This window comes from Virgibacillus ihumii, from assembly GCF_902726655.1.
Lineage (GTDB): Bacteria > Bacillota > Bacilli > Bacillales > Amphibacillaceae > Lentibacillus > Lentibacillus ihumii.
Genome location: NZ_CACVAN010000001.1, coordinates 519,042 through 634,384, shown reverse-complemented (window position 1 = coordinate 634,384; position 115,343 = coordinate 519,042). Strand labels below are relative to the sequence as shown.

General features: G+C 41.4%; 107 protein-coding genes (1 of these 107 only partly in view). 6 read left to right on the top strand and 101 right to left on the bottom strand.

Annotation, left to right across the window (positions count from 1 at the left end):
• Positions 1-53 precede the first annotated feature (53 nt).
• The 61 genes from HUX68_RS03085 to smc all read right to left on the bottom strand — a co-directional run bounded on the left by HUX68_RS03085 (position 54) and on the right by smc (position 65,235).
• Positions 54-314: a DUF3243 domain-containing protein gene (locus HUX68_RS03085; protein WP_174613370.1), complete on the bottom strand. Its 261-nt coding sequence runs from the start codon at positions 312-314 to the stop codon at positions 54-56.
• A 77-nt stretch (positions 315-391) separates the two neighbouring features.
• Positions 392-1,111 carry an elongation factor P 5-aminopentanone reductase gene (gene ymfI, locus HUX68_RS03080; RefSeq protein WP_174613368.1) on the bottom strand — a complete coding sequence of 240 codons (720 nt, stop codon included), beginning with the start codon at positions 1,109-1,111 and terminating at the stop codon, positions 392-394.
• Between the two features lie 9 nt (positions 1,112-1,120).
• Positions 1,121-2,404, bottom strand: a complete 1,284-nt coding sequence (gene yfmH, locus HUX68_RS03075; RefSeq protein WP_174613367.1) for an EF-P 5-aminopentanol modification-associated protein YfmH — start codon at positions 2,402-2,404, stop codon at positions 1,121-1,123.
• Complete coding sequence (gene yfmF / locus HUX68_RS03070; RefSeq protein ID WP_174613365.1) at positions 2,397-3,680, bottom strand: EF-P 5-aminopentanol modification-associated protein YfmF; 1,284 nt, start codon at positions 3,678-3,680, stop codon at positions 2,397-2,399. Before yfmF ends, yfmH begins: the two co-directional genes overlap by 8 nt.
• A gap of 112 nt (positions 3,681-3,792) precedes the next feature.
• On the bottom strand, positions 3,793-4,752 hold the full coding sequence (locus tag HUX68_RS03065; protein WP_174613362.1) for an ABC transporter permease: 960 nt from the start codon (positions 4,750-4,752) through the stop codon (positions 3,793-3,795).
• Positions 4,753-5,799, bottom strand: coding sequence for an ABC transporter permease (locus tag HUX68_RS03060; protein ID WP_281355788.1), 1,047 nt, complete (start codon positions 5,797-5,799; stop codon positions 4,753-4,755).
• Positions 5,786-7,324, bottom strand: coding sequence for an ABC transporter ATP-binding protein (locus HUX68_RS03055; RefSeq protein WP_174613360.1), 1,539 nt, complete (start codon positions 7,322-7,324; stop codon positions 5,786-5,788). The genes HUX68_RS03060 and HUX68_RS03055 overlap by 14 nt, the downstream gene beginning before the upstream one ends.
• 180 nt (positions 7,325-7,504) lie before the next feature.
• Positions 7,505-8,605, bottom strand: a complete 1,101-nt coding sequence (locus HUX68_RS03050; RefSeq protein WP_174613358.1) for a BMP family lipoprotein — start codon at positions 8,603-8,605, stop codon at positions 7,505-7,507.
• 105 nt (positions 8,606-8,710) lie between these two features.
• On the bottom strand, positions 8,711-9,436 hold the full coding sequence (locus tag HUX68_RS03045; protein ID WP_174613356.1) for a GntR family transcriptional regulator: 726 nt from the start codon (positions 9,434-9,436) through the stop codon (positions 8,711-8,713).
• 384 nt (positions 9,437-9,820) lie between these two features.
• Positions 9,821-12,118 (bottom strand): FtsK/SpoIIIE family DNA translocase, encoded by a 2,298-nt coding sequence (locus HUX68_RS03040; protein WP_174613354.1) that lies wholly within the window; start codon positions 12,116-12,118, stop codon positions 9,821-9,823.
• Positions 12,119-12,243: 125 nt separating this feature from the next.
• Positions 12,244-12,456 (bottom strand): YlzJ-like family protein, encoded by a 213-nt coding sequence (locus HUX68_RS03035; RefSeq protein WP_174613352.1) that lies wholly within the window; start codon positions 12,454-12,456, stop codon positions 12,244-12,246.
• On the bottom strand, positions 12,453-13,187 hold the full coding sequence (locus HUX68_RS03030) for a ClpP family protease (protein ID WP_174613350.1): 735 nt from the start codon (positions 13,185-13,187) through the stop codon (positions 12,453-12,455). Before HUX68_RS03030 ends, HUX68_RS03035 begins: the two co-directional genes overlap by 4 nt.
• Before the next feature lie 150 nt (positions 13,188-13,337).
• Complete coding sequence (gene dapA / locus HUX68_RS03025; protein ID WP_174613348.1) at positions 13,338-14,219, bottom strand: 4-hydroxy-tetrahydrodipicolinate synthase; 882 nt, start codon at positions 14,217-14,219, stop codon at positions 13,338-13,340.
• 17 nt (positions 14,220-14,236) lie between these two features.
• Positions 14,237-15,475 (bottom strand): aspartate kinase, encoded by a 1,239-nt coding sequence (gene dapG, locus HUX68_RS03020; protein ID WP_174613346.1) that lies wholly within the window; start codon positions 15,473-15,475, stop codon positions 14,237-14,239.
• A 16-nt stretch (positions 15,476-15,491) separates the two neighbouring features.
• On the bottom strand, positions 15,492-16,538 hold the full coding sequence (gene asd, locus HUX68_RS03015) for an aspartate-semialdehyde dehydrogenase (protein ID WP_174613344.1): 1,047 nt from the start codon (positions 16,536-16,538) through the stop codon (positions 15,492-15,494).
• A gap of 36 nt (positions 16,539-16,574) precedes the next feature.
• Positions 16,575-17,180 carry a dipicolinate synthase subunit B gene (dpaB, locus tag HUX68_RS03010; protein WP_174613342.1) on the bottom strand — a complete coding sequence of 202 codons (606 nt, stop codon included), beginning with the start codon at positions 17,178-17,180 and terminating at the stop codon, positions 16,575-16,577.
• Between the two features lies 1 nt (position 17,181).
• A complete protein-coding gene (dpaA, locus tag HUX68_RS03005; protein ID WP_174613340.1) occupies positions 17,182-18,063 on the bottom strand; it encodes a dipicolinic acid synthetase subunit A in 882 nt (293 codons plus the stop codon).
• Positions 18,064-18,291: 228 nt separating this feature from the next.
• Entirely contained in the window at positions 18,292-18,525 is a 234-nt protein-coding gene (locus HUX68_RS03000; protein ID WP_174613338.1) for a YlmC/YmxH family sporulation protein, read from the bottom strand.
• A gap of 54 nt (positions 18,526-18,579) precedes the next feature.
• Positions 18,580-19,803 carry a M16 family metallopeptidase gene (locus tag HUX68_RS02995; RefSeq protein ID WP_174613336.1) on the bottom strand — a complete coding sequence of 408 codons (1,224 nt, stop codon included), beginning with the start codon at positions 19,801-19,803 and terminating at the stop codon, positions 18,580-18,582.
• Between the two features lie 46 nt (positions 19,804-19,849).
• On the bottom strand, positions 19,850-20,797 hold the full coding sequence (locus tag HUX68_RS02990; RefSeq protein ID WP_174613334.1) for a polysaccharide deacetylase family protein: 948 nt from the start codon (positions 20,795-20,797) through the stop codon (positions 19,850-19,852).
• A 672-nt stretch (positions 20,798-21,469) separates the two neighbouring features.
• The gene (pnp, locus tag HUX68_RS02985) at positions 21,470-23,584 is read right to left on the bottom strand and encodes a polyribonucleotide nucleotidyltransferase (protein WP_174613332.1); all 2,115 of its coding nucleotides are present in this window, start codon (positions 23,582-23,584) and stop codon (positions 21,470-21,472) included.
• A gap of 215 nt (positions 23,585-23,799) precedes the next feature.
• Positions 23,800-24,069, bottom strand: a complete 270-nt coding sequence (gene rpsO / locus HUX68_RS02980; RefSeq protein WP_174613330.1) for a 30S ribosomal protein S15 — start codon at positions 24,067-24,069, stop codon at positions 23,800-23,802.
• Positions 24,070-24,218: 149 nt separating this feature from the next.
• Positions 24,219-25,157 (bottom strand): riboflavin biosynthesis protein RibF, encoded by a 939-nt coding sequence (gene ribF / locus HUX68_RS02975; RefSeq protein ID WP_174613328.1) that lies wholly within the window; start codon positions 25,155-25,157, stop codon positions 24,219-24,221.
• A 21-nt stretch (positions 25,158-25,178) separates the two neighbouring features.
• On the bottom strand, positions 25,179-26,063 hold the full coding sequence (gene truB / locus HUX68_RS02970) for a tRNA pseudouridine(55) synthase TruB (protein WP_174613326.1): 885 nt from the start codon (positions 26,061-26,063) through the stop codon (positions 25,179-25,181).
• A gap of 171 nt (positions 26,064-26,234) precedes the next feature.
• Entirely contained in the window at positions 26,235-26,576 is a 342-nt protein-coding gene (gene rbfA, locus HUX68_RS02965; protein WP_174613324.1) for a 30S ribosome-binding factor RbfA, read from the bottom strand.
• A 35-nt stretch (positions 26,577-26,611) separates the two neighbouring features.
• A complete protein-coding gene (locus HUX68_RS02960) occupies positions 26,612-26,890 on the bottom strand; it encodes a DUF503 domain-containing protein (RefSeq protein WP_174613322.1) in 279 nt (92 codons plus the stop codon).
• A complete protein-coding gene (gene infB, locus HUX68_RS02955) occupies positions 26,887-29,043 on the bottom strand; it encodes a translation initiation factor IF-2 (protein ID WP_174613320.1) in 2,157 nt (718 codons plus the stop codon). The genes HUX68_RS02960 and infB overlap by 4 nt, the downstream gene beginning before the upstream one ends.
• Positions 29,044-29,063: 20 nt before the next feature.
• On the bottom strand, positions 29,064-29,363 hold the full coding sequence (locus HUX68_RS02950; protein ID WP_174613319.1) for a L7Ae/L30e/S12e/Gadd45 family ribosomal protein: 300 nt from the start codon (positions 29,361-29,363) through the stop codon (positions 29,064-29,066).
• Entirely contained in the window at positions 29,353-29,631 is a 279-nt protein-coding gene (gene rnpM / locus HUX68_RS02945) for an RNase P modulator RnpM (RefSeq protein WP_174616325.1), read from the bottom strand. Before rnpM ends, HUX68_RS02950 begins: the two co-directional genes overlap by 11 nt.
• A gap of 7 nt (positions 29,632-29,638) precedes the next feature.
• Complete coding sequence (nusA, locus tag HUX68_RS02940; protein ID WP_174613317.1) at positions 29,639-30,733, bottom strand: transcription termination factor NusA; 1,095 nt, start codon at positions 30,731-30,733, stop codon at positions 29,639-29,641.
• A gap of 13 nt (positions 30,734-30,746) precedes the next feature.
• Positions 30,747-31,217, bottom strand: a complete 471-nt coding sequence (gene rimP / locus HUX68_RS02935; RefSeq protein ID WP_174613315.1) for a ribosome maturation factor RimP — start codon at positions 31,215-31,217, stop codon at positions 30,747-30,749.
• A 252-nt stretch (positions 31,218-31,469) separates the two neighbouring features.
• On the bottom strand, positions 31,470-35,765 hold the full coding sequence (locus HUX68_RS02930; RefSeq protein WP_174613313.1) for a PolC-type DNA polymerase III: 4,296 nt from the start codon (positions 35,763-35,765) through the stop codon (positions 31,470-31,472).
• Between the two features lie 138 nt (positions 35,766-35,903).
• Positions 35,904-37,166 (bottom strand): RIP metalloprotease RseP, encoded by a 1,263-nt coding sequence (gene rseP, locus HUX68_RS02925; protein ID WP_174613311.1) that lies wholly within the window; start codon positions 37,164-37,166, stop codon positions 35,904-35,906.
• 61 nt (positions 37,167-37,227) lie between these two features.
• Entirely contained in the window at positions 37,228-38,031 is an 804-nt protein-coding gene (locus tag HUX68_RS02920) for a phosphatidate cytidylyltransferase (RefSeq protein WP_174613309.1), read from the bottom strand.
• Between the two features lie 15 nt (positions 38,032-38,046).
• Complete coding sequence (gene uppS / locus HUX68_RS02915; protein WP_174613307.1) at positions 38,047-38,811, bottom strand: undecaprenyl pyrophosphate synthase; 765 nt, start codon at positions 38,809-38,811, stop codon at positions 38,047-38,049.
• Between the two features lie 428 nt (positions 38,812-39,239).
• Positions 39,240-39,797, bottom strand: a complete 558-nt coding sequence (gene frr, locus HUX68_RS02910) for a ribosome recycling factor (RefSeq protein ID WP_174613305.1) — start codon at positions 39,795-39,797, stop codon at positions 39,240-39,242.
• Entirely contained in the window at positions 39,797-40,522 is a 726-nt protein-coding gene (gene pyrH / locus HUX68_RS02905; protein ID WP_174613303.1) for a UMP kinase, read from the bottom strand. Before pyrH ends, frr begins: the two co-directional genes overlap by 1 nt.
• Positions 40,523-40,616: 94 nt before the next feature.
• Positions 40,617-41,501: a translation elongation factor Ts gene (tsf, locus tag HUX68_RS02900; RefSeq protein WP_174613301.1), complete on the bottom strand. Its 885-nt coding sequence runs from the start codon at positions 41,499-41,501 to the stop codon at positions 40,617-40,619.
• An 87-nt stretch (positions 41,502-41,588) separates the two neighbouring features.
• On the bottom strand, positions 41,589-42,368 hold the full coding sequence (gene rpsB, locus HUX68_RS02895) for a 30S ribosomal protein S2 (protein WP_174613299.1): 780 nt from the start codon (positions 42,366-42,368) through the stop codon (positions 41,589-41,591).
• A gap of 1,000 nt (positions 42,369-43,368) precedes the next feature.
• The gene (gene codY, locus HUX68_RS02890) at positions 43,369-44,148 is read right to left on the bottom strand and encodes a GTP-sensing pleiotropic transcriptional regulator CodY (RefSeq protein ID WP_174613297.1); all 780 of its coding nucleotides are present in this window, start codon (positions 44,146-44,148) and stop codon (positions 43,369-43,371) included.
• Between the two features lie 27 nt (positions 44,149-44,175).
• On the bottom strand, positions 44,176-45,567 hold the full coding sequence (gene hslU / locus HUX68_RS02885; protein ID WP_174613295.1) for an ATP-dependent protease ATPase subunit HslU: 1,392 nt from the start codon (positions 45,565-45,567) through the stop codon (positions 44,176-44,178).
• 21 nt (positions 45,568-45,588) lie between these two features.
• Positions 45,589-46,134, bottom strand: a complete 546-nt coding sequence (hslV, locus tag HUX68_RS02880; RefSeq protein WP_281355678.1) for an ATP-dependent protease subunit HslV — start codon at positions 46,132-46,134, stop codon at positions 45,589-45,591.
• Entirely contained in the window at positions 46,124-47,068 is a 945-nt protein-coding gene (gene xerC, locus HUX68_RS02875; RefSeq protein ID WP_174613292.1) for a tyrosine recombinase XerC, read from the bottom strand. Before xerC ends, hslV begins: the two co-directional genes overlap by 11 nt.
• Positions 47,069-47,296: 228 nt before the next feature.
• Positions 47,297-47,611 carry a hypothetical protein gene (locus HUX68_RS02870; RefSeq protein ID WP_174613290.1) on the bottom strand — a complete coding sequence of 105 codons (315 nt, stop codon included), beginning with the start codon at positions 47,609-47,611 and terminating at the stop codon, positions 47,297-47,299.
• Positions 47,612-47,707: 96 nt separating this feature from the next.
• Positions 47,708-49,786 (bottom strand): type I DNA topoisomerase, encoded by a 2,079-nt coding sequence (topA, locus tag HUX68_RS02865; protein ID WP_174613288.1) that lies wholly within the window; start codon positions 49,784-49,786, stop codon positions 47,708-47,710.
• A 106-nt stretch (positions 49,787-49,892) separates the two neighbouring features.
• Complete coding sequence (gene dprA / locus HUX68_RS02860; RefSeq protein WP_174613286.1) at positions 49,893-50,792, bottom strand: DNA-processing protein DprA; 900 nt, start codon at positions 50,790-50,792, stop codon at positions 49,893-49,895.
• A 73-nt stretch (positions 50,793-50,865) separates the two neighbouring features.
• Positions 50,866-51,768 carry a succinate--CoA ligase subunit alpha gene (gene sucD, locus HUX68_RS02855; RefSeq protein ID WP_174613284.1) on the bottom strand — a complete coding sequence of 301 codons (903 nt, stop codon included), beginning with the start codon at positions 51,766-51,768 and terminating at the stop codon, positions 50,866-50,868.
• Between the two features lie 107 nt (positions 51,769-51,875).
• Positions 51,876-53,036: an ADP-forming succinate--CoA ligase subunit beta gene (gene sucC, locus HUX68_RS02850; protein ID WP_174613282.1), complete on the bottom strand. Its 1,161-nt coding sequence runs from the start codon at positions 53,034-53,036 to the stop codon at positions 51,876-51,878.
• Positions 53,037-53,154: 118 nt separating this feature from the next.
• Positions 53,155-53,928, bottom strand: a complete 774-nt coding sequence (locus tag HUX68_RS02845; protein WP_174613280.1) for a ribonuclease HII — start codon at positions 53,926-53,928, stop codon at positions 53,155-53,157.
• Positions 53,929-54,388: 460 nt separating this feature from the next.
• Positions 54,389-55,231: a ribosome biogenesis GTPase YlqF gene (gene ylqF, locus HUX68_RS02840; RefSeq protein WP_174613278.1), complete on the bottom strand. Its 843-nt coding sequence runs from the start codon at positions 55,229-55,231 to the stop codon at positions 54,389-54,391.
• Between the two features lie 12 nt (positions 55,232-55,243).
• Positions 55,244-55,795, bottom strand: a complete 552-nt coding sequence (gene lepB / locus HUX68_RS02835; RefSeq protein ID WP_174613276.1) for a signal peptidase I — start codon at positions 55,793-55,795, stop codon at positions 55,244-55,246.
• 292 nt (positions 55,796-56,087) lie between these two features.
• Positions 56,088-56,432, bottom strand: coding sequence for a 50S ribosomal protein L19 (rplS, locus tag HUX68_RS02830; RefSeq protein ID WP_174613274.1), 345 nt, complete (start codon positions 56,430-56,432; stop codon positions 56,088-56,090).
• Positions 56,433-56,565: 133 nt separating this feature from the next.
• A complete protein-coding gene (gene trmD, locus HUX68_RS02825; protein WP_174613272.1) occupies positions 56,566-57,300 on the bottom strand; it encodes a tRNA (guanosine(37)-N1)-methyltransferase TrmD in 735 nt (244 codons plus the stop codon).
• Positions 57,300-57,815 carry a ribosome maturation factor RimM gene (gene rimM / locus HUX68_RS02820; protein WP_174613270.1) on the bottom strand — a complete coding sequence of 172 codons (516 nt, stop codon included), beginning with the start codon at positions 57,813-57,815 and terminating at the stop codon, positions 57,300-57,302. The genes trmD and rimM overlap by 1 nt, the downstream gene beginning before the upstream one ends.
• A gap of 12 nt (positions 57,816-57,827) precedes the next feature.
• On the bottom strand, positions 57,828-58,217 hold the full coding sequence (locus HUX68_RS02815; RefSeq protein WP_174613268.1) for a YlqD family protein: 390 nt from the start codon (positions 58,215-58,217) through the stop codon (positions 57,828-57,830).
• Between the two features lie 75 nt (positions 58,218-58,292).
• A complete protein-coding gene (locus HUX68_RS02810) occupies positions 58,293-58,520 on the bottom strand; it encodes a KH domain-containing protein (protein ID WP_174613267.1) in 228 nt (75 codons plus the stop codon).
• A gap of 17 nt (positions 58,521-58,537) precedes the next feature.
• Positions 58,538-58,807, bottom strand: coding sequence for a 30S ribosomal protein S16 (gene rpsP, locus HUX68_RS02805; RefSeq protein ID WP_077326145.1), 270 nt, complete (start codon positions 58,805-58,807; stop codon positions 58,538-58,540).
• 120 nt (positions 58,808-58,927) lie between these two features.
• Positions 58,928-60,274, bottom strand: coding sequence for a signal recognition particle protein (gene ffh, locus HUX68_RS02800; RefSeq protein ID WP_174613265.1), 1,347 nt, complete (start codon positions 60,272-60,274; stop codon positions 58,928-58,930).
• A gap of 13 nt (positions 60,275-60,287) precedes the next feature.
• On the bottom strand, positions 60,288-60,608 hold the full coding sequence (locus tag HUX68_RS02795) for a putative DNA-binding protein (protein ID WP_174613263.1): 321 nt from the start codon (positions 60,606-60,608) through the stop codon (positions 60,288-60,290).
• 52 nt (positions 60,609-60,660) lie between these two features.
• On the bottom strand, positions 60,661-61,659 hold the full coding sequence (gene ftsY, locus HUX68_RS02790) for a signal recognition particle-docking protein FtsY (RefSeq protein ID WP_174613261.1): 999 nt from the start codon (positions 61,657-61,659) through the stop codon (positions 60,661-60,663).
• Between the two features lie 15 nt (positions 61,660-61,674).
• Entirely contained in the window at positions 61,675-65,235 is a 3,561-nt protein-coding gene (smc, locus tag HUX68_RS02785) for a chromosome segregation protein SMC (RefSeq protein ID WP_174613260.1), read from the bottom strand.
• Between the two features lie 168 nt (positions 65,236-65,403).
• Here smc and HUX68_RS02780 point away from each other — a divergent pair, with 168 nt between their 5' ends.
• The gene (locus HUX68_RS02780) at positions 65,404-65,631 is read left to right on the top strand and encodes a DUF1128 domain-containing protein (protein WP_174613258.1); all 228 of its coding nucleotides are present in this window, start codon (positions 65,404-65,406) and stop codon (positions 65,629-65,631) included.
• 178 nt (positions 65,632-65,809) lie between these two features.
• Here the strand turns inward: HUX68_RS02780 and rnc are convergent, their stop codons facing one another.
• From rnc to sdaAB, 9 genes are all read right to left on the bottom strand, one after another.
• Positions 65,810-66,490, bottom strand: a complete 681-nt coding sequence (gene rnc / locus HUX68_RS02775; RefSeq protein WP_174613256.1) for a ribonuclease III — start codon at positions 66,488-66,490, stop codon at positions 65,810-65,812.
• Between the two features lie 148 nt (positions 66,491-66,638).
• Positions 66,639-66,875 (bottom strand): acyl carrier protein, encoded by a 237-nt coding sequence (gene acpP, locus HUX68_RS02770; RefSeq protein ID WP_174613255.1) that lies wholly within the window; start codon positions 66,873-66,875, stop codon positions 66,639-66,641.
• A 54-nt stretch (positions 66,876-66,929) separates the two neighbouring features.
• Positions 66,930-67,670, bottom strand: a complete 741-nt coding sequence (gene fabG / locus HUX68_RS02765; protein WP_174613253.1) for a 3-oxoacyl-[acyl-carrier-protein] reductase — start codon at positions 67,668-67,670, stop codon at positions 66,930-66,932.
• Positions 67,670-68,611, bottom strand: coding sequence for an ACP S-malonyltransferase (gene fabD / locus HUX68_RS02760; protein ID WP_174613251.1), 942 nt, complete (start codon positions 68,609-68,611; stop codon positions 67,670-67,672). The genes fabG and fabD overlap by 1 nt, the downstream gene beginning before the upstream one ends.
• Positions 68,608-69,615 carry a phosphate acyltransferase PlsX gene (gene plsX, locus HUX68_RS02755; RefSeq protein ID WP_174613249.1) on the bottom strand — a complete coding sequence of 336 codons (1,008 nt, stop codon included), beginning with the start codon at positions 69,613-69,615 and terminating at the stop codon, positions 68,608-68,610. Before plsX ends, fabD begins: the two co-directional genes overlap by 4 nt.
• Positions 69,599-70,192: a transcription factor FapR gene (gene fapR / locus HUX68_RS02750; RefSeq protein ID WP_174613247.1), complete on the bottom strand. Its 594-nt coding sequence runs from the start codon at positions 70,190-70,192 to the stop codon at positions 69,599-69,601. Before fapR ends, plsX begins: the two co-directional genes overlap by 17 nt.
• A 100-nt stretch (positions 70,193-70,292) precedes the next feature.
• On the bottom strand, positions 70,293-72,326 hold the full coding sequence (gene recG, locus HUX68_RS02745; protein WP_174613245.1) for an ATP-dependent DNA helicase RecG: 2,034 nt from the start codon (positions 72,324-72,326) through the stop codon (positions 70,293-70,295).
• 15 nt (positions 72,327-72,341) lie between these two features.
• Positions 72,342-73,217, bottom strand: a complete 876-nt coding sequence (gene sdaAA, locus HUX68_RS02740) for an L-serine ammonia-lyase, iron-sulfur-dependent, subunit alpha (protein ID WP_174613243.1) — start codon at positions 73,215-73,217, stop codon at positions 72,342-72,344.
• 67 nt (positions 73,218-73,284) lie between these two features.
• Entirely contained in the window at positions 73,285-73,947 is a 663-nt protein-coding gene (sdaAB, locus tag HUX68_RS02735) for an L-serine ammonia-lyase, iron-sulfur-dependent subunit beta (RefSeq protein ID WP_174613241.1), read from the bottom strand.
• Positions 73,948-74,116: 169 nt separating this feature from the next.
• Between sdaAB and HUX68_RS02730 the strand changes: the two genes are divergently transcribed.
• Both HUX68_RS02730 and HUX68_RS02725 read left to right on the top strand, forming a co-directional pair.
• Positions 74,117-75,439: a DUF2252 domain-containing protein gene (locus HUX68_RS02730; protein ID WP_174613239.1), complete on the top strand. Its 1,323-nt coding sequence runs from the start codon at positions 74,117-74,119 to the stop codon at positions 75,437-75,439.
• A 369-nt stretch (positions 75,440-75,808) separates the two neighbouring features.
• A complete protein-coding gene (locus HUX68_RS02725; protein WP_174613238.1) occupies positions 75,809-77,092 on the top strand; it encodes an NCS2 family permease in 1,284 nt (427 codons plus the stop codon).
• A 148-nt stretch (positions 77,093-77,240) separates the two neighbouring features.
• Here HUX68_RS02725 and HUX68_RS02720 read toward each other — a convergent pair whose 3' ends face one another.
• Positions 77,241-78,902 carry a DAK2 domain-containing protein gene (locus HUX68_RS02720; protein WP_174613236.1) on the bottom strand — a complete coding sequence of 554 codons (1,662 nt, stop codon included), beginning with the start codon at positions 78,900-78,902 and terminating at the stop codon, positions 77,241-77,243.
• A gap of 35 nt (positions 78,903-78,937) precedes the next feature.
• A complete protein-coding gene (locus HUX68_RS02715; RefSeq protein WP_174613234.1) occupies positions 78,938-79,300 on the bottom strand; it encodes an Asp23/Gls24 family envelope stress response protein in 363 nt (120 codons plus the stop codon).
• A 234-nt stretch (positions 79,301-79,534) separates the two neighbouring features.
• On the opposite strand from HUX68_RS02715, the gene rpmB reads away from it, so the two are divergent.
• Positions 79,535-79,723: a 50S ribosomal protein L28 gene (gene rpmB, locus HUX68_RS02710; RefSeq protein ID WP_174613232.1), complete on the top strand. Its 189-nt coding sequence runs from the start codon at positions 79,535-79,537 to the stop codon at positions 79,721-79,723.
• A 185-nt stretch (positions 79,724-79,908) separates the two neighbouring features.
• On the opposite strand, the gene spoVM is transcribed toward rpmB, so the two are convergent.
• The 15 genes from spoVM to HUX68_RS02635 form a co-directional block, all read right to left on the bottom strand.
• The gene (gene spoVM, locus HUX68_RS02705; RefSeq protein WP_164670369.1) at positions 79,909-79,992 is read right to left on the bottom strand and encodes a stage V sporulation protein SpoVM; all 84 of its coding nucleotides are present in this window, start codon (positions 79,990-79,992) and stop codon (positions 79,909-79,911) included.
• A gap of 31 nt (positions 79,993-80,023) precedes the next feature.
• Positions 80,024-80,692 carry a thiamine diphosphokinase gene (locus HUX68_RS02700; RefSeq protein WP_174613230.1) on the bottom strand — a complete coding sequence of 223 codons (669 nt, stop codon included), beginning with the start codon at positions 80,690-80,692 and terminating at the stop codon, positions 80,024-80,026.
• A complete protein-coding gene (rpe, locus tag HUX68_RS02695; protein ID WP_174613228.1) occupies positions 80,692-81,354 on the bottom strand; it encodes a ribulose-phosphate 3-epimerase in 663 nt (220 codons plus the stop codon). Before rpe ends, HUX68_RS02700 begins: the two co-directional genes overlap by 1 nt.
• Position 81,355: 1 nt before the next feature.
• Entirely contained in the window at positions 81,356-82,228 is an 873-nt protein-coding gene (gene rsgA, locus HUX68_RS02690) for a ribosome small subunit-dependent GTPase A (protein ID WP_174613226.1), read from the bottom strand.
• The gene (pknB, locus tag HUX68_RS02685) at positions 82,229-84,241 is read right to left on the bottom strand and encodes a Stk1 family PASTA domain-containing Ser/Thr kinase (protein ID WP_174613224.1); all 2,013 of its coding nucleotides are present in this window, start codon (positions 84,239-84,241) and stop codon (positions 82,229-82,231) included.
• A complete protein-coding gene (locus HUX68_RS02680; protein ID WP_174613222.1) occupies positions 84,241-84,993 on the bottom strand; it encodes a Stp1/IreP family PP2C-type Ser/Thr phosphatase in 753 nt (250 codons plus the stop codon). The genes pknB and HUX68_RS02680 overlap by 1 nt, the downstream gene beginning before the upstream one ends.
• Before the next feature lie 123 nt (positions 84,994-85,116).
• A complete protein-coding gene (gene rsmB / locus HUX68_RS02675; protein WP_174613220.1) occupies positions 85,117-86,466 on the bottom strand; it encodes a 16S rRNA (cytosine(967)-C(5))-methyltransferase RsmB in 1,350 nt (449 codons plus the stop codon).
• A gap of 4 nt (positions 86,467-86,470) precedes the next feature.
• The gene (gene fmt / locus HUX68_RS02670) at positions 86,471-87,409 is read right to left on the bottom strand and encodes a methionyl-tRNA formyltransferase (protein WP_174613218.1); all 939 of its coding nucleotides are present in this window, start codon (positions 87,407-87,409) and stop codon (positions 86,471-86,473) included.
• Positions 87,410-87,424: 15 nt separating this feature from the next.
• On the bottom strand, positions 87,425-89,833 hold the full coding sequence (gene priA / locus HUX68_RS02665) for a primosomal protein N' (RefSeq protein WP_174613216.1): 2,409 nt from the start codon (positions 89,831-89,833) through the stop codon (positions 87,425-87,427).
• Entirely contained in the window at positions 89,830-91,038 is a 1,209-nt protein-coding gene (coaBC, locus tag HUX68_RS02660) for a bifunctional phosphopantothenoylcysteine decarboxylase/phosphopantothenate--cysteine ligase CoaBC (protein ID WP_174613214.1), read from the bottom strand. Before coaBC ends, priA begins: the two co-directional genes overlap by 4 nt.
• 133 nt (positions 91,039-91,171) lie before the next feature.
• Positions 91,172-91,375, bottom strand: coding sequence for a DNA-directed RNA polymerase subunit omega (gene rpoZ, locus HUX68_RS02655; RefSeq protein WP_174613213.1), 204 nt, complete (start codon positions 91,373-91,375; stop codon positions 91,172-91,174).
• Positions 91,372-91,992 carry a guanylate kinase gene (gene gmk / locus HUX68_RS02650; protein ID WP_174613211.1) on the bottom strand — a complete coding sequence of 207 codons (621 nt, stop codon included), beginning with the start codon at positions 91,990-91,992 and terminating at the stop codon, positions 91,372-91,374. Before gmk ends, rpoZ begins: the two co-directional genes overlap by 4 nt.
• Positions 91,993-92,007: 15 nt before the next feature.
• On the bottom strand, positions 92,008-92,268 hold the full coding sequence (gene remA, locus HUX68_RS02645) for an extracellular matrix/biofilm regulator RemA (protein ID WP_077326084.1): 261 nt from the start codon (positions 92,266-92,268) through the stop codon (positions 92,008-92,010).
• A 104-nt stretch (positions 92,269-92,372) separates the two neighbouring features.
• Entirely contained in the window at positions 92,373-93,281 is a 909-nt protein-coding gene (locus HUX68_RS02640; RefSeq protein WP_174613209.1) for a YicC/YloC family endoribonuclease, read from the bottom strand.
• Between the two features lie 73 nt (positions 93,282-93,354).
• Positions 93,355-96,009 carry a cation-translocating P-type ATPase gene (locus HUX68_RS02635; RefSeq protein WP_174613207.1) on the bottom strand — a complete coding sequence of 885 codons (2,655 nt, stop codon included), beginning with the start codon at positions 96,007-96,009 and terminating at the stop codon, positions 93,355-93,357.
• Between the two features lie 309 nt (positions 96,010-96,318).
• Here HUX68_RS02635 and HUX68_RS02630 point away from each other — a divergent pair, with 309 nt between their 5' ends.
• Positions 96,319-98,031 carry an Rqc2 family fibronectin-binding protein gene (locus HUX68_RS02630; protein ID WP_174613204.1) on the top strand — a complete coding sequence of 571 codons (1,713 nt, stop codon included), beginning with the start codon at positions 96,319-96,321 and terminating at the stop codon, positions 98,029-98,031.
• A 142-nt stretch (positions 98,032-98,173) separates the two neighbouring features.
• Here the strand turns inward: HUX68_RS02630 and HUX68_RS02625 are convergent, their stop codons facing one another.
• Entirely contained in the window at positions 98,174-98,593 is a 420-nt protein-coding gene (locus HUX68_RS02625) for an organic hydroperoxide resistance protein (protein ID WP_174613202.1), read from the bottom strand.
• A 63-nt stretch (positions 98,594-98,656) separates the two neighbouring features.
• On the bottom strand, positions 98,657-99,517 hold the full coding sequence (locus HUX68_RS02620; protein ID WP_174613199.1) for a LysR family transcriptional regulator: 861 nt from the start codon (positions 99,515-99,517) through the stop codon (positions 98,657-98,659).
• 114 nt (positions 99,518-99,631) lie between these two features.
• On the opposite strand from HUX68_RS02620, the gene HUX68_RS02615 reads away from it, so the two are divergent.
• Positions 99,632-100,393 carry a class I SAM-dependent methyltransferase gene (locus HUX68_RS02615; RefSeq protein ID WP_174613197.1) on the top strand — a complete coding sequence of 254 codons (762 nt, stop codon included), beginning with the start codon at positions 99,632-99,634 and terminating at the stop codon, positions 100,391-100,393.
• Between the two features lie 193 nt (positions 100,394-100,586).
• Here HUX68_RS02615 and HUX68_RS02610 read toward each other — a convergent pair whose 3' ends face one another.
• The 12 genes from HUX68_RS02610 to carB form a co-directional block, all read right to left on the bottom strand.
• Entirely contained in the window at positions 100,587-101,825 is a 1,239-nt protein-coding gene (locus HUX68_RS02610; protein ID WP_425509501.1) for an IS256 family transposase, read from the bottom strand.
• Positions 101,826-101,958: 133 nt separating this feature from the next.
• Complete coding sequence (locus tag HUX68_RS02605; RefSeq protein WP_174613194.1) at positions 101,959-104,484, bottom strand: PBP1A family penicillin-binding protein; 2,526 nt, start codon at positions 104,482-104,484, stop codon at positions 101,959-101,961.
• A 188-nt stretch (positions 104,485-104,672) separates the two neighbouring features.
• Positions 104,673-106,097, bottom strand: coding sequence for an aldehyde dehydrogenase family protein (locus tag HUX68_RS02600; RefSeq protein ID WP_174613193.1), 1,425 nt, complete (start codon positions 106,095-106,097; stop codon positions 104,673-104,675).
• Positions 106,098-106,203: 106 nt separating this feature from the next.
• Positions 106,204-107,112, bottom strand: a complete 909-nt coding sequence (locus HUX68_RS02595; protein ID WP_174613192.1) for a CPBP family intramembrane glutamic endopeptidase — start codon at positions 107,110-107,112, stop codon at positions 106,204-106,206.
• 446 nt (positions 107,113-107,558) lie between these two features.
• Positions 107,559-107,711: a hypothetical protein gene (locus tag HUX68_RS02590; RefSeq protein WP_174613191.1), complete on the bottom strand. Its 153-nt coding sequence runs from the start codon at positions 107,709-107,711 to the stop codon at positions 107,559-107,561.
• A 447-nt stretch (positions 107,712-108,158) separates the two neighbouring features.
• Positions 108,159-108,560 (bottom strand): nuclear transport factor 2 family protein, encoded by a 402-nt coding sequence (locus HUX68_RS02585; RefSeq protein ID WP_174613190.1) that lies wholly within the window; start codon positions 108,558-108,560, stop codon positions 108,159-108,161.
• 166 nt (positions 108,561-108,726) lie between these two features.
• The gene (locus tag HUX68_RS02580) at positions 108,727-110,184 is read right to left on the bottom strand and encodes an aldehyde dehydrogenase family protein (protein WP_174613189.1); all 1,458 of its coding nucleotides are present in this window, start codon (positions 110,182-110,184) and stop codon (positions 108,727-108,729) included.
• 301 nt (positions 110,185-110,485) lie between these two features.
• The gene (gene pyrE, locus HUX68_RS02575; RefSeq protein ID WP_174613188.1) at positions 110,486-111,100 is read right to left on the bottom strand and encodes an orotate phosphoribosyltransferase; all 615 of its coding nucleotides are present in this window, start codon (positions 111,098-111,100) and stop codon (positions 110,486-110,488) included.
• Positions 111,084-111,806, bottom strand: a complete 723-nt coding sequence (gene pyrF, locus HUX68_RS02570) for an orotidine-5'-phosphate decarboxylase (RefSeq protein WP_174613187.1) — start codon at positions 111,804-111,806, stop codon at positions 111,084-111,086. The genes pyrE and pyrF overlap by 17 nt, the downstream gene beginning before the upstream one ends.
• Positions 111,790-112,710, bottom strand: coding sequence for a dihydroorotate dehydrogenase (locus tag HUX68_RS02565; protein WP_174613186.1), 921 nt, complete (start codon positions 112,708-112,710; stop codon positions 111,790-111,792). Before HUX68_RS02565 ends, pyrF begins: the two co-directional genes overlap by 17 nt.
• Entirely contained in the window at positions 112,707-113,462 is a 756-nt protein-coding gene (locus tag HUX68_RS02560) for a dihydroorotate dehydrogenase electron transfer subunit (RefSeq protein WP_174613185.1), read from the bottom strand. The genes HUX68_RS02565 and HUX68_RS02560 overlap by 4 nt, the downstream gene beginning before the upstream one ends.
• Positions 113,459-115,343, bottom strand: the 3' portion of a protein-coding gene (carB, locus tag HUX68_RS02555) for a carbamoyl-phosphate synthase large subunit (protein WP_174613184.1). 1,316 nt of this gene lie beyond the right edge of the window; 1,885 of the gene's 3,201 nt are visible here — the last part of the coding sequence; its start codon lies beyond the right edge, outside the window; the stop codon is at positions 113,459-113,461. Before carB ends, HUX68_RS02560 begins: the two co-directional genes overlap by 4 nt.

Here is a 115,343-nt window from a genome sequence, read left to right as displayed (position 1 = left end):
ACAAAAATAGAGAAGCTGCTTGATTTGAACAGCTTCTCTTTCAAGTGACATCATTAATTTGTATTTCCCTGATTTTGAACGAGCTTAACCATCGCACTTGCCATGGATTGCCGCTCTTCTTTAGATGCTGCATTCCAAAGTTCTCTTAATACAGCCTCTTCACTGTTTTTCGCTTCGGTACTTTTAGCCAAATAATCTCCGACCTCATAAGCCATATTCGATACTGTCTGCTGACTCATGCCTTCAGATTGCGCGTGTTCAATTCGATTGGCCAAAAATTCCTTCCATGTATCAAAATTGTCAAGAACGGACATACAAATCTGCCTCCTTCATTTTTTTACATGCATAGTATTTGAATACAGCGACAGTTTTATGCATTGTCCGTATATTTTTACGCCCATCCGCCATTGATATTTAAAATTTCCCCATGTATATAACCTGATTTATCACTTATCAGAAAACTGACTGCATTTGCAACTTCTTCCGGTGTCCCGGCACGATTCGCCGGAATTTCCTTGGTGATCAGCTCTTTCTCTTCGGGAAGGAGCTGCTGATTCATCTTCGTATTAATAAAACCGGGGCTCACTGCATTCACGGCAATTCCAGATAGCGCCACCTCTTTAGCTAAAGCTTTCACAAAACTGTTCTGTGCCCCTTTTACGGACGAATAAATTACTTCATTACTTGCACCTGCATCTCCCCAAATGGATGTGATGAGAATGATTTTCCCGTTTTTTTTCTGAATCATTTCCGGGAGTATTCTATTGCAAATCTTCCATGGTGCCTTGACATGCAATGCAATCATTTCATCCATTATGCTTTCCGTTGCATCCTGGAATAACCCGATTGATGCTTTTCCACTTGCAAAAATGACCGCATCGACCGTATAAACAAGCTGACCGAGCAATTTTTCAACACCCTGCTCATCCCGTAAATCAGCCTGTATTTCTGAAAGAACCGCTTCATCAGGAATTTCCTGTTTGACTTTTTCAAGTACTTTCTTATTCTGATTATAGTGCAGCAAAAGCTGGTATCCCTCAGACGCAAGATTTCTGGCAATCGCTGAACCAATATCACCGCTGCTGCCAATTAACAGTATATTCTTCCCCATATACAATCCCTACTCACCTATAATTTTGCAGACCGCCAGGCGATCATCCCTGATCCATTGTTTCACAAATTTGTTAAAGTGATCCACATTTAATTCCTGAATAAACGGAATCAGTTCAAAAAAATCAATGCCGACATTCTGATAGTGAATATATTTGTTGGCGGTAAATTCCATGGAGTTCATCGACCGTAACAACTGCCCGATTTTCTTTTTCTTCATGCGATCAATTTCATCGCTCGTAAACACTGCGCTGTTCGTGGATTTGAGCAGATCCTTAACCCGCTTGGAAAACACATCCGGCTGATTCGTGTTTCCGCCTATAAGGGTATAACCAAAATCCTTTTCCAGGTTCGTTTCAAAATAAAAACTGTCATCAATCAATTCCTCGTCAAACAGCTGCTGGTAGATCGGACCGCCTTTGGAAAAATAAAAGTCAAGTATCATACTTTGCAGGAGATCTTTTTCCAAAAATTCCTGACCGCTCAACGCTGCCGCTGATTCCTTTATTCCAATCGTACACCTAGGTACAGAGATCGGCATCGTTAGGGTATTTTCATTCATGGCTACCGTTGCCGGCTCGTTAGGATATTCCCGGTCAATCGGTTCTATGTTTGCAAATTCCTTTGCCTGCTGATTTTGCTCAATCAGCTCCATCATATCCTGCTCATTAAAATTACCTGCGACGCATAACGTCATATTCTGCGGATGATAAAATGTGTGGTAGCACGTGTATAGATCATCCTTTGTAATCGATTGAATTGAATCAACGGTACCAGCGATGTCGATTTTAACCGGGTGATTATGGAATAGACTCTTTATCGTCCCCATAAATGATTGCCAATCCGGCTGATCATTGTACATTTCAATCTCCTGTGCAATGATTCCTTTTTCCTTCTCAACCGATTGTTCCGAGAAATATGGTGCTTGAACAAAATCCAGCAAGGTGTGCATGTTTTTCTCAATATGGTTAGTGGCAGCAAATAAATAAGCTGTTTTGGTGAATGATGTATACGCATTTGCCGAAGCTCCTTGTTTTCCAAAGTCGGCAAATACATCCCGATCCTCTTTTTCAAATAACTTATGTTCCAAAAAATGTGCAATTCCTTTTGGTACGGTAATTCTTTCAGATTTCCCAATCGGTGTAAATGTTTGATCAATGGAGCCGTAATCGGTTGAAAATATCGCATAAGTTTTGGCCATTTCAGGTTTTGGCAATAAAATGACTGTTAATCCATTTGTGAGTTGCTTTGAATAGACAACTTCATCAATACGGTCATACACTGCTTTATTCATTTGCTTTACCTCCTTTGCTTGTTAACAGATATACAGTATCCAGTTCGATTTTATTTGCAGCATCGACAATCTCCTGTTTGGTAACTGAATGAATATTTTCAATCAGTTCCTCTGGCGTACTTGATGTCCCTGCCACAGCATTCTGATACATCAGTTCAATCAGCCCCTGTGGATGATCCATCGTCTCACGCAGCTGGTTTACAATCAATTCCTTGGTATCAGCAATGTTTTCCTCATCGAAATCACCTTTTTTCATGGCTTTCATCTGTTCCTCGATGATTTCTCTCGCTTGTTCATAATCATCCGGTGCAATCCCGCTGAACACGAGCATTAAACCTTTATGACTTTCAATTCGGGAAGCTGCGTAATAAGCAAGACTATTCTTCTCCCTGACATTCAGAAATAATTTTGAGCTTGGGAAACCGCCAAACAGACCATTAAACACCTGCAGTGCGGCATACCCTTTATCCTGAAAAGCACAATGCGTTCGATATCCCAAATGCAGCTTTGCCTGTTGGAGATTCTGTTCTTCCATTACTGTTCTCGGTTTCTCGATTGTTTTAGCTGATTCCGTTTTAGTGTTAACGTTATTAGTCGGTTTGCTCCGATTAAAATAATGCTTCAATTTGGACGCCATGTCACTCGAATTAAAATCACCGCCTACATATATATCCATCTGATCTTCTTCAAGCAATTTCCGGTAATAATCATATAAATTAAATGGGGTAATTTCCCCGAGGTCCTCCTCATATCCCTGGACATGAAGGTGATACACTTCCGATTCACACATTTCATCAATAAGACGCATATTGGCATAACTCATTTTATCATCCATCAGCGCATGGATCTTTTGTTTGAGGATCTCCTTTTGCCTGGTTGTAATCGACGAATCAAATGAATCACCCGAAGTTTTCGGATTGAAAATCACTTCATTCAGTAGCGCGAGTGCTTCATCAAGAATAGAACCCTCATTGGATATGAACTTCTGATTGGCTATTTCCAGTCTGATGCTGATAATATGATAATTTCCTTTTTTCGCGCCATCAAGGGATAAAACAGCTCCATACAAATCATCCAGTTTACGTTGAAGGGAACTTCTATCCGGATATCCTGCTGTGCCCTGCTGCACTACATGCGGAATCAGCGCACGTTTCGTAATATTTTCCCGTGATAATGGCGCCATTAATTTCACCACAACAGATATTGTTTTATGTTTTTTACTCGGCACCAAATGATAGCGAATTCCATTTTCTGTAACTTCATGTTCATTTTTCATCCGTTTTCCTCCTGTTCTATGTATTATAATTAGTTTATACAAAAGAAAGATATTTAATAGCAAAAAACCTGACTCACCGTTAATCATAACAGCAAGACAGGTTTTATCAAGATTATCTGCTTCCCTTAATATATGGAACGCCATTTGCCTTTGGTGCTTCAGCACGACCGATAAATCCGGCCAAGGCGAGAATCGTCAATACATATGGTGCAATAAGCAGGAATATTTGCGGCACATCTTCCAATAACGGAATACCGGCACTGATGACACTTAAACTTTGCGCAAACCCAAAGAATAATGCCGCTCCCATCGCACCAAGCGGATGCCATTTACCGAAAATAACTGCTGCCAATGACATAAAGCCTTGTCCTACGATGGTAGCATGTGAAAAGTTCAACGCAATGGTTAATGCAAATACAGAGCCACCAAGTCCGCCAAGTGCACCAGACAAAATAACAGCTATATACCGCATTTTGTATACACCGATTCCATTGGTATCAGCTGCCATCGGGTGTTCCCCAACTGCACGCAGTCGTAGTCCGAACGGTGTTTTGTAAAGTACATACCAGGCAATGAACGCTAATATGATAGCGATATATGACGTCAGATAAATGTTCTGGAAAAACACCGGTCCGATTACCGGGATTTCTTTCAGGATTGGAATATCATTCGTATAAAAAGGCTGTTCAACCATATCCGTCTGCCCTTTTCCATACCATTGTTTTGTCAGGAAAACACCAAGGCCAAGCGCAAGAAAGTTAATGGCTACACCACTGACAACCTGATCAGCACGAAACGATACTGATGCTACTGCATGAATGATGGAGAAAATTGCTGAAACCACCATCGCAACCAGTATGGAAACCCACGGGGTCCATGCGCCCAGTACATCAGCAAATGTCAGATTAAACACGATTCCGACAAACGCACCCATGACCATTAAACCTTCCAGACCGATATTGACAACACCTGAACGCTCACTGAATACGCCGCCTAAAGCTGTGAATATAAGGGGGGCAGAAAAGAACAGTGCCGTAGGAATAATCGACTGCAACAGATCTACAAATCCCATTTATTTCCCCTCCTTTTTAAAACGAAGAATAACCCATCTGATAATATAGCTCGATGCTACAAAGAAGATAATCAAAGCGATAATAATATCAACCAGTTCTGTTGGAACACCGGAACCTGTCGGCATGTTTACCGCACCAACCTTCAGAATTCCAAATAAAATCGCTGCAAACACAACACCGATCGCAGTATTGGCACCTAATAATGCTACGGCGATACCATCAAACCCAAGATTGGTGAATCCGGACATGACCGATATGGAGCCGTACGTACCAAGCCCCTCCATCGCACCGGCAAGACCCGCAAATGCACCGGAGATTACCATGGAAAGTACGATATTTTTGCTTACATTCATGCCGGCATATTTGGAGGCATGTTCATTAAATCCGACTGATTTCAATTCATAACCTGTGGAAGTGCGCTGAATAATAAACCACATAATAGCTGCTGCGAACAAGGCAATTAAAATACCATAGTGCATCCGTGAAAAATAAGTTACCTGCTGCAGCCATTCAGAAGCGAGCGATGCAGTAGGAGCTATTTCTTCTGTCGAATCAAGGCTGTCGGTTAATACACTGCGGATTATTTCATTTGATACATACAGTGCAATGTAGTTCAGCATAATCGTTACAATAACTTCATGAACCCCTAGCTTTGCTTTAAGGATTCCGGGAATAAATCCCCACAATGCACCTGCGGCTGCAGCGGCCAATAAAGCCAGTGGCAGATGAATGTACATCGGTGCGTCAATTGCTAAACCAATCCAAACAGATGCAAGCCAGCCGACAATAACCTGACCCTCTGCCCCGATGTTAAACAAACCGGAACGGAAAGCAAATGCCACAGCAAGTCCTGTTAAAATATAAGGCGTGATCTGTCTGACTGTCTCTCCCATAAAATATAAATCGCCGAATGCACCATACCAAAGTGCACTGTAACCCTGGATTGGATTATAACCAAACATAAGCATAATAATCGCACCGGCCATCAATCCAAGCAGCACCGAAATCACGGGAATCAATATATTAAATAGTCTATTCGATATCATCAGTTTCACCTGCCTCATCTTTCGTACTTCCCGCCATCAGCAGGCCGAGTTCCTGTTCTGTTGTTTCTTCCGGCTTAACATCAGCAACAATATGGCCATCAAACATAACTGCAATCCTGTCACTGACATCCAATATTTCATCCAGTTCAAATGAAACGAGCAAAACGGCTTTTCCTTTATCGCGTTCTTCAATCAATTTTTTATGGATAAATTCTATTGCACCAACATCAAGTCCCCGTGTAGGCTGAGCAGCAATAAGTAAGTTAGGTGAACGGTCTACCTCACGTGCGATAATTGCTTTTTGCTGATTCCCGCCTGACAATGCTCTTGCCTTGGTATATTCACTAGGGGTCCTGACATCATATTCGTCAATTAATTCCTTTGCTTTCTTATAAATCTCTTTATAATTCAAAATTTTATTTTTGGAATATGGTTTTTTATAGTACGTCTGCAATACCATATTTTCCCCAATAGGAAAATCCAGTACCAATCCATATTTTTGCCTGTCCTGCGGTATATGCCCTATACCGCTTTCCGTGACTTTTCTTGGTTTAAAATTGGTAATATTTTTATTATTAATCTTGATAGTTCCTTTTTGCGCCTTCCGCAAGCCGGTTATCGCTTCAACAAGCTCTGTTTGACCATTACCGTCAACACCGGCAATTCCGACAATTTCCCCGGCCCGAACATTAAGGGTAAGATCTTTTACAATTCTTACTTTCCGGGAATCTTCAACATTTAAATTGTCAATGGACAACACATTTTCTTTCGGTTTTGCCTCAGTCTTTTCGGTTTTAAAACTGATTTCCCTGCCAACCATCAACGATGCAAGTTCCGTGACATTTGTTTTTTCCACATCAACAGTTTTAATACCTTTCCCTTTACGGATTACGGTACAACGGTCACAAACCTCCATAATTTCTTTTAATTTATGAGTGATTAGAATGATCGATTTACCTTCTCTGATCAGTGAATGCATAATTTCAATCAGTTCTTTGATTTCATTAGGCGTGAGTACAGCAGTAGGCTCATCAAAGATAAGAACTTCCGCCCCACGATAGAGTGTTTTTAAAATCTCTACCCGCTGCTGCATACCAACCGAAATGTCCCGTATCTTCGCCCTGGCATCAACATTGAGTCCATAGCGGTCTGAAAGTTCCTGAACCTCCCTTTCAGCTTTCTTGAAATCTATCTTTCCGGCATTGGTAGGTTCACTTCCCAGAATAATATTTTGGGTTACGGTATACGTATCCACAAGCATAAAATGCTGGTGCACCATTCCAATTCCAAGATCATTGGCAACATTAGGATCCGTAATGTTAACCTTTTTGCCACTTACCCTGATTTCCCCTTTTTCCGGCTGGTAGAGACCGAACAGTACGTTCATCAATGTTGATTTCCCTGCCCCGTTTTCCCCAAGCAAGGCATGAATTTCCTGTTTTTTCAACTGAATCGTAATATCATCATTGGCAACAATTCCAGGAAACTCTTTTCGAATATTAAGCATTTCTATCACATAATCCACGTTGTTCACTCCTTTTATAAGCCTTTATGTTTCCACATAAAAATCATCAAATGAAAAGGGCCGGAATCTTTTCATTTGAAGATTTTGAATTGACTGTTTTTTATTTCGCTCACCGGGCAAACATTGTCATGCATATGAAGGTTAAAAAGGCTGGATATTACCAGCCTTTCTAATCATGTATTAAAGGTTTTTAACAAATTTATCAGTTTCTTCACGTGTAGAAGGAACTTTCACTTCGCCGCTGACAATTTTCTCTTTCCACTTCTCAATAGCCTTCACAATATCTTCTGTCAATGCTTCCTTATTGGTCCGTGCCGCACTAACACCGCCATCTTCCAGACCGTAAACAACATTTTCACCGCCAGGAAATTCACCGTTCATCGTCTGATTTGCAAGGTCTTGTACAGCAACGTCAACACGTTTAACCATTGAAGTAAGTGTTACATTGTGTTCACCAATTTGTCCTTCTTCATACTGGTCGCGATCAACACCGATTACCCAAATATCTTTCTCAGGGTTATTTTTCTTAATGTCTTTAGCCTGTGCGAACACACCATTACCAGTTGCACCGGATGCATGGTAAATAACATCAATGCCACTGTTGTACATTTGAGTAGCAATCAACTTCCCTTTATCGGCAGCTGCAAATGATTCTGCATACTGTACTTCAACTTCAATGTCAGGATTAACCGATTTAACACCTGCAATGAAACCTGATTCAAACTTATTAATTAATGCTCCATCAACTCCGCCAACGAATCCTACTTTGTTGGACTTCGTTTTCTTCGCGGCAGCAACACCTACCAAAAATGATCCTTCATGTTCTTTAAATGTGATGCTCGCAACATTCGGTGCATCCACAACATCATCAACGATAGCAAAATGTTTGTCCGGATACTGCTCAGCAACTTGCTTGATTGCATCATGCAATTTGTAGCCAATACCGAAAACAAGGTCATAGTCTTTTTTAATTAAACGCGTAAGGTTCGGCAAGTAGTCTGACTTACTGTTGGATTGTGCATAATCATAGCCCTTTCCTTTTGAGAAACCATGCTCTTCGCCCCATGCCTGCAAACCTTCCCACGCTGACTGGTTAAATGATTTATCATCGACACCACCAACATCCGTTACCATTGCAGCACTGAAGTCAGATGAGTCATTACCGCTGCCGGAACTATCTCCGTCGCTTCCACTACTTGCGTTTCCGCCGCCTCCACAAGCAGCTAAAACCATACCGAGGCCAAGCAATACTGCTAACAACAAAAATTTACGATTTTTCAATCAAAGAACCCCCTATTTAATAGTATTGAAGTATGAGTGAACAGGAAACTAGTATTTATTCTACCTGAAACCACCTCCCAAAAATGCATATTTTTTTGAAATCCCTTACAAACGTTTTCTTAAAACGTGAAAACTGAACACATCCGATCGGAAAAAGTTTGCGGAGTATAATACTGGCTCGTCTTCATCTGTATAATGCATTTGCTTTAACAATAGCAATGATTGTTCCGGGCTGCAGTGTAATGCTTCATAGATGCGGTCGTGATACCCGATTGGTTCTATGTATGCGACAGCATAGGAAACCCGTTTTCCTGAATATGATTCCAACAGTTTAAAGAGTGAATCTTCGCGGTGCACCATATCCAGCGGAACCAGTCCCTCAGGCACCTTATCAATGCAAAAAACAACTGGCACATCATCAGCCGTGCGAACCCTTTCTATTTTAGCCAGCTTATCCACCCGTTTGGGGTTGAATTTTAACCGCTCATCTTCTGTTGGCTCCTGAAACTCCGTGGACAGAAACTGGGAGCCTGGTGTTTTTCCCGATTGTTCTATCATGTATGTGACACTGTTCAGCTGTTCAATTCCGGAAGAAAAAACAGGTTTCGGATTTACAAAAGTACCAACACCATGACGACGTGTGACAACGTTTTCTTCTTCCAGAATACGCAATGCCTCCCGTAACGTAGCACGCGATACACCTATGAGTTTGGACATTTGAAATTCAGAGGGAAGTTTTTGTTTTGGCTTGTATATACCTTTCTCAATATCTTCTTTGATTTTATCGATAACCTGAAGATATAAATGCCGTGAATCCAGTTTGATCGACATACAAATACCTCTCCATATATTTTATTTTTACAAGAGATCTGACCTCTGACGTTCGACTCTTATAGTCGACATAAATATAACACTTTTGGGGGAATAAATAAACAGCTATAGGCAAAATTAATTAAAAAAATAGAGAAAAAGTCGATTTTTTCTACAAAATATGAGTAAAAGCTCCTGGTTGACTATTGGTTTTGAATCTTCTGATTAAAGGGATGAGGTCGGTTTTCCGGTCAGTGGTCAAAAGATATTTCCGTTTATAAATTGCTGCAAACCAAAACCGGTTGCTGTGCGCTGATAGCTATGCCAGTAACGTATATTTTTCTATCCCTGAACAAACGGACAGCCATGTCCAATCATACAGACATGGCTGTCCTCCATTTAAAACTATGACAGTTTTTCTTCCGATGACTGGGAAACCAGGACTGTTCGCGGTTTACTGCCTTCATACGGACCAACAATGCCTCTGTCCTCCATTGCATCAATTAATCGGGCTGCCCGTGTATAGCCAATCCTGAATCTGCGCTGCAGCATGGACACGCTCGCACTCTGCATTTCTATAATCATCTGGACTGCATCATCATATAATTCATCGTCAACTTCAGACGTAACTTCACTCGTTTCTTCCGGAATCATTTCTTCCTGATAGGATGCTTTCTGCTGCTCCACACAATGATCCACTACCCGTTCCACTTCTTCATCAGATAAAAAGGCACCTTGAACACGGGTCGGTTTGGATGATCCTACCGGCATAAACAGCATATCACCATGACCAAGGAGTTTTTCCGCTCCCCCAGAATCCAAAATGGTACGTGAATCAGTCTGTGATGACACACTGAAAGCAATTCTGGACGGAATGTTGGCTTTAATTACACCAGTAATAACATCAACAGATGGCCGTTGAGTAGCAATAATCAAGTGGATACCTGCTGCACGCGCCATTTGAGCAAGCCTGGTAATCGCATCTTCCACCTCATTGGAGGCAACCATCATCAAGTCAGCAAGTTCGTCCACTAAAACAACGATATAAGGCAGATGAGGCTGTTGCTCTTCCTCTTCCATACCCTGATTATGCTTTTTGATGTACTCATTATACGCTTCAATATTACGTGTTCCTGAATCAGAAAATAATTCATATCTCCGTTCCATCTCCGCAACGACTTTTTTCAATGCACGCGAAGCCTTCTTCGGATCTGTGACAACCGGGGCCAATAAATGCGGGATGCCATTGTAGACATTCAGTTCCACTTTTTTCGGATCAATCATCATCATTTTGACTTCATGTGGTTTGGCACGCATTAAAATGGTCGTAATGATTCCATTAACACAGACACTCTTCCCGCTCCCGGTAGCACCAGCGATCAGTAGATGCGGCATTTTACTTAATTCCGAAACAACAGCATCGCCTGAGATATCCCTTCCAAGAGCAAATAACAGTTTGGAAGCTTGTTTATTTCTAACTCCATCCAGCACTTCACGTAACGAGACAAGTGCTGTTTCCTGGTTTGGCACTTCAATACCTACAGCTGATTTACCTGGTATCGGGGCTTCGATCCGCAAGTCTTTGGCGGCTAACGCAAGCGCCAGATCATCATGCAAATTAACAATCTTGCTTACTTTTACACCTGCTTCCGGATAAACCTCATATTTGGTAACCGATGGACCCACATGTACTTTGGTTACTCTGGCCTTTACCCCGAAACTGTTGAACGTCTGTTCCAGCTTTCGGACTGTAGCCTGTATATGGGACTTTTCATTTTGCTGTGAGTTCTGTGCAGGTTCCGCCAATAAATTGGACGATGGCAGGATATATTCATAGTTTTCGGTTTCTGTCATTGGCAGCGGATTTTCCTGACCTTCTTCCTGCACGTGTTCTTCTGGATTATTTTCCGTTGGCTCTGTCTTATTTTCAGCTTGTGTCTCGACTTGTCCATTAGGATCTACCGCATAGGCAACATCACTAAAATCCTGAATGACGGGCTCATTCTGGGGTTCATCACGTTCAAAATCAGGTCCATCTGCTACTTGAGAATCCTTCTCCGCTTTGGACTGTTGTTTAATCGCACGTGATTCACTTCTTTTTGCTTTCCAGCTTTTTATCATGGAACTAAATCTTTTGGTCCATTTTGAAAAAAAGTCACCAAATGAAAACTCAGTCATAAAGATAAACCCAATCAGAATCGAAAACACAGAAACTATTTTTGCACCGACTGATGAAAATAAAAAATAACAGAAGGCAAATAAAAACGCACCAATCATACCGCCGCCGGTTTGTAAAGTATCAGCCTGCCCGTCAACATATGCGAAAAAATTATCCCATGTCGTCTTAATAATCGACGTATTTTCAGAGAATAACAGAATTCGCTCATACGTTTGAATATGCGTCAACAGCAGAACGCCGGTAAAAATAATATAAAATCCGATCATTTTTTTATGTGTGAAATCGGGATACCGCCGTTTTACCATTAACATTACTCCAGTTACCAACAAAAAAAGTGAGGCAACAAAATACCAGATTCCAAAAAAGAACCGGAATAAATGAACAAGACTGCCGGGAATGGCTCCATCACTGATGGCGCTTGCCCCACTTCCAAAAATGGCGAGAAAAATAAATAATATGCCCAGCAGTTCATATTTAACCTGTTTTTTCAATTGTTTTTTCTTTTTCCTTCGTTTTTTAGCCATAACTTCACCTCTAATCACAGACAATGCATTACTTGAATAGTGAACAGGAAACCCCTGCCTTAACGAGGGCAAGGGTTGACAATTTTTTCATTCAGTTCCATTATAGCACAAATCAAGCCATTTGATTAATGTTCCTTTAAAATTGTACCGGGATTAAATTCCTGTCTTAAGAAGTCTTGCGGGTCAGTAGACAACAGTTGCAACACTTGATAGTCACCTTTATTGGTTTCTTCCACATAAAACTGCTTATCCTGATATGATACACAATGCCGTTTTGCAAGCACGTCATTTTCTGCAGGAAATATGTCCGAGTTGGCTAAAGGCGTATACAAAATCATTGAACCACCTGTTCCTCGTTACCTTTATTCTTGTCAATAAGCTCATTGACTTTCTGCATTGCTTTTTGAACGCCGCCAACCCCGTCAATTAGTCCGTATTCCACCGCATTTTCACCAACGACATTCGAACCAATATCACGTGTCAGATTGCCCCTTGCAAACATGAGCTCCTTAAATTTTTCCTCTTTAATATTTGAATGCTGTACAACAAAATCAATGACCCTGTCCTGCATTTTTTCCAGGTATTCAAATGTTTGCGGAACTCCGATAACCATTCCGGTCAGCCGTATTGGATGGATAATCATCGTTGCGGTCGGAGCGATAAAAGAATAATCTGTCGCAACAGCAATCGGCACTCCGATTGAATGCCCGCCCCCAAGAACAATAGACACGGTTGGCTTGGAAATCGAGGCAATCATTTCAGATAAAGCCAGACCAGCTTCCACATCGCCACCGACTGTATTTAATAATACAACAACACCTTCTATCTTGGGGTTTTGTTCAATTGCAATAAGCTGCGGAAGCAAATGTTCATATTTCGTTGTTTTGTTTTGCGGCGGCAGCTGGACATGACCTTCCACTTGACCTATTATCGATAATACATGAATGTTAGAATCCGGTGCTTGTGGGACATTGGATTGACCCAGCTGCTGAATTTTTTGAACGAGTGAGGATTGGTTATTCTGGTCACCCTGATTCTGGTCGTCCTTTTTTGATGGTTCTTTATCCATGCAGAACACTCCTTTTCTAATAAAGTCATACCTTTAGTATTATCTAACCCGGAGTGTTTCATGCGAATAAATGCATAAAAATACCGGCATCTTAGCCGGTATTTTTAATGATAATACTTTTTCTTTGATACTGTTAATATAAAAGCAACACTATTGTGTAACAGAGACAAGGTTTAACGTTTCCTTCAACACCTGTTTTTCTGTATCGGTCAACTCGAGTAATGGCATCCGAACACTGCCTGTATCGATACCTTTCATCCGCAAGGCAGCTTTTACCGGGGATGGTGACGGTGCAGCAAATAAGCCGTTCATAACAGGGAGAAGCTTCCGGTGCAGATTGCCGGCATCGGATACTTTGCCGCTTTTAAATGCGGTAACCATTTTCTGTATCTCGTTACCAATAACATGGGAAGCTACGGAGACAACACCGTCACCACCGAGAGCGAGTAACGGTAATGTCACACTGTCCTCCCCTGAGTACACACTGAAATCATCACCCGTGCGTTCAATTACTTCTGAAATTAAATCAAGATCCCCGCTTGCTTCTTTAACAGATACAATATTTTTCACTTTACTCAGCTGAACAATTGTATTTGCCTCCATTTTTACAACTGACCTGCCGGGAATATTATACAGCATCACCGGTAACTTAGTTGCATTCGCAATTGCGGAGAAATGTTCATAAAGCCCCCGTTGACTGGGTTTATTATAATATGGAACAACTAGCATGATTGCATCTGCTCCACTTGTTTCAGCTTCTCTTGTAAAAGAAATGGATGCAGCGGTATTATTGCTTCCGGTACCAGCAATTACTGGAACACGTTTATTAACAGTTTTAACAGTTTGCTTTAATAGGGAGATTTTTTCCTCTTTGGTCAATGTTGGGGACTCCCCTGTTGTACCGGCAATGACCAGGCCATCACTGCCGTTTTCCAGAAGATGCTCAATAAGTCCGGTAGTCTTCTGAAGATCCACCTTTCCACTTTCATCAAATGGGGTAACCATTGCTGTCAGGACATTTCCAAAATTCATGTCTTTACACCCTTCTCTTAAGTAATAGGATACTCGTCATTGACGCCGCTTAATTGGAAAACATCATGAAGTGCATTGACAGCTGCACTCAAGTCCTTTTCATTGATAAGCACCCATATCGTCGTATGACTGTCAGCCGATTGCAATATTTGCACTCCGGCATTAGTCAGTGACTGAACAATTCTTGATGCAACCCCGGGTACGCCTGTCATTCCGGCTCCTACAGCTGATACCTTTGCACATTTCTCGGTGATTTCCGGCTGAAAACCAAGTGTCTCCAGTATGTGCAGTGCCTTTTGAGTATGAGCTTCCGGAACAGTGTAAATAACCCCTGTCGGTGAAATATTAATAAAATCGACGGATATTCCTGCTTCTGCCATCGCCTTAAATACTTCAGACTGCAGGCGATGTGCCTCTTCTTTTGTGTGTATCTTAATTTGTGTAATCGCGGACATATGCGCAATCCCGGTTATCATCCGGTCGGTAATATCCTTACCTGCCTCCTCAACACGTGAAGCAGTTACCAGTGTGCCCTCATCCTGCATATAAGTGGAACGGACACGGATAGGGATTTTAGCCTGCATCGCAATCTCCACTGCCCGCGGATGAATGACCTTTGCACCTTGATACGCCAAATTACATATTTCAGTATACGTCACTACATCCAATGCGCGCGCTGAAGATACTACTCGCGGATCTGCTGTCATAATCCCATTTACATCGGTAAAGATTTCAATGCGCTCAGCAGTAAGCGCAGCACCCAACGCAGCTGCCGTTGTATCACTGCCTCCCCGGCCGATCGTAGTAATTTCACCGGAAGCAGTCTGTCCCTGAAATCCGGCAACTACCACAACATCATTTTGCTCAAGTTCCCTCATTATCCGATCCGTTTTCACTTCTTTTATTTTTGCCTGATTAAAATCTTCATTTGTAATAAATCCTGCCTGCGCTCCGGTTAAAGCTGTTGCCTGGATGTGCTTTTTTTGCAGCTCATTGGACATTACTACAGATGCAATTGTTTCTCCACACGACATCAGCAGATCAACTTCCCGCTTCGCATTCTGATTGGAAGGAAAATCAATAAGTTCAAGCAATGTGTCTGTTGCATATGGATCAGGCTTACGTCCCAATGCAGATACAACAACTACTACTTTATAATCCTGCACAAGTGCATTTTTTATATGATTGATAACATGGTTACGGTTTTCTTCCGTTTGAACGGAAGTTCCCCCAAATTTTTGGACCAGTATCTGCATACTAACACCTCAATTTCTAAAGCCATTTATTGTCAATTAAGCGTTCTGCAATCTGGATGGTATTCCAGGCAGCACCCTTAATCAGATTATCAGATACAATCCATAAATGGAAACCATTATCATGGTCCAGATCTTTACGGATACGGCCGACAAACACTTCTTCTTTATTCATTGCACTTAGTGGTGTCGGATAAACTTGATTAGCAGGGTCATCCTCTAAGATAATGCCTTCTGCTTTTCGCAAAACATCCTGCAGATCACTTGCTGATAATCCATTTTTATCAACGTCAACATACACACTTTCGGCGTGTGATTGGAAAAATGGCAGACGCACACATGTTGCAGATACCGGTAATTCCGGCAAGTGCAATATTTTTTTGGATTCATTAATCATTTTCATCTCTTCGAAAGTATACCCGTTTTCCTGAAACACATCTATTTGCGGAAGAGCATTAAAGGCAATTGGATAATGTTTCTTATCACCTTTGACAGGAAGCAATTCCGCCTTCATCTCTTCATTGTTCAAAAATTGTTTCGTCTGATTTTCCAGCTCTTCATTTGCACTATTGCCAGCTCCGGAAACAGCTTGATAGGTTGAAACAATAATCCGTGACAAACCATACGCTTCATGCAGCGGCTTCAGTGCTGCAACCATCTGAATTGTTGAGCAGTTCGGATTGGCAATAATGCCGTTGTGCTTTTTAATATCATCCACATTTACTTCCGGAACTACCAGTGGAACATCTTCATCCATACGATAAGCACTTGTGTTATCGACAACTACTGTACCGCGTTTCACCGCCTCCGGTGCCAGTTTTTTGGAGATAGAACCGCCAGCAGAAAATAACGCAATATCGACATCTTTAAAGCTGTCCGGTTCGGCTGCTTCCACCGTTATTTCACGATTCTTAAAAACTATTTTTTTACCGGCGGATCTTTCTGATGATAAAAGTTTCAAATCATTTATCGGCAAATCCTTTTTTTCCAATAGTTGAATGATTTTTTGCCCTACGGCGCCGGTTGCACCGACTACCGCTAAATTATATCCATTGTTGTTACCCATTAAGTTAACCCCTCATTTCCTAATAATAGATTATACTCATGTTACCATACTATCATATTCATGAGGAATAATAACAGGCTGAAGCTGTTCATGATGAAGAGCAGTTTCTACCGTTTTTACAAGCGAATCCATATCGGCAACGAGCGAATTCGGTTTTTTAATTGGATCATCCTGACCGAATGGAATAAAATAAATATATTTGCTTGCCATTAGACGCATCAGATTTACACCATTTAATCCAAGTGCATCATTGGTTGAAATTCCCAAAACCACAGGGCCCTGGTTCCGCATCGTTGCCTTCGCTGCCATTAATACCGGGGAATCGGTTAGCGCATTAGCCATCTTGCTAAGTGAATTTCCGGTTAATGGAGCTATTACCATACAGTCCAGTGGATATTTAGGTCCTAACGGCTCTGCTTCAGGCATTGTTGTAATGACTTTTTTTCCAGTAATGGACTCAATTTTTGCAACATGATCCTTCGCATTTCCGAACTTTGTGTCGGTGGTCCGAACCGTATACGTAACAATCGGTACCACTTCGGCCCCTTCATCCATCAGCCGCTCCAGCTGCGGAAAAACCTGATCATAAGTACAGTGCGATCCTGTCAGACCAAATCCAATTCGCTTACCTTTTAATTTCATGTTACTTTCTCCCTTCTTTTATAAGGAATTGTTTGATAACATCTGCCAAAATCTTTCCGGATGTTTTTGGTGCCACAATACCGGGAAGACTGCGGGCCAGAATTGCCTTAATACCTCTTTGTTTTGCATAATCAAAATCTGTACCACCGGGCTTAGATGCTAAATCGATAATGAATGCATGTGGTGGCAGATTCTGGATGGAATCCTTCCGAACCACATTTGCCGGAATGGTATTGATGAGAAGATCACTCTCACTTGTATGTTTTTCCAATTCATCCAGTGGTATAGCAGTGAGTCCCATTTCCGTAATTCTTGCCAGATCTTTGATGCTTTGTGCACAAACAGATACTTTTGCCCCGAGCGCTGCAAATTTATTGGCCACTGTATTTCCAACCCTTCCAAAGCCGACAACAATTACCCTTGATGAATGAATGGTGTAATCCGTATGTTCAATCACCATCATTATTGTACCTTCCGCGGTCGGAATGGAATTGTAGATTGCCACGTCATCCCTGTCAAACAGCGGGATGAGTGTAAGATTTAAATCAGTTGTTACAGTTGTAAGGTACTTCTTTGAAATTCCTGTAAAAATCAACGCCGATTTATCTAATGCGCCAAACCATTCTTTTGTTAACTGTATTTTTTGATCAGAAAAGGCTGCTTCTACATACCCTTCATCATCCGTTCCGGTTATTGGTAATACAACAGCATCCAGCTTTTCCGGTTCCAGATCGAAAAAGTCAGTTTGTTTCAGCCCTGTAAATCCTTGTTCCAAGTTATCAAACCCTACTAAATAAATAGTGGTATCAGTCATGGTCTGCAATTGACGCAGCAACTCCAGATATCGTGCATCTCCGCCGATTACAGCAATCGATTGACTCATCGTTATTACATACCTCCAGACAATTGCCCGTATTTGATTTCTGTATAGTTTATGTAGCTTTCCCGTGTTAGTGATTAGGAGTTTTTGTGACGGCCTGATTGTCTGCTTAACATAACTTTTTCAGATTTACCTCTTTGCTCAGACGAAACAGTCATGTATATGCGATTTCTTAACACGCAAAAAAACCGGCACCATTGTAAAATGATACCGGCCATCGTGTATATGAAGTTAGTCAAATTCAATCATAATCATGTCGTCCCCTATTTTTTTAATGGAACGCCACTTTATTTTCGTCTCTTCCCCTTCTTTTTTCAATCCGAACCATTTGTAATTAGGGATAATAAATGATTCGATCTGTCCGGTTTTTTCATTAATCTCCAGGTCGGTTTGCCCTAAAATACCAAGCCTTGATCCCTGGTTTACATTCACAATTTCTTTTCCGCTTATGTCCTTATACCGCATACATTCCCCTCCAAGTTCCATGGCTACTACTGAATATATGCAGTGAAAAGAATTCTATGCCTGTTGTTTCGGTGCTATCAATGCGCTTGATGTGTTTTGATTAAAAATGGATTCAATCACACGATGGATTTTTTCATGATTGACCCGGTCAATCTCGTCAACCATTTCATCCAGTGTACGATGGCGTTTAAGAAGCAATTCATTTCTGCCATTTCTGCTCATTCGGCTGCTTGTACTTTCCAGGCTGAGCATCAAATTTCCTTTGAGCTGTTCTTTGCTGTTCTTTAGTTCTTTGTCAGTTAATCCATCTTTAATTAACGAATCCATCGTTGCTTGAATCGTATCCCGTAATACTGGCAATTGTTCATTTCCGGTCCCGGCATAGATCGTCAGCATTCCATTATCCAGGAATGAAGAATGATATGAGAACACAGCATATGCTAAGCCCTGTTTCTCTCTAACTTCCTGAAAAAGTCTGGAACTCATACTTCCTCCAAGAACATTGTTCATGATAATGAGACTGTAAATATCCTCATCGTCCACGGCGAACCCGTTGAAACCAAGGCACAAATGAGCCTGTTCCGTATCCTTATTGCGTTCAATATCATTAGCAAGAAACGAGGGTTTTTCCAGAACCGCCTGATCTTCTTCCCCGTAATAATTGCCGAAGTAGCCTTCTACGGTGCTGATGAATAAATCATCCACATTACCTGCAACAGATACAACAACATTTTTTGGTGTATAGCGATTTTTAATATATGTACGCAATGTTTCAGGCTTAAATGATTGCAGCTGTTTCTCTGTTCCTAGTATCGGATAACCCAGTGGATGATCACCATAGGCTGCTGCAGCCAGCAAATCGTGAACAATGTCATCGGGAGTATCCTCGTACATTTTTATTTCTTCCAGCACAACCTTTTTCTCGCGTTCCATTTCTTCTTCATCAAAAGAAGAATTAAAGAACATATCCGCCAAAATTTCCAGCGCATATTCCTTATGCGTATCAATCACTTTTGCATAAAAACACGTATATTCTTTTGAAGTGAAAGCATTTACTTGTCCGCCAATGGCATCAAATGCTTCCGCAATATCCTGCGCAGACCTTGTTTTTGTTCCTTTAAAAAACATATGCTCTAAAAAATGGGAAATGCCGTTATTTTCTTTCGTCTCGTTTCTGGAACCGGTTAAAACCCAGACTCCAATGGTCACCGACCGTACTGCAGGAATCTTCTCCTGGACAATACGAAGTCCGTTATTACATGTATGCTTTTCTACCAAAACAAAATCCTCCTATATCATTTCGATAACGGGAATTTTCTACCCTTTATCTTTTTGCACTTAATAAAGTCGAAATCGTGCCTATCCGGTAACCCCGATCCTTAATATTTTTTATCAAATTACCCAATCCATTAACAATAGACGGTGTCGGATGCATTAAAACTGTTGCACCAGGGTGAAGGTCATTCATTACTCGATTCATCATAACAGATACTGTAGGATTCTTCCAATCAATCGTGTCTACCGTCCAAAGAATTGTTTTCATATTTAACATATCTGCTGTTTTGACAACCTGATCATTAAAACTGCCACTAGGTGGTGCAAACCAATCCGGTGTTTTTCCAGTGATTGCTGTCAGTATCTCATTGGTGCGTTTCATTTGTTCAGCAATTGCATTTTTTGAAAGGTTTTCCATATCCGGGTGGTTATAAGCGTGATTTCCGATCACATGACCTTGTTCATCAATCATTTTGACATAATCAGAATTTGCCTGTGCCCATTTTCCTTCAATAAAAAAAGTTGCGTCGACGTTATGTTTTTTTAAAATCGTCAGAATCTCGGGAATGTGTTCGGCCCCCCACGACACATTTATTAAGAAGGAAACCATTTTCTTTTTTGGATTACCCCGGTATATGGGGGCAGGTGGAAGCTCATCCAATGTAACTTTTGGAGGGATCTGCTCATACACCAGCAACGTTTTGTCAAACTCTCCAGATTCTTTCATTTGTTCGTATGATTTATCGACATTGACATGAATCCCATTTAGTCCCGGAGTCTTTTTCCAGACTTTGTCGATATAGGCATTGATCGGGGATTTACTGAACTTGGAACGTTTCGATTTTATTTCTTCATAAAGCGGATCCTCTGTCTTAGTTACAGCGTCTGAAAAGGTTTCCGCCTCATTCATAACAAATGGATTATATTGATCATTGAACGCAATTAAAACGATAAATACAAACACACAGATATGTATCACAGATCGATAACGATACATCCGAATCCCCCCTCATTTATCCATATGAGGAATATGGACAGGTTATGTTAAAAAATGACGCTTCCCATTCAAAATGAACGTCAGTACCGTTATCAAGAGAATACATGTATCGTATCAATAATAATCAGTCCTACACAAAGGCTGTTTTGAATTTTTAATTTTACACTGACACAAAATCCATAAACTGCGACATAGTATGATGTTCTACCACCGCTGCGGAAATACACGTCGCTTTCACTTTCGAGCATAAGCGCGACCTGCTCAAGCAAGCTTTCGCAGTGTCTTCTTTTCCGTGGGCGGCTGATGAGCCTCCTTGCGCTGTCGCGCTACGGAGTCTAGGCACTCTTTGCTGGAATCGAAATCGTTATAGAAAAACGAATGATACCACTACACTAGTCCGGGTGAGCGGAGGGCGGTGACTCCTGCGGGAACAGCACGTGTCCGAAGACCCCGCAGAGTGGTTTTCTCGAGGAGGCTGAGGCCGTGCCCGCGGAAAGCATCCGCCCGGAGCGATCCCGGACGGCAGGGCGAGAGATGGATGTAATTATAGAACTCATTCCAGCAGTTTATGTCGCAGTTTTGTTCCACTACGGGGTTAAGAAATATAATTTACGAAAAAACCTAAACATAAAAAAGAAACTGGGGTACCAGCTTCTTGTCGTGTTGCTTATGTTACATGCTTGATTTTTCCTTCTTTTCCTTTTCCTCTTTCAATACAGCTTTGCGTGAGAGATTAACACGGCCCTGCCTGTCAATTTCCTTCACTTTAACCATGATCTCATCACCAATTGAAACGACATCCTCAACTTTGTTGGTTCGCTCCTCAGCCAGTTCAGAGATATGCACTAGACCATCTTTTCCTTTAAATATCTCGACAAATGCACCAAATTTCTCAATGCGTTTGACAGTTCCCAGATAAGTCTGTCCAACTTCCACTTCCCGTACAAGATCTTCAATAATTTGTTTTGCCTTATTATTCATTGTTGCATCTGTTGACGAAATAAATACACTGCCATCCTGTTCAATATCAATTTTTACGCCGGTCTCATCAATAATCTGATTGATTTGTTTACCGCTTGGTCCAATGACATCGCGGATTTTATCCGGATTAATTTCCATTGTCAGGATTTTCGGTGCATATTCAGATAATTCCTCTTTTGGCTTGTTAATGGTCGCAAGCATGGAATCTAAAATGTGCATACGGCCTTTTTTAGCCTGTGACAATGCTTCTTCCAAAATTTCTTTGGATAGACCGTCGATTTTAATGTCCATTTGCAGTGCTGTAACACCCTCAGCTGTACCGGCTACTTTAAAGTCCATATCGCCAAGCGCATCTTCCATTCCCTGAATATCAGATAAAATGGTATAATCATCACCTGATTTCACAAGTCCCATTGCAATACCTGCTACGGGTGCTTTAATTGGAATACCTGCATCCATCATCGCCAATGTACTTGCACAAATACTTGCCTGTGATGTGGAACCGTTTGACTCTAATACTTCCGAAACAAGACGAATCGTATATGGAAATTCCTTATCTGAAGGAACAACTTTTTCCAGCGCTCGTTCTCCCAATGCACCATGTCCAATTTCACGGCGCCCTGGCCCTCTGATTGGTCCTGTTTCCCCAACACTGTATTGCGGGAAATTATAATGGTGCATAAACCGTTTTGACTCTTCAAGATCCAGCCCATCCAAAATTTGAACATCCCCTAATGCACCGAGGGTACATACACTTAATGCCTGGGTTTGTCCACGTGTGAATAACCCTGAACCGTGCGTTCTTGGCAGAACTCCAATTTTAGAAGACAGTGGACGAATTTCATCAATTTTACGACCATCCGGACGTACTTTCTCTTTTGTGATTAAGCGACGCACTTCTTCCTTCACCATTTTATCCAGCGTTGATTTCACATCTTTCACTACATCTTCTTCTTCGTCTTCATAACCGGCAACCACTGCTTCTTTCACAGCATCGATTGCTTCTTCTCTTGCATGCTTTTCCTGTACTTGAATCGCTTCGTGTAACTTCTCTTTTGCTTCTGCTTCAACTTTTGCGACGAGCGCCCCATCTGTTTCAGCGATTTCCGGTTCAATTTTTTCGATGCCTGCAGCATCAATAATTTTTTCCTGAAACTCAACAAGTCGGACAATTTCCTGATGTCCAAACATAATTGCTTCAAGCATAACTTCTTCAGGTACTTCATTTGCCCCTGCTTCAACCATGTTAATGGCTGCTTTGGTGCCCGCAACAGTCAAATCAATATCACTTTTTTCCCGCTGGTCAATCGTTGGATTGATTACAAACTTTCCATCAACCCGACCGACATCAACTCCGGCAATCGGTTCAGAAAATGGGATATCGGAAATGCTCAATGCAATCGATGAACCGATCATTGCAGCAATTTCCGAAGAACAATCCTGTTCCACACTCATAACAGTACTGATAACCTGTACTTCATTTCGGTAACCATCGGGAAAAAGCGGTCTGATTGGACGGTCGATTAATCGAGACGTCAATGTTGCTTTCTCACTTGGACGTCCTTCCCTTTTAATGAAACCACCAGGAATTTTTCCAACTGCATAAAGACGTTCCTGGTAATTAACAGTTAATGGAAAAAATGGTAAATCCTTTGGTTCTTTGGATGCGGTGGCAACAGATAATACGGAGGTATCCCCATACCGTATCATACATGCACCATTCGCTTGTTTTGCAAGTTCTCCAGTTTCAACGGTGAATTTTCTGCCGGCAATTTCCGTGGAGAACACCTGATTTTCATCTGTCATTAGTAATAGTACTCCTTTCAAGAAAACATTCTATCTTTCATTTTATAGTTAATGCGGATAAATGTAAATTTTTATAAGTGGTATAAGTATTAGAAAAAACTCGGCATTCGCCCGTCTTATAGCGAGTGCCGAAGTTTTTCTTATAAGGTCTACCATCATTTATAATTTCAGACGTTATAAAAAAAGCAGGATTGCTCCTGCTTTTTTTAAAATACTTATCGGCGTAGGCCAAGTTTTTTAATTAGTTCGCGATAGCGTGTAACATCTTTCTTACGAAGGTAATTAAGCAAGTTACGACGTTTACCAACCATTTTCAAAAGACCACGGCGTGAATGATGATCTTTTTTGTGAACACGCAAATGTCCATTTAATGTAGTGATTTCTTCCGTCAGTACAGCAATTTGCACTTCTGGGGAACCAGTATCATTTTCATGAACCTTGTATTCGCTGATAATTTCATTTTTACGATCTTTTGTGATAGCCAATTGGCTCACCTCCATTATTTTAATTTCATCCCCATTCCCCCAGCAAACGTCGGAGTCACGATATGCCAAGCGATGGTTCTACTTTTTAAGGTTACATCTTTTTTAGCCAAAATGCAAGCCATAATTTAATTAGAACTGGAATTGCTACCTCAGTTTGAAAAATATTGGCGAATGACCCGCTCATCATCTTCTATCTGCTCAATCAGTTCATCCACACTATCAAATTTTTCCTCATCCCGGATAAATTTATGCCATTCCATGATTAATTCTTCACCGTACAAGTCGTTATTGTAATCAAAAATGTTCACCTCAGCACTTGGTTCATCAAGTTTCCCGTCAAATGTCGGGTTATAGCCGAGACTCGCCATTCCCTCATACAGCTCCTTTTTATACTGCACCTTCACTGCATATACACCCGTTTTAGGAAGCAGTGCATCCGGGTCAATCTGAATATTGGCTGTTGGGTAACCAATAGACCGGCCTCTCTTTTCGCCATCGATGACAATTCCCTGAATATTCAATGGACGACCAAGCAGTTTATTGGCTGTTTCAACTTTACCGTCCCGCAGCAATTCTCTAATTCTGGTTGAACTTACTTTTTGATCATGCATATCAACCTTGCTGATCGTCGTGTATTCAAACTCGCCCCGGGTATGATTCCCAACCTCTTTCATGTTCCCTTTTCCTTTATGGCCATAGGAAAAATCAAAACCTGCGACAAGATGCTTTATTTTTAATCCGATGATAAAATGATCAATAAACTGCTGGGGTTCAAGGGAAGCCAATTCTTTATTGAACGTTATAATATAAAGCCGATCCACATCCATTTGTTGGAGAATTTCCTTCTTTTCTTTTATGGGTGTAATATACCTGACATGTGCTGCATCTTTTTTCAAAACAACCGATGGATGTGGATGAAATGTTATAACAGCACTTTCCATGTCATTTTTTCTTGCTTTATCAACTGCGGTTTGAATTACTTCCTGATGACCTTTATGTATCCCGTCAAAAAAACCAACCGCGGCGACAGTTTCAGGAAGATTCTCCAGTTCCAATGTATGCGGATAACTTAATTCTATCGTTCGCAATGCTTTTCACCTACACTTTATTCATTCATTAAAAACCCGTACTGGCTTTATACAATTCGGTTTATCCGGGTGAATTTGATAAATTGCTAATACATCATCTTGAAACATTACAGTAAACGGATCTGTTTGAAGTTGTTTTTCCGGTAAAGCGAGCTTCTGTCCGTTTTTCACTTTCATTTTCATATTTTCATCAACTTCAAGAACATCCAAATGTTTCAGTCCTGTTGAAACCGGCAACAGCATCTGTTGTCTTTCTCCTGCCTGTTCAAGCTCATTAAAACTTACAGTGTCTTTCTGCATAATAGAACCGGTTTCGGTGCGGACCAAATAGGACATATGCGCCGGATAACCTAAGCTTCTTCCTATATCCACACAAAGGGTCCGGATATATGTTCCTTTCGAACAAACAACCTGTATCGTAAATCTATGTTGATCATTATCAAAATCCAGCAGATCAAGTTTATGAATGGTTACATTCCGCACCGGACGTTCAACATCTTCATTAGCCCGAGCATATTCGTATAATTTTTTACCATTAACCTTTACTGCTGAATACATAGGGGGAATTTGCTCAATTTCACCCAAAAATAATTGTAACACGTTTTCAAGAATCTGTTTAGAAAGAGATATCCCAACAGCCTTTTTCTCGATAATGCTGCCTTGTGCATCTTCGGTGTCTGTTGCTGTACCAAGCGAAACTACAGCTTTATATGTCTTCGTCGTGTCGGTTAAAAACGGAACGATTTTAGTAGCCTGTCCAATGCAGATAGGCAGGACCCCTTCAACTTCCGGATCAAGCGTTCCCGTATGCCCGACTTTTTTTGTATAAAACAATTTCCGTACTTTGGCTACACAATCATGCGAAGTCATTCCTTTTGGTTTCCATAAAGGCAATATTCCCTTCAATTGAACCACTCCCAAACTATGTACGATGAAATATTAGAAAACTTGGTCGCCACCAATCTTTTAGGTGACAGCCTTAGCTCCACTTATGCAGCATGAAAGTTTTAACTTTCTTTATCTGCCATGGAAAAATCTGACCCGCGGGCCAGATTTCTTCATACACACATGCTAATTCTAATTGTTCAAATCCCTTAAAATCTTTTCGATACGATTTCCGTGTTCGAGCGCTTCATCAAATTCAAACGTAATTTCAGGTGTTTTACGCAACCGGATCCGTTTGCCGATTTCTGAACGGATAAAACCTTTTGCTTTAGCGAGCCCGACGAGTGTATCGTGTTTCTCCTGCTCATCACCAAGCACTGAAATAAATACTTTTGCCTGTTGCAGGTCACCTGTTACCTCAACATCAGTGACAGTGACAAATCCGACACGGGGATCCTTGATTTTCTTGCTGATGAGATCACCCATTTCTTTTTTCATTTGTTCTGCAACTCGATTTGCACGTAAGTCACCCATATATCATCACCTCAATAAAAATGGTGCTTTCCTTATTATAACCGTTCCACATTCGTTATAGTACGCTCAAGTTCGGTGAAGGTATCCATAATTCGGAATACCTCCTGCATAATCTGCTCAACATGTGTAAGATCATTGGAAACCGTAACAACACCAAGTTTTGTTCGCTGCCACAGATCGTGGTAATCCAATTCGGTAACAGCAACATTCAGCTCGTTATGCAATTTTGCCATCAACCGTTTTATAACAGAGCGTTTTTGTTTGAGCGAATGCCCCTCATACAGCATGAACTCGACCTCAGCGTACAAAATCATTTCCGTTCAATTTCCTGCATAATAAACGCTTCGATTGTATCGCCTTCTTTAATGTCATTGAAGTTCTTGATTGTGATGCCACACTCATAATTCTTTGCAACTTCTTTAACATCATCTTTAAATCGTTTCAAATCAGCAATTTCACCTTCAAATTGTACGACGCCATCGCGAATCAAACGAACGCCGGAATCACGTGTTACCTTACCATCTGTTACATAGCTTCCGGCAATTGTGCCGATTCTGGAAACCTTAAATGTTTCCCTGACCTCAGCCTGACCAATTACTTTTTCCTCGTATTCCGGATCCAGCAGTCCTTTCATAGCTGATTCAATTTCTTCAATTACTTTGTAAATAACGCGGTGAAGACGGACATCGACTTTTTCAGATTCCGCAGCTTTTTTCGCATTGGCATCAGGGCGTACATTAAACCCTACTACAATTGCATTGGAAGCGGATGCGAGAATAATATCTGATTCGGTGATCGCACCAACACCAGTATGAATGATCTTAATCTTAACGCCTTCCACGTCAATTTTTCTAAGAGAAGAAGCCATTGCCTCGGCCGAGCCTTGTACATCCGCCTTGATAATAATATTAATTTCTTTCATTTCACCTTGCTTAATTTGTTCAAACAGGTCATCCAGGCTCACTTTAGTCTGCTCCGTCCGGTTTTCCTGAATATATTTCTGATGACGGGCTTCCCCAATGGAGCGGGATTTTTTCTCATCACTGAAAACAAGGAACTGGTCGCCTGCCTGTGGCACATCATTAAGGCCAGTAATTTCAACAGGTGTGGATGGGCCCGCCTCTTTTACGCGATGACCAATATCACTTACCATTGCACGAACCCGTCCATAAGTGTTACCAACAACAAGCGAATCGCCAACATGCAGCGTACCGCTTTGGACAAGAAGTGAAGCAACTGAACCTTTACCTTTATCAAGCTGGGCATCAATTACCGTACCGAACGCATTTTTATTCGGATTTGCTTTCAGTTCTTCCACTTCAGAAACAAGTAAGAGCATTTCCAGCAAATCATCAATTCCCTCGTATTTAACAGCAGACAGGTTCACAAAAATCGTTTTGCCTCCCCATGCTTCCGGAATCAGTTCATATTCCGTCAATTCCTGCATCACACGGTCTGGATTAGCGCCTTCCTTATCCATTTTGTTAACAGCTACAATGATTGGAACCTCAGCAGCCTTGGCATGGTTGATTGCTTCCACAGTCTGCGGCATCACACCATCATCAGCAGCAACAACCAAAACAGCAATATCAGTTATTTGCGCTCCACGAGAACGCATACTGGTAAACGCGGCATGCCCAGGTGTGTCAAGGAAAGTAATTTTTCTACCGTCATTTTCCACCTGATACGCACCAATATGCTGGGTGATTCCGCCCGCTTCACCTTCCTGTACCTTTGTGTGGCGGATTGCATCCAATAGCGTTGTTTTACCATGGTCAACATGTCCCATAATTGTTACTACTGCAGGACGCTCCACAAGATCTGCTTCCTTGTCTTCTTCCAGATACTTATCAAAATCAGTATCCTCCAAGATGATTTCCTTTTCCACTTCAACATTGTACTCTGTACAAATCAGTTCTACAGCATCATCATCAAGATCCTGGTTTTTGGTGGCCATAACACCTAAAAACATAAGCTTCTTAATGATTTCTGACGTATCTTTATTTAGTTTCTGAGCGAGGTCACTAACAGTTAATGTGTCACTGTACTTAATCTGTTTTGGTGTTTCCTTCACAACCGGTTTTTGCTGCTGTTGTTGTGCAGGCTTACCTCGGCCCTTTTTGCCATGATGCTGTTTATTATTTTGTTTCTGATGCTTGTTCTGTTTCCCTTTTTGCTGCTTGTTTTGCTGCTTATGGGGAGGCTTTCGTTTATTATCCTGTTTTTGATTTGGCCTATTATGGGAACCTGTTTTTTTCTTTCCCGGATTCCCGTTTTTTTCGCCAGCGGATTCTTCCTTTGTCTCCTGCTTTGGTGCAAATTTCTTATCCAATTTTACTATTGTATCATCTGAAATCGTCGACATATGATTGGACACTTCAATATTTAACTCTTTTAAATAGTTAATTACTTCTTTACTTGCTGCTTTATTCTTCTTGGCATATTCATATACGCGCATTTTCGTCATACGTTCACCCCCGAAATTAATTACCCGAGCAGCGATTTGATCTTAGCGGCAAATCCTGCATCTAAAATGGCAATAGCTACTCTATGGGATTTTCCTACAGCGTTTGATAATGTTTCTCTATCATCAGCTATTATAAATGGTATATCATTCGTTTTACATTTGTCCGTCATTTTTTTGCGGGTCTGCGGTCCAATATCATTCGCAAGCAAAACCAGTTTTGCCCGTTTCTGCCTGATATCCTTCACGATGGTTTCTTCACCTAGCGAGCATTTACCTGCCCTGTATGCCAACCCTAATAAGCTCAAATAACTATTTTTCATTTTCTTCAACTATTTTCATAAGTTCATCAAAAATAGCGATGTCGATTTCCACATTAAGCTGTCTGCTTAATATACCGGTTTTTCTAGCCTTTTCAATGACGCTTTTATCGTTGGATAGATATGCTCCGCGACCGTTTTTCTTTCCGGTTGGGTCCACAAAGACCTCTCCGTCTTTGTTTCGGACAATACGAATCAAGTCCTTTTTAGGCTTCATCTCATTCGTAACAATACACTTTCTTTCAGGTACTTTCTTTTTTTTCACGGCCAGACCTCCCTTATTCGAACAAATCTTCCCCGGTTTCTGAATAGGTGTCAGTTTCAGTTAAAAGTCCTTCTTCACGGGCTTCTGATTCACTTTTTATATCAATTTTCCACCCGGTAAGCTTCGCTGCAAGCCTTGCATTTTGTCCACGTTTACCAATAGCAAGTGATAACTGGTAATCCGGCACAATGACAGTGGTTGCTTTTTCTTCTTCATTAACCAGTACTTCGACCACTTTTGACGGACTGAGTGCATTGGATACGTACTCCACCGGATCCTCTGACCATTCAACCACATCAATTTTCTCACCTTTTAATTCATTCACGATAACCTGAACACGCTGTCCCCGCTGTCCTACACAAGAACCAACCGCATCCAACTCAGGATCATCCGCATGTACGGAGATCTTCGAGCGGTCACCTGCTTCGCGTGCAACGGATTTAATTTCAACAGTTCCATTGTAAATTTCCGGAACTTCCATCTCAAATAGGCGCTTCAGCAAACCGGGGTGTGATCTGGAAATATAGATTTGCGGTCCCTTACCTGTATTTTCAACTTTAGTAACAAAAACCTTCAAACGGTCATGTACATAATATTCTTCCGTAGGCATTTGTTCGGATTCCGCTAACTTAGCTTCAATTTTACCTAAGTTTACATAAACAAACTTCGGATCTTTACGCTGGATGATACCCGTCATAACATCTTCTTCACGATCGGCATATTCACTGAAAATAACGCCGCGTTCTGCTTCCCTGACCCGTTGTGTAACAACCTGTTTAGCCGCCTGGGCAGCAATTCGTCCAAAATCTTTTGGTGTAACTTCGACTTCGATAACATCGTCCACCTCATAATTCGGATCGATTTTCTCTGCTTCAGCAAGCGAAATTTCCTCCTGAACATCTTCTACTTCTTCAACAATGGTTTTACGAGACAGCACCCGCATCGAACCTGATTCCTCATTAATATCGATCCGTACATTCGTAGCAGATTTAAAGTTTTTCTTATAGGCGGATATCAAAGCTGCTTCCAATGTTTCCAAAAGAATGTCTTTATCAATCCCTTTTTCTTTTTCCAAATAATCAATCGCTTCAAACAACTGACTGTTCACTTTTATTCCCCCTTTATAACTTAACTGCCAATCGTGCTTTAGCAATTTTATCGAACGGAATTTCCACCAATTTTTTACGGGTTTTCACCATATAGGATACTACAGCAAAGTCATTCGTGAATTCTTCCAGTGTTCCTTCATACTCTTTTTCACCATCTATCGGTGCATATAGTTTCAAAAAGACATTATTGCCTGTATTTTTTTCAAAGTCTGCTTTTGTTTTCAATGGGCGTTCAACACCTGGTGATGATACCTCAAGAAAATAGGCTTCTTTGATTGGATCTGATTCATCAAGTTTTTCGCTCAATTGCTCGGATACTGAACCACATTCTGCAATGTCCACTCCGCCTTCCTTATCTATGTAAACTCGGAGAAACCAATTCTTTCCCTCTTTTACATATTCGATATCAACCAATTCCAGGTTTTGTTCCTGCAAAATAGGTTGCACAAAATTTTCAGTTATGCTGATAACGCTTGAACTCAAGAAATAACCCTCCTTCTATTCAATTGTGTACTTTTCTTATTATGAACCATCATACTCTTTTTCATTTGCAAACCAGCTTTTTTAATACAAAACCCCTGCCGAAAAGGTGGCAAGGGAGGATTAGTTCAAAGATAGCAGTATGAAGAAGGAGTGGGCTTCACCCACTCCTTTAACCGTTCGTATCATTACTTACCAATAAAAACTATATCACATTAATGCTGCTCATGCAACTGCGATAGCCTATGTTTCTGGCTAAAACAGTGATAATTGATTTTTCTCCGCCATACCTTCCAAACATCCGTGATTGTCCAGATATTCCAGTACCGTTTTAGAAATTCTGCTCCGTTGGCGCAAATCCTCCTTGGAGAGAAACTCACCATCTTCCCTTACCTTAACGATATTAATGGCAGCATTTGTACCAAGACCATCTACTGCATCAAATGGCGGTATCAACGTATCTCCCTCAACAATGAATTCAGAAGCCTTCGATTTATACAGGTCCACCTTTTGAAATGAATAGCCACGCTCACACATCTCCAATGCCACTTCCAATACTGTGGAAAGACTTTTTTCTTTCGGTGATGCATCATTCCCTTTAGCAGTTATCCCTTCAATCCGGTTCCGTATCGCATCTGCTCCTTTACACATTGTATCCAGCTCAAAATCACCAGCCCGAACCGAAAAATATGCAGCATAAAAGTAGATAGGATAATGCACTTTAAAGTATGCGATGCGGACTGCCATAAGTACATATGCAGCTGCGTGTGCTTTTGGAAACATGTATTTAATCTTTTTACATGACTCAATATACCAGTCCGGTACACCATGCTTTTTCATTTCATTAATCCATTCGTCCTGCAGCCCTCTTCCTTTTCGGACAAACTCCATAATTTTAAAGGCAAGTGGGGATTCCAATCCTTTGTGCATTAAATAGACCATGATATCATCACGGCAGCCAATAACATCCGGCAGCTCACAAATACCATCGTTAATTAATTCCTGTGCATTGCCAAGCCATACATCGGTACCATGGGACAATCCGGAAATAATCACTAATTCTGCAAATGTGGATGGTTTCGTATCCTCAAGCATCTGCCGGACAAATTTAGTCCCGAATTCAGGTACGCCCAATGTTCCTGTTGTACAATTGATCTGTTCAGGAGAAACCCCGATTGATTCGGTTCCTGAAAAGATTTTCATAACTTCCGCATCATCTGTCGGAATAGTTTTCGGATCAATCCCACTCAGATCCTGCAGCATTCGGATAACAGTTGGATCATCATGTCCGAGGATATCCAACTTCAGAAGGTTATCATGAATGGAGTGGAAATCAAAATGCGTTGTCCGCCATTCACTCTTCCGATCATCTGCCGGGAACTGAATTGGGGTAAAATCAAATATTTCCTTATCTTCAGGTACAACAATAATACCTCCCGGATGCTGACCGGTTGTCCGTTTTACACCAGTACAACCTTGCACAAGTCTGTCCACTTCTGCATTTTTATAAACAAGCTGTTTATCGGAAGCATAGCCTTTCACATACCCGTATGCTGTCTTTTCGGCAATTGTACCAATTGTACCCGCACGATAAACATTATCTTCACCAAATAATTCCTTCGTATAATTATGCGCCCTTGGCTGATATTCACCGGAAAAATTAAGATCAATATCGGGAACCTTATCACCTTTAAACCCTAGGAATGTTTCAAACGGAATGTCCTGTCCATCTTTGGTCAGTGGTATATGACAATTCGAGCATTCCTTCTCAGGCAGGTCAAAACCGCTGCCGACAGAACCATCCGTAATAAACTCATGATGACGGCATTCAGAGCACACATAATGTGGCGGCAGCGGATTAACTTCAGTTATTTCCGACATCGTTGCGACCAATGAAGACCCTACCGACCCCCGAGAACCTACCAGGTATCCGTCATCAAGTGATTTTTTTACGAGTTTGTGAGAAATCAAATAGATTACCGAAAAACCATGCCCAATGATACTTGACAGCTCTTTCTCAAGACGGTCTGTTACGATATCTGGAACAGGTTCGCCATAAATATGCTTGGCACGCGAATAGCAAAGACTACGCATTTCTTCATCGGCACCCTCAATTGTTGGTGTGTACAGTCCGTCTTTCACAGGCGAGATTTCTTCAATGTTATCTGCAATCGTATTAGGATTCGTTACCACAATTTCATTCGCTTTGTCCTCGCCCAGGAAGCTGAAACACTCGAGCATTTCATTGGTAGTCCGAAATGGCGTATTTGGCAGTGTCTGCCGATTTAATGGATTACCTGCCTGGGAAGAAATCAATATTTGCCGATACAATTTATCATGTTCCTCGATGTAATGAACATTACCGGTTGCAACAACTGTCTTATTCATCCGTTCGCCAAGATCTGTGAGCTTTGTTAATATATCAAGAATCTGCGCTTCATTCTGCACGAGATCTTTTTCAACGAGATGCACATAATTAGATGGTGGCTGCACTTCAATAAAATCATAAAATTCCGCTGCCTTTTCTGCCTCATCAGCTGACTTTTGCATCATCGTTTCAAAGACTTCACCTTTGTCACATCCCGACCCAACCAGAATACCTTCTCTGTATTTCTGAAGAAGAGACCGTGGGACACGAGGTACACGATAAAAATAATCAATATGTGCATGGGAGACCAGTTTATACAGGTTTTTTAGACCATCCTGCGATTTGGCAAGAAGTGTGCAGTGAAAAGGACGTGATCGCTGGTATGCATTACCCACTCCCATGTGATCGTTTAAGTGAATATGATTCGTAATTTCCTTTTGCAACAGACCCTTCACCATTTTCCAAAGCAAATAACCAGTAGCTTCCGCATCGTAAATTGCCCGGTGATGTTGGGTCAATTCAACATCCAGATGCTTACACATCGTATTCAAACGATGATTTTTTAATTCCGGAAACAGAAATCTGGCAAGTTCAAGTGTATCAATAACCGGGTTTTTTACTTTTTCATAGTCAATTCTGCTGAACCCCTGGTTTAAAAAACCTATGTCAAAGCTGGCGTTGTGCGCTACCAGAATGCTGTCGTCCATCCATTCGTAAAAGTCTTTCAAAACTTCGTCGATTTCCGGAGCATCTTTCACCATGTCATCCGTTATTCCAGTCAAATCAATCGTGGTTTGTGACAACGGGTGATGCGGGTTGGCAAACGCTTCAAACCGGTCAACAATTTCACCCTGACGAATTTTTACTCCGGCCAGTTCAATAATCGTATCATATACTGCTGACAAGCCTGTCGTTTCCACGTCAAATACAACGTAAGTACTATCCTCAAGCTCCATTTCTGCTTCATTATAGGCAATCGGTACACCATCATCAACCAGATTTGCCTCAACCCCGTATAGTACTTTAACACCATGCTTTTCTCCTGCAGCATGCGCTTCGGGGTAACCCTGTAAACCTGCATGATCCGTAATGGCAACAGCTTTATGACCCCAGGATGCCGCCTTTTCAATTAAAGCTGCTGGTGAAACAACTGCATCCATTTGACTCATGGTCGTATGAGCATGTAACTCCACCCGTTTCTGGTCCTCAGGAGCGGTATCCTGCCTCACTTCCATCTTGACTTCATGAATGTCATTAGCCATCATCGCCAGCTCATTTGTGTACATATCTGTTTGAATACTTCCCCGCGCCTTAATCCACATCCCCGTTTTCAACTTTTCAAATTTCTCAGCATCATCATCGCCTTTGGAAAACATCTTAATCTGCAGTGAGTCCGTATAGTCGGTTGCTTTGGCTATCAACAAACTCCTGCCTGATCGAAGTTGTCGTATTTCTGAGGAGAATACATAGCCTTGTACAGTTACCCGACGCTCCTCATCCTGTATTTCTTCCATATGGATCGGTTCATCCTGAATTTTATAACCAAGCATCAGCGGCTTATTTTGTTCTTTATTCAGCTTTTCCTTATCACGTTTTTCTTTTTCCATAACCGTTTTTTGGACAAGCTGCTGATCCTCAAGTGCCTTTTGCTCCCGGAACTTTTCGATATCTGCCAGCTCGGGCTTAACATCCACCTTTATAGAAAATTCAGGTGCACCGATTTTATTACAGAATAGTTGAAATTCCTTTTCCAAACGCCTTTTTAACGCTCTGCCTTCAGCCTCATTCCTCGCAGTTAACATAAGATTATTATTGTTTATTTGCGGAACCTGATTATGCACGACATCTTTATATGCCGGTGATAAATTAGAGATATTTTGCAAAAATAAATTCCAGTAATCACAAATTATGCCATTATCACTTTTCTTATCGTTTGTATACAATGTCAGTTCAACAGCGTTGGCAAATTGTGCAAAGGTTTCTTTCAGTTTTGTGGAAAGCAATGTATATGTTTCTATAGGCAAAAGCCTGTTTACCATCACATGAAAATGCCATGTCTTTGATTGTTTATGTACTTCCAGTTTAATCAGTTCACTGTCGAAAAAGTGATCAAGTACCTCATTATCAACTATATTCAATTGCTTCAGCAGCAGTTGCATTTTCTCTTTTTTAGAAATATCCATTACCATTTCCTCCTGGCAATTTCAGGTAAATACCTGTTTAAAAGTATGTAGAACCCTTGCCATTTATATAAGAGACAAGGGTTCTGTATTTTTACACCGTATATGAAACAACTTTTTTTACCACTATTTATCTTGATGTTATAAAAATAACCGTTGGATATCGTTCCAGGTGACAACTATCATCAGAAGCATTAAGAGTGCAAAGCCTACAAAATGCACCATGCCTTCTTTTTGCGGATCGATCGGCTTTCCACGTACAGCCTCAATTCCAACGAACAACAGCCTGCCCCCATCAAGTGCCGGAAGTGGTACAAGGTTTACAATCCCAAGGTTAACACTCAAAACGGCTGTCCACATCAGGAAGGTAAAGAATCCTGCTTCCACAAACCTGTCAGTTGCATCATAAATACCGACTGGACCTGATAACGTTTCAATTGATAACTGACCTGTTACCAGCATTCCCAAGTTAGTCAGAATGAGCTTGGTGGTATCATACGTTTTTACAAATCCATATTGAAGTGACCCGGTAAAAGTCTGTTCAAACATATGCGTTACCCCGAGTTGTCCATATGTTCTGCCTTGTACTTCACGTTTTTCAGGAACCACCGAAATTTGAGCTGTTTCACCGCCTGACCGCTCAACAGTCATATTCAGTTCTTCTCCCGCACTTTTCTGTATAATTGCAGTGAATTCATCCCATGTCGAAATCGGATTTCCATCCACCTTGACAACTTCATCACCGTGCTGGAACCCTGCGTCTGCAGCAGGAGTATCAGGAACTGCCTCATCAATAATAGCCTCTTCGGTAGGGACTCCCTGAATCAGTCCGATAATGATGAACAGAATAATCGCCAGCACAAAATTCATCATCGGACCCGCAAATAATTGCATTGCCCGCTTTCCGACACTTTTCGAGGCGAACTGCCGGTCATATGGGGCAATTTGCGTCTCTTTTTCATCCATAACATAAAACGCCTTTGGATCAACGTCGAAACGTAACCGCTGATCTTCTTCTTCAACTTCATAGCCTTCAATGATTAAAGAATGATCTAAATCGGCTTTCGAAACTTCCATCACACGCGCATTTGGATGTTTTGATTTATGATTAACAATAATTTTATTCACTTTTCCGCTATCATTAAATTCCAGTGCTATGTGCTGTCCCGGTTTCAGTTCAACTATTTCCGGATCTTCACCGGCAACCCGAACATACCCCCCTATCGGAAGCAGTCGAATGGTATATACAGTTTCATTTTTGGTAAAGGCAAATACTTTGGGGCCGAATCCGATGGCAAATTCCCGCGCCAACATTCCGGCACGCTTCGCAAAGATTAAATGGCCTAGTTCGTGAATGAAAACGAGCAAACCAAACATAAATATAAACGCTATTACAGTTGTCATCAGACGCACCTTCCTTTAGTCAATCCGGAATCCTGTGTTCTATCATACAGAAAAATACAAATCAGGAAAAGAAATTAATAAAATGCAATAATGGCAGCACAAACAGTAAACTATCCAGCCGGTCCAAAATTCCGCCATGCCCCGGCAGTAAATCGCCCGAATCCTTTACACCGTAGTGGCGCTTAAACGCCGATTCCACGAGATCTCCAATTTGTCCGAAAACAGAGACGAGGATTGTAACAAGAATAACAATTATCATTGAGTAAGACACTGGCTCAATCACCTGAAATATCACACCTGCAAAACATGCTGCTACTATTCCACCGGCAGCACCTTCAATGGTCTTATTGGGACTGATCATTGGCCAGAGTTTTTTCTTTCCAAATGCACGTCCAGCAATATAAGCACCTGTATCCGTAACCCATATGATAACAAGGACATAAAAAATATTGATCAGGCCTTCAAAGTCCCCGCTGCTGCCCCGGGTTGCAAGCAAGTAATAAAAACCCATGCCTACATAGATGGTTGATAGCAGAATGAAACCTGCATCGTCAAAAGTAAACTTATTCTTAACAAGTACAGTATATGACAGCAAAATCATTACAAACAGCATAATGATTTCTGACTTGGTAAACCATACTACCGGAACAATATCTGTCGGTTCCTGCAAAAGCAGCAGCCATAGCAGGATTACAGCAAGAAATGACGGTACAGAGTATTTGCCGATATCCCGCATACGCATTAATTCAATAAGTCCGAGAGTTGCAAGAAAATATACAAACAGCTCAAAATACAAGCCGCCAAAAATGACAAATGGTATAAATATGATGAATGCTAAAATTGCTGTTATAACGCGCTGTTTCATATTATTTCCAACACCTTAAATACCTCCGTAGCGTCGCTTTCTCCGCTGATAATCATGGAGGGCTGTTCTAAAAATTTCTTCTGAAAAATCAGGCCACAGCACATCCGTAAACCAGAACTCGGAATACGCCACCTGCCAGAGCAAAAAGTTGCTAAGCCGCTGTTCGCCACTCGTTCTGATTAATAAATCAGGATCAGATAACCCTTTTGTATAAAGGTACTCTGAAAATTTATCTTCATCCACTGCGTCAGCGGAAAGTTCAGATGAATCAATGTCAGCCATAATCTGTTTAATGGCACGCATAATTTCAAACCTACTACCATAGTTTAAAGCAAAATTTAATAATAATCCATCATTATCTTTTGTCTGTTCCTTGGCATACTGAATCGCCTCCCTCGTATAATCAGGAAGTCCATCAAAATTACCGATTGTATCAATTTTGACGTTATTATCCATTAATTCAGGTAAATATATATGTAAAAATTCTTTAGGAAGCCTCATCAGATACTCCACTTCTGATCTTGGCCGCTTCCAGTTTTCAGTGGAAAATGCATAGAGTGTAAGAATTTGAACATTGCACCTGCGTGCAACCTTGACAATTTTCTTGACTGTATCCATACCTTCTTTATGTCCGGCAACACGGGGCAAACCACGTTTCTTCGCCCAGCGGCCGTTCCCATCCATTATGATAGCTACATGATTCGGAATATTTTCCATATCAAATTGATAGTCGTCTTTTTCTTTTTGTTTATTTTTAAAAAAAGGAAGTTTTAATGACATAGTTTGTCCTCCGACTTCGGTTGATTATCCTTATAAAATCCATCACTAATCATGAGAAAATCCAACTTGTGCAAACTTAATCGCGAATCACCCCATGCAATAAAAACACATTTGGTTCACTACCTGCAAATGCAGAAAAATAACCGATTATTTAATATCCTATTATGATGAAATACTATTATATCACTATATTGGATAAATTTTTATAACGATTTCCTTAAAATCCAAGAAAAACTCATTTTCCATCAACTCTGGAAAAGACAATACTAAACCCCAAAAATTTTCTTATAAGGTCTACCATAATTTATACTTTCTGAAGTTATAAAAAATGATGCTTTTCTTGAATTCCAAGGGATCAAAATGAAACAAAAGTCCCCTTATATAAACAAGAGGACTGTGTACTTCTTATTATCAACATGTTTGCCTGTTTAAACTTCCATAATTTCGTTTTCTTTTTGTTTTGCAAGTTCGTCAATCTTATTAATGTGCTTATCTGTCTCGTTTTGAACGTTATCTTGTTCATCTTTTAAATCATCCCGAGACATATTGCCGTCTTTTTCATCTTTTTTCAACTGGTCGTTCGCATCCCGGCGAATATTTCGGACTTGTACTTTAGCCTCTTCCGTATATTTCCCAACCACTTTATTCAGATCTTTCCGCCGTTCTTCTGTAAGTGCAGGTATATTAATCCGAATAACATTGCCATCACTTGATGGAGAAATACCTAAATCCGCTTTCTGAATTGCTTTTTCAATATCACTTATTGATGATTTATCAAATGGAGTGATTACCAGCAATCTTGCTTCGGGAGCAGAGACCGTCGATAATTGATTAAGGGGTGTTGAAGCACCATAATAATCAACATAAACACTATCCAGCAATGATGGATTTGCACGCCCGGCCCGAACGGTTGCCAAATTTCTTGTAAAGGCCTGAACTGCCTTTTCCATTTTTTCACGAGTTTCCTTCAAAATTCCGCCTGCCATTATTTGTTCCCCCTTATCGTTGTTCCAATGGTTTCACCTTGGACAACACGCTTAATATTACCTTCCTCCATAATCGAAAATACGATTAATGGAATATGATTATCCATGCATAATGAAGAAGCAGTAGAGTCCATCACACCGAGTCCTTCATTCAGCATTTCCAAATAGGAGATTTCCGAATATTTTTGTGCCTCTTTATTTTGTTTTGGATCATCGGAATAGACACCATCAACACTGTTTTTAGCCATTAATATTACTTCTGCCTCTATTTCTGCAGCCCGTAATGCAGCTGTTGTATCAGTAGAGAAATAAGGATTTCCAGTACCCGCAGCAAAAATGACAACGCGTTTCTTTTCCAAGTGCCGAATTGCTTTCCTTCTTATATAGGGTTCAGCAACTTGTCGCATTTCGATTGATGTTTGCACTCGGGTTTCAATGCCGATATTTTCCAGGCTGTCCTGCAGTGCAAGGGAATTCATGATTGTGGCCAGCATTCCCATATAGTCGGCAGTGGCACGATCCATCCCCATTTCACTGCCTACCTTGCCGCGCCAGATATTTCCGCCACCAACAACGATAGCCACTTCCACTCCCAATTCAGCTACTTCCTTAATTTGGGATGCGATGGATTGAATTACTTTCGGTTCAATGCCATAGCCTTGTTCGCCGCTCAAAGCTTCTCCACTTAACTTTAACACAAATCTACGGTACTGAGCTGTCGTCATAATTACCTCCATAGGGATATTATATTATTTTCAATCCAACAATAAATTAGCGAAATAGGGAACAATTGAATCTGTTCCCCATTCGTCAACCTGACTATTTTTTCATCTGGCTCTTAACTTCTTCGGCAAAGTTTTCTTCACGTTTTTCCATACCTTCACCGACTTCAAAACGTTGGAATGATTTAACGGAAGCACCCTTGTCAGCTACATATTTTTTCACTTTCTGGTCAGGGTCTTTTACGAAATCCTGTTCCAGCAGGCAAATTTCTTCAAAGAATTTACCAAGGCGGCCTTCCACCATTTTTTCCACGATATGCTCAGGCTTACCTTCATTCAATGCTTGCGTTTTCAGCACTTCGCGTTCACTAGTAACTTCTTCCTCTGAAACCGCATCACGTGAAACATACCGCGGATTAACAGCAGCAATATGCATGGCGATATCTTTGGCTACCTGTTCATCAGTTGTGCCTTCCAGAAGCGTTAGTACCCCAATACGTCCTCCCATATGAAGATATGCTCCAAACGCATCATTATCTGTTTTATCAACTAAAGCAAAACGGCGCAGTGAAATTTTTTCACCAATTTTAGCTACAACAGAATTAATGTAATGTTCTACCGTATCACCGGTACCATGAAGCTTTTGCTGCAGTGCTTCTTCGGTTGTTTCAGGTTTCTGGGTTACTACATGCTTACCCAGCTCTGAAAGCAACTCTTTGAACTGATCATTTTTTGTAACAAAGTCTGTTTCACAGTTTACTTCGATTAATGCAGCAGTGTTACCAGCAACTTCTATATATGCCGAGCCCTCTGCTGCAATACGGTCTGCTTTTTTAGCTGCTTTTGCCATACCTTTTTCACGCAAGAAATCAATTGCTTTATCAATGTCACCATCAGTTTCCTGTAATGCCTTTTTACAATCCATCATACCGGCACCAGTTTTTTCACGTAGCTCTTTGACTAATTTAGCTGTAATTGCCATTTGTGAATCCTCCTTCATATCACGTAAAATTTTTCCGAAAAAAGGTGATAAAAGGCTTTTCCCCCTTATCACCTTTCCAGTTCCTTACTATTCGTTATCTTCGGCAGTGGTTTCAGCAGCTGCTTTCTTTTCTGCTGGTTCCGGCTGTTCTTCACCTGGAACTTCCTGCACGTCTTCTAATTCTTCACCTTGCTTCACTTCCAGAACAGCGTCGGCCATTTTGGAAGTTAGAAGTTTAACCGCGCGGATTGCATCATCGTTAGCCGGGATTACATAATCAATTTCATCCGGGTCACAGTTTGTATCAACAATTCCGATAATCGGAATATTTAATTTATGTGCCTCAGCGATAGCAATACGCTCTTTACGTGGATCGATAACGAACATTGCATCAGGAAGCTTGTTCATTTCTTTAATTCCACCCAGGAATTTAACGAGACGATCTTTTTCTTTCAATAAGTCAACTACTTCTTTTTTCGGAAGTACTTCAAACGTTCCATCTTCTTCCATACGCTCTATGTCTTTAAGACGGTTAATACGCTTACGGATTGTTTGGAAGTTTGTAAGTGTTCCACCTAACCAGCGCTGGTTAACATAGAACATACCGGAACGCGTTGCTTCATCACGCACAGATTCCTGCGCCTGCTTTTTTGTACCTACGAAAAGAATGGAACCGCCGTTTGCAGCCAGATCTTTTACGTACTTGTAAGCTTCATCAACCTTTTTAACAGTTTTTTGCAGGTCAATGATATAAATGCCGTTCCGCTCTGTGAAGATGTATTTTTTCATCTTTGGGTTCCAACGGCGAGTCTGGTGACCAAAATGTACACCAGCTTCCAACAATTGTTTCATCGAAATTACTGACATAATTTATTCCTCCTAATGGTTTTTCCTCCGACCAGGTCATCTTCGCATAAAAACCAGATTGTCTGGCACCTTCTATGCAAATCACCGGACGTGTGTTTTATAACCAGTTCACTTTCGACAGATGAACATAGTCTTACACCAAAAATTAATATATCATAACACAAAACAGCAATCAAGCATTATTGTGTAAATAACAGCAAGTTCTTTTGCATATATTATGAACTGGATTCCTATTTGAACAAAACTGCGACATAACTGCTAGAATGAGTTCTATAATTACATCCATCTCTCGCCCTGCCGTCCGGGATCACTCCGGGCGGATGCTTTCACTGCCAGCATAAGTGCGACATCAGTTCAAGAAGACCACTTTCACTGTGTCTTCTTTACCGCGGGCACGACCTCAGCCTCCTTGCCCCGACGAGGGGTATGTCGACGTTGTCCGCAAAGGACGGTTTTAGTCGACCTTCCTTTTCAACCACTCTGCGGGGTCTTCGGACACGTGCTGTTCCCGCAGGAGTCACCGCCCTCCGCTCACCCGGACTAGTGTAGTCGTATCATCCGTTTTTATATAACGATTTCAATTCCAGCAAAGAGTCATAAACGTAAAAATAGCGGAGGAAATACGTGCCCCTACAAAGGGGTATGCCGACGTTGGCCGCAAAGGCCGGTCTTAGTCGGCCTTCCTTCACTCGGGAGCAGAGGCCTAGATGAGACTCCGTAGCGCGACAGCGCAAGGAGGCTCATCAGCCGCCCACGGTAAAGAAGACACTGCGAAAGATTGCTTGAGCAGATGTCGCACTTATGCTCGAAAGTGAAAGCGACGTGTATTTCCGCAGCGGTGGTAGAGCCATACTATGTCGCAGTTTATGGATTTTGTATAACACAATCTTTTAAACAGCCTTATAAATATAATATAAAAGCAGCCCTACTTTAAGAAGAGGACTGCTAAACTTGGGTTGCTTATTCTGCGTTTGCAGAACGTTTATCTTACGTTGACAATTTATCTTGATCTTAACTTTTCCAGCTCAACTAGGAATTTATCATTTAGAACTTTAATATATGTTCCTTTCATTCCAAGTGAACGGGATTCGATAACGCCGGCGCTTTCCAGCTTGCGAAGCGCGTTGACGATTACGGATCTGGTTATGCCGACCCTATCTGCTATTTTACTAGCTACAAGCAGTCCTTCATGCCCATTTAATTCTTCAAAAATGTGGTCAATCGCTTCAAGTTCACTGTAGGACAATGAGCTGATTGCCATTTGAACAACTGCCTTGCTTCTTGCTTCCACTTCGATTTCTTCTGTTTTTTCATGAAGAATTTCCATACCGACAACAGTGGCACCATATTCTGCAAGCAGAAGATCATCGTCACTGAAACTTTCAGTCAAACGACTTAGCACCAAGGTTCCAAGACGCTCACCACCACCAATAATTGGTACAATAGTTGTCAGACCATTTTTAAACAACTCCCGGTTCTCAACAGGGAATGCAGTGTACGGACTGTCAATATCAAGGTTCGCTGTCGTTTCATAAATCCCATAGAGTCCTTGAGTGTATTCTTCCGGAAACTGTCTATCCTCCAGCATTGCTTTCATACGATCATTTTCAATTTCCTGATTGATCGCAAAACCTAATAATTTACCGCGTCTGCTCAGGATGAAAATGTTTCCTTTGATAACCTCCCTCAGTGATGCAGACATCTCGTTAAAGTTCACCGATTTGCCTGTTGCTTTCTGCAGCATTGCGTTGATTTTTCTGGCTCGATCTAAAAGTTCCATAATTATCCTCCATTTCAATATTTCGATTTATAGTATAAATTGACTTAAATCTTTATTTTCTACGATATTGCTCAATTTCTTATCCACATATTCCCCGGTGATTTCCACCTGTTCCATATTAATTTCCGGGGCTTCAAACGATAAGTCTTCCAATAGTTTCTCCAGAATAGTATGAAGCCGTCTGGCACCGATGTTATCCGTATCCTGGTTTACGTCATATGCAATTTCTGCCAGTTTATCTATAGCTTCGTCTGTAAAAATAACATTTATACCTTCTGTTTTCAGCAATGCTGTATATTGTTTCAGCAAAGCATTGGATGGCTCTTTCAAAATACGCTTAAAATCATCTACTGTCAGTTTATCCAATTCAACCCGAATCGGAAATCTGCCCTGCAGTTCAGGAATTAAATCGGATGGTTTAGCCATATGAAAAGCACCTGCAGCAATGAAAAGCATATGATCCGTCTTAACAGGACCCTGTTTGGTTACAACAGTTGAACCTTCCACTATCGGTAAAATATCACGTTGAACACCTTCTCTTGATACGTTTGCCGAGTTATCCTGCTTTGCAGCAACTTTGTCAATTTCATCGATAAAGATGATCCCGGATTGCTCGGCACGCTGGATGGCTTCTTGGGCAGCTTCTTCCATATCAACAAGTTTTTGTGCTTCCTGTTGTGTTAATACTTTCCTGGCTTCTGCAACAGGAAGATTTCGCTTTTTCTTTTTCTTCGGCATGAATTGCCCAAATGCATCCTGCATGTTCATACCCATCTGTTCCATACCCGATCCTTGCAGCATGTCAAACATGGATGGCGGCGTTTCTTCTATTTCCACCGTTACAGTATAATTCTCGAGTTCACCTAAAGCAAGCTGATGCTCAATTCTGCTTCGCTTATTTTTTATTTCTTCATCCTTTAAATCATCGTCATCATCATCTTCATCCTGCTGACCCGGAAACAGCATTTCAAATGGGTTTTTCATGTTATTTTGTTTTTTTGCCTGAGGGACAAGCAGTTTTACCAGCTGTTTATTTGCTTCCTTCTCGGCCTGACCTTCCACCTCATGCATTTTCTCTTCTTTCACCATTCTGAGTGCCATTTCGACGAGATCTCTAACCATTGATTCGACATCACGGCCTACATAACCAACTTCCGTAAATTTAGTTGCTTCCACTTTCACGAAAGGTGCACCGACCAATTTGGCCAAACGACGGGCAACTTCAGTTTTACCTACTCCTGTCGGCCCGATCATGAGTATGTTTTTTGGGACAATTTCATCTTTGATAGTATCATCGAGTTTCATACGCCGATAACGGTTTCGAAGTGCAACAGCAACCGATTTCTTGGCATTGTTCTGACCAATAATATATTTATCCAATTGACCCACAATTTGTTTAGGAGTGTAATCAATTCCCATTAATATCAAAGGCCTCCTTCATTATTCAAGTACCTCTAAAGTTATGTGATCATTCGTATAGACACATATTTCGCCGGCAACCTCAAGAGCTGCCTTTGCAATTTCTTTAGCGGTCAAATCCCCGGAATATCTGACTAAAGCTCTCCCAGCGCTCAGTGCATAATTGCCGCCTGAACCGATTGAAAGAATACCGTCATCAGGTTCGATTACTTCTCCTGTCCCTGAAACCAGAAACATCTTTTCTTTATTCATGACAATCAGCATTGCTTCCAGTTTACGAAGCACTTTATCACTGCGCCATTCTTTTGCCAGTTCAACCGACGCTCTGGCCAAATTGCCATCGAAAGCCTCCAGTTTTCCTTCAAATTTTTCAAAAAGGGTGAAAGCGTCTGCCACAGATCCGGCGAACCCGGCGAGAACCTTTCCGTTAAATAACGTACGAACTTTTCTGGCTTTATGTTTCATTACGACGGCATTTCCCATTGTTACCTGGCCGTCACCACTCATGGCACATTGACCATTATGCTGAACCGCAAAAATAGTTGTGGCATGGAATTCATTTGCCACGTTGATCACCTCTTTGATCAGAATTATGACCATCCGCTCTGGGATGCGCTTGCATATACACATTTCGCAACCGATCTTTGGTCACATGCGTGTATATTTGCGTTGATGACAAATTTTCATGTCCCAGAAGCTCCTGAACACCTCGAAGATCCGCTCCCTCATTCAACAGATGTGTTGCAAACGTATGACGGAGTTTGTGCGGATGAACATGTACTGTTAGTGCAGCTTTTTCTACCATCTTATTAAGAATAAGTCGTATTCCCCTGGCTGTAAGCGGCGTTCCTTTTGCATTCAAAAAAACACTCTTTGTTGGAACCTGGGATTTTTGCAAAAGCTGATTTCTTCCATCATGTATGTAGGTTTCCAGGGCAATTTCGGCAAAACGTCCAAATGGTATATAACGTTCTTTATTCCCTTTACCTCTTATAAGCATCGTTCCAACAGAAAAATCAATATCGTTTAACAGCATCCCCTGACACTCGCTGACACGTATCCCAGTGGCATAAAAAGTTTCCAGGAGCGCCTGGTCTCTCTGCCCCAAAGGATCCGATAAATCATTCACTTCAAATAACTTATTTAATTCTTCCCGATATAAAAAACCAGGGATTGATTTATCCGCTTTTGGAAGTTTCACATGGATAAAAGGATTAGTGGAAACATACCCTTCCCTATCCAAAAACTTGTAAAAGCTTCTGAGGCTTGATATTTTTCTGGAAACAGTTCGTCTGTTTAACTTCCGGTCAAATAACACCGTCAAATATAAACGTACCTCTTGATAACTAACCTGTTCCAGTCCGACGACCCCTTCAGCATTTAAAAAGTCAAAGAAATCTTCCAAATCTTTTACATAGAATTTAACAGTATAGGGGGATGCATTTCTCTCAATTTGCAAATATTCAATAAACGCATCGCATTGTTCTTTATATTTATTCAATTTTTCACCCCGCCAAACAGCGAATAAATCATAACATATAATATTGTGGAAAGCAATAAACTTAACAAAATTATATTAAAATTCTGAATTGAGCTCATTCTATTTTTTCAAATACTTTATTTGGTGTCAAGCATATTTACTTACCAATGGACAATTATAGCTTTTACTTTTTGATTCGTCAATGAACAACAATTGAACTTTTCAAAAAGTTATAATGGTTTTTTACAATTATTTGAACGTTTCCAGTTGCTCGGTTTTGTCTTTCGTTTCAGAGGTACCCAATTCATGAATAAATCTGTAAATTTTAACTAAATGTCGGTCATAGTTTGAACGCTTATCATCAGCACCCCATTCGTCAAACGGTTTGCCCAAGTGTTCAATAGCGCCTTTACTATCTTTCTGTGTGTCTCTGAATAATTCTTTCAATTCTTTTACTTCATTATGCGTAGCCAATATTTCAAATTCAATTTCATTATCAGGTATTGACATCTCACGTACTTCTTTGAAATCCACCGAAACAAAATATGATTTTCGTTCAGTCATTTTAATTCCTCCTTTCCTATAGCCATCATTCCCTTATGGAGACAGATAAAACCATTTGACCTAAAACGCATAAAAAAGCTATCCAAAAACGGATAGCTAATTTTGTGCATTTTCTTTGTAATCACAATTAGTACATTGAATACGGGTTTCCTTTTTACTCTTTTTCTCAACAAGCAGTGAATCACATTTGGGACATGGTCGTGATATTGGTTTGTCCCAGGAAACAAAATCACATTCAGGGTAGCGATCACAACCGTAAAATGTTCTTTTCTTTTTTGATTTTCGTTCCACGACATTGCCCTCTTTACATTTCGGGCATTTAACTCCGATTTCTTTCAGAATTGGTTTCGTATTACGGCATTCCGGGAAGTTTGAACATGCCAGAAATTTACCATACCGGCCCATTTTATACACCATTTCATGACCACAGTTTTCACACGTAATACCTGCCGGCTCATCCCGAATTTCGATTTTTTCCATTTCCTCTTCTGCTACTTCCAGACGTTTGCTGAAATTACCATAAAACTGATCCAGCAGTTTAACCCACTCTGTTTTGCCTTCCTCAATGGAATCCAGATCATCTTCCATTTTCACGGTAAAATCTACATTGATAATTTCCGGGAAGAATTCCTCCAATATATCAATAACAATTCCACCGAGTTCTGTTGGTACAAAACGCTTATTGTCGATACTGACATAATTCCTGCGCTGAATCGTATCCAGTGTAGGGGCATATGTTGATGGACGCCCGATTCCCAACTCTTCCATTGTTCGGACAAGTCTTGCTTCCGTAAATCTCGGCGGCGGCTGTGTGAAATGCTGATTCGGAGTAATGTCTTTAGCCTCAACAGTCATCCCTTCGGAAAGGTCAGGAAGAAATTTATTGTCATCTTTTTTCTTATCATCGGAGCTTTCCACGTACACTTTCATAAACCCTTTAAACTTCACTTTTGAACCTGTTGCACGGAATTCAACTCCGTTATTTAAAAGATGTACCGTCATGGTATCCATAACTGCCGGAGCCATTTGACTAGCCAGAAACCGTTCCCAAACAAGTTTGTACAATCTGTATTGATCTCTGGACAATATGGGTTTTAGTGATTTCGGATCCCGTACAACTGATGTAGGACGAACAGCTTCGTGAGCATCCTGTGCGCCTTCCTGCTTCTTGCTTTTTTTATGATTGCCTAAATAGTTTTTACCGTACTGTTGTTCGATATATCCTTTTGCTTCTTCTTTTGCGGTATTGGATATACGCGTTGAATCAGTACGCATATAGGTGATTAAACCGGTAATGCCGCCGGATTTTTTGCCAAGGTCGATCCCTTCATACAATTGTTGCGCCACCATCATCGTTTTCTTTGCCCGAAAATTTAATTTGCGGGCAGCCTCTTGTTGCAGTGACGATGTTGTAAATGGCTGTGCAGGATTTCGCTTTCGTTCACGGCGGTTTACTTTACTCACGGTGAATGATTTACCCTGCATTTTTTTCATCACATTATTAACGTTCGACTCTGTTTTTAATTCCTGTTTCTTTCCGTCAATTCCATAAAAAGAGCCTTCGAATGATTCCTTGTCCTTTAGAAAATTGGCTTCAATTGACCAGTATTCTTCCGGCTTAAAGTTTTCAATTTCCTTTTCCCGGTCAATGATCAGTTTTACAGCAACCGACTGAACACGACCCGCGCTTAGTCCTTTTTTTACTTTTTTCCAAAGTAAAGGGCTGATATTATAACCGACAAGTCTGTCAAGAATTCTTCTCGCCTGCTGCGCATCAACCAGATCATTATCAATTGATCGCGGGTGTTTAAATGACTCTTTAATTGCATCTTTCGTAATTTCATTAAATACCACACGGCATTTGGAATTTTCGTCAATTCCCAGAGCATAGGCCAAATGCCAGGCAATTGCCTCCCCCTCTCTATCGGGGTCAGCAGCCAGATAAATTTTCTTTGCTTTTTTAGCTGATTTTTTTAAATCCTTCAGTACGTCACCTTTACCGCGTATTGTTATATATTTCGGTTTAAAATTATCTTCAGTATCAACACCCGTTTGACTTTTGGGCAGGTCTCTTACATGACCCATGGATGCTTTTACTTTATATTTCTTGCCTAAATAGCGTTCGATCGTTTTTGCCTTTGCCGGCGATTCAACGATCACCAGGTAATCTGACATGAACTTTCCTCCCAAAATGAGGTTACCATATAAAATTTGGAAATCTTCACTAATATTAAATTCTTACCATGTGTTTGTCAAACTTACTATGAAAATAGTACTGAGATTAACTTAGCAATTTGTAGTTTGATTCCATCCGTTCCCAATCCTCCATTATATCCATCGGGTGCTGAACCAGTTTAGCGCCCTCCTGAATCATTTTGTGACAGCCCCTGGTTTGAGCTAGGAAAGGATTTCCGGGCACAGCATATACCTCACGCCCCTGATCCAATGCCTGATCCACCGTTATAAGTGTACCGCTTCGTTCTGTTGCTTCAATCACCAATGTTCCAAAGCTCAAACCACTGATGATTCGGTTTCTTTCCGGAAAATGATAACGCTTTGGCGGTGTATCCGGCGGGTACTCCGAGAGAACGAGACCATGTTCGGCTATTTGATTGAATAAATGATAATTGTGTTTCGGATATATATGATGAAATCCTCCGCCTAATACCGCGATAGTCATTCCATCATATTTCAAAGTTTGCTGATGTGCCATACTGTCGATCCCGGATGCCATTCCACTGACAATAACCCAATTACTGTGAATTAAAGGAACTACAAATGCCTCCGTCTTCGACAGCGCTTCCCTTGATGGCTTACGCGTTCCTATCACACTGATTAATGGGTGTTTGTCCAGTAAGGAAGTGTTGCCCATGGCATATAGGACGAGCGGCGCATCTTTTATAGTTTTTAACACAACGGGATAGTCTTCGTCAACTAAAGTAATAACCCGGCATGAAGAAATGTCTTGTATAATCTGTTTAATTAATGAAGGATTACGCAGATCGGAATAGAGTAATGAAGCCTGTTTGTGCGGGATAGCCAAGAACTGATTTATCTCTGTTGAGGAAAACTTGTAGATACTTTGAAGTGTGGGATCATAACGGACAAACCTTCTGATGGATCTTCGTGTAATACCACGGCATCTTGTAATATGAATCAAACGTTTACGGACCGCTTCCAATAGCCCACTCCCTTTCATGCCAATTATAGAATGGGAACCCAAAACATGACTGCTTTGAGTTCCCTATTATTACTTAATGTGTTTTACATTTGTCATTCAGGTTATTTTCTTTTAACACACTGATCATCGTATCACCGATTTCTGCTGGTGTTTCAGCAACTTTTATTCCGCATTCGTTCATTACGCGAATTTTTTCGTCTGCTGTACCTTTCCCACCGGAAATAATAGCACCGGCATGCCCCATACGTTTGCCGGGAGGTGCAGTTGCGCCGCCAATAAAGCCGACAACAGGTTTCTTCATGTTCGCTTTAACCCATTCTGCCGCTTCTTCCTCAGCAGTACCACCGATTTCACCAATCATAACAACTGCCTCTGTTTCAGGATCATCATTGAATGCCGTTAGTACATCAATGAAATTTGTTCCATTTACAGGGTCTCCACCAATACCTACAGCAGTTGTTTGACCATATCCTGCTTCAGATAATTGATGTACAGCTTCATATGTTAACGTTCCAGAGCGTGAAACGACTCCAATATGACCTTTTTTATGAATATAACCAGGCATGATTCCAATTTTACTTTCGTCAGCTGTAATGACACCAGGGCAGTTTGGACCTACAAGACGCGTTTTCTTACCTTCCATATAACGTTTAACTTTCACCATATCCATGACAGGGATATGCTCCGTTATACAAATAGCAAGATCAAGCTCTGCATCAACTGCTTCAAGAATGGCATCTGCGGCAAATGGAGCCGGAACATAAATTACGGAAGCAGTTGCCCCTGTTGCATCAACCGCATCTTTTACTGTATTGAATACTGGAACACCTTCTACTTCGGTACCGCCTTTTTTAGGTGTTACACCACCAACGATTTTTGTACCGTACTCAAGCATTTGTTTTGTATGGAATTTGGCTGTACCGCCAGTGATTCCCTGGACAATAACTTTTGTATCTTTATTTACATATACACTCATTTTCGTCCGTCCTTTCTACATAAATTCCGTACGTTTTATTAAAAAAATAGGTGCTTAACAAGCGGAAACATTTGGTCATCCGCTCAACAGGTAATGATTCCGCTGAATTATTTAACCATGGAAACAATTTTTTCTGCACCATCAGCCATGGAACCAGCTGAAGTAATGTTTAAGCCAGAGTCGTCAAGAATTTTCTTGCCTAATTCAACATTTGTACCTTCCAGACGTACAACAAGCGGAAGTTCCAATCCAACTTGCTTTGTTGCTTCCACAACACCTTCAGCAATTACATCACACTTCATGATACCGCCGAAGATATTGACAAAAATTCCTTTTACATTGGAATCGGACAAAATGATCTTAAATGCTTCGGTAACTTTTTCGGCAGTTGCACCGCCGCCAACATCAAGGAAGTTTGCTGGTTCTCCACCCTGATGCTTGATAATATCCATCGTTGACATAGCAAGCCCCGCTCCATTTACCATGCAGCCGATATTACCGTCCAATGCAACATAGCTTAAGTCATATTTGGATGCTTCAATCTCTTTTTCATCTTCCTCATCAAGGTCACGCAATTCCATAACATCTTTTTGACGGAACATTGCATTGTCATCAAAATTCAGTTTGGAGTCCAGCGCCAACACTTGACCATCACCTGTCGTTACAAGCGGATTAATTTCAGCAATCGAACAATCCTTTTCGACAAAAGCAGTATAAAGACTTGTCATAAATTTCGCAGCCTTACCAATTAACTCATCAGGAATATTAATATTGAATGCCAATCTGCGAGCCTGATATCCGGATAGGCCTACTACCGGGTCAATTACTTCTTTAAAAATTTTCTCAGGCGTATTTGCTGCTACTTCTTCAATTTCCGTACCGCCTTCTTCGGATGCCATCATAACAACGCGGGATGTGGCACGATCAAGTACCAGACCAACATAATATTCTTTCTTGATGTCACAGCCTTCTTCAATAAGCAAACGTTTTACTTCTTTTCCTTCAGGGCCTGTTTGGTGCGTTACCAATGTTTTTCCTAAAATTTCATCTGCGTATGTACGCACTTCATCAAGATTTTTAGCTAGTTTTACACCGCCCGCTTTACCACGGCCTCCAGCATGGATTTGTGCTTTCACTACTTTTACGGTACCATCAAGTTTTTTGGCAGCTTCAACTGCTTCATCTACCGTATATGCAACATGTCCGTTTGGAACATTTACACCATAGTTTCGCAAAATATCTTTGCCTTGATACTCATGAATGTTCATCGTTCATCCTCCCATCAAAATTCACTGCATAACCATTGTATAAAAAAACATAGAATTTCACAAGAAATAGCGAACCATGCCGATTTATTGGTTTTCTTCTGATTATATGTATACGTGCCTAACGCAGAAAAGCTTCCCGGACTGGTGCAAATGAATTCCGGTGATAAGGTGTTGCGCCATGTTTCCGAAGCGCTTCGAGATGCTGTTGTGTACCATAGCCCATGTTGGAGGCAAAGCCATAGACTGAATATTTTTCATGCAATTGCCTCATTGCCGTATCACGTGTAACCTTTGCCAAAATACTTGCCGCCGCTATTGAAACACTTTTCTGGTCACCTTTTGTAATAGCTTCTGATGAGCAGGGCAGTTTTTCGAGATTAACCGCATCAATTAGCACATGGTCCGGTTTTGGATCAAGCTGATCAACCGCTCTGTACATTGCCAACTTGGTAGCTTCGTAGATATTAACCTGATCGATTTCCTGACTGGATACCATTGATATACCGTAGCTGACTGCATTTTCTTTAATAATTTCAAAAAAAGCATCACGGGTTGTTTCATTCAGCTGTTTGGAATCATTCAAACCAAGTAATTTAAAATCCTCAGGAAGTATAACAGCTGCCGCAACTACTGGACCTGCAAGCGGACCACGTCCCGCTTCGTCTATCCCAGCGATAAAGTGGCAGGATTTGGCATAATTTTTTTGTTCATACCAGCACATTCGCCGATATTTCTGCTCTAATTCCAGTTCTTGCAACTTCCTTTTCTCATATCGGTCAATTAATTTTTGAATACCTTTACGTTCATCAGTTCGCAGTTCGTTAACAAAAGTATCTGTTACATCATCACTTTCAAGCAACTGTTTTATGACTGCAATCGACTTCTGTTTCACCCTATCACCTTCTCTCTCTGGTAATATCCGTTATTACACAATATCCATAAACTGCGACACAACTACTGGAATGTTTTTATATAATTACGTCCACTTTCTCGCCCTACCGTCCGGGATCGCTTCGGGCGGATGCTTTCCGCGGGCACGGCCTCAGCCTCCTCGAGAAAACCACTCTGCGGGGTCTTCGGACACGTGCTGTTCCCGCAGGAGTCACCGCCCTCCACTCACCCGGACTAGTGTAGTGGTATCATCCGTTTTTCTATAACGATTTCGATTCCAGCAAAGAGTCATAAACGTAAAATAGCGGAGGAAATACGCGGAGACTCCTGTGGGAGCAGAGGCCTAGATGAGACTCCGTAGCGCGGTAGCGCAAGGAGGCTCATCAGCCGCCCACGGAAAGCGACGTGTATTTCCGCAGCGGGGGTAAAACATCATACTATGTCGCAGTTTAGTTTAACTGTTACGGTGTTTCCAACGTAATTCTGCCGAGTCTTCCGGTTCTTAGATCCTGGATAACCAGGTCTGATACTTTGTCAAAGTTCACGTTGCCACCACTTTCAAGGGCACCACGTTGTCTTCCGATTGAAACAAAAACATCCCACATGTCGTCCATTTCCGAATCGATCGAATAGCGCTCCATCAGTTGTTCCGGATAATGCTGCTGCATATATTTAATTACGAATGCCACAATATCCTGCATGGACAACAGATTATCCTTAATAGTGCCAATTGCTGCCAACCGGTAACCAACCAGTTCATCTTCAAATTTTGGCCATAGAATACCCGGAGTGTCCAAAAGTTCAAATTCATTTTGTACCTTTATCCACAGCTGTTGTTTGGTAACACCAGGTTTATCACCAATTTTTGCAATTTTTTTGTTGGCTAGCCGATTGATCAAAGAAGACTTGCCGACATTAGGAATTCCCAGAATCATACCTCTTCCTGGTCTTGGATTAATTCCTTTTTTCTTGAGTTTTTCCATTTTCGACTGACTCAGTTCCTTTCCCAGCCGGATCACTTCTTTTATATCTGACTTATCATTGACATTGATGGCAACTGCAGGAATACCATTCGTCCTGAAATAAGAAATCCATTTTTCAGTTTGACGATTATCGGCCAAATCCTTTTTCATTAATACCATCATTTTGGATTTATCCCGCAATATTTGCTGAAGCATGGGATTTTGTGAAGAAAATGGTGCACGCGCATCTACCAGTTCCATCACAAAATCAACTAATTTCAGTTTTTCCTCAGCTTCACGCTTCGCTTTTGCCATGTGTCCCGGAAACCATTGTATCGTCATTATTTATTCACCCTAATAATCCATAATTTGCATTCGGTCAAATGGCCAGTAAATTAAATTAGCAGTACCAACGATCTGATCCATCGATATTAAACCTAATATACGGCTATCCGTGGAATTACCCCGATTATCCCCCAATACGAGCACATAACCTTCAGGGATTTCCTCGTAACCTCCTGGAAGCTCCTCCAACTTGAAATCATCTGTATATGTATTTTCCCCTTTTTTCATCTGTCCTATAAAAGGTTCCTTTACCTTTCTTCCATCAATGAAAAGTTGATCATTTTTAACGGCAACATGCTCACCAGGCAACCCAACAACCCGTTTAATGAAGTCTTTTTTATCGGAGGCATGGAATACGACAATATCGAATCGCTCCGGTTCAGCAACATCATAAATTATTTTGTTGACTATCATTTGATCCCCGTCATGAAGTGTAGGCATCATGGATGGTCCATCAACAACGATCGGAGCAAAAAAGAAAGTTCGAACAATAAAAATTAACGCAAAAGCGATTAATAATGCCTTAATCCACTCAAACCATTCACTTTTCCGTTTCTCCATATATTCCCCTCCAGCACAAACCTGCTCTTAAAATATCTTATTTGTTTTATTATATCATTCAAATCAAAATGGAAGAACAAGCGATTCACCTCGTCTTCCGGAAAAGTGGAAAACTCTTTCCTGTAAGTTGTACTTTCTGCCATTATTTAGAAAATCTGATTATGATCAAGCGTTAAGCTGAATGCTTAGTTGTACGTATACAGTTAATAAAGTTTTTATACTTCTTAAACTGCTTAACAAAAAAAGGAGCTTGCACCAAATAAGCCAAGCTCCTTTCCTTACAATGATTTCTCTATCGACGTTCTTTGATACGTGCTGCTTTTCCACGCAGATTGCGAAGATAATACAGTTTAGCGCGTCGAACAATACCGCGACGGGAAACTTCAATCTTTGCAACTCGAGGTGAATGCAACGGAAATGTACGTTCAACACCAACACCGTAAGAAATTTTTCTTACTGTAAATGTTTCACTGATTCCACCGTTTTGGCGTTTGATAACAACACCTTCAAAAACCTGAATACGCTCACGTGAACCTTCGACAACCTTCACATGAACCTTTACAGTATCTCCGGGACGGAAATCAGGGTGATCCGTGCGAAGCTGATCTTTTGTGACTTCTTCAATCAGTTTTTGCATTCTCTGTCACTCCTTCCAAACCAATGCTCATATCCGTCTACGGGAAAGCGGAACATCGTTTATACGCTTAAAGTGAATACTTTAAGAACAACAATTAATATACCACACTGGTGATATGAGTTCAACAATATTTTTAAAAATCATCTTTAAGCTCTTCCAAAATTTTCAAGTCGTCTTTGGACAATGAATCCATTTCAATTAAATCTTTACGTCTTTCATATGTTCGTTTCAAAGACTCCTTGCGACGCCATGCTTCAATTTTTGCATGGTTGCCGGACAGCAGAACATCCGGTATCTTCATTCCTCTGAAATCAGCAGGCCTTGTATAATGCGGATGCTCCAGTAACCCGGTTGAGAATGAATCCTCCGGTGCGGATTCCACATTTCCGAGAACATCCGGCAATAATCTGACAACACTGTCGATTACGACCATCGCGCCAAGCTCTCCACCGGTTAAAACATAATCACCAATAGAAATTTCATCGGTAACCAGATGTTCCCGGATACGTTCGTCATACCCTTCATAATGACCGCAGATAAACACAAGGTGGTCCTCTTTGGCCAGTTCTTCAGCCTTCCTTTGGTTGTATGGCGCACCTTGCGGACACATCAGGATAACCCGCGGTTTGGACTGTCGCTTTTCTTTCACACTATCAATCGCATCAAAAATCGGCTGCGGAGTCAGGACCATACCCGCACCACCGCCATATGGATAATCATCAACCTTGTAATGTTTGTTTTCCGTATAGTCACGAAAATTCACCAGGTTATAGCTGTATTTTTCTTTGTCATATGCTTTCTTCAATATTGAATGATTAAATACACCTGAAACTAATTCGGGGAATAACGTTAAAACATCAATATGCATCAGTCAAGCAGCCCTTCCATCGGTTCAATAACCACTTTGTTGGCAGAAATGTCCACCTGCTTCACAACATCTTCTATATAGGGGATTAATACCTCTTTCCCGTATTCCCGCTTCACTACCCATACATCGTTTGCGCCCGGTGATAAAATTTCGTTAATCACACCGATTTTTTCATCATTTACAGTATAAACATCACAACCGATGATTTCGTGGTAATAAAATTCATTCTCATCCAGTTCCGTTAACTGTTTTTCGGTGATTTTCAGATAATCTCCTTTAAACCGCTCCACATCATTGATTGTCTCGTATCCCACAAATCGGATTAGATCATAACCTTTATGAATACGATGTGCGGCAATTTTCAGCTCAAGCTGCTGCCCGTCCCCTTTTTCGAGGTAAAGTACATTCCCTGGTGAAAAACGTTCCTCGAAATCGGTGATTCGAAGAACTTTCACTTCACCTTTAATTCCGTGTGTATTGATTATCTTCCCTGCATTGAACATTTTTTCCGTCATGATTTTCACCTGCTACTCATCAATTCGGACAACTACATCATCTTTGATGACAATCGCCGTCTCCTCTAAAATTTCTTCCCAATGCGAACCTTCCTTCACTTCAACAAGAGCTTCAACTTCTTTTTCAGTAATTTCGCTGCCAATTTCCAGCATATCCAATTGTTCAATTTTAAACTCAGCTAGTTTTATTTTTTCTTTGCGATTCTTAATTTCCTGCTGAAATCTTTCGGAAATTTCCTGTCTGGAAACACCGGACTTATTCAGTAATTTGCGCTGTTCAAATAACAGCTGTTGACACTCTTGCTCAAGCCGCATTTTATGATCATAAAATTTCTTATGTAATTTCTTCTTGCTTTTCTCAGTGACAATTTGCTTTATCAGGACCTTTTTAATGATTTGCACTACTGTTCCTCGCTCTCATAAACAGTTTCGTTTCAGGTACAAATGTTTAAAAAGGGAAAGGTCTCCCCTCTCCCTTTACATAATATCCAAATAAATTCGTTTGTTGACGTCCGATTTGGCTGCGTAGACAACAGTTCGGATTGCTTTGGCAATACGGCCATTTTTGCCGATTACCTTACCGACATCGTTTTCGTTAACGGTCAGATGATAGACGACTTTAGTCTCCTCTTCCTTTTCCGTAACCACAATGTCTTCAGGATGATCGACTAATGGTTTCACGATTGTTTCAATTAGGGCTTTCATGATATCACACTACTTTACTATTGATTTTTCTGGTCGTGGAATTTTTTCATGATGCCTTCTTTTGAGAAAAGGTTACGAACAGTGTCGCTCGGTTTCGCGCCTTTGGTCATCCAATCCAATGCTTTTTCTTCATCTATTTTCACTTCAACTGGATTAACAACAGGATTGTAAGTTCCAATCTGCTCAATCAGCCGACCATCACGTGGAGAACGTGAATCAGCAACGACTACGCGATAAAATGGATTTCTTTTGGATCCCATACGCTTCAAACGGATTTTTACTGCCATGTTTTTGCACCTCCAATAAATATGTTTTACACAATTTTAGATTCTAACAGAAAGTGTTAGGTCTGTAAAGTGTTTTTGCATTACATCATTAAGATGTTAGAAACAGTTCCACTTTTCCCGTTACATAAATGGAAACTTCATGCCGCCTTTGCCTTTTTTACCTTTTTGCATTCCAGTCATTTGTTTCATCATTTTTTTCATTTCATTAAATTGCTTAAGCAGACGATTCACCTGGGAAACTGAGGTTCCCGACCCTTTGGCTATTCGTTTTTTTCTGCTGGCATTCATAATGCTTGGGTCCTGTCGCTCTTTCTTGGTCATTGACTGAATAATGGCTTCAACATGTGACAGTTGTTTTTCATCAATCTGAGCATTTTTCAACCCTTTCATTTTATTGGCACCCGGTATCATCGCCATTAAATCTTCAAGTGGCCCCATACTTTTAACCTGTCCCATTTGCTCCAGGAAGTCATCAAATGTAAATGACATGGTACGCATTTTTTCTTCCAGTTCTTTTGCCTGTTTTTCATCAACGTTCGTCTGTGCTTTTTCGATAAGTGATAATACATCACCCATACCGAGTATCCTGGATGCCATCCGCTCGGGATGAAATGCTTCCAGCCCATCCAGTTTTTCACCAGTACCGGCAAATTTTATCGGTTTATCGGTAACAGCTTTGATGGATAATGCCGCACCTCCACGGGTGTCACCATCAAGTTTTGTTAAAACAACACCGGAAACATCAAGCTGCTCATTGAAACTTTCCGCAACGTTTACGGCATCCTGTCCGGTCATCGCGTCAACAACGAGGAAAATCTCATCTGGCTTGACGGCTTTTTTAATTTGTTCCAGTTCATCCATCAGGTCATTGTCAACATGCAGACGACCCGCTGTATCGATAATGACGTAATCATTATGTTCAGCTTTTGCCTGCTCGATTGCCTCTGTTGCAATATCGACCGGATTGGCATCCGTGCCTTTTGAAAAAACCGGCATATTCAACTGCTGTCCGAGTGTTTCCAATTGGTTAATTGCAGCAGGACGATAAATATCACATGCTGCAAGTAACGGTGTACGATTGTGATTTTTTCGCAGATGGTTGGCAAGTTTACCAGTTGTCGTTGTCTTACCGGCCCCTTGCAAACCGACCATCATAATCACGGTTGGCGGACGATCAGCTACGGCAATCTTACTTTGCTCGCCGCCCATTAAAGTGGTTAATTCTTCTTTTACCACTTTAATGACCTGCTGTCCCGGGGTCAGACTCTCCATAACCTCCTGTCCGACAGCACGTTCCTTAATACGTTTTATCAAATCTTTTACTACTTTAAAGTTTACATCAGCTTCAAGCAAAGCAAGCCGTACCTCACGGGTCATTTCTTTGACGTCCTGTTCGGATACTTTTCCTTTACCAGTGATTTTTTTCATCGTGCTTTGTAAACGGTCGGCCAATCCTTCAAATGCCATAGAAGGTGTCCTCCTAATCTAATTCTTTTAATTGATTAATCAGTGTCTGAAACACACTAGCTTCTGGAGCTTCTCTATCCATTTTAACCAAAATATCATATCGCTTTTGAAATTTCGTATAAAGTTTCAGTTTGGATTCGTAGGATTCAAGCATTTTTTCAGTACGCCTGATATTGTCGTATACCGCCTGGCGTGACACTTCCAGCAATTCCGAAATCTCACCAAGCGAATAATCCTCCAGATAATACATTTCCATATAATTGCGCTGCTTAGGGGTTAATAGTTCCTGGTAAAAATCAAATAAATAATTGATTCGTGTTGTTTTCTCCAACAATTAATATCCACCCCTTGTTAAGTGAAATCCCTTTACAAATGCAATAGTATCATTATTCAGCGGTATCTTCAAGGAGATCAGCGAATAAGCCATACACAAATGCATGGGCATTAAATTCCTTCAAATCCTCCATTTTTTCGCCCAGTCCGGCAAATTTTACCGGAATCTGCAGCTCGTTGCGGATTGCCAGAACAATCCCGCCCTTAGCAGTCCCATCAAGTTTTGTCAAAACGATCCCGGATACATCGGTAGCTTCCGAGAACGTTTTCGCCTGACTCATGGCATTTTGTCCGGTAGTTGCATCTAGAACTAGCAAAACTTCGTGTGGTGCACCTGGTACTTCACGCTCAATCACCCGTTTTACTTTCGCCAGTTCATTCATCAGGTTTACTTTGTTTTGCAAACGACCTGCCGTATCACATATCAGCACATCGGCATTCCGTGATTTAGCAGATTTAATTCCGTCAAAAATTACTGCTGCCGGATCGCTGCCTTCACTTTGTTTAATAACGTCAACCCCGGCACGCTCTCCCCAGACATCAAGCTGTTCAATCGCACCGGCACGAAAAGTATCACCCGCTGCCAGTACAACGTTTTTGCCTTCCTGTTTAAGTTTATAGGCAAGTTTACCGATTGATGTCGTTTTACCGACACCATTCACGCCTACAACTAAAATAATGGACAGTTCCCCATCCTGGATATTGAGCTCTTCGAGATCCTCATCATCATCACCATAATAAATTTCTACTAATTTTTCGGAAATGACTTCCTTAACTTCGACGGAATCTTTGATATTGCGTCGTTTCACTTCCATTTTCAGCTCGTCGATCAGGTCCATTACCGTAGACACACCAACATCGGCCGAAATCAGTACTTCTTCCAATTCTTCGAAAAAGTCCTCATCAACTTTACGATACCGCGCAATTAAGTCATTGATTTTTCCCGAAAACGAATTGCGCGTTTTTTCCATGCCTTGCTTATACGTTTCAGAAACTTCTTCCGTTTCCTCATTCTGTTTAAATTTATTTTTTAATTTATCCATGAAGCCCATAATTATGGTTCCTCCTTATGAGTTTACTAGTTCTTTCGTATCTTCCAGGCGTACCGAAACCAACCGTGAAACACCTGATTCCTGCATGGTAACGCCATATAACACATCAGCCTCTTCCATTGTACCTTTCCGGTGTGTAATTACAATGAATTGGGTCTTTTCACTATATATTTTGATGTATTTAGCAAACCGGGATACATTCGCTTCATCAAGCGCCGCTTCCACTTCATCCAGCACACAAAACGGCACAGGACGTACACGTAAAATGGCGAACAGCAATGAAATTGCGGTGAGGGCGCGTTCCCCGCCGGATAAAAGACCAAGGTGCTGCAGTTTTTTTCCGGGCGGTTGGGCAACGATGTCGATACCGGTGTCAAGCAGATTCTTCGGATCAGTTAACTTCAATTCAGCACGTCCGCCGCCAAATAATTGCTGGAACACGGATGCAAATTCATCCCTTATCTGATTGAAAGTGTCACCAAACCTGCTTGTCATTTCTTCATCCATTTCAGCTATCACAGAATATAACGTCTGTTTAGCTTCTACCAGATCATTTTTCTGATCTGATAAAAACGTATACCTTTCAGATATCCTGTCATATTCATCAATGGCTCCCAGATTAACGGTACCAAGCTGATCGATGGCATGTTTAAGCTGTTCTACCGTTGCCCGGTCTTTATCCGGATCTTCTGTTTTGCCATACATCTTCTTAGCTTTTTCAAATGTCATCGTGTACTCTGTCTGCAATTTGGATAACCTGTTCTCCAACTCCACATCAAGACGGTTTGCTGACACCTCTTTCTGCTGAAGAGCCTGTAAAAATGCCTGATGGTTTTTGTTTTCCTCCTTCAGTTCCCGCTCGTTATCCTGGATCAACTGTGTGCGCTTCATCCTTTCAGTTCGCAACTTCTGGATTTTTTCCGTAATTGATTTTTTGTCTGCATTCACAGTTTGCACTACCTGCTCAATTTCTTCCTCTGTTTCCGAAGAGTTTTGCAGATCCATTAGTTCATTAAGTTCTGCAGTATAGCTTGAAAATTGTGTATTAAATTCCGTCAGCTGTTTTTTGACAGTATCCCTTTTTTCACGCTGGCTCTTAACACGTTCCTCTTGTTCCGCAAGTGAAACCTGTTCCTGTTGCAGATCATTCCGTATCTGTTCCCGGTTATCCTGCAGCTCTTCTTTCTGAGCAGTACGTTCATTTATTTCATGTTGAATATTTTCAAGGTGTGCAGCAAGTTCCTGCAGATTATTCGTCAACTGCTCATCTCGGGTTTGAAGCTCGCTTTCATCCCGGTCAAATTGCCGGTTATCCTGATCGTAAAACGAAAGATTTTCATTCAGCGAACCAAGCTTCATCTCTATTTCTTTGTATTTTGCACGAAGATCCTGCAATTTCTGTTGTTCATCGGTAACTTTTTGCTCCAGCTCCTGCAGCTGTTGTTCCATCACGTTGATTGTCTGCTTTTGCTGATCTACGTTTGCTTCAAAAGACGTTGCCCGCTTCTGGAACTCAGCAAGCTTATCACTGAGTTCCTGCAGATCTTTCTCTCTTGTGAACAGGGACTGACTGTTTTTCTTTCTAGCACCGCCTGACATGGACCCGCCTGGATTAACAACGTCGCCATCCAATGTCACAACCCGGTTCTTCCGATTGACTATGGAGGCTATTTCGTTGGCATCCTGCAATGTTTCCGCAACGAGAACATGTCCCATAAGGTGTTTCACAGCCTCTTGGAATTCACTTGATACCAAGTCAGCCGCAATTCCAATAAAACCTTGGTGTCCTGCTATTTTAGCTAGAGCATCTTTTGGAATGAATCGCGGCTGGATTGATCCCAATGGCAAAAATGTGGCTCGCCCGCTGTTGGTTTTCTTCAGCCAGTTAATTGCCTGACGTGCCGTTCGATCATCATCAACCACAACATGCTGGGCCTGTCCACCCAGAACAGTCTCAATAGCTGTGATGTACTGCTTGGGTACGTCGATAAGCTCAATAACCGCACCGTAAATACCGCTTAATTTCCTATTCTCCCGCGCTTTTAAGACTTCTTTCACACCATAAAAGAAACCCTGAAACTCATCTTTCATGTCCTCGAGCATTTCTTTCTTTGATTTCAGCTTTTCCATATACTGATAGCCTTGATAGAGTTTTGTCTGAGATTCCTGAAAAGTATTTCGTTTATTGCTCAAATCTTCTTTCTTCTGTCGAAATGCATCACCCTGTTGGTTGTAATTCTTTTCCTGTTCGTTTAAGTGATGTTTTATTTTTTCCAGTTCAGATTCATGAGCTTTTCGCTCTTCCAGCAGATTAGCATATTTTTCGTATTTACGGTCTTTCTTTCCGGAAATTTGCTGTAATTGTTCATAAATAGATTGTTTCTCATTTCGTTTTGCAGCCTGATTGTTAAGGTATTCAATATAATCCGATTTCAATTCCTCAATTCGATCAGCCAGACCATCGGTTTCTATCGACAATTTTGCTTCCAGTTCTGAAACATGTCGTTTCGTATTTTCACTGTTTTTCTGAACTTCTGAGAGCTTTTTATTTTCATCCTGCAGTTCACGTTGAAGCTGTTCGATTTTATCTGCCGCTTCCTTTTTTTGTGCTTCAAGTTTTTGCTTATTCTCCGTGAAGTGCTTCGTACGTTCATTAAAAACTCTTTTTTTACTCTCATAGCGTTCAAGTTTCTCCGTAGTTTCCAGCAAATCATTTTGCAGCTTCTCAATTTGTTCATCTGCATGCTGAAGTTCCGTACGATAATTTTCCAATTTCGCTTCAGTCTTTTGGATAGAAGTTTTCAAATTGATTTCTTCCAGCTTCTCATTTTCCAATTCATTAAGCATCGACTGCCATTTTTCATGGAATTGTTCAATTTCTGTAACTAAAAGTGATATTTCATGCTGTTTCAGCCGATCTTTTTTGTCCAAATATTTTTTAGCAGTTTCAGCCTGCTCCTTTAACGGGTCAATCTGCTGTTCAATTTCATGAATGATATCTTCCACACGATTCAAATTTTCTTGTGTTTCCGCCAGTTTATACTCCGCCTTTTTTTTCCGCTGCTTATACTTCAGAACCCCTGCAGCTTCTTCAAAAATAGTACGGCGTTCTTCCGCTTTTGAGCTTAAGATTTCCTCTACTTTACCCTGGCTGATAATGGAGAATGCTTCACGTCCGAGACCGGAATCCATAAATAAGTCAATGATATCTTTCAGACGGCAAGACTGTTGATTTATATAAAACTCACTTTCACCTGACCGATATACACGTCTTGTAACACTGATTTCTTCATAGTCGAGTGGCAGCACATTGTCACTGTTTTCCAAAACAAGTGTAACCTCAGCGACGTTTAATGGATTCCTTGTATCACTGCCTTGAAAAATAATGTCTTCCATTTTGGATCCGCGCAATGACCTTGCTGACTGTTCACCAAGCACCCAGCGTATAGCATCAGTTATATTGCTTTTTCCACTTCCATTAGGACCGACTACCGCTGTCACACCAGGAACAAAATCAACATTGATTCGTTCGGCAAAAGACTTGAACCCAACACTTTCCAATTGTTTCAAATACATGTTCATTCTCCATTTCCCACAAGAGGATTGTTTAAATTATGTACCATATCCCATTTGGTTTTTTAACGCATTTATTTTATCATAAAGAAAGAAACAAAAGAAGGCATATCACAAAGCATATATGTGACCTTATCACGTTTCAAAATTTATAATAATTGAGGTGTTTAGATGAATTTGGAAAATCCTTCACAAGAAAACCTGAAATTTATTTTGGATGAGCTGGCCGAAAATTTGAATGTCGTTAATCGTGAAATATTGGATCCTAAAGACTATGATTTGGAAAAATACGGGGAACTAAAACTTATGTACGATATGATCAAACAAAAAGGACAGTTAAGCGCACCAGAAACCCAGGCATTTATTGACGAGCTCCGGTCTGTACGAAAGGACGCATGATTCAATAGGCAACAGTGAAAACACATAGTACTGTTCGCACGTGGAATATGCGCGATTTCGCGGCAGATATGCTCGTTTCTGCATAAGATATGCGCGATTCCGGGCAAATGCACTATTATTTTAATAAAAATTCACGCAAAAATGGCTGTCGTCACCGGCAGCCATTTTCTGGATTATCTCATTCAAATTTATCCAATGCATCTTTTGCCGCGCGCTGTTCTGCTTCTTTTTTGGTACGGCCGGAACCGTCGCCGGCAACATCGCCTTTAATCAGCACTTGTGCGACAAACTCCTTATCATGAGATGGCCCCTTTTCACCGGTAATATTATAATCAATATTATGGTTCCGGTGCTGCTGGACAAGTTCCTGCAATTGGCTTTTATAATCCATCGCATGCGAAAAAGCACCTGTTGATATTTTCGGAAAGACATATTTCTCTAAAAACTGAATGGCCTCATCATACCCCTGATCAAGATAAAGAGCACCCAAAAAAGCTTCAAAAACGTCTGCCAGCAAAGCAGGACGTTCACGCCCGCCTGTCTGTTCTTCACCTTTGCCCAACAGAATATGATCACCAAAATTCAATTCACGGGCAAAATTAACAAGTGATGGTTCGCATACGATGGATGCGCGCAACTTCGTTAATTCCCCTTCTGCCATTTTTTGTTTGGTTCGGTACAAATATTGAGATACCCCTAATTCCAGAACGGCATCTCCAAGAAACTCCAACCGTTCATTATCCGAAAACTTCCCTCCACGATGCTCATTCACATAAGATGAATGTGTAAAGGCCTGTCTTAGCAGGTCATGGTCATGAAAAGCAATTCCCAGTTTTTCCTCCAAGACTGAAATACTCATGTTTTTCACCACCTTTCATTCATAATATAATTAGTTTTCTAGAAAGCCTTAGTTGCACTTATATCAGATAGTTTACTTTCCTGTCTGCCAATAACTAATATTGTAAATATACGGAAAGCCCCGCACACTGCGGGACTTTCTGAAATAATCAGGATTGAGTACTGTTTATGTAATTAACAGCATCACCCACTGTATTAATTTTCTCTGCTTCTTCGTCAGCAATTTCCATATCGAATTCATCTTCCAATTCCATAACAAGCTCAACTACATCCAAAGAATCCGCTTCTAAATCATCTTTGAAAGAGGCTTCCATGGTCACTTTGGATTCATCTGCATCCAGACGGTCCACAATAATATTTTTTACGCGATCAAATACGTCTGCCATAATACTTCACCCCCTTTCAATAGTTAATCCATTCATTCGCCTTCACTTTTCACACTACATCACCATTCCGCCATCAATATGGATGGTCTGGCCAGTAATATAGCTGGCATCATCTGAGGCAAGGAAGCGGACCACTTTTGCCACATCTTCCGGTGTACCCAGTTTGGCGAGCGGAATCATTGCCAGCATACTTTCCCGTTGCTCGTCTGTCAGGGCATCAGTCATATCAGTTGAAATAAACCCGGGTGCAACTGCATTAACAAGAATATTGCGGGAGGCAAATTCTTTCGCAGTCGATTTGGTCAAACCAATAACTCCGGCTTTAGCTGCAACATAATTGGCCTGGCCAGGATTACCACTAACTCCAACAATGGAAGCGACATTAACAATTCTTCCATATTTTTGCTTCATCATCTGCCTGGAAACCGCTTTGGTACATTGGAAGACGCCTTTCAGATTTGTGTCGATGACCTGATCAAATTCCTCTTCCTTCATACGCATCAACAGATTATCCCGTGTTACGCCTGCATTATTAACAAGAATATCAAGGCTTCCAAATTCATTTGCTACTTCTTTCACCATAGCTTTCGCCTGATCTGCATTCGCAACATCAGCCTGTACTTTAAAAGATTTTACACCCAATTGCTCAATTTCTTCAACAACTGATTGTGCTTTTGCCTCATTTCCAGCAAAATTGACGGCCACATTCGCCCCTTGTTTGGCCAATTCCAATGCTATCGAACGGCCGATTCCCCGCGAAGCTCCTGTTACAAGGGCATTTTTTCCTTGCAGCATTACGATTCCTCCCTATACCAGGATAAAAATTCATCCAACGAAGCCGGATCCTGTATGGCAAAAGTTTTCATGCCACGGTCTATTTTCCGTACTAAACCACTCAGCACTTTACCATTTCCCACTTCCACAATTGCGTCAACATTTTCCTGGATCATACCACGGATGGATTCTTCAAAGCGAACTGGTGAGTATAACTGCCTTATCAGCAGATCTTTAATTTCTTCTTTTTCGGTAACCGGTTTGGCGGTTACATTTGCATAAACCGGTATGCTGGCATTTTTAAAGTCAATTTCATTCAGTTCTTTGGAAAATTGTTCATTTGCCGTTTTCATAAGCCTCGAATGAAACGGACCACTAACATTTAACGGCAGGACACGTTTAGCCCCACTGTCTTTCAATAAAGCTGAAGCCTTATCAATGCCTTCTTTTGATCCTGAAATCACAATCTGCCCCGGGCAATTTAAGTTTGCCAAATCGACGGCATCATCTTCCGGTAACCGCTGTAATACCGCTTCGATATCCTCTTGTGACATTCCCAATACGGCTGCCATGGAACCTTGACCTTTCGGAAAAGCTTCTTCCATCAATCTGCCCCTTTTGGCAACCAGTGGCAATGCCTCATCAAATGAAATTGCCCCTGCAGCAACAAGTGCGCTGTATTCTCCTAGACTGTGACCCGCTGCCATGACCGGCTGCACCTCTTCTTTAACGAGTAGTGTATGCGCAGCAATACTGGCTAAAAGGAGTGCGGGCTGTGCATTTTCAGTTTCTGTCAGCTTCTCTTTGGAACCTTCAAACATAATGGTCGAAATGTCTGTTCCCAACAACTGATCTGCCTCATGAAATAATTCCTGAACATCCGGATACTCTTCATAAAATGCTTTTCCCATGCCGACTGCTTGTGAGCCTTGACCAGGAAACATAAATGCGATGCGTTTCATTCGTTTTCCCCCTTGTCCAAGTCAATTCCTTTTATCGTCGTTTCAATCGTATATGTTACATTATGATCTACCATATGGGTTGCCTGCTTAATGGCATTGAAAATTGCCCGGCTGTTCGACGATCCGTGTGCCTTAATTACCGGTGCTGCCAGACCAAATAAACCAGCGCCTCCATACTCGGAATAGTCAAGTTTATTTTTAAGTCCGCTTAAATCAGCTTTCACCATCCCGGCAGCAATCTTTGTCTTCATCGATGACATAAATGTTTCTTTCAGCATGGAAAACATCGTCATAGCTGTACCTTCAATTGTTTTCAAGGCAATATTCCCGCTGAATCCATCTGTCACCACTACATCTGCCACTCCGGATAAAATATCACGTGATTCCACATTTCCGATAAAATTAATTGGTGCAGCTTTTAATTGGGTGAATGCCTTTTTTGTCAGTTCATTTCCTTTTCCATCTTCCGTCCCGACGTTTAACAGGCCAACTTTCGGCTTTGCGATGGACCGAACTTTCTCACTGTAAACAGAACCCATAATGGCGTACTGCACTAGATGATGTGCCTTGGCATCCACGTTGGCACCAACATCAAGCAGCAGAAAACCTTTCCCGTCTACAGTTGGCAATGTTGGGCTCAATGCCGGGCGATCGATGCCTGGAAGCCTTCCAACTACGAATAATCCGGCACTCATTAGGGCACCAGTATTTCCTGCTGAAATACAAGCATCAGCCCTGCCTTCCTTCACTTCCTTCGCTGCCAATACAAGCGAAGAATTCTTTTTCCGTCTGACTGCCCGAACAGGCTCATCCTCAGACGTAATCACCTCATCGGCATGAATAACCGTAATATTTTTCTTATCAGTTATTAATGGTTTCATTTTGCTCTCAATACCAACTAACGTAATATTCAAATCATTTACCCGGGAAACAGCATCAAGCGCACCTGAAACAATCGCTTCAGGTGCATGATCGCCTCCCATGGCATCAATTGCTATTCGCATTAGGATTGTCTCCTTTGTGATCATTTGATCTGTACATGAAAAATAACCCGGTAAAAACTTTTTCATTTTCTACAAAACTATTAACCCGAACGATTGTCAAACCTTTGCTGTCAATGCCTTCAACGATGGCTTTTGCAACAACGCGTTCGCCTTCTTTTACCTGCCGCATAAACTTCAGCTCGGATTTTGCCGTTAATGCCAATTCATCATTAATTACCGCAACGGCAAGTGAATTTGCCTGCGCAAACAGGTGATGTCCTCTGGCAATTTTATTCCTGGAAAATACATGCTCCTTATTAATAACCAGAATGGAAATTGCCCGTTTGTCCAGCTCAAGATCAATGATTTCCCCTATCACTTCATCAAGTGGCAATGCCTTTACCGTTTCATTCCATTGGGTAGTCGCAACAGACTTGATCCGTTCCCGCAATTCCGGAATCGACAGTTCCATTCGGTCAAGACGAATTGTCTGGATGCTTACATCGAATTTTTCTGCTAATTTTTCATCCGTAATAAACGGCGTTTTATCAATCGTTTCCTTCAATAATTGCTGCCGCTTCACTTTATTTATTTTCATTTTATGCGCACCATCCATTACAATTAACAAAGTCCATTAATACTAGGACTTGGTACTAATAGTAATATATAATACCACATCCAAATATGCAACCCATTCATTAATCAAGCTTATCCTGCAATATTTGCTCATTTTCCAAGCGGATTTTTAATGGATAAAAAGCAGCATTTTCCTCCAGCAGATTTTTTTCAATTATTTCCTGGGCATCCTGGCGCGCTGTCTCCAACGCCCGGTAGTCATGAATCATATCAGCAACTTTAAAATCAGGAAGACCGCTCTGCTTTTTCCCGAAAAAATCTCCTGGCCCGCGAAGCTTCAAATCCTGTTCCGAAAGCTCAAATCCGTTATTCGTTTCTGTCATAATCCGCATTCGTTCCTTGCCTGTCTCCCCTTTCGGATCAGCAATCAGAATACAATAACTTTGTTTTTCTCCACGTCCGACGCGTCCACGCAGCTGATGAAGCTGGGACAGCCCAAACCGCTCCGCATCATAAATAACCATAATCGTTGCATTCGGCACATTCACACCAACCTCGACAACCGTAGTGGAAACCAGCACCTGCACCTCATTGGCTGCAAATTGTTTCATCGCCCGTTCTTTTTCATCTGTGGAAAGACGCCCATGCATAAGCCCGACATTAAGTTTTGCTCCGTAAAATTCTGTTAATTGGTGAAAAAGATCAACCGCATTTTGAATATCCATTTTATCCGACTCTTCGATAAGCGGACAAATCACATACGCCTGTTCACCATGGGAAACACGTTGTTCAATGAATTGCAGCACCCGCTCCAATGTATTATCCCGTGCCCAATATGTTTCAATATCTTTTCTTCCCGATGGCATTTCATCAATAGCCGATACATCCATATCCCCGAAAGCAGTAATTGCCAGTGTTCGTGGAATGGGGGTGGCGGTCATGAACAAAACATCCGGGTTTAGGCCTTTATCCCGTAATGTGCGGCGTTGTTCCACGCCGAAACGGTGCTGTTCATCAACTATAGCAAAGCCCAGTTCTGCAAAATTAACATCATCCTGAATTAATGCATGCGTTCCAATTACAATGTCAACTTCATGATTTTCGATAGCAGTTGTTATTTCTTTACGCTTTTTACCCTTGACCGATCCCGTCAATAAAACAATCGATGCTTTTTTACCAAACAGCTCTGACAAGGATTCATAATGCTGCTCAGCCAGTATTTCGGTAGGGACCATCAGAGCACCCTGTTTGCCGGAAGTTACCGATGCATACAGACAAATTGCCGCTACTGCAGTTTTTCCAGACCCAACATCACCCTGCAGAAGCCGATTCATCCGGTAGGGAGACTTCATATCAGCCAAAACCTGGTTCAGCGTTCGTTGCTGGGCATTAGTCAGGGTAAATGGAAAACTGTCGATAAAATTACGGAGGTTCCCCGCATCATAATGCTGTGCATTTCCCTGCGTTGATTCCCGCTTTATTTTTCGCAACAACTGCATTTTAAGCTGGAACAATAAAAACTCTTCATATATAAACCTTCTTCTCGCATGCTTCAGGTCAATTCTGTTTTTTGGAAAATGCATGGTCACCAGTGCCTGTTTCCGGTCCGGGAGCTTATATGTATGTAGATATTGCTCAGGTAAAATCTCACTGACTTCATTCGCATAATCCGCAATGACAGACTTTACCGCTTTTTTCAGTTTGTAGTTAGTGACATCCCCTTTCAGTGAATACATTGGCTGAATTTCAGCCTGCTCGGCTGCAGCACCTTTTTTATAATTACTGACAGTAATCTGCAGGCGATGTGCATCCCATTTCCCCGTTAACGTCATCGTATCGCCCGGGTTAATATGCTTTTTGGCAAACGCGCGGTTAAACATCACTGCTTTTACGGCTACACCCTCAACCTCCACATTAAACGCAAGACGTGACTTTTTCTTTCCATAAAAATTGAGGGAAGGCTCATGGAGAACCTTTCCCTCGATGGTTACTTTATCTTCATGAATTAATTCGCTAAGCGGTTTAATTTCAAATACATCGTAGCGATAGGGAAAGTAGTTCAGCAGGTCTTCCACCGTATAAATATTCAAGACGGACAGGTCCTCAGCAAACTTTTCACCTACCCCTTTTATTGATGTCACCGATTCACTTAGCATATTTCATCACTCTTTCTAAATAGACATCCCAAAGATTTTTTCTTTCAGCAGGCGTCCCGTTGGTGTATCTGCAAGTCCGCCTTCACCCGTTTCACGCAAACTGGATGGCATCTGTTTACCGATTCTGTACATTGCACCAATCACTTCATCACATGGAATTCTGCTAGTAACTCCGGCCAGCGCCATATCAGCAGACACAATCGCAAGTGATGATCCACCTGCATTTCGTTTCACACAAGGCACTTCAACAAGCCCGGCAACAGGATCACAGACCAGACCAAGCATATTTTTCAGTGTCATGGCGAACGCTTCAGCAGACTGCTGGGGACTTCCACCGGCCATTTCCACTATTGCTGCGGAGGCCATCGCTCCAGCTGAACCAACTTCTGCCTGACAACCTCCTGCAGCACCGGAGATAAACGAATTATTCGCAACAACAAACCCAAATGCGCCGGAAGTGAATAAATAACGAACCATTTGTTCGTGAGTCGGATTCAGCTGATTCTTCACGGCAAATAACGTCCCGGGAACACAGCCGGCGCTACCGGCTGTTGGCGTTGCGCAAATAGTACCCATTGCCGCATTCACTTCATTCGTGCCCATCGCTTTACTCACCGCGTCCATCATTAAGTTGCCGGACAGCGGCTTCTTTTCCTTCATATAGTTTTGGATAAGGACGGCATCCCCGCCAGTTAAACCGGTGACCGACTGCACACCTTTCAGACTGTCTTCCACAGCCTGCTCCATGACATCGAGATTCTTCTCCATGTCAGCGAAGACCTCTTCACGCGATTTTTCTTTAACATCCATCTCCTGACGAATCATAACTTCTGATATCAATATATCTTCTTTTTCAGCCATTTCGACTAATTCCGCAACCGTACGAAACATGTAAAAACTCCTCTCCTGATGCATTATAACATCCCTGTTTATCAAAGCGCTGTCATTTAAAACAGCGTCAGGAAACTATTTTGGAAATCTGGATGATGTGATCGGCATTCTCTAATTCTTTTAAAATAGAGTCCTCCACATTCTGATCAACTTCAATAATCATCAGTGCTTCCTTGCCCACATCCTTCCGATTCACTTCCATGTGGCCGATATTAATTTCATATTTTGCAAGAATTTTTGTCACCGAAGCAATGGCGCCGAAACGATCATTATGCATGATAAGGATCGCCGGATGATTCCCCGATAGCCGGAGTTCAAAGCCATTCAACTCAGTAATTTCAATTTTCCCGCCGCCAATGGAAATACCAACCAATTCGAGCTGATCCTCGGCATCACCGATAATCAACCGTACTGTATTTGGATGATTGGTACCTGAACTGTCTTCAATAAACTCGATATCAATATGTTTTTCCTCAGCAGTTTCAAGAGCCTTACTCATCCTTGGATCATCCGTTTCATATCCAAGAAGTCCACCCATCAAAGCAAAGTCTGTTCCATGACCTTTATATGTTTTCGCAAAAGATTCATATAAATGGATCCGTGCCCATTTCGGTTCTTTTCCAAATAAATTCCGTGCAGCCTTTCCGATACGTGCTGCACCAGCTGTATGTGAACTTGATGGTCCAATCATAACCGGACCGATTATATCAAACACCGAATTATACTTCACGTCCCAACACCACCACTTATCAATTTTATTTACACGCTATGCTTTATTATAACAAATCCTTTAGCGGGAATCATACTATTGACAAATATCTTCGCTTTACCATCACTAGTTCGTTCATTTATCATGGTACTGTTTCCTTATGAATGCTAATTTGAAGGAGGAAGTTATAATGGCTCGACAACTGACTGACCAAATCGTTAAAGTAAGAGAAAAATTGCGAATGGAAACGATTAGTACTGTTCTTGATGAGTTTGATGGAAATATGCTCCATCTCGATATCGATAAACGCAAGCGTAAATACACTAAAATGTTGAACAGTGCTTTCCAATTTTATCGGGGAAGTGCATTTTTATTCTATTATGACGTAACAAATATGCCCTTGGCGTATCATACTCCGGCAGATAAGCCTACATGGCTGCAGGGTGATCTTCACTTCGAAAATTTCGGTGCATTTAAAAACAGGGAAGGACACATTGTATATGACACAAACGATTTTGACGAAGGTTACTTTGGTTCATACATTTATGATGTGCTCCGAATGGCCGTCAGCATAGCACTATACAGTGAAGAACTGAAATTTGACGAAAAAGCGCAATATGAATTGATCAAAACGTATTTGGAGATGTACTATTCACAACTTAAGGAATTTGCCACAAATGGCGAACAGCCGGATACCTTGAATTTTGACGAAACAAATACGAAAGGACCTGTTTTAAAGGTCGTCCAGGAATTGCCAGGAAGGGAGTCCAATGAAGTATTAAATGCGATTACGACGATTAATGGCAGTGACCGAAAATTCCGGGACATGGACGGACTCGTGCATTTATCAGGTGACGAACGAGCCGAATTGGAAGCTAACTGGCATGAATATATAAATTCGATAGAACCGGAAAACAAACAGCCCGACGAATTTTATCAAATTAAAGATGTGGTAAAAAAAATCGGGGCAGGAACCGGATCAATCGGTCTGGTTCGTTACTATATTCTGGTTGAAGGTGACACGAAAGGTGATCTTGGCGACATTGTGCTTGAAGCTAAAGAAGCACGCATGCCGGCTGCAAAGCATTTCTTCCCATATGATGAGCTGTTTTCGGATAATCCGTTTCATCAGGGAAAACGCGTTATCACCGCTCAAAAAGCAATGCAATATTTGCAGGACCCGTACCTTGGCTACTTTACGATAGGCGACCATCATTTTTATGTGCGCGAAAACTCACCGTATGATGAAGGTGTTGACCCACATGATCTGACCACGATGGAAAATATGAAAGAAACAGTGGCAATGATGGGAAGAGTTACCGCCAAAGCACATGCCCGTGCGGATGAACTAATTCTGACCCACCAAAGTGAAGAAGAGATTATCAAAGCGATCGGCAATGAATATGATGGCTTTATTTCGCAAATGATTGCAGCTACTGTCTATTATAAAAAACAGGTCAACGAAGATTTTAACTTATTCATTCAATGGTGCCGGAAAAACTATGATATGTAATATAGAGAGGATGAGACAAATCAAAAAGTGCAATTCAAAAAACGAACAATTATAGAGACTAGCGGAGGAAATATACGTAGACTCCTGCGGGGGACAGGCCTAGATGAGACCCCGCAGTGCGCAAGCACGAGGAGGGCTCAACAGCTGCCCGCGGAAAGCGAAGTATATTTCCGGAGCGGTTGAGTCCACCATTTAATTCGTTTTTTCTTTTGATAAATCACTTTTTGTCCCAGCCCCATCTTATTAATGACAATTCAAATACAATTTCAATTGGATTGACTTTCGAACGCCAGATATCTATAATAATCAATTGTGGATTATGTACGTATAATCGGGCGGGAGAGGGACAGCTAAATATGAGGAGATAACATGCCTTATAACAACAATAACGGTAAGATACAAACTGCCGGAAATTGGCGTACGGAAATTATCGCCGGGTTGGTTGGATATCTTACAACGGTTTATATTGTTGCTGTAAATGGATCTATTCTCAGTGAAACAGGAATATCACTTGAAAGTGGAATGATTGCAACGATACTGGCAAGTTTTGCAGGGTCAGTACTGATGGGGATTTTCGCCAGACTGCCGTTAATTTTAATTCCCGGAATGGGAATCAATGCATTATTTGCTTATTCCATTGTGGAAGGTACCGGGCTATCATTTCAGGAAGCATTGGCTGTCATTTTGGTTGCCTCGCTTTTGTTTTTGATAACAGCATTCACAAAGCTGGGAACCGTATTAAAACAGGCAATACCGGAATCATTAAAACATGCGATTACAGTCGGACTCGGCTTTTTCCTGATTTTGATTGGACTCGAAAAAAGCGGTCTGATCGTCAGGGGAGAACAAACGATTGTTGCAATTGGCGACTTCACATCGCCTGTATTTATTGTCAGTTTGCTCACATTATTTCTCGCGATATTCCTATTCATGAAAAATATACCGGCAAACTTTCTGGTTACCATGATTGCAGGAACTATTCTCGCCTATTTGTCTGGCATACTGGATACAGCAAGAAGTTCCATCAGCATTAATGCGGAAGAAATGCTGTTCATTCCTTTGTTTACAGCAGTAAGTGAACTGGAATTTTGGCTGGCTGTTTTCCCACTGACCGTTATTCTTGTATTTGAGAATATGGGTCTATTGCACGGACAGCTTCACATGCTTAATCGTGACAACAGCTATAACAAGGCGTACAAGGCAACAGCATTTTCATCATTGATGTGTGCATTTTTTGGAACATCACCAACTGTTTCAGCGGCAGAAAATGCAGCTGTATTGACGTCCAATGGCAAAACCGGAAAAGCTGCTGTTACAGCGGGACTGTTGTTTTTGGGAACACTGTTTATCATTCCATGGATTTCCATGATACCAGACACTGCAATCAGTCCCATACTAATTATTGTTGGTGTCTTAATGGCTCAGAATATCCGACATGTACCATTGGATGATATGTCGGAAGCAATGCCTGCATTTCTGATTGTAGCCATGATACCATTCACTTATAGTATTGCTGATGGGATGGCATTCGGATTTATCGCATATCCGATAGTTAAATTGGCTTTAAGCAAACAAAAGGAACTGTCACCAGTATTACTTATTATATCTGCTTTGTTCCTATTGCATTTTGTGATGAAAATAATAGGAGTTTAGGTAAAGTCTAAATGCAATATTTTAGAAAACTATGCAGTTACAAAAGGATTTTATGCTTTAAAAAATCCCGTACCACCTTGTTGAGTGATACGGGATTTTTTGCCGCTGCGCACAGATCATAATTTTCAAAACGGTATACTTAAGTCAATTACTCCACAGAGAAAATAAATGAATAAATTGGCTGGTTTCCTTTGTGCAGTTCAACCTCAATATCTTCATACTTTTCTTCCACATATTTCACAATAGCATCTACTTCATCATCACTTGCTTCTTCTCCCTGCAAAATCGTCAGGATTTCATCGTCTTCCAAAATCATTTCATTAAGTAATGACTTTACTGTTTCCAACTTATCTTGGTTGGATGAGGTTATTTTCCCGTCAGCAATGCCCATGAAATGGCCTTTCTCAATCGTTATGCCATCAATCTGTGTATCACGGACGGCATATGTAACTTGTCCGGTTTTAACTTGCGCACCTGCGTCATCCATCGCTGTCTTATTTTCCTTTATATCGGCCTCAGGATGGAATGCCAGCATTGCACTGATCCCTTGTGGAATTGTTTTGGTTGTAATTACTTCAGCATTTACTTCTGCCAATTCTGCTGCCTGCTCAGCCGCCATAACAATATTTTTATTGTTTGGCAGAATAATCACGTTTTTGGCATTAGCTTTTTCAATAGCAGTCGCGATATCTTGTGTACTGGGATTCATCGTCTGTCCGCCTTCAATAACAACTGATGCACCAAGACTTTCAAATAACGTTTTAAGACCGGAGCCCATCGCAACTGTTACAATTCCGTATTCAGCCTGTTCTGTTGACACAGCCTTCTTATCTTTCCCAACAATTGCTGTATGCTGTTCACGCATGTTTTCGATTTTCATATTAATCAGACTTCCATAACGCTGACCTAATGTCATCACTTGACCGGGATACTCAGCATGCACATGAATTTTAGCAATTTCATCGTCTGCAACAACAAGCAAAGAATCACCGTGTTTGCTCAGTTCATTGCGAAATGCTTCTTCGTCAAATGGATTTTTACTTAGTTTCTCATTCTCAAACTTGACCATAAATTCGGTACAATATCCAAATTCAATTTCCGAAGTATCCATGAAATCCTGGGCAATTTTATGGTGTTCCGCATTTACCATTTCTTCCATTTCAGCATCATCGGTTTGCCGTTCCGGTAATTTTTCGCCTTTCAGTGACGCCAGAAAACCTTCATAAATGGTCACAAGACCTTGTCCACCCGAATCAACGACCCCAACTTCCTTTAATACCGGCAGTAAATCCGGTGTCCGCTGCAACGAGAGTTTCGCTTCCTTGACTACTTTTTCCATTAAAGCGATTACATCTTCTTCTCTTTTCGATTCCTCAACAGCGGCGGCAGCTGCGTCTTTAGCAACTGTCAAAATGGTACCTTCAACAGGCTTCATTACAGCTTTATAAGCAGTTGATACACCACTTTCAAAGGCTTTCGCCAAATCCTCCGTTGTTAACGTTTGTTTGGAATCCATACCTCTGGCAAACCCGCGGAATAATTGCGACAAAATCACGCCGGAATTCCCGCGTGCCCCCATTAAAAGTCCCTTTGCAAAAGCATTGGATACTTTTGATATATCATCACTGTCAACATTTTTTACTTCATTTGCTCCAGATGTCATCGATAAATTCATATTTGTTCCGGTATCACCATCCGGCACCGGAAAAACATTTAATGCATCGATTTTCTGAGCGTTATTCGTTAAATGGTGTGCTCCCGAGAGTACCATTTTTGCAAAAGTTTCGCCATTCAACGCTTTTAACGTCACAACACTTCCTCCTCCATAACTGCAATAGGCAGCATTTATTCTGCTGCCACCCGAACACCCTGAATATAAATATTAACTGAGTCAATCGACAGCCCCAGTGATTTATGCAGGGTATATTTTACTTGTGATTGAACATTGTGTGCCACTTCAGAAATTTTAGTTCCATAACTTACAATTATATACATGTCAATATGAAGATGATTTTCTTCCTGTCGTACTATGATTCCCCGTGAAAAATTTTCTTTCCTGAGGATCTCTGCCAGCCCATCCCGAATTTGGCTTTTTGATGCCATACCAACAATTCCGTAACATTCAATGGCAGCTCCACCAGCTATAGTGGCTATCACTTCATTTGTGATAGTTACCTGACCGTCATTTGTATTAAGTTCAATGGACATTATAATCCTCCTTTAATACCCTATCATTATAAGGGTATTTTACTACAAGCAACACTAATTTAAAAGTATTGTAAATCTCATCCTAACTGACCCATTATAACAATGGATGATTTCAATCATTCTGTCAAGTGATTTTTCTTTGCATTCTATTTTCCGGTAAATATTGCAATATGCCAACACTTATGGTAAATTGGATAAGTATGATGACACATGTGAAGAGTAGGAGGGATTACCATGGCTAGAAAATGTGTTGTAACTGGACGTAAAACTCGCACTGGAAACAAACGTTCTCACGCTATGAATTCCAACAAGCGTAATTGGAAAGCTAATGTGCAGAAAGTTCGTATTATGGTAGACGGCAAGCCGAAACGTGTTTACGTATCTGCTCGCGCCTTGAAATCAGGTAAAGTAGAGCGCGTATAATATATCTGACGTACAACTTTATCATTAGTCTGTGTAAGCAAAAGCATCCGGTTCTCCCGGATGCTTTTTTACAATCTATATGATCTGACGTAGACTGTGTACTGTAACGTTATGGATTGATTGGATGCCTGCAGCTAACCAAAAAATGAGCTTTTGCCAATTGATATGACAAAAGCCGGATTTACTTATTTATCCTTTTTAAAAGTACCGATAACAACCCGGACAAATCCGCCGATAAATCGTGGGAGTTTAATAGTATAAAATTTCATGAGTTCTCCGCCTCCTCCATTCAAACAAAGCTCACCTTGGAATCGCATTAAATTCAGCATCACGACTCTTTATTACTAATAGTATGCCTGCCTCGAATGAAAAAGTACCACTTTTTGAAAGAAGCTTGTTCGATATACACAGGGTTGACCCCCATGACACAGTTTCATCGGCCAATGGATAATAAAATCCGCTGAGTGTCAAACCCTTTATTTCCGGTGTGAACGGCAGAAAAGAAATATTAGGAAATGCACTGTGATGGAAAATGGAATGTTTTCCCGGTTCAGCCAATTCCAGCAGATTCTGTCTATCGGCAATAATGCCGCGAATATTGCGTTTGAGCAGTTGATACAAAAGCTGCATATTGACCATCGCATGATCCAGACGGCCCCCGGTTACTCCAAACAAATAAATACAGTCCGGATTCAGATCATATGCTTGCCATAACGCAATTTCCAAATCCGTCTGATCTTTTTCAACCGGATATTCCAAAAATGCGTCGGAATTTCGTTCAATTCGCTCTCTTTCCATTTCGGTTATGGAGTCAAAATCTCCTGCCGCAAATACAGGGCGGAGATTATTCTCTATAATGGTCAATGCTCCACGGTCAGCACCAATCCATACATCTACACTGTCCTGAAAGTCCTGGAGGCTGGGAATATGTTCTAATGGACCATTTCCAACGATTCCGACTGATACCATTAATATTTCCCTTTGGCTGCAGTCAATATTTCATCCATAGCCCGTTTTCGGTCCGATTTTTTAAAAACGGCACTGCCAGCTACCAAAACATCCGCTCCGGCATCTGTGCACAAATTTGCGGTTTCGGTATTGACACCGCCATCAACCTCAATTTCATACGATAAATCCAGTTCGTTGCGCCATTCGGCTATTTTCTTTATTTTTTCTACCGCCTGATGGATAAATGATTGGCCGCCAAATCCCGGATTCACCGTCATAATTAATACCAAATCCACCTCATGCAATACTTCTTTTATCATCTCCGCCGGAGTTGCCGGATTTAGAACAACGCCCGGCTTCGCTCCGCTTTTTTTAATCAGCTGCAGGGTACGGTGTAAGTGAACACAAGCCTCCTGGTGCACGGTGATGATGGATGCTCCTGCTTCAGCAAATTGTGGTATGAATTCATCTGGATTATCAATCATTAAGTGCACATCCAAAGGCAATTTTGTTTTCGGTTTAATTGCTTCAACAATTAATGGACCAATTGTGATATTGGGAACAAAATGTCCATCCATTACATCTACATGGATATAATCGGCTCCTCCCTGTTCCACATCCTGAATTTCCTTGCCCAAATCAGCAAAATTTGCTGATAGGATGGAAGGTGCTATTTTTGTCATATCAATACCTCGGCTTTCGTTCTTTTATTTCGTTCAAAAAACTTATATAATGCTCATATCTGAATGAAGATAATTCCCCGCGCTCAACCGCCAGTTTCACTTCACATTTTGGTTCCTTATGATGTAGACAGCCGCGGAATTTACATTCGTGTTTTCTGCTCCGTAATTCCGGAAAGCATTCATCAAGATCAGCGGCAGCAATCCCATCAAAATTAAGCGAACTGAAACCGGGTGTATCTGCGACCAGACCATTTCCCGCTTCAACAAGTTCAACATGTCTGGTTGTATGTTTCCCCCTGCCCAAACTCATGGAAATATCATCAGTCTTCAATGCCAGTTCAGGATTGATGGCATTCAGAAATGAGGACTTTCCTACACCAGACTGACCGGCTATGACTGAAACATTACCGGAAAAATATTGATGCATATGCGTCAAATCCTCCGATTCTTTTGCGGTCAGTAATTCCACTGTATAGCCTGTTTTTTTGTACGTCTCCAAATGATTGATTATATCTGCCCGTTGAGCATCCGGGATTAAATCTTCTTTGGTCACAAAGATAATTGGCTTAATTTCCTTTGATTCAATCAATACCAGAAACCGGTCCAGCAACAGCGGGTTAAAATCAGGCATGATGGCAGAACTGACAATAATCGCTTGATCAATATTCGCGACCGGTGGGCGTATGAGACTGTTTTGTCTTGGTTTAACTTCCAAAATATATGCTTCATCCTGGTCAAATTCGACAAAATCACCAACAAGCGGAGTGATTTTTTTCTTCCGGAACACACCCCTGCTTTTGCATTCAATTATTTCATCGCCGGACTTCACATAGTAAAATCCGCTTATTGCCTTAATTATTCTGCCAGATGCCATTCATTCACCTTCCTCATATGGAACTGATTCGTTAATAATAATATCGTCACCGCGTATAACTTTATATTCCGCTGCACTGTCCGGTGCAATAGTTAATGTAATGGAATACTTTTTATCCTTTGTAATGGTATCTTCCTTGAACACTTCCGAAATTGAATGACTTTTATCACCAATATATATTTTAACATTTTGCTCTACAGGCTTTTTCGGGTTCTCCGGCTCCTGTTCTGGCTCGTATGGAACCTTGAATTCGACTGTATGGTTTCTGGGCGGCAAGTCCTCCGGGCCAAGCGAGATGTACACATCGACTGTATCACCTTCATCAAGTTCGGTATATGGTTCAGGATCCTGCTTAATAACTTCGCCTTCCGGAGTATCCTCGGAATGCTGCTCGATAATATTCGCCTTAAGCCCCTGTTCATTCAATGTTTCAATTGCTTCTTTTTTCGTCATTCCTTCCAGGTTGTAAACTGAAATCAGATCTGGTCCGATGCTTGATTCAAATATTACTGTTGTTTCACCGGGAACAACCTTAGAGCCTGGTGAAGGCTGAATTTGCGTAACTATTTGCCCGACCGGTTCATTGGAATACGCATCATACGATATTACTTCCTTATATTTATCTTCAAGCAGTTGTTTAATTTGACTGAAATCTTTACCAACATAATCTTCAAACGTAACTTTTTCCTTACCTTGACTGACGATAACAGATACAGTAGACTCCTCTTTCACCGTACTGTCAGCCCCTGGATTGGTACCAATTACATTCCCGTCTTCAATTTCATTGGAATATCTCTCTTTCCGTTCAGTTTGTAAATTCAATTCGTGGAGCTCAGCAACAGCCTCTTCATACTCCATCTCCGCCACATTCGGGATAACAACATCCTGAGGCTGCAGATAATTTGCGTAGACATAATAAGAACCGGCGCCCAAAAGTAATAAAAAGATTAAAATACTTATCGTAATTATCCATTTCTTTTTCCGTTTGGGCCTTCCTTTGTTCTTTTTCTTTCCCTTTGTCTTTTTCTTATCATTGCCATCAAAGGATGCCGTATTTGTATTGTCTTCTGGTTTATTAGCGATTGTTTCATCGCTTTCGTCCGAATTGACGGCTGTATCCGTAATAATCGGAATCGCCTTTGTTTCTTCTCCTTCTTCATCTGGCGGGCTGAATTTCTCCTCATTCATCCTGTCCGAATCAAGTGCAGTGTCCAGGCTGTCCTCCATATCATATACAGTTTCAAAACGGTGAAATGGATCTTTGGCGGTTGCCTTTAAAACAATATTTTCAACACTCTGCGGGAGATCCGGATTAAAACGTTTTACGGATGGTGTATCGCTTTGCAAATGCTTTAAGGCAATGGATACGGGTGTTTCACCAAAAAACGGAAGCCTTCCTGTCAGCAGCTCAAACAACACGATGCCAAGCGAATAAACATCTGACTTTTTCGTTGCCATCCCTCCGCGTGCCTGTTCCGGGGATAAATAATGAACGGATCCCATTACGGAGTTGGTTTGTGTCAAAGCAGTAGCACTCATGGCCATTGCGATTCCAAAATCGGTTACTTTCACCTGGCCATAAGTATCAATCAAAATATTTTGCGGCTTGATATCCCGATGAACGATTCCATTGGCATGTGCATGTGCAATCGCAGAGGTAATCTGTTTCATAATATCCAACGATTCCTCTATATTAATCGGACCGTAACGCTGTATGTATTCTTTCAAGGTCATGCCGTCAACATACTCCATGACCATATAAAGTATGTCAGCTTCCTCACCCACATCATAAATATTTACAATATTCGGGTGTGATAAGCTTGTTGCCGCCTTTGCCTCTCTGTCAAACCGTGCAATAAATTCTTCATCATGTGCATATTCCAGACGCAAAACCTTTATTGCCACTTCCCGATCAAGGATAATATCATTACCTAGATATACGTTGGCCATCCCGCCGCCGCCAATTGTTTCTATAATCTTGTAACGTTCATTTAACAGGTGACCATTCAACACTAGGAATCACCCTCTTTCCCGGGCAAATCATGATATAGCAATACAAGTGAAATATTATCCTCTCCACCCCGCTCATTTGCCAAATCAATCATTCTGTTCCCGGTTTCCTGTACATCATCAACCTGAAGAAACTCCTGGAGTTCATCATCGTTCACCTTGTCCGTCAAACCATCAGAACATAAGAGAAGTTTATTACCTTGTTCCAAACAAACTGTCCGGATATCCGGTTCGAGATGATTTTCTGTTCCCAATGCTTTCAATACAACATTTTTTCTCGGATGGTACTGCGCATCATCCTTGGAAATTTCACCGGACTGCACCAATGCATTTACAAATGAGTGATCCTCTGTTACCTGCTTAAACCCGCCGTCATTCAGAAGATAGCACCTGCTGTCACCGATATGTGCGATTGTAGTAAAATCTTTAATACAAGCCACACCTACGATTGTCGTTCCCATTCCATAACATTCTTCATGGTTTAACGCATGTTCATAAACAGAATTGTTAATGCTCGTTATCGATTCTGACAGCCATTTTTCCACTTCATCCGGTGAGGCAAGTTCGTTGGAATCCTCCCATTTTTCCTTCATAAGCCGTGTTGCCATTTGACTAGCTACATCCCCGGCCTGATGTCCGCCCATCCCATCAGCTATGACAGCAAGTAATTGTCCGGATGAATTATAAAAAATGCCGCCGGAATCTTCATTGTGCTTTCTTACCTGGCCAGTATGCGTCAAAAATTGCCCTTGCATAAGATCACCCCTTTTTTAGCAGATAAGAAAGTTTACATACTTTCTTACTGCATAAGTGCAACTAAGGCATTCGCCTAAAGGCGTGGCAAATCCCAAGTTTTCTAAAGAAAAATCGAATACCGATTATTCATTGTTTTTGAACCGGGTAACAAAAAATCCGTCCGAATTAATGGTATGGGGGAAAATTTGCAACCCTGTTTCCGTACACCCTTCTGTATCACGCAAAACAATCGGTATATCTTCATAAAATCCCGGATCAATCTGATAATTGTCATGGCTCTGCAGAAATGCATTTACAACATCATCATTTTCACGCTTGTCAACTGTACATGTACTATATACCAACAGACCACCTTTTTTCAAAAGAGGGGCCACCTTGTCCAATATAGCTGACTGAATCTGTGCTAACTGTTCAATATCTTTCTCCGTTTTATTGTATTTAATATCGGGCTTTCCGCGAATCACACCCAATCCGGAGCAAGGCGCATCAATCAGAATGCGGTCGAAACTTTCCTGAGCATGCAACTTATCCAAATTTCTGGCATCTCCTTGGTTTGCTTCAATTATGGACAAATGCAGCATAGTTGCCTTTTCTTTGATCAGGTTTACTTTTTTTGCGTGCAAATCGTATGCATTAATAAATCCCTGATTATCCATTTTCTCGGCAATATGTGTAGCTTTGCCGCCTGGAGCACTGCAAGCATCCAACACTTCCATTCCTGGCTCTGCTTTAAGCATTTCAACAGCAAGCATGGAACTTTGATCTTGTATGGTCACATAACCGCCTTTAAACAATTCCGTTTGCAGAATATTACCTTTATTAATAATGATACCCTGATCCGACACCTGAGACGGTCTCAGTTCAAACCCAAGACCGGACAATTCATCCATTGCTGCTTCCCGGGTGGTTTTTAATGGTTGTATTCGTACGGATAGTGGTTTCCGCTCCAGGTTGGCAACACACATTGATGTTGTATTTTCATATCCGTACATCTTAATCCAACGGTTGACAAGCCATTCCGGATGGCTTGTTTTAATGGACAGCCGCTTCGATCGGCTTTCAAGTTCAGCCATGTCCGGTACACCTTTTCGCTGGATACTGCGGAGAACCCCATTTACAAAGGAAGCTATTCCTTTATGACCCCGCTCTTTGCCAATCTCTACTGCTTCGTTAATGACTGCATGATCTGGTACCCGATCTAAGAATTCAAGCTGGTAAACAGACATTCTGAGCAGCATTTGCACCCAAGGTTGTATTTTCTTCTTATTATCAACAAAAGCATTCAGGTAATAATCCAATGTCAATTTTCGCTGAACTGTGCCATAAACGATTTCGGTTAACAGTGCACCATCTCTCTGTGACAAATTTCTTGACTTGATTTCATGATCAATTAATAAATGACTGTACCCGCTGTCCCGGTCAATCCTTAGTAGCAGGTCTATTATAGCTTCCCTTAATTTATATTTCTTCATTACCTTATTCACCCATTTTTGTGCCTTTCTTAATTCGATCCGGTGATCCCTGTAAGTATTGTTTGACAGACATTCTCTTTTTTCCCGCCGGTTGAATTTCAATGATGCGTATGCCCTTCTGATTCCCGCATTGTACAACGAATTCAGCATCTGTCATCTCAACAATTTCGCCTGGTTCGCTATAATAGTTTTTATCAACGGGGGCCCCCCACCAGATTTTCATCACAGCGTCATTATAGGTTGTGAAAGCAACCGGCCAGGGATGCAGTCCACGAATTTGATTATATACTTCCTGATTGTCTTTACTCCAATCGATTCGTTCCTGATTTCGCTTAATATTGGAAGCAAATGTTGCTTGTGATTCATCCTGTTCAACAGCTTTGATTTCATTGGATGCCAGCTTTGGAAGTATCTCCAATAGCAGTTCAGCTCCAGTTTCAGACAGTTTATCATGCAATGAACCAGCATGGTCTGTTGGTGCGATTGAGACCTTTTTCTGTGCCAGCACATCACCTGCATCCAGTTTTTCCGCCATATACATGATGGAAATGCCTGTTACGGTTTTTCCTTGCAGAATGGCAGCATGAATCGGCGCGCCACCACGCAGTTCCGGCAATAATGACGCATGAACATTGATACATCCATATTTTGGCACTTCCAACAATTCCTTTGGCAGTATTTGACCATATGCTGCTGTTATAATCAGATCGGGTTCGAAGGAAAGAATCTTCATATATTCATCCCGCAGTTTTTCCGGTTGATAGACCGGTATGTTTAAACGCTCAGCAGCTTCTTTTACCGGTGGGGGTGTAATAGTTTTTTTTCGTCCTTTGGGGCGATCGGGTTGGGTGACGACAAGTACAATCTCATATGAAGTATCTGCAAGCGACTCCAGGATTGGTACTGAAAAATCCGGCGTTCCCATAAACACAATTTTCTTCAACGGAATTCTCTCCTTCTACATCAATTGGTATGGCTGCATATCCACATGTATCTGTAAATCATTTTTCCGCATGTCTTCATCAAACTGACGGATGATTTTTTTAATTGTTCCTCGCAAGTTTGGTTCACTCTTGTATTTTATCATGCATTGATAGCGATATCTATCTTTCATCCTGGCAATTGGTGACGGGGTTGGCCCGAGTATGACCGTTCCATCTTCAACCTGTTGCTGGAGCAGCTGTGCAATCCGTTGTGCTGTCTGAACAACTGTCACATGATTCTGGTGTGAAACCGTGATTAATGTTAAAAACACGTACGGTGGATATTGGAACGTTTTACGCGTATGCATCTCGTTCCGATAAAACCGAACAAAATCATAATGGCTTGCCAGTTGTATACTGTAATGTTCCGGTGTGTACGTTTGGATAATGACCTCACCCGGAAGATCATGTCTTCCCGCCCTCCCGCTAACCTGTGTCAACAGCTGGAACGTTTTTTCGGAAGAACGAAAATCAGGCAAATGCAGCATGGAATCAGCGGTCAGAACACCTGCCAATGTGACATTAGCAAAATCCAGCCCTTTGGCGATCATTTGCGTTCCGAGCAAAATATCCGCTTCTTTATTGGCGAACTGGTTCAGAAGTTTTTCATGAGCACCTTTTTTTCGGGTTGTATCCACATCCATACGGATCACCCTTGCTTCCGGAATCAACTGCACCAAAGATTCCTCAATACGTTGCGTGCCTGTTCCGAAAAATCGGATCAGATCACTGTTACATGATGGACAGAAAACCGGCATTGGCTCTTCATAGGAACAGTAATGACATTTTAACCGGTTACTGTTTTTATGATAGGTCAGCGCGATATCACAATGCGGACATTCTTTCACATGGCCACAGTCTCGACACATTACAAACGTTGAATACCCTCTCCGGTTTAAAAGAAGAACAATTTGCTCCCCTTTGGCTATACGCTGTTCCATCTTCTCTTTTAATGTTCTGGAAAACATCGATCGATTACCTTCATGCAGTTCATTTCGCATATCCACTATTTCCACATCAGGCATGTCTTTTTCATTGGTTCGTTTACTCAATGTAGCAAGCTTGTATACCCCTTTATGTGCACGTGCATACGATTCGAGCGTTGGTGTCGCACTGCCTAGCACCACCGGACATTTATGTATCTCACCGCGACGAATTGCCACATCCCGTGCATGATAGCGTGGGGTATCTTCCTGTTTATAACTGTTCTCATGTTCTTCATCAATAATAATTATGCCGATATTCTCAAATGGAGCAAATATAGCTGATCTTGCTCCAACTACAACCTGAACTTCTTTACGATGGATACGCCGCCATTCATCATATTTTTCACCACTCGACAAAGCACTGTGCATGACGGCCACATTCGAACCGAATCTTCCTTTAAACCGTTTCACCATCTGTGGGGTCAGTGATATTTCAGGTACCAGCACAATAGCTTCTTTTCCTTGCTTGATTACATCCTGGATTGCCTGCAGATAGATTTCCGTCTTGCCGCTTCCGGTCACACCATGAATTAGAAAGACATCGTGCTGATTGTGCCTGATTGAGTCCCAGATTGGGGTAATTGCCTGACGTTGTTCCTGTGTCAGTTCGAGTTCCTCTGTTTTTTCAAAAGTACTGTCGTCATATGGATTCCGATAAATTTCTTGCTTTGAAGCAGCCAACAGTTGTTTATCCAGTAACGCTTTTATCACAGTTCTGGTTGTCTTCAATTTCCTGATCAACACATTCTGTTCCACATCGTGTGGGTTTTCGATAAAATACTGAAGTAATTGCTGCTGTTTTTTGGCATTACCCGGCAGCTCCTGACATGCTTCCTCAAGCAGATGCGAGGCACGGTTCGGCTTTATCATGGTTATCTGCTTTTTTGTGACCCTTGACTTGACCAGATAATTGACTATGATATCGCCGTCTTGAATTGCCTTTTGAACCTGATAATAGCTTAAATTTGTATCTTCCAGCTCTTCATATGGAACAAAATCACGTCCGGCAAAAAAGGATTCCAATTCCAGGGAAAGTGATTCATCGGTAAGCCGTTCCAATTCCTTTTTATACCGCGCTTTCAATACCTGAGGCAACATGACCTGAAAAGCGGTAATATACAGACTGAGTGTCTCCTCTGCCAGCCACATTCCCAAGTCCAGCAGTTCCCTCGTAAGAACAGGTGTCAGATCAAGCACCTCGTCAATTTCTTTTAATGAATCAAAAGCAGACTCGCTTGTTTCACCTACTACAAACCCCATTATTTTTCTGGGGCCAAACGGCACAATCACACGCATTCCAGGCTCCAGAATGCCTGCATATTTTTCCGGAATCAAATAATCAAAGGTCTGGTTAATCGAACTCGCCGGAACATCAACAATTACCTTCGCAATATTCAAGATGATTCACCCTTCAAATCCCGGGCAATGTAGTTCAAAATGTTACCAGCTATATCCTGTTTGGAAGCCAGTGCCAGATCCTCTGTATGGTTATGTTTATTAATATATGTCACAATGTTCGTGTCACCGCTGAAGCCTGCACCCTCAGCAGCTACATTGTTGACGACGATGGCATCCAGATTTTTCTTCCGCAGCTTTTCCCGTCCATATTCCAATGGTCTGGAAGTTTCAGCAGCAAATCCAACAAGAAACTGATTTTCTTTTTTATCGCCAAGTGTCTGTAAAATATCTTTCGTCCGTTCCATTTCAATTTTCCATTCACCTGACTGTTTTTTCTTTTTCTCGGTAAACGTTTCCTTTGGTCTGTAATCAGCAACTGCGGCAGCTTTAATCACAATATCGCTGTCATTATAATGTTGCAGTATTGCATCGTACATTTCCGCTGCAGACGTAACATTGATTCGCTGAATAGTTTGATTGGAAGTTTCCAGATTACTAGGACCGGCCACCAACGTGACGTCCGCCCCCATATTGGCAGCAGCTTCCGCAAGCGAAAAACCCATTTTTCCTGAAGAACGGTTAGTAAAAAAACGAACAGGATCAATTTTCTCCTGTGTCGGCCCTGCTGAAACCAAGACTTTTTTTCCGGTGAGCACCCGATTACCCGACTGATGATTCGCAACAGCAGCGATAATACTCTCCGGTTCCTCCAGACGTCCCTTGCCTACATAACCGCACGCAAGATACCCGGCGCCAGGTTCAATAAAATGATATCCCCACGACTCGAGCTTCTTCATATTTTCAATCACCGCATTATGGGCGTACATATGAACATTCATTGCCGGGGCGATATAAACACTTGCCTGGGTTGCAAGCATGATGGTCGACAGCATATCATCAGCAACTCCGTTCGCTATTTTGCCGATAATATTGGCAGTAGCCGGTGCGAGTAATACGATATCCGCCCAATCAGCAACATCTATATGCGCAATTTTTTCCGGATCTTTCTCATCAAACGTGTCAATGTAAACCGGATTGCGGGAAAGTGCCTGAAATGTCAATGGTGAAACAAATTCAGTTGCATTCTTTGTCATGACAACCTTTACGTTCGCACCCTGCTGCGTCAGTTTGCTTGTTAATGCACATGCCTTATATGCTGCGATGCCCCCGGAAACACCCAATATTACATTTTTGTTCAAAACCATGTTCCTTACCTCCTGGCTGCGCCCCTCTGTTTTGTTGATAGACGGCTATAGCATCTGTTTCGAAAAGCCACTTTTCTGTTTCTTATCTGTTAAAGAAAACCCCCCGCAAAACAATATCAGCGAGGGTCTCTTCTTACTTCGTATCTTCTTTTACTTCCAATTTCTCAGCGATAACTTCTTCCAGTGCCTTGCCGACGTACTTATGTGATTTTGGATTTTCAACCAATGTTTTCTCGGTCTCACGTATTTGGCGGGCACGCCTTGCTGATAAGGTTACCAAAGTGTACTTGGAATTGATTTTTTCCAGTAATTCGTCAATTGACGGCTCCAACATCATGATAATTCATCCTCCAATAACTTTTTATATTGTTTGGCAATCCGGTCACGCCTGCAATGTTCGCTCTGGATAATGGACTTCACTTTATCAACAGCATTTTCCACATGATCATTTACAACAACATAATCATACGCATCCATCATTTCTATTTCATTTCTGGCTTCCTTCAATCGGCCCAGAACTTTTTCATGTGTTTCCGTACCCCTGTTGACAATACGATTTTTCAGTTCTTCAAGGCTTGGCGGAAAGAGAAAGATGAACACGCCCTCAGGAAAATTCTCCTTAACCTGCAATGCACCCTGTACTTCAATTTCCAGAAAAACATCATGTCCGGCTGCCAATGTCTCCTCAACATACTTCCTGGGAGTGCCATAATAATTATTGACAAATTGAGCATATTCCAACAGCTGGTTTTCTTTAATTAATGTTTCAAATTCTTCCCTGGTCTTATAAAAATAGTCGACACCATCTTTTTCACCAGGGCGTTTTTCCCGTGTAGTCATTGATATCGAATATTTCAGTTCATTCTCCTGTTCAAACAGCTCACGCCTGACCGTTCCCTTGCCGACACCGGATGGCCCGGAAAGAATAAATAAAATTCCCTTTTCTTCTATCAAATCAGTTCCTCCTATTTATTCATCAGAAATTTCTTCATGACTTAATACACGTTGTCCGACAGTTTCAGGTTGTACCGCTGATAAAACAACATGGTCACTATCCGTAATGATGACAGCCCTTGTACGACGTCCATACGTTGCATCCACCAGTTTATTGTTATCGCGGGCCACTGTAATAATTCGTTTAATTGGTGCAGATTCAGGTGAAACAATGGAAATCACCCGGTTCGCAGAAACAACATTTCCAAACCCTATATTTATTAAACGTAAACTCAAGTTTTCTCCCCCTTATTTGTCCAGCATGGTGTCTATTTCTCTGTAGAGATAATTATATTTTAATATGACTATTATAAATTTAATGGATTGCAAAAAACAAGTAATTACTCAATATTTTGCACCTGTTCTTTTATTTTTTCAATATTGCTCTTTAATGAAACAATTTGCTTCCCTATTCTGGAATCGGTAGACTTGGAACCTATCGTATTGGCTTCCCGGTGCATTTCCTGGATAACAAAATCCAGTTTTCTCCCAATTGCACCTGGCTGATGAATGATTTCAAGAAAATGATGAACATGGCTTAACAATCTTGTCAGTTCCTCAGCTATATCACCTTTCTCCGCAAGCATTGCAATTTCCTGATCTATACGTGCCTGATCGACCACCATATTCTCCCCGATGTAACCCTGCAGACGTTCCTGAATCCGGTCATGATACTCCACCGTTACAATTTCCCGGAGTGATTGCAGTTGATATACCGTATCCTCTATTGTCTTTATTCGATTATGCAGGTCGCGGAAAAGGAAATCACCTTCTTTCTGGCTCATATCCTTCATCTTTTCGCATGCACCGTGGACACCTGTCAGAATTATATCAAAAAATACATCAGATTCCATCTCAACTTCCTGTACCGTCATCAAATCCGGTATGGCTGTTATGATGGAAGCGGGAATCTTACCCTCTAATTCATACTGCTTTTTCGCCTGATCAAAATGGTCCATATACTGTGCCAGTAAATCCCAGTCTGTCTTCAATTCCTTTTGAATCATTCCATCCCCGTCAATATTGATGTATACATCCAAATGCCCGCGCTGAAAATAGGATTGGAGCACCTTTTTGATTTGTTCTTCCATAAATAAAATGGTGCGGGGTGATTTCACCGCTATATTTAAAAATCGGTGGTTTACGCCTCGAACCTCGACGGTTACTGCCGTATCACCGCTATGTATAACTTCGCGTCCGTACCCGGTCATACTTCTTACCATACCCATCACTTCCGTAATCTTTATCATTGACCTTATCATTATAGCAACAATTAGGCATTAGAAAAACCCTTCTTTTATGGAAGAAGGGCTAATCTATATCTTACTTTTTCGTAAAGCCAAACAGGACAGTCGGCAGTGAGCTTAACACCAGGATCAGCATCCAGTCTCTTATCCCTAAAAAAGTTGTATGAAAGATCGGCTGCAACGGCTCCCAATAGATCACGCCAAGCAAAAGAATCAAGGATGAGAGCACCGCCAGCACCAAATATATATTTTGAAACGGATTCCGGGCAAAAACGGATTTTTCACTGCGGCAGTCAAACACATGAATCAGTTGTGCCATTACAAGTGTAGTGAACGCTACGGTCTGCCCGTAAACCAATGATTCCTCTGTTCCCTGATACGTCAACATAAATGCTGCAAGTGTAATGGCACCGATTAATATCCCCCGACTGACTATTTTAAAACCAAGCCCCCGCGAAAAGATGCCTTCTCTGGGATTTCGCGGTCCCCGATTCATGACATCATCCTCTGACTGATCCAACCCCAGCGCCATTGCTGGCAGTCCGTCAGTTACTAGGTTGACCCACAAAATCTGGACGGGCACCAGCGGCAATGGTAATGCCAGCAGCATTGCAAAAAGCATCACAAGTATTTCCCCAACATTTGAAGCGAGCAAATACCGGATAAACTTGCGTATATTTTCGTAAATATTTCTGCCTTCAATAATGGCATCCTTGATCGTTGTAAAATTATCGTCCATCAATATTAATGAAGATGCTTCCTTGGTCACATCGGTTCCGGTCCGTCCCATACTAATGCCAATATCACTGGCTTTTATCGCCGGTGCATCATTTACACCGTCACCTGTCATAGCAGCAACATGTCCGTTTTCCTGATAAGCCTCAACGATTTTCAGCTTGTGCTCCGGTGTCACCCGTGCGAAAACAGATACATCATCAATTACTTCCCGGAGATCTGTTACGGACATCTGATTAAGCTGATATCCGTTCAGTACCATCCCATCAGCAGGAAGTATGTTAAGATTTTCGGCTATTGCACGTGCGGTTTTTTCATGATCCCCGGTAATCATCACCGTTTTAATTCCGGCTTCACGGCACTCATTTATAGCCGTTTTCACTTCTTTTCTCGGTGGATCCATCATCCCATATAACCCGACAAATGTTAATCCATTTTCCAGCACGGCTGCTTCTTCATTACTATCAGCAGGAAGCGGCTTCATCCCGATAGCAATAGTTCGCAATGCTTTCCGAGCCATTCCGTCAATTGCATTCTCAATTGTTTGTTTATCTGTTGAGTGCATCAACTTTCGACCTTCATCACCCAAGTAAAATTCCGAACGGGGCAGCAGTACTTCCGGTGCTCCTTTTGTAATTAAAAACCGCATTTTATTCTTGTCTTCAATGATCATGCTCATCCGTTTACGGGTAGAATCAAACGGAATCTCTTTCACAACCTTATATTGATCATAAAGGACGTGTGACAGACCAAATTTTCTGGCTGCAATCAAAAGTGCCCCATCTGTCGGATCCCCGTCTATACTGTATTTCCCTTTTTTCATTTGCAGTGACGCATTATTACAAAGCATCCCATACAACAACATGGTATTTAAGTTAGGGAAATCATTGTCCACTTTTTTATCATTGAAAAAATAATCGCCCTGAATGGAATACCCGTCACCGGTTACATACAGATGCTTGTCATTTACATATAGTTCCTTCACCGTCATTTTATTTTCGGTTAGTGTCCCAGTTTTATCGGAACAAATAACCGATGCACATCCGAGTGTCTCAACTGCTGAAAGCTTTCGGACAATCGCCTTCTTCCTGATCATCCGCTGTACACCCAATGATAGAGCAACTGTTACGATTGCCGGCAGCCCTTCCGGTATCGCAGCAACTGCTAATGATACCCCCGCCAGAAACATGTTATAAATCGGATGCCCCTGATATACACCGACAACAACGACTAAGGCAGTCAAAATCAATGCGGCAACAATCAGGATTTTTCCAAGCTCTGCAAGTTTCCGTTCCAATGGCGTAATTGTTTTACTTGTGCTCGTCATCAGTGATGCAATCTGTCCCATCACTGTGTTCATGCCAGTCCCAACAACAATTCCGACACCTGAACCGCGCGTCACCAATGTACCCATAAAACCCATATTGACCTGATCCTGTGCATCCAGCCCGTCTTTTCTGATTGCTGATGCATGTTTCATCACGGGAAGCGATTCACCGGTTAACGCAGATTCTTCGGTTTCCATACTATTTGACTTGGTGATTCGTATATCAGCAGGAATCCGATCACCACTATTAATTCGAACAATATCCCCAACCACAACGTCACCGGAAGGAATTTTTATCCACTCGCCCTCACGCATGACATTGGCAACAGGGGCGGACATTTCTTTCAGTTTGGCTAGTGACTTTTCAGCTTTTTGTTCTTGAAAATAACCAAGAAATCCATTGACCAAAACAATTACCATAATCGCTATCGCATCCACAAATTCCTCAAGAACTCCTGCAATCAATGTTGCTGCAAGTAAGACAAGTACCATAAAATCCTGAAACTGTTTCAAAAAAATCAACCATCGGGAAACCTTCTTTTCCATCTGCAGTTGATTTACGCCAAATTCCTTCCTGCGCTTGTCCACCTGCTTTTCTTTAAGACCTGATCCCGTTGTAACATGTAGTTTTTGTTCAACCGTTTCTGCATCCAATTGATACCAATTCATAGCTCATTCCTCCATATCCATCCTGATACGATCGAAAGTAAATCTCTATAACGATATCTATGCAGACCTGTCCCAAATAATGCTATAATTGGTAGAAAAGCGGTGACAAACGGTTTTTGCCGTAAGACTTGTATACTCTCAAGCATTTAGCTGCCTCACCACGAAATGCTTGCGGTTGATATTTTGCTTCATACGGTTGATACTTGATCCCGTATGATTGATATTCAAGAAGAGTACAACGATAATGGAATCTTCCATATAGCATATATATGTTGCGAAAATATAAATACAGAACTTTGAGGTGATCTAATGCCGTTCGATGGGATTGTTACTCGAGCAGTAACGCATGAATTAAATCAAAAAATAATACCGGGAAAAATCACTAAAATATACCAGCCGACTTCCACGGAGTTGGTGTTCACAGTACGCAGCCAAGGACAAAATCATACCCTGCTTTTATCAATTCACCCTGTCTATGCACGCTTTCATTTGACGGATGATACATACAGAAATCCAAAAGAACCTCCGATGTTCTGTATGCTGCTACGGAAAAATTTATCTGGTGCGATCATAGAAACAATCGAACAATTTGGGATGGAACGGATTATTACGTTTCGCATCAAAACAAGAAATGAGCTTGGCGACATTACCAACAAAACAATCGTGCTGGAATTAATGGGAAAACACAGTAATTTTATGCTCATTGATGCAGACAAAGGACATATCCTTGATAGTTTAAAACATGTACCCGTATCGCAGAACAGTTACCGGACTATCCTGCCCGGCCAGCAATATATTCTGCCGCCGAGTCAAAACAAACTGAATCCGCTGGACATTGATGGCTCCACCTTCGTAAAAAAGCTGGACTTTAATGCCGGAAAAATGGATAAGCAGATTGTCCAGAACCTTACAGGTATATCACCGCTCATTGCCAATGAGATCATTCATCGGACACAACTTGGTTCGCAGCAGGCATACAACAGTGCATTTGAAAACATACAGGCACTGATTGACAATCATCACTATTCACCTGCCATTTATCAGCACAAAAAGGAAGCATTTCACGTATTGCCGATTACTTTTTTGGAAGGCCAGAAAAAAGAATTTGCCACCACGAACGAAATGCTTGATGTCTTTTATTCCGGAAAAGCGGAACGGGATCGTGTCAAACAACAGGCCAAGGGCTTATATCAATTTATTAAAAATGAAAAAGATAAGAACGAACGAAAACTGAAAAAACATGAAAAAACATTAAAAAAAGCAGCTGGCGCGGAGAAGTATCAACATCTCGGCGAACTGCTTACGGCTAACATGCATCAGGTAAAACAGGGAGACGAAAATGTCCAGGTAATCGATTATTACGATCCTGAACAAAAGGAAATGACGATAGAACTGAATCCAAATAAAACACCAAGCGAAAACGCCCAAAGTTTCTTTAAAACATACCAAAAACTAAAGACATCCAAGCGCAAGGTAAACTCAGAAATTAAAAAAGCAAACAATGAAATTGCCTATTTGGACCAGCTGCTTCAGCAAATTGACACAGCACGCGAGACAGACATTGAGGAAATCAGGGATGAACTGCGTGACGAAGGTTATCTGAAAAAACAAAAACAGGGGAAAAAGAAAAATAAACCGGCTAAACCTGTACCGGAAAAATATACATCCTCTGATGGAACACCAATGCTCGTCGGAAAAAATAACAAACAGAACGAGTATGTAACGATGAAACTTGCACATCGCGATGAATTCTGGCTCCATACTAAAGATATCCCAGGCTCACATGTCGTCATCCGCTCCAAAGAACCAAGTGAGGAAACATTAGTGGAAGCGGCACAGCTTGCAGCATATTTCAGCAAATCACAGCAATCGTCTTCGGTCCCGGTGGACTACACAAAAATTCGCCATGTCCGAAAACCAAATGGAGCAAAACCGGGATTCGTCACGTATGATAATCAGAAAACATTGTTTGTAACACCGGATAAAAATGTTGTAGCTAAACTTAGAGGATCAAAAGCTTAAAATAAATGATATTGAAAACGCAGAAAATCTGATCTGCGTTTTCATCTTTTTATAAGGTCAACCTTAATTTGTACTTTCTGACGTTACAAAAAAATCAGGACACCGACCGATTGTAATCAATGTCCTGATCCATCTTTTATGATTATACCGCTTTAGGATTTAATGTAACATCAATATTTCCCCTGGTAGCTTTGGAATACGGGCAAGCCTGATGGGCATCTTCAGCCAATTTGTCCGCCTCATCCTGACTGACACCTTTAATATTAATGTTCAAGGTTGCTGCGATTTTAAAACCACCATCGTCAGGATCTTTACAGAAACTTACATCTGCAGTAGTTTCGGAGTCAATATCTTTTTTTTGCTTTGATGCTACTAAATTAAGTGCACCGTCATAGCATGCAGAATATGCTGCTGCAAAAAGCTGCTCCGGGTTCGAACCTTTATCTTCTTTGTTACTAGCCGGATTAACCAAATCCAAGTCTATTAATCCGTCTTCAGACTTAACATGTCCGTCCCGACCATTTTTCGCTGTTGCGCTTGATGTAAAAATTATTTCACTCATGTATAATCACTCCTTGATATCTGATTATATAATGAGTGTTCCTTTTATGAAAAAAATTAAACATCACAGGAACTTTTCATCCAGCAGTGCCTTTATAAATTCATCAACCTGTGGCAAATTGCGAACCCCGTCCTGATAACATACCCATGTGTCCCTTGTTACTGGTTCCCCGCCCAGTTCCATCGATATGTGCGGATATTGTTCCATCATCGAATCAGATACACTTTCAGGCAACACTGCCATCCCCAACCCCTCTTTCATGAACTGTTTACACGTTTCAATCTGATCCACCCGTATGTTTTTCACCGGCTTCAGCTGATCCTGATGGTAATAGAGCCAATTATCCACCTGTTCATGCATACTGTCATCACTTTTAAACGAGATAAGTGGCCGTTCTTTAAGTTTGTTTTTCGGAAAGGGTTCGGTATCAAATATATATAATCGATCATCAAAAAGCGGTTCACTTACGGTCTCCTTCAATTTTTCACCACGGATAATGGATACATGATACTTTTTATGACCCTTTTTGATATCTTCACTGATCCCTGTGACAAGATCAATCGCCACTTTCGGAAACTTTTTAGTGTATTTGGACAAAATTGACGGTAAAAACCGCTGACTGACAAGTGTGGAACAAGCAATTGACAGTGTACCCTGGACTTCATGACTGGATTGTGAGAGCGAATTTTTGATGATTTCTTCGCGATTGATCACTTCTTTCGCATGCGTTAAAATCATTTCACCGGCAGGAGTGGGCATTAACCGTTTGGATGTTCGGATAAAAATCATCTCACCGAAGTATTCCTCAATATATTTTAACCGCTGGGTAACTGCTGGCTGGGAAATTAAAATTGCCTTAGCCGTCCCCCGAATCGTCCCTACCTCATTTAATTTCAGCAATAATTCGTAATCCTCAATTTTCATACTAAACGCCTCTTTTGATAATTAATTGTTATTACTTTTGATTATAAACGAATATTATATTTATTGCATGTACTTCGATATGATTAAAGTATCTTTTAATTTGGAGATGATAATATGTCTGAAAAGGATAATGTAAAACGGGTATTTTCTAAAAACAATGATGCGTATGTAACAAGTTCCACCCATTCCACTGGAAAAGATTTATCATTAATGATTGACTGGTTGAATCCGGATTCTACAGAACACGTCCTTGATATCGCCACTGGCGGCGGCCATGTCGCCAAAAAACTGGCACCCCATGTAAAGCAAATCACTGCTACTGATATTACAGAAGCAATGCTTACTAACACTGCGGAACATTTACAAGACTTCAAAAATATCAGTTATCAGGTTGCTGATGCAGAAAATTTACCATTTGAAAACAATGCGTTTAATATTATCACATGCAGAATTGCAGCACATCATTTTCCCGGTCCGGAACTGTTCATCTCTGAAGTGTACCGCGTTCTAAAACCAAATGGTAAATTTCTGTTCATCGATAACATCGCTCCCAAAAATAACACGTATGATATGTTCGTTAATTCATTGGAAAAAATGCGTGACTACAGCCATGTTCGATCACGGTCAATATCGGAATGGAAGAAACTATTAAAACAAAATGACCTAAAAATCAGTATGGAGACGATGAGAAAGAAGGTTTTGCCGTATAAGGAATGGGTACACCGGACATTGGAGGAAAAAGACAAAATTAAAGAAGTAAATGAGTTCATTTTGAACGCGTCCGCTGATATACGTGATTATTTCCAGGTTGAATTTAAGGACAGTAAAATAAGCTCTTTTGCCATTGATGAATGGATGGTTTTAGTGGAAAAATAACTAAAATGAGATTACCTCACAATGTATTCGGAGGTAATCTCATTTTGTATATCAATGGTTGGGTTGTTCAGCAGCGCCGCCCAGAAAGTTGATAATCCAGTGCTTTTGGTATAATAGAGAGTTTCATTATCAGAGATTTCAATTACACGATTATAAACTTAGGGTTTGTCAAATAAAGTGTGTAAGTCATAACTTACTCAAGATATTTTAAGACCCTGTCTTTGAAATGATCATGTACAAGAAGCTGGTTCATAACCATAGCCCAGTTCCGGAGATGTCCGCCATCCCATTTGTCTTCCAGTTCCCGAATTCGTAAAAACAATAGTTTTAACAGGGCATTCTCGTTGGGGAATGCTCCTTTTTTCGTTACTTTTCGAAAGCTGGAGTGGATACTTTCTACGGCGTTTGTAGTATACATGACTTTGCGTATGGCACTTCCATAATCATAAAGCTGTTCAACATGATTAAAATTTCGTATCCAAACATCAATCGCCCCCGGATAGGCAGCCCATTGTTGTTTAAAGGATTCAAAGGCACTGTGACAAGCTTTTAAACTTGGTGCACCATATACCTTTCTTAATGCTTGAGTAAATGGCTTATAATCCTTGCTTGGAACGTATTTTACAGAATTACGTATCAGGTGAACCATGCAGCGTTGAACGACAACGTTTGGAAAAATGGCTTGTGCTCCTTCCTCCAATCCACTGACACCATCCATGGAAATAAAGAAAATGTCCTCCACTCCTCTGGCTTTGATTTCATCAAAAATCTGCATCCACTTATGCTTGCTTTCTGTTTCATTTAGCCATAGCCCAAGTATTTCTTTTGTTCCCTCCATGGTGTAGCCAAGAATCGTATAGACGGCATATTTCTTTGTCTCATATTGGTTCCGGATAGTCGTATACATGCAGTCCACAAATACGAAAGCATAACAGTTACTTAAAGGCCTCGCCTGCCATTCTTCCAAATCAGGTAATACACTGTCTGTAATGTCCGAAACCATGTCATGGGAAACCGAAAAACCATAGATATCTTCCACCGTGGAGGAGATATCACGTTGGGACATTCCACGGGCATACATGGCTATCACCTTGCTTTCAATAGCCGAAACATCCTTTTTCCGTTTAGGGATAAGTTTTGGATTAAATGACCCGTCACGATCCCGAGGGACTTGAATATCCAATGCACCTGAACTGGTATGAATGTTTTTCTTACCATATCCATTCCGCCTGTTCTCTGTGTCCTTTTCGGCTTTATCATTCGATTCATACCCCAAATGATGATTCATCTCTCCCTTTAACATAGATTCAAACATGGGTCCAAATATATCTTTTAGGGCGTCCTGCATATCTTCAACGGACTTTGGCTGGTATTCTTCAATAATCTTGTTCGCTAATTCTTCGGAGTAAGGATTTCTTTTCGGCTTTGCCATAAAAATCACTCCTCTAGTCTAGTAATTCTATTTTACCAAATAAAAAAACTGTGTGAGTAAGAACCGTACGCATTCCTACTTACACAGTTAATATTACACTCCCTAAACTTATATTTCTCGCTTTTCTAACCGATTAAGTTTCCTTGCCATCCCTCTCCTTTTTCCCGTTCCCTTGTTTGTTTTCTTCATTATTATGTTCATTATTTTCTCCGGTTTCACCCGGGATATCGTCATCATGGCTACTATCATGACCTTCTGTTTTTTCTTCTGAATCCGAACTGTCCTCCTGTTCGCTTTCATCATCGGGCTTAGGGGGATCTTCTTCCTTTTTGTTTTCGTCTTGCTGATGGTCGTTATTCTGCTCATCATTCTGTTCTTGATTTGCACCCTGATCTTTATTATTTGAATCTTCCTGGTCTGTTGGATGTTCTCCCCCCAGTTGATTTTTCCTATCTTCCGAATGCTTATTTTCTACTTCTGATTTTTTGTCTTCCGATTGTTCCTTTTTCTCCCGGATCACAGAATCATCCGTCGGGTCTTGCTCAGAAGCATCTTCCCTTTTGTTTTCCGCAGACAGGTCTGATTGTTCTTGTACTGTACCTTCTCTTTCCGGTTCCTCTTCCCTCTGATTGGCAGAACGGGAACTTACCTGCTTTGCTTCTTGAACATAAAGCGCATCTCCCGAGACAACAACGGAATCCGGTCTTTCAAAATCTGGTGTATTCGGGTTTGACAGGCTTCCCATCAATTTTTGAAAAATCTCTTTTGCTATATCCTCAGATCCGTTATAACGAATATAGTGAATACTGTCGCCATCTTCAAATTTCGGATAACCGGTCCAAATCGCTGCACTGTATTGTGTGGTGTAACCGACAAACCATGAATCAAGCAAGCCATCGCCAATGTTATATTTTTCTCTCAGATGCTCAGGAATGTTGGTAGATCCCGTTTTCCCCGCTACCGGAACCCCGGGTATAGCTGCTGCGGTTCCCGTTCCGGAGTTTATCACCGTTTTCAGCATATCGGTAATCATATAGGCCGTGTAGTCATGCATTGCCGGAGCAGAATCGAGATCCATCTTTTTTTCATTCCCATTCTGAAAAACAATTTTCGTTACCGTATAAGGCTTATGATAGATTCCCCCATTTCCAAACGCTGCATAGGCACCTGCCAGCTGCAACGGTGTTACCCCGGACGAGAGACCACCTATCGCTGCAGATTCAAAGACCGGCTTTTCAAGTTTTATTCCAAGCTTTCCCGCAAAAGCTGCTGCCTTCTCTGTTCCAACTGCCTGAAATGTCTTCAGCGCCGGGATATTCCGAGACCATGCCAAAGCCTGGCGTATCGTCATTTCTCCCCAATATTCACCATCCCATTCATGAATCGGAGTACCGTCACTGTAAGCATAAGGCTCATCAACAAGTCTATGGGCAGTTGACCAGTTTAAGTATTCAATTGCCGGACCGTAGTCGATAATCGGCTTGAATGTTGATCCTGGTGGATTTTTTTCCTGAGTGCCGTAATTCGTGTCGCCAATCGAAAGAAAATCTCTTCCGCCGCCAACTGCCCGAATCGCACCAGTTTTTGTATCGGTCAACGCAATTCCGGCTTCAAATTGTTTATCCGGATAATTGATCTCATCCGATTTCAAGAGGCGATACACCTTTTTCTGAACATCAGAATCCAAAGTCGTATATATTTTTAATCCGCCTTGATAAAACTGTTCATCCGAAACAATCTTTCGTTCCACTACCAATTCGTGATAAACCTGATCAACGAACGCTTTATAAGGTTGATCCTGATCACGGTTCACCTTTTTTTGTTTCATAACCAGCTGCTTAACAGGAACCGATTCTGCTTTTTCCGCTTGTTCCTTAGTTATAGCCCCGGTAACCACCATCGCATGTAAAACATCGCTACGACGATCTGCCGCTCTTTCGGGATATTCGAACGGGTCGTAATAGCTCGGAGCATTCGGTAAACCGGCAAGCAAGGCCATTTGCGAGACATTGAGCTGGGACAAGTCTTTTATACCAAAATATGTTTTTGATGCCGTTGCGATTCCGTAAGCCCCGTTGCCATAATAGATATTATTCAGGTACATCTGTAAAATTTGTTGTTTAGAATACTTTTGTTCCAACTGAACTGCCAGATACGCTTCTTTTATTTTTCGGGTCAATGTTTTTTCAGGCGACAATACCGTTCTTTTTACAACCTGCTGGGTTATGGTACTTCCGCCTTCAGAGCCCCATCCTTCTTGTATATTGGCAATCAATGCACCTGCAATACGACGTATATCAATGCCATTATGCTGGTAATAACGTCTGTCTTCAACTGATGTTACTGCTCGTTTCATCTTATCCGGTACTTTCTGTATATCAACTTTAATCCGGTTTTGCTCCTTGAAAAGTGTAGTGACTAATTCTCCGTCCTTATCAAAAATTTGTGACGAAAAAGGAGTTTGCAGCTTGCCCGGCGACAGTTCCGGTGCATTCCGGATGATTGAAAAAATCCAAATACTCCCCGCCAATATTGTCAGCACCATCACCACGAGACAATATAGTATTACCTTTTTAAACAGAACTGCTTTCCTTTTATTCCTTTCAGGATTAGATACTCCTTTTCGCCGTTCCATACGTGACCGATAATCCCCCGACATGAACATCCTTACCTCCCACAGTGAATTTCCCATATCGATCATATGCGTATAGTCTGCAAAGTATCATTAGTTTTTCAAGTAACACAACTAAACGAAATATTCAATTAACTAGCATTCCGATCTTAATCTCGTATATCCACAATTATATAAAAAAAGACCGGGCGGATGCCCGATCTTTTTATTACTTGTTAAGATGGAAGTCCCATAATGGCTTTAGCTTCAAGATATTCTTCAATCCCAAAGTCACCCCATTCGCGTCCGATGCCAGATTGTTTAAAACCGCCAAAAGGTGCGGAAAAATCGGTTGGGGCAGAATTGACTCTGATCTGACCAGCGCGGATTCCTGATGCCGCTTTTTGCAATGTCTCAGGATCTTCGCCGACTACATAACCCGCAAGACCATAAATGGTATCGTTCGCGATTTCGATTGCCTCATCCAGCGTTTCGTACGGAATAATAGTCGTTACCGGCCCGAAAATTTCTTCCTGGGCAATCGTCATATCATTGCTGACATCCGTGAATACGGTTGGTTTTGCAAAATATCCCTGCTCCAGTCCATCAGGCTTGCCTGTACCGCCAATGAGGACTTTTGCACCTTCATCCATGCCTTTCTGAATGTAGCCTTGGACACGATCCCATTGTTTTTCCGCAACAAGCGGACCAATCTTATTTTCTTGTTTGGGATCTCCGACAGTCAGTTTTTCTACAGCTGCTTTAACTTCCTCTTCAAATTGCGGTTTCATTGTCTTCGGCACAAGCACACGGGTAGCTGCCGTACAAACCTGACCTGTATTATTGGAGATGTTTGCTACAGCAATTTTAGCAGCTTTATGAACATCAGCGTCATCCAGCACAATCAACGGTGATTTTCCACCCAATTCCAGTGCAACTTTCTTAATATCTTTCGCCGCATTCTCCATCACTTTTCGTCCCGCGACACCGGATCCTGTGTAGGAGACAAAATCAATGTCCGGATGGGAACTGATGCCATTGCCAACCCCTTCACCCGTACCATTCACAAGATTAAACACCCCTTTTGGAAGGCCTGCCGCTTCAAAAATATCTGCCAGAATCATCGCCGCATAAGGGGTGATTTCTGCCGGTTTTAAGATGACGGTACTGCCTGCCGCAAAAGCACTTGCAATCTTGGTTGAGGTCTGGTTGGTTGGAAAATTCCACGGGGTAATCAAGCCGCTGACACCAATCGCTTCTTTGACAATCGTTGATTTATCCCGTTTTTCGGTAAATGAAAAATTCCGAAGCTCCTCAGCTGCTTGTTTGAAATGGGAGTAGCCCATCATATAATGAACTTTTTCCGAGAGCTTGAGTGGTGAGCCCAACTCCTCTGTGATAACTTCTACCAGATCATCTTTGCGTTTTTCATATTCGTCTGCAATTTTCTCCAACAATTCTATCCGATATTCTTTAGAAGTTTGCGAAAAAGATGGAAAAGCGTCTCGCGCTGCCCTGACAGCCTTATCTAAATCTTCCTGCGTCCCCAGACTGATATGACCCATAACTTCCTCTGTAGCTGGGTTAATCACTTCCATCGTCTCTGAACCAGACGAGTCAACCCATTCGCCATTAATATAGTGTTTAAGATAATCACGCATTAGACATATCTCCTTTTATTTATTCTATTTACCAATTACCCGATACAACATGTTAAAAAACACAGAAACATCGGATATTGTGAAAAACATTTATAATTTCAGGTGTTTAAGAAGCGGACTCCGAATGTGCAAAAGTCGCTTTGAAACTGTGGTTAATTGTTCTTCGTGTACAAACAAAAATAATCATGTTCACTGCCGACAAGACAATGAAACCGGCAAGTCCTGTCAAACCATTAAGCAATTCCGGATTTCCACCGGCTATAATCATTATGCCAAGTGAAGCACTGCCGTTGATGACTCCATGAAAAAATGCAGCAGAAAAGATGGACCGCGATTTAATGGTTACAAAAGACAAAATCGGTGACAGAAGCATACAGAACACTGTCATCATCAAGACACCTAAAACTGGAGTGCTTGGATAGTTATGACCCGCAAAAAGAGTGAGCGGCGCATGCCACGGCCCCCACATGAGTCCTATGAGCAAAGACGCTTTCCAAAAACCGAGTGATCGTAACTCCCTCAATAAAAATCCGCGCCAGCCGATTTCTTCTCCAAAGGCGAAAATGGCGTTGATGGTAATTCCACCAATAAAAGCCTGGCCGACAAGTAACCATAGCGGATGGAAGGGCAACATCTCAAATAAATCAGTCATTGCAGTCGCAGCAGTTGGATCAAGCATACTTATGTACGTTTCCATCCCCAAATCAAGTGTTGTACCCGGGAACAAAACAGCAACCAATGCGGTTAGCCCGACAAGCAATAATGGAAAGACAGCAGCGACCACCCACCACCAACTTGGCCGTCCCGTGAGCAATAACGGACGAGCGATCGTTTCCTTGTATATCAATTTTTGCACGATAAAAACAGCAATCAGCGGAAAAAACATATACCCTGTCATGAAAATGCTTAACAAAATTACATTATTTCCTAGTCCACTGAGAAAAAACAAACCCGCTATACCGAAACTTAATCCGTAAAGCCATAAAGCATAAGTAAGGATCTTTCTTTTATCCATTTGCAATCACCTCCACTCTGATCTGTTAACATGCAGCTTCAGCAATTCAATCCACGGAATAAACTAGAACTGAAACTTAAAGTTTCCCATCTCACTTTGCATCTTCTAAGATTCATATTCTCCGTGTCTAATATAAATGACGGTCACTATCCACAAGTTCAAGATTCTCAAAAAGTTTTGCCTTAATAAAAGTCATCCGTCTCATACAAACGCTGCTTTAACAACAAAAATTCTATTTAGCATCCCTTTTTACCTCCAATTAAACTTGATATAGCATAAACGTATCCTAACTTTATTCCTCCATTATTTACGTTTGCACACTCATAAGGTTTCAAATTTCTGAAAACAAATTTGATCACTTTTAACTTTCTTAACTTCCAAAAGAAAGGGCGCATTATTTTCCTGCGCCCGTTTTAACAATAAAACTCTAATAACTACTTAGATTATTACATATGAATACGTTGGTCACGTTTTCTTTTTGTTTCCTCAACGAGACGGTCAACCAAGAGACGATGTTCATAACGTCTGACAACTGTTTCCGGTTTCGGTTGGCGAACGGAAACTGTAACCGTCAAAATAAATAAGTGTACACGTAACATTCTGTTTTCACACCTTTCAAAAATACGATTCTTTCACGTCATTCCTGTCACAATCGTTTGCCAATAACGTTTAATTTCAGACTCCATCATTTGCACCTCCTATTTCCTTGTCTGTTAATATAAAAAAATGCCGCAAGTTGATCCTCGCGGCATTTTTATCCATAAATGGAATAATTTAACATAAAATACACATAAAAATACCGCATGGGTTCCAAACAAACCCCATGCGGTTGCATTTATGATTTCAATAAAATCAAAGAAGCTACACAGAGGCTTGAATGAACAAGAAAGAAAATATTTTGTTGTAATGTATGCATTGATGAATTGTAAAACATTTCATTCAGCCTCCTTTCATTAATAAACGTATAATCGGATTATACTTGGAAACAGTCCGCTTGTAAAGCCCATTTTAAAAATTATCAGTCAAGTCTGATGGATTCAGGATTATTAAACAGTTTTAATAACATATGAAGTGATTTCCTTGATTTTTGAATTTTTGCCAAAACCATTGAAGTTATACACATCGCAAAATGCGATTTTTTCCTTATTGGTTAAAAGTAAAGTCCCGTTTACTGATCCTGTGTTTCCATGCGTAATGATGTTCTGAATACATATTTGCTGAACTTCACGATTTTTCATTTGAATCAATGCGTTTTCAAAATCATCTTTTCCCCGAATCAGTTCTTTACCAACGATATTCCAAATCACATCATCTGTCATATAATCAATACAGAAATCTGTTTCATTTTTGACAAATGCGATACTAAATTCCTTAAGCAGTCTTTTTTTAGGAGAATTTCCACAATTCTCATCGCATTCTATCTTTATATTTCCGGAATAGGTATTCATGTTCCTACCGCACTCCTATTCATTATGCGACCTCCTTAGTGAATTCTATAATAAGTATAATTCGACAATGGAGGTCAATTTTCCTGCTGGAAAGTTGTTAATATTAAATAGTTTTGTTTATAATGTTTTATTATTCCTTTGTTTAATTTCTGGATTATAACGGCAGTTAATATGGAAATTGACGCTGACCGTAGTTGATTGAAATCCACTTCATAGTCGTAAATTCCTCTAAACTCCATTCCCCGTTCAGCCGGCCAAGACCCGATTGTTTTTCACCACCGAATGCGATAATCGGTTCGTCGTTAATAGTGATGTCATTGACGTGAATCATACCTGTATGAATCATTTTGGCCAATTGGACACCACGCTCACCGTCAGCTGTATGAACTGCACCACTCAGGCCGAATTTAGTGTTATTCGCTATCCGGACAGCCTCTTTGTCTGTTTCAAATGGTGTGACACCTACAACAGGACCAAACATTTCTTCCTGGGCGACAGCCATATCCGAAGTAACATCAGTCAAGATGGTTGGTTCCACCATATTACCGGAAATGTTACCTTTTAAAACAGGGGTTGCACCTTGTTCGATACCTTTTTCGATTATTGCTTTAAGTCTTTGAGCTGCATCTTCGTTGACTACAGGTCCAATTACTGTATCTGGGTCACGCGGGTCGCCAGTTTTTAAGGCAGCAATCTTCTTTTTATATTTGGCAATGAACTCGTCGTAAATAGATTGATGCACGATAATCCGATTAGCCGACATACAGATTTGTCCCTGATGTGTGAATCTGCTGAAAGCTGCTGCGTTAACTGCATAATCTATATCAGCGTCATCAAGAACGATGAAGGCGCTGTTACCGCCCAATTCGAGGAGTGGTTTCTTAAAATTTTTTACCGCCTGCTGGGCAATATGACGGCCTACCGTGGTTGACCCGGTGAATGAAATGATTCGTGGAATCGGATGCTCCACAAAACTGTCACCGATTTCGCTGATATCAGTAACTACCACATTGAACAATCCTTTTGGAACGCCTGCTTCTTCAAAAATCTTCGCAATAAGTGTGCCGCCGACAATTGGGGTCTCTTCATGCGCCTTCAGCACCACTCCATTTCCCGCGCCAATTGCCGGTCCAATCGATTTGACCGATAGAAAAAACGGAAAGTTGAATGGGCTGATTACACCAACGACACCTGCTGGCATACGGTACAGGCGGTTTTCTTTTCCATCTTCCATAGACGGTAAAATTTTGCCTTCCTTTTTCAGTGGAAACGTTGCTGCTTCTTTTAGCATATTCTTGACCAGACTGATTTCAAATGCTGCTTTTAAGTGGGTCCCACCCAATTCATCAATAATAATATTCGTAATATCCTCTTCATGCTCCTCAACATATGAAACAGCATTTTCGAGAATATCCCGCTGCTTGTATGGATTGATTTGATTCCATTCATCCATTCCCGCTTCCGCAGCCTGATAAGCCGCATCCACATCGTCTGTTGAAGCCATCTTGAATTCTGTAATCACCTCACCACTGTATGGATTTTTATCAGCCAATGTACGATTGCTTTTTCCATCACGCCATGTTCCTGCAATATACTGTTTGTTGATTAACTTAATATCCAACATAATATACCCTCCGAGATCAAATAAATTAGAGATGAAGCATAACTCTATCAAATTTTCCGTTGAAAGCTGCCATTCGATTTACTTACATAAGTACCTTTCCCTTTTGATGTTTTAATAATGCAGTTTACCATAAAAATTTCCGGATCGTCTCATAAAGTTCAGGCTAAACTTCTGCTCGTAAAAAATAACAGAACAAATCCATTAATAGATTCGTTCTGTTATTATCTATACATTACGCGATACACAATCGTATATCTTTTTAACCCAATAAGGAATCCAGTGTTCAATTAACTTGTCCCGGTTACAGTGAATTTTGCCATGCGCGCAATTCATTTAATTCATCATCATTAAATTCCCCGATTTCTTTCAATACAGCAAGCATCTCGTCATATGTTGTAATCGTTTGAAAATCAAGTTCTGCATCAGCAAATTTTTGTTTCGACTTTTCCAGTCCATACGTAAAAATTGCCAGCACACCGAGTACGTTCGCACCTTCTTCCTGAAGCGCCTTTGCGGAATCAATTGATGAGCCGCCTGTTGAAATGAGATCTTCAATGACAATGACATTTTGATCTTTTTCCAGCACCCCTTCAATCTGATTACCTTTTCCATGGCCTTTTGGTTTGGAGCGCACATACACCATCGGCAAATTTAATTCCTCCGCAAGCCATGCCGCATGTGGAATCCCGGCAGTGGCACAGCCGGCAATGACATCCGGTTTTTGTTCGAGTCCATCAACCATAAGTGCAAATGCTTTTGCAAGTTTTCGGCGTGTTTCAGGGTAGGACATGGTTAAACGGTTATCACAATAAATTGGTGATTTGATACCTGATGTCCAGGTGAAATATTCGTCTGTTCTAATCTGGACAGCTTTAATTTCCAAAAGTTCTTTTGCTATGTCACGACTTGACTCCATTTCCCCACTCCTTTTGAACCTTTTCGTACGCTGCTTTCGGATTTTCCGCTTGCGTAACCGTACGGCCAAGAACAAGTATATCTGCCCCGCTTTCTTTGGCGAAAGACGGTGTTGCTGGCCGTTTCTGGTCATTACTGGATGAGTCCGTTAACCTGATTCCAGGTGTAACGGTAAGAAAATCCTTCCCGCACATGCCCTTAATTTGTTCCACCTCATGGGCCGAGCAGACAACACCATCGGCACCATTGTCCGCTGCAAAACCTGCAAATTGGACAACGTTCTCCTGTAAGGTACCTTGCAGATTCATTTCGCTTTTTACTGCGGTTTCATCCATTGACGTCAGAATGGTTACTGCAATCAGCTTTGATTCATGATTCGTTGTCGTTCCCGAAACGAGTCCTTCCTTAGCGCGCTTAATCATTTCACTTCCGCCCAATGCATGAACATTGACCATATCAACTTCAAGCTTGGCGATATTTCGCATCGCCTTTTGAACCGTCGTTGGAATATCAAACAGTTTTAAATCAAGAAAAATATCATGGTTGTCTTCCTTTAACCGTTCAATCAGTTTCGGTCCCTCCCGGTAGAATAACTCCATACCGACCTTGACTGGTACACCGTTCAAATCGTGACGGGTAAGGAAGCTTCTGGATTCTTCCCAGGTCGGAAAGTCCAATGAAATATATGTTTTACCTTGCACTCTCATGCCCCTTTCCAGTAGCATCAGTTACCGATCGAAAACCATATTTTGCTAACACTCCAGGAAGTGCATCGATGATTTCCGGACATACGAGCGGATTTTGGAAGTTTGCCGTCCCTATTGCAACAGCATTGGCGCCTGCCAGTAAAAATTCCAATACATCATCAGCGGATTCTATACCACCCATACCGATAATCGGAATGGAGACATGCTGACTCACTTCGAAAATCATGCGGATGGCAACCGGTTTAATCGCGCCCCCGGACAACCCGCCGGTTTTATTGGCAAGCAGCGGTCTTTTACTTCCCGGATCAATCTGCATCCCGGTTAGTGTGTTAATCATGGAAAGACCGTCAGCCCCGGCCTCTTCAACAGCCTTTGCCATATCGACAATGTCTGCTATATTCGGTGACAGTTTGACATAGACTGGGAGATTGCTGGATTCTTTCACCTTCCTGGTTACATTGGCTGCCATCTCCGGATCAGTGCCAAACTGGATCCCGCCTTCTTTTACGTTAGGACAGGAAATATTCAATTCTAGCGCATTAACTGAGTTTGTTTTGTTAAAAGCTTCGGCAACTTTTTCATACTCCTCAAGTGTGCTCCCAGCAACATTTGCTATGAGTGGCACGTCGTATTCAGCCAAAAAAGGAACCTCGGTTTCAATTATTTTTTCAACACCAGGGTTTTGCAGACCGATTGCATTCAACATGCCTGATGGGGTTTCGGCAACCCGTGGTGTCTCATTCCCAAAACGTCTTTCACCAGTTGCTGCTTTCATGATGACTGCACCAAGCTTACTTAAATCATAGAATTCACTGTATTCCCTGCCAAATCCGAAACAGCCTGATGCCGGCATGATGGGATTTTTAAGGTGTAAACCTGGCAGATTAACGATTAAATCGGTCATATTATCACCTCGTTTGCCCCAAACACCGGGCCATCCTTACAAATTTTCCGGTAGCCGTCTTCATTGTCAGCAGGAATCACACAGGCGAAACACGCACCGACACCGCAACCCATCCGTTCCTCAAGTGAAATTGATCCGGGCTTTTCATGCAGTTTACCAGTAATCGCCCGCAGCATTGGAATTGGACCGCATGTGAAATAATAATCGTATGTCGATGTGTCAGGCAGCTGATCTGTAACGAATCCTTGTTGTCCATAGCTTCCATCGTCTGTCACTACAATGGTGCGGCCAATTTCCCGGAATTTATCCTCATAAAAAACATAATCCCTCGATTGAAAGCCGAGAACCGAAATAACTTCGATACCTCGTTGTTTTAGCTCAATTGCCAAGTTGTACAACGGTGGGACTCCAATTCCGCCACCAACAAGCAGTACAGATTTCAAGGTTGATGCATCATAATGGAATCCATTCCCTGACGGTCCAAGTGCACTGAGAGACATTCCTTCTTGATAGGTTGCCAGTCGGCTGGTGCCGTCACCAACCTTTTTAAACAAAATTGTAACTGTACGCTGTTCCCGATCGATGCTCGCGATTGAAATCGGTCTGCGCAGTGTGTGGCCATCCACACTGATATGCAGAAACTGCCCGGGTATGGCAGTTTCTGCAATATAAGAATTTTCCAGAGTCATTTCCACTGTATCTAAGGCAATTTGCTGAACATCCATAATGGTCGCAGTTACCTTCTTTTTCATGACAATACAGCCTTTTTGCTTGTCATCGGCTTAGCACTGAACGTTGTTGAATCTATTACATTGATAATTGCACTTGCTGTATCCAGGTTAGTTAAGCAAGCAATCCCATGTTCCACAGACTCCCGGCGGATCATGAAGCCGTCAGAACGCGGTTTTTTGCCGGATGTAAGTGTATTAACAACAAACTGCACATCGCCATTTTCGATAATGGATAATACATTCTTTTCCGGTGAACCGATTTTACCTACTGCTGTGACTGGTATTCCACTGTTTTCCATGTATGCCGCCGTTCCTTCTGTTGCATACAGCTGAAAACCAAGCTGGTGGAACCGTTCAGCTATTTCCACTGTCTCCACTTTATCCTTATCAGCGACCGTCAACAGGACTGCTCCTTCCTGCGGGACAGATAAGCCTGCAGCGACAAGCCCTTTATACAAAGCCTTCTCCAATGTTTTATCATGTCCGATTGCTTCACCGGTTGATTTCATTTCAGGTCCAAGAATCGTATCGACACTGCGCAGCTTTTCAAATGAAAATACCGGAACTTTTACAGAAACCGAGTCCGTTTCAGGCAAAATACCTGATTCATAACCCATCCCCGCAAGCGTTTCTCCTAAAATACATTTTGTTGCAAGATTGGCCATCGTAACACCGGTAATTTTACTTAGAAAAGGTATGGTCCGGCTTGCGCGCGGATTAACTTCCAGCACATAGACTTCATTGTCACATACGATAAATTGAATATTGATAAGCCCTTTTACATTCAGTTCGCGGGCAATCTTAACCGTATCTTCCATACACTTTTCTTTCACAGCGTTACTTAAGCGCTGTGGCGGGTATACCGCAATGGAGTCTCCGGAATGGACCCCTGAACGTTCGATATGTTCCATAATCCCCGGCACAATTACCGTTTCCCCATCACTGATGGCATCCACTTCGATCTCAATACCAGTAACATATTTATCTATCAAAATCGGATGTGCGCTGTCGGCACCATTTGTTTTCGCCAGATAAGCATTGAGTTCTTCCCTGTCATAAACAATTTCCATCCGGCTGCCGCCAATGACATAGGATGGGCGTACCAGCACCGGATATCCGATTCCTTCTGCAACCTCCACAGCCTGATCCAGATCCGTCACCGATTTACCTTTTGGCCGCATGATGGAAAGTTTATTCAAAAGGTGTTCAAACTTATCCCGGTCTTCTGCCTTGTCGATAGCTTCCATATCGGTACCCAAAATTTTGACACCGCGTCGTTCCAGCCCTTCAGCCAGGTTAATAGCCGTTTGACCACCAAACTGAACGATTACACCTTCAGGCTGTTCCAGATTAATAACATGCATAACATCTTCAAGTGTCAGCGGTTCAAAGTACAGTTTGTCTGAAATGCTGAAATCCGTCGATACAGTTTCCGGATTGTTGTTCATAATAATTGCTTCATATCCCATCTCTTTGATGGCCAAAACAGAATGAACCGTCGCATAATCGAATTCGATTCCTTGGCCGATACGAATTGGACCAGAGCCTAAAACGAGAATTTTTTTACGGTCTGAACGGATAGATTCATTTTCTTCCTCATAGCTGCTGTAAAAATAAGGTGTTTCCGATTCGAATTCAGCAGCACACGTATCCACCATTTTATACACAGGCTGGACGTTTTCTTTCATGCGAAATGCATAGACATCATCAACAGACATTTGCCACAGCCGGGCAATGTGTGTATCGGAGAAGCCTAGTTTCTTTGATTTCAGCAATACGTCATATGACTCTTTATTTAATGTCAGTTCTGTTTCCAAATCAACCAGCTGCTCTAACTTATACAGGAAAAACCGATCTATTTTAGTCAGCTGAAAAATTTCTTCTACTGACATACCTCGGCGG

Bases quoted from the DNA above. Each gene is read 5' to 3' on its own strand.
- HUX68_RS03085 (WP_174613370.1), bottom strand. From the start codon at position 314: ATGTCCGTTCTTGACAATTTTGATACATGGAAGGAATTTTTGGCCAAT.
- ymfI (WP_174613368.1), bottom strand. From the start codon at position 1,111: ATGGGGAAGAATATACTGTTAATTGGCAGCAGCGGTGATATTGGTTCA.
- yfmH (WP_174613367.1), bottom strand. From the start codon at position 2,404: ATGAATAAAGCAGTGTATGACCGTATTGATGAAGTTGTCTATTCAAAG.
- yfmF (WP_174613365.1), bottom strand. From the start codon at position 3,680: ATGAAAAATGAACATGAAGTTACAGAAAATGGAATTCGCTATCATTTG.
- HUX68_RS03065 (WP_174613362.1), bottom strand. From the start codon at position 4,752: ATGGGATTTGTAGATCTGTTGCAGTCGATTATTCCTACGGCACTGTTC.
- HUX68_RS03060 (WP_281355788.1), bottom strand. From the start codon at position 5,799: ATGATATCGAATAGACTATTTAATATATTGATTCCCGTGATTTCGGTG.
- HUX68_RS03045 (WP_174613356.1), bottom strand. From the start codon at position 9,436: ATGTCGATCAAACTGGATTCACGGCATTTATATCTTCAGGTTATCGAT.
- HUX68_RS03040 (WP_174613354.1), bottom strand. From the start codon at position 12,118: ATGGCTAAAAAACGAAGGAAAAAGAAAAAACAATTGAAAAAACAGGTT.
- HUX68_RS03035 (WP_174613352.1), bottom strand. From the start codon at position 12,456: ATGATTTTGTATACGCCTTTAGCCAACTCGGACATATTTCCTGCAGAA.
- HUX68_RS03030 (WP_174613350.1), bottom strand. From the start codon at position 13,187: ATGGATAAAGAACCATCAAAAAAGGACGACCAGAATCAGGGTGACCAG.
- dapA (WP_174613348.1), bottom strand. From the start codon at position 14,219: ATGAATTTTGGAAATGTCCTGACAGCAATGGTTACCCCATTTGATGAA.
- dapG (WP_174613346.1), bottom strand. From the start codon at position 15,475: ATGCAGATACTGGTCCAAAAATTTGGGGGAACTTCCGTTCAAACGGAA.
- asd (WP_174613344.1), bottom strand. From the start codon at position 16,538: ATGGGTAACAACAATGGATATAATTTAGCGGTAGTCGGTGCAACCGGC.
- dpaB (WP_174613342.1), bottom strand. From the start codon at position 17,180: ATGAAATTAAAAGGTAAGCGAATTGGATTTGGTCTGACAGGATCGCAC.
- dpaA (WP_174613340.1), bottom strand. From the start codon at position 18,063: ATGAGTCAATCGATTGCTGTAATCGGCGGAGATGCACGATATCTGGAG.
- HUX68_RS03000 (WP_174613338.1), bottom strand. From the start codon at position 18,525: ATGCGGTATAAGGACATAAGCGGAAAAGAAATTGTGAATGTAAACCAG.
- HUX68_RS02990 (WP_174613334.1), bottom strand. From the start codon at position 20,797: ATGTATCGTTATCGATCTGTGATACATATCTGTGTGTTTGTATTTATC.
- pnp (WP_174613332.1), bottom strand. From the start codon at position 23,584: ATGACAGATGAAAATCAGGTGTTCTCCACGGAAATTGCCGGCAGAAAA.
- rbfA (WP_174613324.1), bottom strand. From the start codon at position 26,576: ATGGGTGACTTACGTGCAAATCGAGTTGCAGAACAAATGAAAAAAGAA.
- HUX68_RS02960 (WP_174613322.1), bottom strand. From the start codon at position 26,890: ATGATTTTGTACGCTGAGGTCGAGTTCATGCTGTATGAGGGGCATTCG.
- infB (WP_174613320.1), bottom strand. From the start codon at position 29,043: ATGACGAAAATGCGCGTATATGAATATGCCAAGAAGAATAAAGCAGCA.
- HUX68_RS02950 (WP_174613319.1), bottom strand. From the start codon at position 29,363: ATGAAAAATAGTTATTTGAGCTTATTAGGGTTGGCATACAGGGCAGGT.
- HUX68_RS02930 (WP_174613313.1), bottom strand. From the start codon at position 35,765: ATGGATATTTCTAAAAAAGAGAAAATGCAACTGCTGCTGAAGCAATTG.
- rseP (WP_174613311.1), bottom strand. From the start codon at position 37,166: ATGACAACTGTAATAGCGTTTATATTTATGTTTGGTTTGCTCGTTTTC.
- HUX68_RS02920 (WP_174613309.1), bottom strand. From the start codon at position 38,031: ATGAAACAGCGCGTTATAACAGCAATTTTAGCATTCATCATATTTATA.
- uppS (WP_174613307.1), bottom strand. From the start codon at position 38,811: ATGTCATTAAAACTTCCTTTTTTTAAAAATAAACAAAAAGAAAAAGAC.
- frr (WP_174613305.1), bottom strand. From the start codon at position 39,797: ATGGCAGGCGGAATTTTGAAGGAAACTCGTGAAAAAATGGAAAAGGCA.
- pyrH (WP_174613303.1), bottom strand. From the start codon at position 40,522: ATGACGACAGCTCAGTACCGTAGATTTGTGTTAAAGTTAAGTGGAGAA.
- tsf (WP_174613301.1), bottom strand. From the start codon at position 41,501: ATGGCAATTACAGCTAAATTAGTCAAAGAGCTACGTGAAAAAACTGGT.
- rpsB (WP_174613299.1), bottom strand. From the start codon at position 42,368: ATGTCAGTAATTTCGATGAAACAATTGTTGGAAGCTGGTGTACATTTT.
- codY (WP_174613297.1), bottom strand. From the start codon at position 44,148: ATGGAACTTTTAGATCGAGCCAGAAAAATCAACGCAATGCTGCAGAAA.
- hslU (WP_174613295.1), bottom strand. From the start codon at position 45,567: ATGGGAATTGATTACACTCCTAAACAAATTGTGGGTCAATTGGATAAA.
- HUX68_RS02870 (WP_174613290.1), bottom strand. From the start codon at position 47,611: ATGACTGAACGAAAATCATATTTTGTTTCGGTGGATTTCAAAGAAGTA.
- topA (WP_174613288.1), bottom strand. From the start codon at position 49,786: ATGTCAGATTACCTGGTGATCGTTGAATCGCCGGCAAAGGCAAAAACG.
- sucD (WP_174613284.1), bottom strand. From the start codon at position 51,768: ATGAGTGTATATGTAAATAAAGATACAAAAGTTATTGTCCAGGGAATC.
- sucC (WP_174613282.1), bottom strand. From the start codon at position 53,036: ATGAACATTCATGAGTATCAAGGCAAAGATATTTTGCGAAACTATGGT.
- ylqF (WP_174613278.1), bottom strand. From the start codon at position 55,231: ATGACGATACAATGGTTTCCGGGACACATGGCAAAAGCGAAGCGTGAA.
- lepB (WP_174613276.1), bottom strand. From the start codon at position 55,795: ATGGAGAAACGGAAAAGTGAATGGTTTGAGTGGATTAAGGCATTATTA.
- rplS (WP_174613274.1), bottom strand. From the start codon at position 56,432: ATGCAAAAACTGATTGAAGAAGTCACAAAAGATCAGCTTCGCACGGAT.
- trmD (WP_174613272.1), bottom strand. From the start codon at position 57,300: ATGCATATTGATGTTTTAACGTTATTCCCCGAATTAGTTTCAGGTGTA.
- rimM (WP_174613270.1), bottom strand. From the start codon at position 57,815: ATGACGGAAAAAATGTTCAATGCAGGGAAGATAATCAATACACACGGA.
- HUX68_RS02810 (WP_174613267.1), bottom strand. From the start codon at position 58,520: ATGAAAGCCCTAATTGAAACAATCGTGAAACCATTAGTCGATCATCCT.
- rpsP (WP_077326145.1), bottom strand. From the start codon at position 58,807: ATGGCAGTAAAAATCCGTTTGAAGCGTATGGGATCCAAAAGAAATCCA.
- ffh (WP_174613265.1), bottom strand. From the start codon at position 60,274: ATGGCATTTGAAGGATTGGCCGACCGTTTACAAAGCACGATGAAAAAA.
- ftsY (WP_174613261.1), bottom strand. From the start codon at position 61,659: ATGGGCTTCATGGATAAATTAAAAAATAAATTTAAACAGAATGAGGAA.
- smc (WP_174613260.1), bottom strand. From the start codon at position 65,235: ATGTATTTGAAACAATTGGAAAGTGTTGGGTTCAAGTCTTTTGCCGAA.
- HUX68_RS02780 (WP_174613258.1), top strand. From the start codon at position 65,404: ATGAATTTGGAAAATCCTTCACAAGAAAACCTGAAATTTATTTTGGAT.
- rnc (WP_174613256.1), bottom strand. From the start codon at position 66,490: ATGAGTATTTCAGTCTTGGAGGAAAAACTGGGAATTGCTTTTCATGAC.
- acpP (WP_174613255.1), bottom strand. From the start codon at position 66,875: ATGGCAGACGTATTTGATCGCGTAAAAAATATTATTGTGGACCGTCTG.
- fabG (WP_174613253.1), bottom strand. From the start codon at position 67,670: ATGCTGCAAGGAAAAAATGCCCTTGTAACAGGAGCTTCGCGGGGAATC.
- fabD (WP_174613251.1), bottom strand. From the start codon at position 68,611: ATGAAACGCATCGCATTTATGTTTCCTGGTCAAGGCTCACAAGCAGTC.
- plsX (WP_174613249.1), bottom strand. From the start codon at position 69,615: ATGCGAATAGCAATTGATGCCATGGGAGGCGATCATGCACCTGAAGCG.
- fapR (WP_174613247.1), bottom strand. From the start codon at position 70,192: ATGAAAATAAATAAAGTGAAGCGGCAGCAATTATTGAAGGAAACGATT.
- recG (WP_174613245.1), bottom strand. From the start codon at position 72,326: ATGCTAAGTGAATCGGTGACATCAATAAAAGGGGTAGGTGAAAAGTTT.
- sdaAA (WP_174613243.1), bottom strand. From the start codon at position 73,217: ATGTTTCGTACGGTTGCGGAATTAGTCGAAATGGCTGAAAAAGAAGAT.
- HUX68_RS02730 (WP_174613239.1), top strand. From the start codon at position 74,117: ATGGCTCGACAACTGACTGACCAAATCGTTAAAGTAAGAGAAAAATTG.
- HUX68_RS02725 (WP_174613238.1), top strand. From the start codon at position 75,809: ATGCCTTATAACAACAATAACGGTAAGATACAAACTGCCGGAAATTGG.
- HUX68_RS02715 (WP_174613234.1), bottom strand. From the start codon at position 79,300: ATGTCCATTGAACTTAATACAAATGACGGTCAGGTAACTATCACAAAT.
- rpmB (WP_174613232.1), top strand. From the start codon at position 79,535: ATGGCTAGAAAATGTGTTGTAACTGGACGTAAAACTCGCACTGGAAAC.
- spoVM (WP_164670369.1), bottom strand. From the start codon at position 79,992: ATGAAATTTTATACTATTAAACTCCCACGATTTATCGGCGGATTTGTC.
- HUX68_RS02700 (WP_174613230.1), bottom strand. From the start codon at position 80,692: ATGGTATCAGTCGGAATCGTTGGAAATGGTCCATTAGAACATATTCCC.
- rpe (WP_174613228.1), bottom strand. From the start codon at position 81,354: ATGACAAAAATAGCACCTTCCATCCTATCAGCAAATTTTGCTGATTTG.
- rsgA (WP_174613226.1), bottom strand. From the start codon at position 82,228: ATGGCATCTGGCAGAATAATTAAGGCAATAAGCGGATTTTACTATGTG.
- HUX68_RS02680 (WP_174613222.1), bottom strand. From the start codon at position 84,993: ATGCAAGGGCAATTTTTGACGCATACTGGCCAGGTAAGAAAGCACAAT.
- rsmB (WP_174613220.1), bottom strand. From the start codon at position 86,466: ATGAAGAAATATAAATTAAGGGAAGCTATAATAGACCTGCTACTAAGG.
- coaBC (WP_174613214.1), bottom strand. From the start codon at position 91,038: ATGGTTTTGAACAAAAATGTAATATTGGGTGTTTCCGGGGGCATCGCA.
- rpoZ (WP_174613213.1), bottom strand. From the start codon at position 91,375: ATGATGTTGGAGCCGTCAATTGACGAATTACTGGAAAAAATCAATTCC.
- HUX68_RS02640 (WP_174613209.1), bottom strand. From the start codon at position 93,281: ATGATAAAGATTACGGAAGTGATGGGTATGGTAAGAAGTATGACCGGG.
- HUX68_RS02635 (WP_174613207.1), bottom strand. From the start codon at position 96,009: ATGAATTGGTATCAATTGGATGCAGAAACGGTTGAACAAAAACTACAT.
- HUX68_RS02630 (WP_174613204.1), top strand. From the start codon at position 96,319: ATGCCGTTCGATGGGATTGTTACTCGAGCAGTAACGCATGAATTAAAT.
- HUX68_RS02625 (WP_174613202.1), bottom strand. From the start codon at position 98,593: ATGAGTGAAATAATTTTTACATCAAGCGCAACAGCGAAAAATGGTCGG.
- HUX68_RS02620 (WP_174613199.1), bottom strand. From the start codon at position 99,517: ATGAAAATTGAGGATTACGAATTATTGCTGAAATTAAATGAGGTAGGG.
- HUX68_RS02615 (WP_174613197.1), top strand. From the start codon at position 99,632: ATGTCTGAAAAGGATAATGTAAAACGGGTATTTTCTAAAAACAATGAT.
- HUX68_RS02610 (WP_425509501.1), bottom strand. From the start codon at position 101,825: ATGGCAAAGCCGAAAAGAAATCCTTACTCCGAAGAATTAGCGAACAAG.
- HUX68_RS02605 (WP_174613194.1), bottom strand. From the start codon at position 104,484: ATGTCGGGGGATTATCGGTCACGTATGGAACGGCGAAAAGGAGTATCT.
- HUX68_RS02600 (WP_174613193.1), bottom strand. From the start codon at position 106,097: ATGCGTGATTATCTTAAACACTATATTAATGGCGAATGGGTTGACTCG.
- HUX68_RS02595 (WP_174613192.1), bottom strand. From the start codon at position 107,112: ATGGATAAAAGAAAGATCCTTACTTATGCTTTATGGCTTTACGGATTA.
- HUX68_RS02590 (WP_174613191.1), bottom strand. From the start codon at position 107,711: ATGTTACGTGTACACTTATTTATTTTGACGGTTACAGTTTCCGTTCGC.
- HUX68_RS02585 (WP_174613190.1), bottom strand. From the start codon at position 108,560: ATGAATACCTATTCCGGAAATATAAAGATAGAATGCGATGAGAATTGT.
- HUX68_RS02580 (WP_174613189.1), bottom strand. From the start codon at position 110,184: ATGTTGGATATTAAGTTAATCAACAAACAGTATATTGCAGGAACATGG.
- pyrE (WP_174613188.1), bottom strand. From the start codon at position 111,100: ATGGAGTCAAGTCGTGACATAGCAAAAGAACTTTTGGAAATTAAAGCT.
- pyrF (WP_174613187.1), bottom strand. From the start codon at position 111,806: ATGAGAGTGCAAGGTAAAACATATATTTCATTGGACTTTCCGACCTGG.
- HUX68_RS02565 (WP_174613186.1), bottom strand. From the start codon at position 112,710: ATGACCGATTTAATCGTTAATCTGCCAGGTTTACACCTTAAAAATCCC.
- HUX68_RS02560 (WP_174613185.1), bottom strand. From the start codon at position 113,462: ATGAAAAAGAAGGTAACTGCGACCATTATGGATGTTCAGCAAATTGCC.